Below are 111072 nucleotides of genomic sequence, written 5' to 3'. Positions count from 1 at the left end.
ACTGACCACCACATCGTTCGTGGGTTCGAGCTGTTCGACACCATTCGCCTGCGTCCAGCGAAAGACCCGTATCTGCACATTGATCGGACGCTTGGCTTCGTTTGTCAGCGTGAGGACCCCGGCACTGCCGGGTGCGATCAGCTCAAGATTGGTGGGAGACACACGTAGAGAGGCAGCCTGGGCAATGCCTGAAAATAGCATGAGAAGGCCCATCGCCCCAATGCCATAAAGCATGGTTCGCATTTCATTCTCCGTTTGAATCGTCCTTGGAGGCCGGTTGAGATTCAGACTGACAAGGCAGGTGGTGCGGGTTTCGAGAACCGGAGCACGGCGGACGTTGGGTCCGTCAGCACCGGCAGCACAGAAACTGTGTCAGATGCCTGTCAGGGTGGCATTATCAAAAGCTCTCTCAGTATGTGACAGTCACCGCTACAGTATCGCTATAAGCGCCGGTGGCTGGCGTCGTCTGTGGCGCAACGCGCCCATAAACCGTGATAGGCTGTGTGGCACCATTTCCAGTTGCCGACACGGTATCCGTACCAATCGTCTCACCCCAGACATTCGTGTGTGTGGACTCGCGGAAAAGATTGTAGTCGATCGTGGCACTGGCCGGACCCGTCATTCTACGGGCGGCAAGTGTTGCACCTGCCCCCGTACCAAGCCCGATACCCACATTGTACGGCGTTCCGGTCGTGCACTGCACGGTAATGGTACTCGTTGAATCGACATTGGCGTCTATGACGCCATGCGATCCAAAGTCGAGATCTGATGCAGAAACCAGTTTGCACTCTGGGGTAATGGTGATCCTGACCGCAAAACTTCCAGTGGCTGTGGCCGATAAAGCCGGGCTGGAAAAGCCCAAAACACTAGCAAAGCTCGCCGCGACGACACGGTTTAGTAAAATGCTGGAACTCATTTATCCTCCTCAAGAAGTTGGTGCGAAAGCAACAATCTTTGGACCGTCACAAATGATTCAGTATTTCCTTCCGGTTTTGATTCTATAATAACATACCTTTAAAATTACTTGCCGGATAGCGTCAACTCGGAAAACCAAAATTATTGAGTTTTTTCAATAATATACATATATATATGAGTATTTCACACAAAAATTAATTCAGCTTGAATTATAAAATGTATTGCAGCTTATATATTATTATTCCTGAAATTGCGTCAGAGTTATTGACACAACCCAAAATGGCGAGAAACAACCTTTTGAATTTACTTGGAGACGAATGTTCACATCGCCCATGCCAGCATTCGGTGGATTTACGGCAAAGCCTGAGACCCACTGGCAAGCCACACTCAAAGGTCGGTAAGGACGGCGTCGCCTCAACTCATCTGCCAAACAACACAATTTTAGAGTTTGCCATAACGTCATCTTCATTGCCGCGTGAGACACAAGGGCAAACAGGAGCGTTGTTGGATGATCAAGCAAATCAAGGTCGCGGTAATCAGTGTCTTGTCGATCGGCATGGCACTACCCGCCTTTTCCCAAAACTTTCGCAACGGTCAGGTCCCGGAAGGTTATGTCTCCGTACAATCCAGCTTTTCGATTGTCGTCCCTCTCGATGATCCCGCCAATTACGAAAAGCAACAGGCAATGGCTGTCAAATCCTTCTATCAGCTTGTTGCCAGTAACTGTCCGATGCTTCTCGAAACCATCGCCGATGCCTGCCAGATCACAGGGATGAACAGCAATAGCAATATGAACACCCGGGACCAGCGCGGCACGCAACTGATGGTGCAGGGTCAGGTAACAATGGCAGTGAAACTCAAATCATCGATCGGCAGTCCAAAATCGCCGCAATAGCGATTCGATCAAGATGGCCAACAACATTCACCGGTTTCGCCGAATCAAAGGGGCGATCCCAACCGAAGTTGAAGGTCCTTGTTGAGGACTTGCAGCGGCTTTTGTGGCTCGACCGGCTTTCCTGCCGGGCTTTCGCCGTTTCGGCCGCTGCCAGCTTTCTCGCGTTCTACGGTGCCATCCTTATCGCCAACTTCTAGGCCGTGGACTCATAAACGCGAAGCCAAATTCGGATTGATGCCAGCATCTGCCGTAGGGCGACTCATTCGGGTGCGGCAACGCGAATGGGACGGGTTCCGACTGGAGCGCCCGTCTCGCGGTCGATGGTGACGGGATCGATCTCCGTTCCGGTCTCGGCGTCGAAGAACCGGGTCACCTTGCCCCCGCCGCGATGCTTGCGTCCCCACGCGCCGATCGCAAACAGCACCGGCAGAAAGTCGCGGCCGGCTTCCGTCAGCACATATTCGTCCCGTGGCGGACGTTCCGAATAACGGCGTTTCTCCAGCAGCCCATCGTCGGTCAGGGCTGAAAGTCGCGCCGTCAGCATCGTCGGCGCGATACCAAGACTCTTGCGGAATTCATCGAAGCGGGTGAGGCCCGCATGGGCATCCCGCATGATCAGCATACTCCATGCATCCCCCACAAGGGCAAGGCTCCGGGCGATCAGGCATGGCTGGTTCGAAAGATTCTTCATGTTGATATCTTTTTGATAGTGACTTACTACTAAATTCATAGTAACTGATTGTTCATCGATGTTCCACGACAAAATGAAGGCGTACGAGATGAGCGAGACAGAACGCGGCGTAGCCCTGGTCACGGGGGCTTCCTCCGGCATCGGGCTGGTAACGGCACAAGCGCTGCGGCGCGATGGCTACCGTGTCTTCGGCACCAGCAGAAAGCCGATGCCCGACACCGCGGATGGGATCACCATGCTGATCTGCGACGTGATCGATGACGCATCCGTGCAGAGCGTCGTCGAGGAGGTTCTAAGCCGCGCGGGGCGGATCGATCTTCTGGTCAACAATGCCGGTCTCGGGCTCATAGGGGGCGCTGAAGAATCCTCTGTCGCACAGGTGCAAGCCCTGTTCGACGTCAATCTGTTCGGCGTCATCCGTATGACCAATGCGGTGTTGCCGTCGATGCGGCGGCGCGGCAAAGGGCGCATCATCAACATCGGCTCGGTTTTGGGCTTCATACCTGCGCCCTATGCAGCTTATTATTCAGCGGCCAAGCACGCAATCGAGGGCTATTCGGAATCGCTGGATCACGAGGTGCGTGCTTTCAATATTCGCGTCTCAGTTATCGAGCCGGCGTTTGTCCGTACTGTCTTCGACCAGAATGGGATCAAGCCGGATTCCATGTTGAATGAATATGACCGCGCTCGAGCTGACGTCGACGCGCTCTTTCGCGATGTGATGCCCAAAGCCGATCTGCCGGCTGTTGTAGCTGATGTGGTCGTAAAGGCGGCAACCGATGCCCGTCCGCGACGGCGCTACACCGCTGGCAAGGCAGCCAAGCAAATCAGCCTACTGCGCCGGTTTGCCCCTGCAGATATATTCGACAAGAGCTTGCGCAAGCAGTTCCGCTTGCCGGTCTGACGGCACTGCTGGCGCCGACTCACCACGAAAACGAAAGTTAGTCAAATGAGATCATTCCTGATCGATCGCTATAAGAAAGGCGGCACTCTCCGCCTCGGCGAGAGCCCCGAGCCTGAGCTGCGGGAGAATGACGTGATGGTCGAGATTCATGCCGCCAGCGTGAACCTCCTCGACAGCAAGATCCGGGATGGAGAGTTCAAGCTGTTTCTCCCCTATCGTCCGCCCTTCGTTCTCGGGCACGACGTCGCCGGAACGGTTGTCAGGACTGGCCCCAAGGTCAGGCGGTTCAAGGTGGGCAACGAGGTCTATTCGCGGCCGCGCGATCATCGGGCCGGTACATTCGCCGAATTCATTGCCATCAATGAAGCCGACGTGGCGCTGAAGCCCGAAAACCTCACCATGCCGGAAGCGGCGTCCATCCCGCTGGTGGGGCTGACCGCGTGGCAGGCGCTGGTCGAGGTGGGCAAGGTGAAGCCCGGCCAGAAGGTCTTCATTCAGGCCGGCTCCGGCGGTGTCGGGACTTTTGCCATCCAGCTCGCCAAGCATCTCGGCGCGATAGTGGCGACGACGACGAGCACGAAGAATGTTGATCTGGTCAAGAGTCTCGGGGCGGACGTGGTCATTGACTACAAGACGCAGGATTTCGAGAAGGTCCTGTCCGGCTACGATCTTGTGCTGAACAGCCAGGATGCAAAGACGCTCGAGAAATCTCTGGGTGTGCTCAAGCCGGGCGGCCACCTCATTTCTATTTCCGGTCCGCCCGATCCTGCCTTCGCCAAGGAACTCGGTCTGAACCTGTTCCTGAAACTGATAATGCGCCTGCTGAGTCGTGGAGTGCGGAAGAAAGCCAAAAAACTTGGCATCCGTTACTCGTTCCTGTTCATGCGTGCCGAGGGCCAGCAATTGGGTCAAATCACCTCGCTGATCGAAGCCGGCGTGATCCGGCCGGTCGTTGACAAGGTTTTCCCGTTTGAGGGGATTGGCGATGCGCTGGCCTATGTCGAGACCGGGCGCGCGAAGGGCAAGGTTGTGATCACGGTCGCAGACTAGAACCCGCAGCGACCGCACCGGCCAATAGAGGTCAGCGGCATTTGCCACTTGCGGCCATATCGAGTGATTTAAGCAATTGCGGTGCAGGGAAGCACTGCGATGAAGTGATGTATTGTTGTTGTCCCAAGCGCAAATGCGCCGAATAAAGCCGTATTTTCCATTGTTCCGCATGGTACTCCGCGAGTCGCGGCAGAGCAAAGGTGGTTTGAATTCGAAACTGCGTGCGGTTTGCCGTGGTCAAGGCCGGCCATTGATCATGTTGCTGAGTGCATAGCGGCAGCCATCACCTTCTGGCTCTGATTAGTGAGTCCTGAGCCCCGCCTGCGGTGTCCGTTCTCCGTTTTGGTTGGATGCAATCCGGACGCGCGCCATGTACATATTTACACAACAGAAAATTCCGTGTGGGATGTCTTGTTTGTCGCACACGCGTCATGATTGAATACATCTTGAACATTTGTCTTTTGGCGGCAAATATTAAGCCGGCAGATTGAAAGATCGAGCAGATGACGGACAAGACAAAGACCACTACTTCCGAAACGCCGGTGCAGCTCAAATGGCTGACGCCAGAAAATGTTGGTACGGTATTGAAGGGTCTTCCGCTCAAGGCCCAGGCAGCCTTGCGCGCCGCAGTCCATCTTCCGCGCGGGACGCTGACGGTCACCACGCCCGACCAGCAGGTTTTCAAGGTGGGCGGCGGACAGACAGGGCCGGACGCCTCAATTATCCTGTACAACTGGAATCTGCCCCGCCGTGCCTTTGCTGGCGGGACGATCGGTGTTGCTGAATCCTATATGGATGGCGATTGGGACAGCCCCGATGTGGCAACCTTTCTCGAACTTTTCGTGGTCAACGAACAGGTCGGCGAGGATCTTGCCGGCGGTTCCAACTGGTTCATCACGACAGTGCAGCGGCTGCGCCACTGGCTTAACGAGAACACCCGGACCCGTTCCCGCAAGAACATCTCCGCGCATTACGATCTCGGCAACGCCTTCTACCGCGAATGGCTCGACCCGACGATGACCTACTCCTCGGCGCTGTTTGACGACGGCGCCAACGACCTTGAAAGCGCCCAGACGGCCAAATACCGGGCCCTGGCCCGCAATATCGGCATAACCGCCGGCAGCAAGGTTCTGGAGATCGGTTGCGGCTGGGGCGGCTTTGCCGAATATGCGGCGCGTGAAGTTGGCGCATTCGTCACCGGATTGACCATCAGCCGCGAACAGTTCGACTACGCAACGCAGCGGATGCGTAAGGCAGGACTTTCCGATAAGGTCGAGATCAAGTTCCAGGATTATCGCGACGAGAAGGGCAAATATGATCACATCGCTTCGATCGAAATGTTCGAGGCGGTTGGCGAAAAATACTGGCCTGTCTTCTTCGGCAAGGTCAAGGAATGCCTCAATCCCGGCGGCAGTGCCGGTATGCAGATCATTACCATCAATGACAAATCCTTTGATCGCTACCGCAAGCGGCCGGATTTCATCCAGCGCTATGTCTTCCCGGGAGGTATGCTGCCGACGCCGGAGAAACTGAAAAGTCTCGGCAAGGACGTCGGCCTCGACATCTACCGGGAAAACGTCTTTCCGCAGGACTATGCCCGGACACTCGCCGAGTGGCGTGAGCGTTTCTGGGGCTCGTGGGACCGCTTGCGGAATCTCGGTTTTGACGGCCGCTTCAAGAAGCTCTGGGAGTTCTATCTCTTCTATTGCGAAGCGGGTTTCCGCTCCGAATATATCGATGTGCGCCAGGTATTCTACAAATCATGACGGCCGATGCACTCGACGACTCTTTTGAGCGTGTCTGGGCTGTTGCGAATATGCTGCACCTCCCCGAACTGGTGCGCAGTACCACTCACGGCACGCCCTCGTTGAAAGTGAAGACTGCCTTTATCGGCCGTTTGAAGGATAAGGATACTTTTGCCATCCACTGTCCGCTCGAGGAAAAACCACTCCTCATGGAGAGCGTTCCGAACATCTACTTCGAGACCGACCACTACAAGGGCTGGCCTTACATCCTGATGCACCTCGATGCTGTCTCGGACGCCGAACTGGCCCATCGGATCAAACTTGCCTGGCACGCCAAGGCGCCAGCCAAGGTCAAGAAAGCGCTGGCGGCCGGTTGACGCTCGATTTCGACGGCATGTCCGGGATTCCGAACGTGTTTAAACCGAAATGGTCGAAAATCAACGAAAGCCAGCGATTCTCATACACGAAATGGCGAATCTCGCACGAGATTCTCAACTCAGGCGCGAGAAATTGGTGTAGCCACGCGAAATGATGCTAGCTCGCGATTTCGATGAGGGCTGTTTCGACACCGAGACCGGTTCGGTCGGCGACCTCACGCAAGGCAAATGACGAGTTGATTTTCGTTACGTGCGGCATCGCGGACAGCCAGAATTTGTGGATCCGCTCATAATCCTCCAGATCCTTCGCCGCGATGCGAAGCAGGTAGTCATACTCCCCCGACATCAGATAGCAGACCAGCACATTGGGACAGCGCTTGACTGCGGTTTCGAATTCACGAAGCTGCTTATCTGCTTGACCTGAAAGGGAAATATTGACGATCACGATAACCGGGTGGCCCAGCATCTTGTTGGAGAGCCGGGCATGATAGCCACGGATGACCCCGGACTTTTCCAGGATATCAAGCCGGCGCGAACAGGCCGATTGCGACAGCCCAACCTTCTCGGCAAGGGTCGCATTTGACATGCGGCCATCCTTCTGCAAGCAATCGAGAATAGCGATATCGATCCTGTCCAACGACATTGTTCGTAGTTTCCTCGGAAAATACCCATTCTCACGCAAGAATATTCGAAAAATTGCACTCCGTCGAGGCTTCTTGGCAAGGACATGCGACTGGATTCGTGATGTCATATTGGCCTCAAACGGGAACACTTAAAAACACTATCAGGAGGCGTTATGCGCGTTGGCTGCCCGAAGGAAATCAAAAACCATGAATATCGCGTCGGTCTCACTCCGGGGGCCGTACGCGAATACATCGCCCATGGCCATACGGTCATCGTCCAGTCCGGAGCTGGCATTGGAATAGGCGCCGACGACGGAGCCTATCAGGCAGCAGGCGCAAAGGTGGTCAAGACTGCCGAAGAAGTCTTTCAGCAATCAGACATGATCGTAAAAGTAAAGGAGCCGCAGCCTTCAGAATGGGCGCAGCTACGCGAAGGTCAGCTTCTATACACTTACCTTCATCTTGCTCCTGATCCGGAGCAGACCAAAGGTCTCTTGGCATCTGGTGTTACCGCCATCGCCTATGAGACAGTAACGGATGACCGGGGCGGCTTGCCATTGCTTGCGCCGATGTCGGAAGTTGCTGGCCGCCTCGCTATCCAGGCTGGCGCGACCGCCCTGCAGAAAGCCAATGGCGGCCGCGGTGTGCTCCTCGGCGGCGTGCCCGGCGTGTTACCCGGCAAGGTCACGATCATTGGTGGCGGCGTTGTCGGCATCAACGCGGCGATGATGGCCACGGGTCTTGGCGCCGACGTCACCATTCTCGACCGCTCAATTCCGCGCCTGCGCCAGTTGGACGACCTGTTCCGCGGCCGCATCCATACCCGCTACTCCACCATCGAAGCCCTTGATGAAGAAGTGTTTTCTGCCGATATCGTCGTCGGCGCCGTCCTCATTCCAGGCGCGGCGGCACCCAAGCTCGTGACCCGCGAAATGCTGTCGGGCATGAAGAAGGGTGCCGTCATCGTCGATGTCGCGATCGATCAGGGCGGATGCTTCGAAACATCCCACGCGACGACTCATTCCGACCCGACCTATGAAGTCGATGGCATCATTCACTATTGCGTTGCCAATATGCCGGGTGCTGTTCCGGTTACCTCGGCGCATGCTCTCAACAATGCCACCCTGCAATATGGCCTGCAGTTGGCCGACCGGGGCGTCAAGGCGCTTGTCGACAATCCGCACCTGCGCAATGGTCTCAACGTCCACAAGGGCCGCATCACCAATCAGGCCGTCGCCGAGGCACTCGGGCTCGAAATGGTCGAGGCCAAATCGGCTCTAGCGGCCTGATATCATTATATAAAATGAGATAGGCCCGGACGTTCGTCCGGGCTTTTTTCATGGCAGTTCGATCCGGCACTGGAAGCAATTGTTCCTTGCCGAGCGCATGTGAACGTAGGCAACGTCATCGCGCTTTAGCAGCTCTTCTGCCCGATCCAATATGTCATCGGTCTTGATCACCCCGCCCGTTCCATAGACGATCCTGTCCTGGCACGAATAGCCGCGCAGAATGTAGTCGCGACTTTCACGAAACATCTCCGGCATTTCCGCCGTCTCTCCATAGCGCTCGCATTCATCCGCATGCAGGAAAATCGGTCCAGTTTCCGCGTAGGGCTGCGGCGCAGGAAACGGCCGGTGCGACAGGATGAGATATTTGTCACCCGCCTTCACATTCTGCAGACAGTGCCTGCAGGGCACGCCGTCTCCATCGGAGATCTGGCTCTCCGGTGTTTGGCCATTGGCGTCGGGACCGCCCGCTTGGTAGTGGCGGGCGAGTGTGGTGGGCATTGCGATAAATCGGATCGTGCTCATGGGTGCCTCCTTCGTTGCAACAAGGAAGCACCCTAATTTTGCATCAAACCACCCGATTCTTGCACAAAATCGCCGCTGGAGGGCGCGTTCTATTTCGTAACGGTAATATGGACGGTGACGTAACTGTAAAAGTCACTACCAGGTGCCTTATTCGAAACAACCACTTTATCTGTACCAACAAAACCTGTTCTTGATGTGTAGAAAGCACCAACCGCCGCTATTTTGCGCGCGTTACACTTTTGCAGGGTATGACCTTGTGCAAATGAAGGAGAAACGGACCCTCGCCAAAGATCAACTGTTCCATTTGCAGGGCCTGCCGCAACTTTGAAATCCGGGACTTTGCCGCTGGAGCAATCGGGATTGACCATATAGTTGCTTAAAAGTCCAGTTTTGTGGCCTGATTTTGCCGAAATCGTAAAGATTGACGACCCTGTACGGGTGGTTGTGAGGTCCGATGTTTGACAACCGGCAATCGATAATCCTGACGAAACTACTGCCACGGTCAACAATACTTGCTTCAAATTCATTTCAATCCCCTGAGACCCTTCGATGAGGGGCTCATAGAGAGATTCTTAGCGCTCGGCTATACAACTAAAGGTGGAAAAAAGACTATAACGAAATTAGTTCCAGGCTTCGATTTCCGCTTCTGCAAAACTGACGGGCTTGAACCCCATCCTCTGATACATCTGCAGCGCACGGGGGCTATCGAGCGTATTTGTCTCGATGATTACTTTTTGAGGGCTGCTCATCCATGCGGTCGAAATCGCCTCGTTGAGAAAGAACTTGGCAAGGCCCCTTCCCTGAAACTCAGGCACCAGGCCGAAGTACAGAATTTCCGCGACGCCTTGCTCCTCGTCGATCACGAGTTCGAAAAAGCCCGCTGGCGATCCATCTGCATAGAGAACGTGAATGTCGACATTGGCGCGATGGATGATCGCGGCCAAAGCCTCATCGTTGAGGTGGCGATGCACCGACCAATGATGCGGTTTACCGACTTGCTCGTAGAGAAAACGGTAGAATGGCAGGGAAATCTTCGTTGCCCGCATCAGGGCAAGCTTGAAACTCACAGGCGTGGGCACGGATTGCGTCGGACGCTCCGTCATTTCCAGATGCGTGACACGTGTTTTCAGAATTCGTGACTTCGTTATGTCGGTCATGACTTACGCTTCACCGGTGACAACCGGCGTATCCTTGCTCCCGCCCCATTCGCTCCAGGAACCATCATAAAGCATATTGTCCTTGTGACCGAGAGATTCGAGCGCGAGCGTGATCACTGCAGCGGTGATACCAGACCCGCAGCTTGTCACGATCGGCCGCGACAGATCGACACCGGCCTTATCAAGGACCTGTCGCAAACCATTGATATCTTTCAGGTATCCTTTCTCGGCAAGGCTTGATGACGGAACATTCCGTGCGCCCGGCATATGCCCGGAACGCAGTCCCTCCCGTGGCTCCGGATCAACGCCTATGAATCGGCCCGCAGCGCGCGCATCGGCAATCTGCCGCGAACCGCTGGCAACGATCTCACGCATGTCCGCAAAGCTTGCCACCTTGCCAGCATCGAATTTCGGAACAAAGGCAGATGGGGCGATTCTTGTCACTGCGTCGGTGACCGGCCTGCCGGCACTTTTCCAGTTTTCGAACCCACCGTCGAGCACGGAGACGTTCTTCGCACCCATCGTTCGGAACATCCACCAGACGCGCGGCGATGTATGCATCCCGGGACCATCGTAAACGACGATCGTGTCGTCATTGGTGATCCCCATGCTGCTCACGGCGGCAGCAAAGGCTTCCGGCCTTAGCAATGTGTGCGGCAGCGGCGAGTCTGGGTCGGACAGCTTTTCATGGTCAAAGAAGACGGCACCCGGAATATGCGCCGCATCGTATTCCGCCTTGGCATCACGGTTCTGAGATGGGAAATACCAGGACGCATCAAGAATACTGAGGCCGGGCTGTCCGAGCCGTTCCTGCAACCAATCGGGTGAAACCACAAAAGCACTCTTGTCCGGCACGTCTATTCTCCTTCCGGCAAGGCGCCAAAGCGGATGCGGAACCGCCGGTTTTCCTTGCCCTTCTTTTCAATTTTTCCGATGTGAATCGCCCCGATCTCGCCGGTTGTTGCCACATGCGTTCCGCCACAGGGCTGGGAGTCCACTGAAGCATTCTCGCCGATGCATACCAGCCTGATGCGTCCTGTGCCCATCGGTGGACGGACATTCTTGGATTTTATCAGGCCGGGATTGGCCGCCAGTTCTTCGTCCGTAATCCAACGCGTGAATATCGGATGATTGGCGCTGACCAGTTCCATCAACTTCGCCGTCACGCCTTCTTTGGTCACCCCAGCATCCGGCAAGTCAAAATCCACGCGGCTGTCTTCCTCGCCGACCGCCGCACCCGTTATTAGGAATGGGCAAACGACGCTCAAAAGGTGGCATGCCGCGTGCATACGCATCAGCTTGTAGCGCCGGCCCCAATCGAGACGCAGGCGCAATTTTTCACCAATTGCAGGAATAGGCTGATCGGGTGCCGGCACATGGATGATCTCATCCTTGGTTTCGCCCGTCACGGTTGCCGCTATTGCGATGGTCGAGCCATCGGAGCGAATAAACATGCCGGTATCGCCAGGCTGACCACCGGACGTCGCATAAAACACCGTCTGGTCGGTGAGGATCCCGCCGCGTTCATTGAGCGCGAGCACCGTCGCGTCGATTTCCTTCAGATAGGAATCATCGCGGAAAAGCATCATCGTGTCGTATGCCATCAGGATTTATTCTCGAACGGAACCGGTATGTTGGTCTTCGCCTCCATCCATGCCGGCACAGGCAAGTCCTTGGACCGCAGGAATTCGGGATTGAACATTTTTGATTGATAGCGGTTGCCGTAATCGCAGAGGACCGTGACAATGATGTGATCTGGCCCCATATCCCGCGCCATGCGGATTGCGCCGGCAACATTGATGCCGGACGAGCCGCCGAGGCAAAGCCCCTCTTCCGTCACAAGATCAAACACCACTTCCAATGCTTCCGCATCCGGGATCTGGTAGGAGAAATCTGGCGTAAAGCCTTCGAGATTGGCAGTAACGCGCCCCTGCCCGATGCCTTCGGTTATTGAGCCTCCTTCGGCCTTGAACTCACCGGTCGTGTAGTAGGAAAAGAGCGCCGCACCGAGCGGATCAGCAAGTCCGATCTTGATTGACGGGTCCCTGGCCTTCAGTCCCTGAGAAACACCGGCCAGCGTGCCGCCTGACCCAACCGCGCAAATAAAACCGTCAACCTTGCCATTCGTATCACGCCAGATTTCCTGCGCCGTGGTTTCCACGTGCGCCTGACGATTGACGACATTGTCGAACTGATTGGCCCAGATCGCACCATTCGGCTCGGTGTTCGCCATCTGCTCCGCAAGACGACCGGAAACTTTCACATAATTGTCGGGATTCCTGTAAGGAACGGCAGGCACCTCAACGAGTTCCGCCCCGAGCAAACGCAAGGCATCCTTCTTTTCCTGGCTTTGGGTTTCGGGGATCACGATAACCGTGCGGTAGCCCAATGCCTTGGCGACCATGGTGAGGCCAATGCCGGTATTACCGGCCGTGCCCTCGACAATCACACCGCCGGGCCTGAGCAGTCCGCGCTTTTCCGCATCGCGGATAATATAGAGCGCCGCGCGGTCCTTGACCGACTGGCCGGGATTCAGGAATTCGGCCTTGCCGTAAATTTCGGAACCGGTGAGGTCGGACGCTTTCTTCATGCGAATAAGCGGCGTGTTTCCGATGGTGTCGATCACTGAATCAAACATGGGCCAAGTCCTTCATTCTGCTGGAACTGAACTTATTTGCCCCGAGCAAGCCGTTCAAGCGCAGAATTTCTCAAACCCGACGATATGCGGTTATTTGTTATCATGGAACAAATTGATCGACAGGATAGAGCAAATAAAAAGGCCGCCGGCACGATGTGCCAGCGGCCCGATAAGGATGTCAGAACGGCGATCAGGCCGCTTTTGCACCAAAGCTCTTGCGCTTGTTGCGGCGGAACGGACGCTTTTGCGCCGGGGCGCCGCCATCATTGCTCCAGATCTTTTCACCGCGCGCTTCGCGCGGCTTACCGGCACCGGCAGACTGACCGCGATGCGGCTTCTTGCCGGGTGCACCACTACCACCTTCGCGGCGTGGTGGACGCTGATCGGTATTGGCGGCACGAGCCGGCAAGCTCGACAGATCGATTGGCGAATCGTGCATCGGAAGACGCATGCGCGTAACGCGTTCAACCGCCTTCAGTTTTGAACTTTCTTCTGCCGGATCGTACAAAGTGATTGCCGAGCCCGATGCGCCGTTACGACCGGTCCGGCCGATGCGGTGAACATAGCTCTCCGGTTCGTCCGGCAGGTCGAAATTGATCACGTGGCTGATACCAACGACATCGATACCACGTGCTGCAATATCGGTGGCGACGAGAACACGAACGGAACCATCCTTGAAGCCATTCAGCGCGCGCTGACGTGCATTCTGCGACTTGTTGCCGTGAATGGCCGCAACATCGTAGCCGTCCTTCTCAAGAACACGTGTAACCGCATCGGCACCATGCTTGGTACGGGTGAAGACGATGACCGAAGCCAAGGTTTCATCCTTGAGCATGGCAGAAAGAACCTGCTTCTTCTGCTTGGTTGGGATCATATGCACGACCTGCTTGATCTCGGCAGCCGTCGTGCCCTGTGGCGCAACTTCAACACGAACCGGATTACGCAACAGGGTGGCGGCCAGCGTGGCCACTTCCTGGGGCATCGTCGCGGAGAACAGTGCGGTCTGACGATCGCGATGCGTGCCCTTGGCAATACGCTTCACGTCGTTGATGAAGCCCATATCGAGCATGCGGTCGGCCTCGTCGAGCACAAGCCAGCGCGTCTCGGAGAGATCGATGCGGTTGTCACGAACAAGGTCAGTCAAGCGACCGGGGGTGGCGATCAGGACATCGACGCCGGCCTGCATTTTATTGATCTGCGCAATACGCGAGACGCCGCCAAGGACGAGAGCGGTCGAGATATGCGCGCCTTTCGCCAAGGTACGGAACGTCTCTTCGATCTGCACGGCAAGTTCGCGGGTTGGAGCAAGGACCAGCGCGCGAGCAGTCTTGCCTTTGCGCTTGTCACCGATGGTGATGATTTTCTGCAGGATGGGCAGAGCAAAAGCTGCTGTCTTGCCAGAGCCCGTCTGGGCGATGCCGAGAATGTCCTGGCCTGAGAGCTGGGCCGGGATCGCCTGTGCCTGGATCGGCTTGGGAGTAGCCATTCCAGCTGCCTCGACTGCTTTCAGCAGGATGGCATTCAGACCCATGGCGGCAAAGCCGTTTGTTTCAATAGTTTCCAATTCAATCTTCTTTCACTGGCCAGCGCGGATAATCGCGGGCCACACAACGCACTGCAGGGCGCAACCTGCGTGCAACAATTTCTGGATGAACGACGAGACGCGGAGAACCATCTGCCAAAGGCCTGTGGTTCAATGCGACTTGCGCAGCCGTGCCCACCGCATCATGCGGATGGGTCTCAGACGCCACAAGTCCTGGTTCGGAAGTCCGGATTGACCGGTCCAAGCGCCTGAACGGCATATGGGCTTTCTCGTGCCAAAAAGCAAACGATTTTATTGTGCGACGCAAAACGAAGGAATTATTTGGCGAAGCGCTTGGCACCCGCGACGCACAGAATGACCGCCATGGTCACAATAATCATTGGCCAGCCCACCGGCTCATGCAGCAGCGTTGCGGCAAGAACGAGGCCGAAGAAAGGCTGCAGCAATTGCAGCTGACCAACGGCGGCGATTCCGCCCTGGGCCAGACCGCGATACCAGAAGATGAAGCCAATCAGCATCGAGAACAGCGAGACGTAGAAAAGGCCGATCCATGCTGGCTCACCAATACCGCTCCAGTTCCCTGGCAGAAGATAAATCGTAAGTGGCAGCATGACCGGCAGCGACAGAACAAGCGCCCAGCAAATGACCTGCCAGCCCCCAAGCTTGCGTGAGAGTTGCGCTCCTTCGGCATAACCAAGGCCGCAAACGACAATCGCCGCGAACATCAGCAGATCCCCGGTCAACGACGCGGAGAGATTCTGCGTCAGCGCAAAACCGGCAACGAGCAGGCTGCCGAGACAGGAAAACAACCAGAACAGCGGGCGCATGCGTTCACCAGCACGCAAGACGCCAAATATAGCGGTTGCAAGCGGCAGGAGGCCAACGAACACAATGGAATGCGCCGAAGTGATGTGACGGAGTGCTAGAGCGGTCAGCAGCGGAAACCCTACGACCACACCCATCGCGGTGATAAACAGCGGGCCAACATCGGCCCTTGTCGGGCGCTTTTCACGAAAGGCAAGAAGCAGTGCCAGTGCCAGGGCTGCCGCGATGCTGGCACGAGCGCCCGTCAAAAATATGGGGTCGAAATCTGCAACGGCGGCGCGTGTAGCCGGCAGCGATCCGCTGAAGATCAGCACGCCCACAAAGCCATTGATCCAGCCACTCGTTATCTTGTCCATATTTTTCATCCAGCCATCATATTTTATCGTCGTATCGGCCTTTGAAGATGGATTTTCCAGATACGGCGCAGTACAATCCTTAAGAACTGTAATGGAAAGGTCAGCAGTACAGATGGATAAGAAGTTTGCTGTCGATCGTGCAAGCGGTACTCTGGTTGAACGTGTGATGCACGAGATCCGCCAGCGCATCGCCGGACGAACCCTTGCACCAGGCGCCAAGCTGCCCTCAATCCGCAGTTTTGCCGCAACCATTGCGGTATCGAAGTCGACGATCGTGGAAGCTTATGACCGATTGGCCGCGGAAGGTGTGATCCAGTCGAGACGTGGATCCGGTTTTTACGTAGCCGGACATCTGCCACCACTGTCGTTGGCGGAAATTGGCCCGGCGTTGGACCGTGCTATCGATCCACTTTGGGTGTCGCGAATGTCGCTTGACGCCAGCGAAGACATGGCGAAGCCCGGTTGCGGCTGGCTACCTCCCTCATGGATGCCGGAACAAGGTATTCGCCGTGCCCTCCGGGCTTTGTCACGAGGCGATGATGCCTCCCTGACTGATTATGCATCCCCGCTTGGGCTGAAACCGCTACGCCAACTCCTGTCGCGGCGCATGGCCGAACACGGCATTGAAGCAGCGCCCGACCAGATCATGCTGACCGAATCGGGAACGCAGGCGATCGACCTTCTCTGCCGGTTCCTGATTGAACCCGGCGATGCAGTGATCGTCGACGATCCCTGCTATTTCAATTTTCACGCTTTGCTCAAGGCTCACCGCGCCAGGGTAATCGGAATACCATACACGCCTGCCGGCCCCGATCTTGAGCGCTTTGCCGAAGCGCTGGATGAACATCACCCGCGCCTCTACATTACCAATTCAGCTCTGCATAACCCGACAGGTGCCGTGCTTTCGCCTGTCATTGCACATCGGCTGCTCAAGCTCGCCGAACAACATGATCTCACAATCATCGAAGACGACATCTTTGCCGATTTCGAACATGAGCCTGCTCCTCGCCTTGCGGCTTTCGATGGGCTTGACCAGGTCGTGCATATTGGCAGCTTTTCCAAATCGCTGTCGGCATCCATCCGCTGCGGCTTCGTGGCTGCCCAGCGCGACTGGATCGAAGGGCTGGTCGATTTGCGCATTGCTACGTCCTTCGGCGGCGGACGACTATCAGCCGAACTCGTGCTCTTCATGCTAAAAGATGGCACTTATCGCAAACACATGGATGCTCTGCGAACCCGGCTGGCACGCAGCATGAGCGAAACCAGCGCAAAGCTGAGATCACTCGGTCTCATCCCATGGATCGAACCGCATGGCGGCATGTTTCTGTGGTGCAAATTACCGGATGGGGTCGACGCCGCAAAAATTGCTCAACACGGACTTGGAGAGGGGATCATTTTTGCGCCCGGCAATGTCTTCAGCCAATCGCAATCGGCAAATTCCTATATGCGCTTCAATGTAGCCCAATGCGCCGATCCTCGCATTTTCCGTGCACTGGAAACCGCACTCGCAGCGAACTAGATTTCGGCCGCCATTTTCTGAAGTGTCAGGACAGTGCGCCAGTTTCGCGCGGTCAGCGGAACTTTCAGTACCCTGTCGAGTGCCAAGGCAAGCTTCGAAGTGCCAAAGCCATCGGGCGTATACAGATAGAGCACGCGGTTTCTGAGAGTGAAACTCTCGGACTCACCGGCTTTGATTTCAAACTCCGCCAAAGCAGCATCGGTCGGATCATTGTCAAGAATGACAGCATGAAGAGATTTTGGGTTTTGCTCGGCCTGCGGATATGGATTCTTGGCAATCATGCAGTTCCATTCGTCGATATTACGAACAGAAACGCGCGATTCAAAACCAAAGGTCTTGGGAAACAAATCTGAAATAGTGTCGTCAATTCGGCGTGCCGTTTGTTTCGACGTCAAAACCAGGTTGCCACTCTGGATGTAGGTTTTTACATCGGCAAATCCTGCCTTCGTCAGCACCGTCCGGAGCGTTTCCATTTTTATGATCTTGTTGCCACCAACATTGATGCCGCGAAAAAGCACAATATAGATCGTCATGGCATCTCCTTTTCCAGCCGGTCCACCAATTGCTCAAGTTTGAGGACGGTATTCCAGTTGCGCGCGGTGGCGGTCACTTTCAGTGTGGTTTCAATCTTGCCGTGTAATTTGGACTGGGAGGCTCCTTGCGGGGGATAGTAGTACAGGACCTTGCCGACGATCCTGAATTGCTCGGGCAAACCAACGGCCTTGTGTTCCAAGGACTTTACGGCTTCATCGTCCGGCTCTTGCTCCATGATGTAAGCGTGCAGCTTATTGCCCTCCACGGCCCGCTCCGGGAATGGATTCTGGGCGATGAGCTTTTTCCATTGAGCTCTGCTGACGATCATGATTGCCTTGGAAAAGGCAAACTTTTCCAAGGCAATAGCAGCAACTCTTTGCAGGATTTGCCCAGGCGCTGCATCGGAGATCAGAACCACATTGCCGGTATTGATGTAGGTAGCAACCCGTTCAAACCCGTCCGCGATCAAGGCCGCCTTCAGTGGCTGGACTGGCAGTGAAGTGGCGCCACCAACCCCGCGAAACAGAATAATGTAGGTCGTGCTACGCCCCATACCGCCTCAGGATCTGACACCGAGGAGGCGCTTCCACAGCGTTCCACCAAGCCGCTTGCCAATGACAAAATAGACAACGATCAGCAGGACGGCGACGAGTGCTGGCCATCCATCGAGCGAAAAACCATTTTCCGTCAGACCACCAAGAAGCGTTGCGACAAGAAATCCGAAAACAAAGAAGGCAGTGATGAGATCAAGAATGAAAGCCAGGATGATGCGCCAATGTGCCGTTGGCTGCTGTGAACCGGTCATCAGAACTCACCCCTTCAATTGTTGGCCCTCAAACTGATCCTACATGCGATACGAAAGTAACTGCAACCCGCAGTTGTGCTCAAATAATCAATCCGGCGATGGTTTCATTCTCGGTAATGTCCTGGTAAGCCCACCCTGCCTCGTCAAACCGTTTGAACAGGGTGTCAAAATTGACCTTGTTCTTCGTTTCAATTCCTATCAGCACGGAGCCAAAATTGCGCGCCGATTTTTTGAGGTATTCGAAGCGTGCAACGTCATCCTCCGGTCCAAGCAGATCCAGAAAGGATCGCAAAGCGCCGGGACGCTGCGGAAAGCGGAAGATGAAATATTTCTTCAGCCCCTCATAGCGCAGCGACCGCTCCTTCAATTCGGGCAGCCGCTCGAAATCGAAATTGCTCCCGGAAATGACGAGGACGATCCGCTTGCCCTTGATATCGCTCTTCTTGAAATCCTTAAGTGCATCGATTGCAAGAGCGCCCGCCGGCTCCACGACGATGCCTTCGACATTAAGCATTTCCAGAATGGTGGAGCTCAGTCGATTTTCCGGAATCAAAGTGACAGAATCTGCTGTGAAGCCTTTGAGAAGTTTGAAGTTTTCCCGGCCAATCTCGGCCACCGCAGCACCATCGACAAAATTATCAACAGTATCAAGCTTGATGCGCTTGCCTGCCTCGAGACTGCGCTTCAGGCTTGGCGCGCCTGCAGGTTCAACAAAGCGAAAGCGTGTTTCCCAGCCCAAATCGGCCAGATAGCGCGTAACACCGCCGGAAAGCCCGCCGCCGCCGACCGGCAGGATCATCAGATCCGGCTTGCGCTTGTCCGGCAGTTGTGCGGCGATCTCGTGCGCCACAGTGGCCTGCCCGGTGATGATATCCATGTGATCGAAGGGCGGCACCATGACTGCGCCCGTTTCGGCGGCATAATCCTGCGCAGCGGAATAGCATTGGTCGAAAATATCGCCGACAAGCCGAATTTCGATGAATTCGCCGCCAAAACTGCGCGTCTTGTCGATCTTTTGCTGTGGCGTCGTCACCGGCATGAAGACGACACCCTTCTTGCCAAAATGCCGGCAAATGAAAGCAAAGCCTTGCGCATGATTACCGGCGGACGCGCAAACGAAACTTGAATCCTCGGATTTATGCTCATTCAGATAGTGCGAGATGAAGTTGAATGCACCCCTGATCTTGTAGGACCGTACCGGCGACAGATCTTCACGCTTGAGCCAGATTTGCGCGCCGTACTTGTGCGAAAGATAGTGGTTGAGTTGCAGCGGGGTTTCTGGGAACAGCACGCGCATCTTTTCCGTCGCGCGGTCCACAGCCTTGATGAAAGCAGTCATAGAAACAGGTCAACCTTCTCGAATGTTCTGACATCGATAATCCCGACATCGGAAATGCGCAATTCCGGAATGACCACAAGCGCCAACAGCGAATGCTGCATATAGGCATTGTTGAGACTACATCCCATCGCACGCATGGCATTGACCAGTTTGTCGGCCTTTGCCGCAACGACTTCCGCACGTTGATCGGACATGAGACCGGCTATCGGCATTTCGACCACGGCAAGTTCGCGACCCTTGGAAAACAGCACCACGCCACCGCCGACTTCACCAAGACGGTTGGCGGCTTTGGCCATGTCTTCCTTGTTGGTGCCGACAACGATCATATGATGGCTGTCGTGAGCAACCGTCGAAGCCATGGCGCAATCGAGGGTATAACCGAAACCTGAAACGAAACCATTGACCACCGCCCCGGTTCCGCGGTGGCGTTCAACAAGGGCGATCTGGCAGACATCATTTCGCCGGTCCATCTGGACGATGCCGTCGGATACGGAGAGGTCTGCTTCCAGCGCTTTCGTCGGTGCCTGATTTTCGATGACGCCGATTACCCGCGCAGTGACGTGTTTGGCGGGTGTGGGCGCCTTGATGTCGAAGTCCTTGGCTTTCAACTTCTTGCCGAGTTTGATCGTATTCTTGGCGAATGAGGGATAGTTATATGCCGGTATATCAGTGACAAGTTTACCCTTCTCCGCGACGAGCGTTCCTCTGGCGTAAACGCGGTCGATCGTCAGGTTAGACAGATCCGAGACGATCAGGAAATCAGCAAGACGGCCTGGCGTGATGGAGCCGATTTCGCGCTCCAGCCGGAAATGCTGCGCCGTATTCAGGGTCGCCATCTGGATCGCTGTTACAGGTTTCAAGCCCTGCGCGATCGCGTGGCGAACGACGCGGTCCATGTGGCCTTCATTCACCAGCGTACCGGAATGGCTGTCATCCGTGCACAAAATGAAATTGCGTGGATCAAGCCCCTGCTCCGTCACAGCCTTGATCTGGCTGGCAACATCATACCAGGCCGACCCAAGACGCAGCATTGCCCGCATGCCCTGACGTACCCGCGCGATGGCGTCCTCCATGCGCGTGCCTTCATGGTCGTCCTCCGGACCACCTGCGACATAGCCGTGGAAAGCCCGGCCAAGCTCAGGTGAGGCAAAATGGCCCCCAACCGTTTTGCCAGCTTTCACAGTCGCATCAATCCCGCCGCGCATTGTAGCGTCATTGTTTGCGACGCCCGGAAAGTTCATAACCTCGCCAAGTCCGATGATATTTGGCCACGTCATGGCCTCCGCGACATCGGCGGGAGTGATGGCAGCGCCGGCGTTCTCAAGCCCCGGCGCTGAAGGAACACAGCTCGGCATCTGCACATGCACATTGATCGGCATGGCAAGCGCCTCGTCATGCATCAACCGCACGCCTTCAAGCCCCAATACATTGGCGATCTCATGCGGATCGATAAACATCGAGGTCGTACCGTGCGGAATAACGGCACGGGTGAATTCGGTGACAGTGACCATGCCGCTTTCGACATGCATATGCGCGTCGCAAAGGCCTGGTACGAGATAGCGCCCCCCCGCATCCACAACCTTGGTCTTCGGTCCGATACAGTGTTCCACGCCGTGGCCGACAAAGGCGAAGCGTCCCGCCACGACCGCGATATCCATTCCCGCGATGATTTCCCCGGAATAGACGCTTACAAGGCGGCCATTGCGCACCACAAGGTCTGCATGACTGCGCCCCATGGCAACATCAACTAGCAAGGGTGCTGATTCCGTCCACGTCGCCGGTTTTGTCCCGGCTTTTGTTTGCTTGCTCATCACGTTACCTCTGGGTCATTCAATCCGTACGAATTATGCATATACGAAAAACGGCATTCCGACGCTGTTCAGAATAGAATTATCAAAAAAATCTGGGAAACCCATGAATTACTTGACAGAGCCCTGATCGTTGCGTCCGATAGGACAAATGCTACGCGCCGAACATGGCGCTGCCAATATACGGGATGAGAAAGATGTTGCGGCGGCACCGGTAAAGTTGCGTTGAAGTTGTTTAATTGCGTCATTCTGGGAGGAACATTGATGCACAAACTCTCTATTTCGTTGGCTGCTACGGCGGTTTTTGCTTTGGTTTCCGGTACTGCGAGCGCCCAAGGCTACCCGGAGCGCAGCATCACCATGGTCGTACCTTTCGCTGCGGGCGGCCCAACCGATACCGTGACGCGTCTCGTCGCCGAATCGATGTCGAAGGATCTTGGTCAACAGATCATCGTCGAGAATGTTGGGGGCGCCGGCGGCACCCTCGGAGCCTCGCAGGTAGCGAAGGCAGAGCCGGATGGTTACACGCTGCTGCTCCATCACATCGGGATGGCAACCAGCGCAACCCTTTACCGCAAGCTGCCCTACGACACACTGAACGCGTTTGAATATGTCGGTCTTGTCACCGATGTTCCGATGACCATTGTAGCCAAGAAGGATTTCGAGCCAACAGACCTCAAAGGCCTGATCGAATACGTCAAGGCAAATGCTGACAAGGTCAGTCTCGCGAATGCCGGTATCGGCGCCGCTTCACATCTGTGCGGCATGCTGTTAATGAGCGAGATCAAGACATCACTGGTAACGGTTCCTTACAAGGGCACGGGTCCTGCAATGACCGACCTGCTTGGTGGTCAGGTTGACTTGATGTGCGATCAGACCACCAACACGACAAAACAAATCAAAGGCGGCACGATCAAGGCCTATGCTGTAACCTCGGCCAAACGGCTCGACGCTCTTCCTGATCTGCCAACTGTCGCGGAGGCCGGCCTGCCAGGGCTGCAGGTCGGTATCTGGCACGGCATCTATGCGCCGAAGGGTACACCGGCTGAAATCACGGAAAAACTGTCGGCGTCCCTGCAGAAGGCATTGAAAGATCCCAACATTATCTCGCGTTTTGGAGAACTGGGAACCGTGCCTGTGACCGATGCAGAGGCGACACCCGCAGGACTTAAAACAAAGCTTGAAAGCGAAGTGACCCGCTGGAAGCCTATCATCGAGGCAGCCGGTCAATACGCCGATTGACCGGTCCCGGATCAGGAGCGGATAGGCCGCCCCTGATCCATTTTATGAAAAACGAAAATCGGTGGGGGGACGTATGAAATCCTTGAGCTTCAGTTCGCGCGATCTCATTTGTGGTGTGCTGTTCATAGTCGTTGGCTTGTTCTTCGCCATACAGGCCTATGGTCTTGATCTTGGGACAGCTTTCCGCATGGGACCCGGTTACTTCCCGCTGGTTCTGGCGGGAATGCTTGTGCTGCTTGGCATTATTGTCATCATTCAGGCTACACAGGTCGAGCACGAACCAATGGGCCCGATCGCATGGCGCGGCATGTTGTTTATCTTGCCGGCACCGATTTTTTTCGGTTTGACGGTTCGCGGACTCGGCTTTATTCCGTCACTATTTCTCACCGGTCTCCTTGCGGCTTTCGCCAGCACGAAAATGCGCCCGGGAACGGCCCTTCTTCTGGTCGGCGGACTGACTCTCTTTTCCGTCATCGTCTTCAGCTATGCCCTCGGCCTGCCATTTCGGCGCTTTGGCCCCTGGCTCGGACAGTGAGGACGCATCATGGATCTTGTTAACAATCTCGTTCTCGGCTTTACCACTGCCGGTGCCCCCTGGAACCTTTTCTTCTGCTTCGTCGGCGTCATTCTCGGCACACTGATTGGTGTGCTGCCCGGCATTGGTGCAACGGCAACCATTGCCATGCTTTTGCCGCTGACTTTCCAGCTTGAACCGGTTTCATCGCTGATAATGCTCGCCGGCATTTATTATGGCGCGCAATATGGTGGCTCGACGACTGCCATTTTGATCAATATGCCTGGCGAATCGTCCTCGGCGGTTACGGCCATCGACGGGTATCAGATGGCGCGCAAGGGGCGTGCTGGAGCAGCACTCGCCATCGCGGCTATAGGATCGTTCTTTGCCGGAACGGTTTCCACCATTCTGGTGGCAGTATTTGCACCACCCTTGACAGCCATCGCTTTGAAATTTGGTTCGGCGGAATATTTCTCGCTGATGATCGTCGGTCTCGTGTCCTCCATCGCGCTCGCGCACGGATCAGTGGTCAAGGCACTCGGCATGGTCGTGCTGGGCCTTCTTCTCGGCGTCGTCGGTACCGACATCTACACTGGAACGCCGCGATTCAACCTCGGAATCCTTGAACTCTCCGATGGCCTGAATTTTGTCGCGCTTGCTGTCGGCGTATTCGGTATTGCGGAAATACTGCGCAATCTCGAAAACGAACATGATCGCGATGTGATGATCAAGAAAGTCACCAATCTCTTGCCAACCCGGGAGGACTGGAAGGAGATGGCGGCGCCGATTCTCCGCGGAACCGCGATTGGGTCTGCTCTCGGCATCCTCCCCGGTGGTGGGGCAATCCTTGCGTCATTCGCATCTTACACGGTCGAAAAGCGCATCTCGAAGACGCCCGGGGAGTTCGGTAAAGGTGCAATCGCCGGCGTCGCGGGCCCTGAATCAGCCAACAATGCCGGTGCGCAAACATCGTTTATTCCGATGCTCACTCTCGGCATCCCGGCCAATCCGGTAATGGCGCTGATGATCGGCGCCATGATTATTCAGGGTATTGTCCCTGGCCCTAACGTCGCGACCGAACAGCCCGCCCTTTTCTGGGGCATCATCGCTTCCATGTGGATCGGCAATCTGATGCTGATCCTGCTCAATCTGCCTTTGATTGGACTGTGGGTGAAACTGCTGACGATCCCCTATTACATGCTGTTTCCGGCTATCATCGCGTTCTGTTCGATTGGTGTTTACAGCGTCAACTCCAACGTATTCGATCTCTACGCCGTCGCCTTTTTTGGCCTGATAGGCTACGGACTGGCGAAACTGCGCTGCGAACCGGCGCCTCTACTCCTCGGATTTGTCCTGGGCCCATTGCTGGAAGAACATCTTCGCCGCGCCATGATTATGTCGCGGGGCGACCCCACGACTTTCTTGACCCGGCCGATCAGCCTCACGCTCCTGCTGCTGGCAGTTGCAGTCCTTGTTGTTGTGCTTCTGCCGAGCATCCGCAAGAAACGCGATGAGGTGTTCGTCGAGGATTGACGTAATGTGACATTCCCGGGCGTTGTGAGCCTCAGCGAGCCGGGATGATGAAGTAGCTCACCTGTTCCGATTGATCCGGATAATATTTGTACGTGAGGTCTATGTGTTTGATATCCGTTGGTGGCGCGGCAATGCCAGCTTCATTCATCAGGTTCAATACTGTCGGGTTCATCCCCTTGCCAAACCAGACAAATAGAGCAGGAAAATGTATGCGCGCGGCGGCGTTCGGCATTTCCATATGGATGGGATTGATGGAATTATCAAACAGACGCAGGTTTCCTGGCAATTGCGGCGCATCGGACACGACAGTCCCATAGCTTCCCTCGGCACGCGTCACAGCAAACAGTTTGGCGTAGTCAAGCTGGCCAATCGACGGCACCTTTCCATCGCGGGCGTACAAAATATTGATTGCCAATCCCGGTATCACGATCAGGCCGCAGATTGCCCCAACCACAACAAACCGCTTGAGCGGCAAATCACTTTTAATGGTGCGTCCCAGTACAACCGATAGAAATAGCGGCGCCAGAAAGAGTATCGGCTGCAGCCATCGATCCTTGACCTCGGCTGCACCGCTGATGAGTACGCCAATGAATACGCCTCCGAGCGCAAATATCAGAATTCTGGCAATGAGCTTCTCGCCGTCCATCCAGTCTTGCGAAATCTGTTCTGCGCGACTTCTCCACCATGCGATCGCAAAAAATACCAGCGCCACGCCTGCAAAGAGCACACCGTTGAGAAAGAGCTTCCATTCACCGTGAAGTCGGCTGATGAGGAACTGCCCCCCCGCATTCATTTCAAATTTGTGAGTCCGGGCCAGCAGGTTTTCTGTGTGCGTGAGCGCCCAAAGCCCTGTCGGCGCCACCGCAACAACGAATACAAGCAGTGCCAGAATGCTCTTGCGCGACAACAAGACCGAACGAAAGGCCGGTAGCGAAAGCCCAGCTAAAATCAGTGCGATAAGGAAAAAACTTGCGTTGAACTTACCGAGCAGGCCGCAAGCAAATGCAAGTCCCAAAGCCGCCGCGGAGTACCAGGAACGCGATTTCATGTGCCAGGCAAAGGCCAGGAATGCCCACGCACAGCCGGTTGTCGCACCGACGGAATGCGTCAGTGTGCGCTGGGACTCCCAGGCGATTTGCGGCAGCATGAAAATGCCCACCATGCCAGCAGCCGCGACAGCACGGGGCAGACCGAGCAAACGCGCTCCGAAATAAACGCTGGCAAACAGGCTGGCTAGCATCCCGAATTTTACGAGATAGATTGTGAAGAGACTTATCCCGAGAAGATTGCCAGCTATGCTGTTTATCCAGGTATAAAGTGGCGGTTGCGACCCGCCGTATCCCCACTGCAAAGCACCAACATATGCAAGCTGCTCGGCGTCATCGACACCTGCGCCGTTCGAGATCGTGGACAGGAAGAAAATCTGAAATGCGAAATACAGCAACACAAACAAAAGCGCCGGATTTTCCGAGGCAAATTGTCTGATCCTGCTCACAGGAGATTGAACTGAAATCGCGGGCATTGCTTTCTCACACCGTTAAGTGTGCCGCTTCTATTCGAAGTTGAATTCCAAATCCACCCGTACGAAGCCCGGACGCTTTCAATCGCGATCACGTTATTAGGATTGCCTGTTCGTGGTGCGGACGGCGGGGGTCGAACCCGCATGACCTATGGCCGAGGGATTTTAAGTCCCTTGCGTCTACCAATTTCGCCACGTCCGCACTGTAGAATTTCAATTACTTAGGAGGATCGTGGAAAGCAAGGTTGCACAACGAAATTTATGTTGGGCAATTCCGTGTTCTTCTGCTGTTCCTTCTCACACGTGCGTTATGCCATCTGTACTGTTGCTCGACAGGATCAAAGCAATTTCATGTGAGCCGCATTTGGAGCATTTCAGCTTTAACCGAGCTCCTTGTGCGTGCAACTGTGGTACCGGCCGAGCTTCGCTGCCCAACGCTTCCAGATCAAGCTTTACGTAATGGTAATACTCCCGGTCGCTGCAATGAGCCCGGAGATTGTGCTCGTTGTCGATCAGGCCCCAGATGGTGCCGAGACATGGCGTTACATCTGCACTGGTCGCCATTCGCTTCTTGTTGACGCGGTCACGGTCATCTTCGAAGGGAATTGCCTCGCAGTGGACGACATCGCAATCCCTGCAGCGGAACTTCAGGCTTTCGAATGGTCGGCCATGGCCATTTACATTGGCCAGATCGCTGGCAACGAAGAAACCAACCTTCTCGCATTGGCGTAGTGTCCCGATTGTCGTTGCAAAAGTTGCAAATGATACAAAGCGGCTTGTGCCGTTCATGCCACAAGAAAGGCGGAAAACAAGTGCCGGCGAGATATGGCAGGAGAATGTTCATGGTTCGTCCAAGGTACCGACGGTTTAGAGATGTTCTTGTCGTGCCCCCTCTAAGCATCTTTCGGCAGCACCGAGCGAACCCTTGCGATGAAAACATGGAAGTTCTGCATGAAAGTGCGAAGGAAATCGGCGGTGGTGTCGTTCGTGACTTCGCCGTCATCGGTGATCAGCCCCGGTGTGAACTGGATGTAGGCTTCCGGGGCATTCATCTGAGGAGAGTTGCAGAAACTAAGCACGCTGCGCAAATTCTGCTGGGCGACTGCTGTGCCTATCGCGCCCGGCGACGTGCCGATCACCGCTGACGGCTTGCGTGTGAACGAGTTAGTGCCGTAGGGGCGGCTCGCCCAATCGATTGCGTTTTTCAGCCCGCCGGGGATGGATCGATTGTATTCGGGCGTGACGAACAGCACGGCGTCGACGGCCGCGATTGCCGCCTTGAATGCCTTGCCAGCCGGAGGGTAATCGGCGTCATAGTCGTAGCTGTAGAGCGGCAGGTCCTTGAAGGATATCTCCGACATCTCAAGCTCCGGCGGGGCGAAACGCATCAATGCCTTGGCGAGCTTGCGGTTGATCGAATCCTTGGCGAGGCTGCCGATGAAATAGCCTACTTTATGCGTGGTCATGCCGTTCTCCTTATGGAAGGGGTTTCTTGTCCTTTGAGTGCAGGTAACTAATCGCCGACGAAAGTGACCGTCTCGGCGAGCGGGGCGCGGCCCGTACGGGGGAAACTTGCCGCGGGGTCCTCGTATCCGATCGACATGCCGCAGAAGAGGATGAGTCCGTCCGGGGGTGATAGGACCTCAGCGACCGTCTCGCGAACTTGCGACCACGCCATCTGCGTGCAACTGTGCAGCCCTTCGGCGCGGAGCAGCAGCATGATGGTCTGCAGATACATGCCCACATCGGCCCATTGGGGCCGGCCCAGGTCGCGGTCGATGTAGCAGAACAGGGCGGCGGGCGCGCCGAAACAGTTCCAGTTGGCGATGGCTGCCCGTTGGCGCGCCTCCCAGTCCTCGCGCGCTATGCCGAGCGCGCTGTAGCGCTCCTTGCCGAAGGCGGATCGGCGCTCCGCGTACGGGGACTTCAGCTCGGACGGGTACATCTTGTACTGCCGCTTGTCCCAAGGGTCGCCGTGGGCCACGCGCTCGACGGCGTTCGTCTTGAGCTCGGCCAGCGGCGCGCCAGTCAGCACGTAGATGTTCCACGGCTGGATGTTCGATCCGGACGGCGACCAAGCTGCGGCGGACAACACGCGCTCAAGCACCGCCCTCGACACAGGCTGGTCTTTGAATCCGCGCACCGCCCGTCGGCTTGTGACTGCCTCATATACGTCCATGGTCGCCTCCATACCGCCGGCCATTCGTTTCGGTCTACCGGGGTGTGAGGTGTTGTCCATACTCATGGTCGTCTCCCCCTGACTGTTCCTTTTCTGATGTGGTTCATTATCTCCATTCGCAATGGAGACGTAATCACACCGTGGCCTAGGAGGCATACATCAAACGTATATCAGGGATCGATGCATCCGAGGGGCATGTGGGCGAAGCATCGCGGGACTCCCGCGCCATTGCACCCCGGCCTTGGAATTACGCCCCTGAACGACCTCAGATTGCCGCTTAGGCATTTCCGGCACATCACTCGTACCAACATGCCCTGGCGCGCTGCCTGCAAGCCTTGGCTCGACGAAAAGTCGCTACAGGGCGCCGTCAATGCATATCTTTCTGTATTAAAGACGGAAGGGTTGAACCGGAAGGGATGCACACTGCACGGCTTACGCCTGACCTACGCGGCCGATCAGGCGCCGTGGGCATGACAAGGGAATGGTTGCGGATGCACTTGGAGATAAGTCCGAACGTGGAAAAAGAGGCCAGTCTCATCCGGATTTTTGAGCAGAAAAATGTTGTGCAAAAGTCGTAGTTTTTGCATCGATTTTTGTCGTTTTTGCCCGTTGTGATGGCCGAAATAACTCAATAAAATCAAATAAGAGAACGGATTTTAAGTCCCTTGCGTCTACCAATTTCGCCACGTCCGCGCGCTTTGCCTTTCAACGGTTAGAGCGATTCAGCCAATCGTTGTTTTGCTCTGTGCCGGCGCATAGATGGAATACAGCAAATGGCTTGCGACGATCCAATTCGACAATTACGGTCGCGTTTCCGATAGGAGAATCTGATGACGAATGAAGTCGTGATCGCCGCCATGCTCGCTATTGGCGACGAATTGCTATCCGGCCGAACCAAAGACAAGAATATTGGCCACCTCGCCGATATTCTAACGGCGGTAGGCATTGACCTCAAAGAAGTACGTATCGTTCCGGATGAAGAAGACAGAATTGTCGAAGCGCTCAATTCACTGCGTGAACGCTATGATTATATCTTCACCTCGGGTGGTATCGGCCCAACTCATGACGACATAACCGCCGACGCGATTGCAAAGGCTTTTGGCGTACCATGCGAGCACGATGCAAAAGCGATGAAACTTATGGGCGACAATTATGCGGCGCGCGGGATTGAATTTACCGAGAGCCGCCAGCGCATGGCGCGTATGCCGCGCGGCGCCGTCCACATTGACAATCCCGTTTCAACTGCGCCCGGCTTCCATATCGGCAATGTATATGTGATGGCGGGTGTGCCATCCGTTTTTCAAGCCATGCTCGACAATGTCATTCCAACGTTGAGTGTTGGAAAACAGCTGCTGTCCCGCTCGGTGAATTGCCCCTTTGGCGAAGGTGCGATTGCCGTGCCACTGCGTGATATCCAGGCCGCCCATCCCGATACGATCATCGGCTCCTATCCGAAATATGAAAACGGCAAGTTCTCGACAGAGCTGGTCATCCGCGCACGTGACGCTGAAAAACTCATCGCGGCAGAGACTGCAGTCAAGAATATGGTGGAGCAAATTGCCTCGGCAATACCTGCACGCTGACATGCGTTGAATTTACACAAGCTGCCGAAAACACAAAGCAATTGTTGCATTCGAAGCGTATAATGGTGCCAGATGCATGTGACGATGCAACAACCGATGGAGGCCAGTATGGCATTTCGCACGATCATCGCATTTATTCGCAGCGAGCGTGAAGCAAGAAGGGTAATTGGCGCCGCAAGATTGATCGCGTCCTCCAGCGAGCGGACTCATATCATCGGTCTCTATACGATCCCTTCACCCATCGTTTACGCTGATCCAACAGGTTTCGCCGACACGACCCTGTTTGAGGCGCACGAACAACGCCATAAGGAGAACTCGCAAGCGATCGCCGCTCTTTTCAAGGCAAAAATGGCCAAAGGTACCATTTCCCATGAGTTTCGCATCGTCCGCTCCGAGAGCAGCAGCCCATCTGCCGGCGTCACGCAGAGTGCCTTGCGTGCCGACATCATCATAGCAGGACAGCCGGACCCCGATGATCCCGATAGCGTCAATGACGTTACGGATCCATTGGTTATGGAAAGTGGTCGGCCCGTGCTGTTCGTTCCTTACAAGACAGCGCTACCAGAGAAGATCGACCGTGTCGTTGTTGCTTTCAACGGCAAGCGCGAAGCGTCTCGCGCAGCGTTCGACTCTCTCCCGCTCCTCCTCAAAGCAGAGGGCGTCGATATTGTGTGGGTTGATCCGAAGAAATCCATCGATCCCAATGTCGACATTCCCGGCACGCCGCTTTCTGATGCACTTCGCCGCCATGGCGTTAACGTAAACCCGCACATAATCGAGTCACACGGCGAATCCACGGACAAAATATTGCGGCGGCGGATTGCTGAAAACAACGCATCGCTGTTTGTTATGGGTGCCTATAGCCAGTCGCGCTTGAAGGAATGGGTTTTTGGTGGGGTTACCAGTTCAATCATGGCGGACATGCCTTGTTTGACTTTGATGTCGCGTTAACGGACAAAATCACACCTTTTCTCACCATGAGAGCCCGCAGGCTGCGCAAGCGCTTGCCATGGGCTGGCTTTTACCGCTATTGCGAAATGCATTCCTCGCGGATTTTCCGCTATTTTGTATTTTGCTGATGGAGTGCGCGCCATGTCCCTTCCCGACAAAGCTTTTCCGGTTTCATGGGATCAATTTCATCGAGATGCCCGCGCCCTCGCCTGGCGCGTTGCCGGTATGCAGCGCGAGTGGCGTGCCATGGTGGCAATTACCCGTGGTGGGCTCGTTCCCGCGGCAATCATATGCCGTGAACTAGGTATCCGCATGATCGAGACGGTCTGCATTGCCTCCTATCATGAGTATGACGAACAGGGAGAGCTCAAGGTCCTCAAGGACGTCGATTCCCGGCTTCTGGAGAATGAAGGCGATGGAATTCTGGTGGTGGATGACCTGACCGATACGGGCAAGACGGCCGCAATCGTGCGCGCGATGATGCCGAAGGCGCATTTCGCCACGGTCTACGCCAAGCCAAAAGGCCGCCCGCTCATCGATACATTCGTAACGGAAGTGTCGCAGGATACCTGGATCTATTTTCCCTGGGACATGGGTCTGACCTACCAGGAGCCGATCACCAAGGGTCATCGCGGATAGAAATTTAGCTAGAGCCAACCGCTCTTGCGAAACCGCCAGAAGAGAGTAAGGCACACAAGAACGATCACGCCCATGACCCAGTAGTATCCATTGGGAGAATCCAATTCTGGCATGTGTTTGAAGTTCATGCCGTAAATGCCCGCAATCGCTGTCGGCACAGCCAATATCGCCGCCCAGGAGGCCAACCGCTTGGAAATAGCCGTTTCCTGGCTCTGGCCGACGAGCAAACTCGCTTCAAAAGCAAAAGCGAGAACTTCCCGCAAGCCGTCGATTTTCTCTTGAACCGTACGGACATGATCCGTGACATCCCTGAACAGGGGCTGCATCGCCGTTTGAATCTGAGGCAAATCCGTATTGCTGAGACGTCCGCAAACATCGACGAGCGGGCCAATTGCGTTGCGCAGGCGCAGGAGATCGCGCCGCAGCATGTAGAGCCGTTCTATGTCGCCGCTGGTCATCGGCTTTGTCAGAACGCGATCCTCGATCGATTCGACCTCGTCGTGAATAGCCTCGAGGACGGGCATATAATTATCAACGATAAAGTCGAGGATTGCGTAGAGGATGAAATCCTCTCCTTTCGCAAGTGCATAGGGTGATGTCTCCCAATGCTGGCGAACGGCCGTGTATGACGTGGAAGCACCATGGCGAACGCTTACAATATAGCCTTTCCCGACAAAGACGTGGGTTTCGCCGAAGGCCACCCGGCCGTCGATAAGCTGAGCCGTTCGTGCCACGACAAAGATTGCGTCGCCATACTGTTCGAGCTTGGGGCGCTGATGGGCATGCTCTGCGTCTTCGATAGCCAGACTGTGCAGACCAAATTGCCTCTGAACGCGGTGCAAAAGCTCCCCATCGGGCTCCAACAAGCCAATCCAGACAACATGTCCTTCCTTTTTAGCCCACTTCCCCGCATCATCGATTGAGATATCCGCGACACGCTGCCCATTGGCGTAAGCACATGAGGCAATGATACTGGTGCCCTCATCTTTTAGGGGCGCAGCAGCGTCGGCAGACAGTCGAACATCGTCGAATGAGGATCGGGCAGATGTCATTGAACCTCCCAATGGCACGGTGATTAAGACTATCCGTTGTGACTAAGCCTTTCCAGTCATCCTTTGAAGGAAACTTATCCCCAAGAGATCGCTCTTTGCTTTCAATGGGTTGTCCAATAATGTGATTATTTTGCACTGCTGTTCAAAAAATCGTCACAAGTCGCGTTTAAGCATAAAACTGTAGCTGATGAATGATTGTGGTTTCGACGAATCGGTTCACAATTGCAGTAAAAGAACATCAAAGAACGAGTGGAGCCTTGAACGTAACCTATCAGGATGAGATCGTGACCGAAAAGCGGATTGAAATGCCAGATGGCAGAATTCGCCAGGTTGCAGCGCTCGTCTATCGCGTCAAGAAGGAACGGCCTGAAATTCTCCTGATTACCAGCCGTGGTACAGGCCGGTGGGTCTTGCCCAAGGGCTGGCCGCAGATCGGCAAGACCTTTGCCCAATCTGCCCGAACAGAGGCTTTCGAGGAGGCCGGCGTGCGTGGCGACATAGCCCCATTGTCTATCGGCACATATACCTACGAAAAGCATGATATGTACGACGGCGAAGTTGGCGATTTCATTGTCGACGTCTTTCCAATGCTTTTCTCGCGCCAGCAGAAGAATTGGCCCGAGCGCGGTGAGCGCCGGCTGGAATGGGTCAGTGTCGAGGAATCTGTGCAACGCGTCGAGGAGCCAGGTTTGAAGGCTCTTCTTGCAACCTTCGATCCGAAACTGCTGGGCCCCGCCAAGCACTGATCTGCCCCTCCGTGACCGGGTTGGCCATTTTTCCCAGAACCTTATGGGTTGTGTGGGCAGTTTCCACTACTGCTTGCAATTGCAAATATCCCATCAGGTTCTCCCCGTTATCCACATATGTGACACACAAGATATTGCGGTCACAAATATGTAAAAAACTATTTCTTGACGCTTCGGTGCGAGTCACTTTTTATGGTGAACGGCGTTGCGTTAGTAGCGTGACCGGAGCGTCTGTAACCGGTTCTTTTCCAGTTTATGTTGTGTTTTCCGCAGCTTGCGCCGTATCGGCGCATGGTTTGGATGGACTGTGTCTGGAGAGAGGAAACCGGGGTATGCACAGGCAAATATTTGTTGGGTAAATAGCGTTTAACACAATATTTAGTGTTTACACGTATATTGTGTACCAGATAGTGTGACACTCTCATCAGCGATGAATCACACGACAGGCGTCAGAAAAAGGGCCGCCAGGCCCGGAAATGAGGCGGGAAACCGCAGCGATGACGGGCCAAGGTGAAGCGGCCGGTTTCAGCCATGAAACCGGATAGGGCGGATTTGTGTTCACATGGCGCGCAACACTTCACACGGCGCCCAAGGGACACTATATATAGAGACAAGGACGAGACAGATGCGGATCGAACGGCGTTTTACCAAAGAGAACCAGTCAGCCTATGCGGAGATTGAATTTCGCGTAGCGACGAGTGAGATCAAGAACCCGGACGGATCTGTTGTGTTCCGCCTGGAGAATATCGATGTTCCGGCCCAGTTCAGTCAGGTAGCCGCCGATATTCTGGCCCAGAAGTATTTCCGCAAGGCAGGTGTGCCAGCCAAACTCAAGAAGGTAGAGGAAAACTCCATCCCTTCCTGGCTCTGGCGTTCGGTCGCAGATGAAGAGGCTTTGGCTGCCCTTCCCGCTGAAGAGCGTTATGGCTCGGAAATGGACGCGCGTCAGGTATTCGACCGTCTTGCCGGCACCTGGACCTACTGGGGTTGGAAAGGCAAATATTTCGATAGTGAAGCCGACGCCCTCGCCTTCCGCGATGAGCTCGCCTACATGCTCGCCACCCAGCGCGTCGCACCCAATTCGCCGCAATGGTTCAACACCGGCTTGCACTGGGCTTATGGTATCGATGGTCCCGGCCAGGGCCATTATTATGTCGATCCGGATACCGGCAAGCTGACCAAATCCAAATCCTCCTACGAACATCCGCAGCCGCATGCCTGCTTCATTCAGTCCGTCGCCGACGATCTGGTCAATGAAGGCGGCATCATGGATCTGTGGGTGCGTGAAGCGCGCCTGTTCAAATACGGCTCTGGCACGGGTTCGAATTTTTCCTTCCTTCGCGGCGAAGGCGAAAAACTCTCCGGTGGTGGCCGCTCGTCCGGCCTGATGTCCTTCCTGAAGATCGGCGATCGCGCTGCGGGCGCTATCAAGTCAGGCGGCACGACCCGCCGCGCCGCTAAAATGGTGGTTGTCGATGTCGATCACCCGGATATCGAGGAATATATCGATTGGAAGGTGAAGGAAGAGCAGAAGGTTGCTGCTCTTGTCACTGGCTCCAAAATCGTCAAGCAGCATCTGGCTGCTATCATGAAGGCTTGCGTCAACTGCGAAGCCGACAATGGCGATTGCTACGAGCCTACCAGGAATCCCGCGCTGAAGCGTGAGATCAAGGCTGCCAAAAAGAACCAGGTCCCGGAAAACTACATCCAGCGCGTCATCCAGTTTGCTAAGCAAGGCTACACGGATATCGACTTCAAGACCTATGACACGGACTGGGATTCGGAAGCTTATCTGACCGTTGCCGGTCAGAACTCCAACAATTCCGTTTCGCTCAAGGACGAATTCCTGCGCGCTGTGGAAAGCGATGGCAACTGGAACCTGACCGCCCGCAAGGATGGGAAGGTGATGAAGACGCTGAAAGCCCGCGATCTTTGGGAAAAGATCGGTTATGCCGCCTGGGCATCGGCTGATCCGGGTCTGCATTTCAACACGACGATGAATGATTGGCACACTTGCCCGGCCGCCGGTCCGATCCGTGCATCGAACCCGTGCTCGGAATACATGTTCCTTGACGACACGGCTTGCAATCTCGCCTCGATCAACCTCCTTACATATCGCGGCAAGGACGGCAAATTCGACGTCACCGGCTACGAGCATACGGCCCGGTTGTGGACGATCGTTCTCGAAATCTCTGTGATGATGGCGCAGTTCCCCTCCAAGGAAATTGCCAAGCTCTCCTATGAGTACCGCACGCTCGGTCTTGGCTATGCCAATATCGGCGGCCTGCTGATGACCTCCGGCATTCCCTATGACAGCGATGAAGGCCGTGCCATCGGCGGCGCCCTCACCGCCATCATGACCGGTATTTCCTATGCTACGTCCGCTGAAATGGCCAAGGAACTCGGCACGTTTGCAGGCTATGCACCCAATGCCGCCAACATGCTGCGCGTCATTCGCAACCATCGCCGCGCCGCCCATGGTGAAAACCAGGGCTATGAAGGCCTTGCCGTAAACCCCGTTGCCTTGATTGCTGCAGATTGCCCGGATCAGGATCTGATCACCCATGCGAAGTCCGCCTGGGACAAGGCATTGGAGCTGGGCGAAAAGCACGGCTACCGCAATGCGCAGGCTACCGTGATAGCGCCGACCGGCACGATCGGCCTGGTCATGGATTGCGATACGACTGGCATCGAGCCGGACTTTGCGCTGGTCAAGTTCAAGAAGCTCGCCGGTGGCGGCTACTTCAAGATCATCAACCGCGCTGTGCCGGAAGCTCTGCGCACGCTTGGTTACTCCGAAAGCCAGATCGCCGAGATCGAAGCCTATGCTGTCGGCCACGGCAATCTCAATCAGGCGCCCGGCATCAATCCCGGCTCGCTAAAGGCCAAGGGCTTCACCGACGAAATCATTGCGACGCTCAATACGGCGCTGAAATCAGCCTTCGACATCAAGTTCGCAGTCAACAAGTGGACGATTGGCGAAGACTTCGCCAAGAATGTTCTCGGCTTCACCGATGAACAGCTCAATGATATCTCCTTCGAGATCTTGCCGGCGCTCGGCTTCTCCAAGAAGGAAATCGAAGCTGCCAACATCCACATTTGCGGTGCGATGACGCTTGAAGGCGCGCCCTTCCTCAAGGAAGAGCATTATCCCGTCTTCGATTGCGCCAATCCCTGCGGCAAGATCGGCAAGCGTTATCTTTCGGTCGACAGCCACATCCGCATGATGGCCGCCGCTCAGCCTTTCATTTCCGGCGCGATCTCCAAGACGATCAACATGGCGAATGAAGCGACCGTTGAGGATTGCAAGTCCGCTTACATGCTGTCCTGGAAGCTGGCGCTGAAAGCCAATGCGCTTTACCGTGATGGCTCGAAACTGTCGCAGCCACTAAATTCCTCACTTCTCGCCGATGAAGACGAGGATGAAGACGATGCAATCGAGGCCTATATCGAAGCCCCAGCTGCAGCACGCGCGGTGCAGGTTACCGAGAAGATCGTCGAGCGTATCGTGGAAAAATACATCCACGATCGCGAGAAATTACCGAACCGCCGCAAGGGCTACACCCAGAAAGCCACGGTTGGCGGGCACAAGATCTATCTGCGCACCGGCGAATTCGACGATGGCCGCCTCGGTGAAATCTTCATCGACATGCACAAGGAAGGCGCTGCCTTCCGCGCCATGATGAACAACTTCGCCATCGCGATTTCGCTCGGTCTGCAATATGGGGTGCCGCTGGAAGAATATGTGGAGGCCTTCACCTTCACCAAGTTCGAACCGGCTGGCATGGTCCAGGGCAATGATGCGATCAAGAACGCGACATCGATCCTTGACTATCTGTTCCGTGAACTCGCTGTCTCCTATCTGGATCGTCACGATCTCGCTCATGTGGATCAGTCGGATTTCTCCAACACCTCGCTTGGTCGCGGCATTTCCGAAGGTAAAGCCGAGCCAGTCTCGAAGGGCCTGACACGCGGTACTTCGTTGAAGGTCGTCTCGCCGAACAAGGCTGATCCCAAGGGTTTTAGCAGCGCAGGGGGAACAGGCGTCGTCAGCGCGCCGAAGGCAACTGCGTCATCAAATGTCACGACCCTCGCCAGCCGCTCGGCAGCGGCACTCGCTGCAAAACCCGCTATTGCTGCGGTTAGCCAGGAATCCACGGCCTTCAAGCGCGATTATGAGGAGCGGGCCAAGGATCAGACGGAAGCCGAATCCAGTGCCGCTTCAGTCCTGTTCGACAACGCTGATGCTGAAGCCGCGGCTGAGGAAGCCAAGGCCGAAGCGAAGAAACTGATGTCCGACCGTCGCATCAAGTCGATGATGCAGGGTTATACCGGTGACAGCTGTTCGGAGTGCTCGAACTTCACGATGGTGCGGAACGGCACCTGCCTGAAGTGCGACACCTGCGGCGCAACAAGCGGTTGCAGCTGATCGGACCGATTGTTGTCGGCAAACACATAGGTTGACCTGATTTAGCCAAAGCTTGCCTCAAAAAAAGCGGGCCGCCCTTTCGCCGGGCGGCACGCTATTTTTCATTCCCCTGCTTTGGCGACGGAGCAGGCACGTTGCCGCGAATGAGGCGAGAAAAGTCTGGCGACAAGCCGGCTGCCTGCTGCGGCGACTGGGCAAACTTGCTGTGATGCAGGCGGTCACCGGCTTTGACTTTGGTCAGGTCGACCACCGAGATCTTGTTTGCCCGCAAGTTCTTGCCTGTAGGGCTGCTGCTCGGGGTCGATAGCGCGGACCAATTTCGGTTGGTTTTTTTGTTTCAGAGAAACCCGATCCAACGACCAGCGACAACTGCGCCAATCCAGAGCATTATGGAAAGAAATGCCGATATCTGCACGGACTTGCGCATCTCGCCACCAGACACGACCAGCTGCCATTGCCGACTGAGCTGGAGGATCATGGCATTGAGAATAGCCAATCCAATGAGAGCAATCTTGGCGAGGAATGCGGTGTTCTGGACATACGCCAGGGGCCGCACCGTGAAGAGCATGAACCCGGTCAGGATCGCACAGGCAACACCAACGGCAGCAACACGCGATAATGGCGGCCCAAGCGCGCCAATCGGATATCGTCTCAACAGCCCGAGAATCCTGAGATCCAGTGTAACGATCGCCCCGACGATAAGACCGATCGATAGGATATGTGCGGCGTTGATAAGCAGGTATGCAATCTCGAACCGCCGGAGCACAACCGCACCCGGCCATTCGGAAAGCGCCTGCAAAAGCTCCACCAAGGTGCTGATCAATTCGTCTTTATGCGATCGGGGTAGATGTCATAGGTCTTTCCGCTCACAGTGATCCGCACCGCCTTCATGCGCTTTTCAGTTGGATCGGTGGAACGGTTTCCAAGAGCGACAATCTCATCGCCTTTCTTTGCCGAACCCTCGACGAAGCCAGAGCGCTTGGTTTGGCTCGGATTTGCAAGTTCTATACGCCATATGCCATCATTCGCCGTCTCTACATCCAGAGTCGGATGCGGCGGACCAATATAGATATCGCGGATCACGCCTTTAAGTTCTATCTGATCGGCATCGGCCCAGGACCAGCCGTGATGCGCCGCTGCACCTGAGACAATCAGCATCATGACAAGGGCGCAGCCCAAGAATCGATTGAATAAACTCATCGTCATGCTCGCCTCCCTGTGGCTACATATGCCAAACAGAGTAAAAACGTCATGGTGCCCCGTCAATTGCCAGCCCTTCAAACAATCTTGATAGGCAGCCGGTTTCGCGATTTGCTTTCCAATTTGATTTATTGGATTTGTCTAATTTCTATTAAATAGTTCAATCTATAAAAGGCCAGAAAGCGAGGCTCATGCAATGGCTGATACCAGACCGTCCTTTACATCTCGAAAGTTCCTGTTCAGGACGGTGATGCCTATTCTGGGAACGGTCGTCGCAATTTGCATCGCTGTTTCGATGCTGGTTGTGTGGTCAAGTCGCGAAACAGACAAGATCGCTGTTGAACGGCAGGAAAACCTACTCGCGCTGGTTGTGTCCCAGGCACAGTTCACGATCGCCCATGATCAGGAAAGCTCGACCGTCTGGGATGATGCGGTTCGAAACGTCAAGATTCCGGACAATGCCGATTGGCTGAACAACAATCTCGGCAGCTGGATGATTACATACTTTGGCCATGATGGTGCTTATGTCCTCAATCCGCAGAACGATGCGATCTTTGCCTTTGCCGACGGCAAGGTGGCCGATCACTCCACCTACGATGCGATAAGGCCGGTGGTCGCCCCCCTCGCCGCAAAGCTCCGGGAGATGCTGCTCAACCCCGACCCGAGCGGATATGGCGAGCGGGTGTTGAGCCCCGGAGCGTCGGAGGTTTTGACGCTCGGCGGTCGCCCAGCGATAGTCAGTGTCAAGCCAATTGTTTCCGACTCGGGCAATCTCGAACAAACGGCCGACGAAACTTATCTGCACGTCGCAATTCGCTATCTGGACAAAAGTTTCATAACAGAACTCGTACGAGACTATTTGTTCACGGGCTTGCGATATTCCCCAGAAAACAAATTGAGTTTGAACGAACACAGTTACCCGCTGCAATCCTCGGTCGGGAAGACAATCGGATACTTCATCTGGCAACCCTATCTCCCCGGATCGACAGTGATGTCGCAGATTGCTCCGGCCTTTGTTGGCATAGTCTTGCTGATGCTCGGCATCATGGCGGCCCTTCTTGCGGTCCTGCGCTTCAGGTCGCAAAAGTTGCTCGCCAGCGAAAAGCGCATGAAGTTTCTTGCCTTGCACGATTCACTGACAGGTCTACCCAATCGCGCCGATTTCAATGACCGCCTGGATAAGGCGCTATCCAACGTCAAGGTTGCATCCCTGGCTGTACTTTATCTGGATCTCGATCGGTTCAAGCAGGTGAACGATACTCTGGGTCATCCGGTCGGGGATGAACTCATTCGACAGTTCACCGGACGCCTTAAGGCGGTCGTTGAGGACAAGGCTGTCATCGCACGGATAGGCGGGGACGAATTCACGGTTATCGTCCAGAATTTCACCCGCATTTCGGCGATCGAGACGCTTTGTGAGAATATCATAACTATCGTTCGCCATCCCTTCGATATCGATGGAAATCACATCTTCATCGGAGTGAGCATTGGCGTTGCGGTAGCACCCGAACACGGCACCGAGCGCACCGAACTGGTGAGAAAAGCCGACATTGCGCTTTACCATGCAAAAACCGCTGGACGGGGCCGATTTGCAATCTTTGGCAAAGAGATGGACACCATGCTTCAGCAGCGCCGCACGCTCGAGCGTGAGCTGCGTGAGGCATTGGCGTCGGAGACGCAGATTCAGGTTCACTATCAACCCCTCTATTCCGCGCACGAACAGAAAATCAACGGCGTTGAAGCCTTGCTGCGCTGGAAGCATCCGGAACAGGGATGGATTGCGCCGGATATTTTCATCCCGATCGCGGAAGATGCAGGCATGATCGAAGCACTGGGGGAACGAGTCTTGCGGCAGGCATGCACAGATTCGATGTCATGGCCTATCGAGACCGTGGCTGTGAACGTATCCGTCGTAGAATTGAGAAATCCCGCTTATGCGATGAAAGTCGCGAAAATTCTGCTATCCATCGGTATGGATCCCACCCGGCTTGAGCTGGAAGTCACGGAAAGTGCCTTGACCGATACAGCTGGCCATTGCGAGCACAATATCAAAGCACTTCGCGCCCTTGGTATAACCATTGCCCTCGACGATTTCGGAACGGGGTTCTCATCACTGGGCCGGCTCCAGCAGCTGGCCGTCGACCGTATTAAGATCGACCGCAGCTTTGTTCACGGTTTTGGCAACTCCACCAATGACGAAGCGATCGTCAGGGCAATCATTGAGCTGGCGCACGCAAAGGGTCTGCGCACGACCGCAGAGGGCGTCGAGACAACGGCGCAAAGCGACTATTTGCGCCATCTCGGATGCGACGATCTCCAGGGCTTTCTTCTGTCCCGTCCAATGCCCGTCAAGGAAGTCGAGCGGCTGCTTCGAACTTCTGCTTCGCTCGGTGCAATTTCAACGACTGGTTGATTCCCCATCCCCTGCTGACAGAACGCGATCCCGCATGGCCGTCTGAAACCAGTTACGGCGATGCATTTTTCAAGTCCCTCAACCAAGCCAGCGCGGCGCCCATTCACATTCTTCGCGCCATCCCAGCCACGGCGATCTGATCGATTTGACGCATTCTTCGGCAACCAGGTCGGGAACGCGGCTACCGCCTCAATTCAAAAAAGATAGTGTTTTGTGTAATGTTGCATTCATTCGATATTCTCGGCTTGGGCACCCCTATGGATCACCGCACCATTATCGCGTCATTGACATCGGAGGAACGGGATCGCCTGACCGCCAAGTCGGATACCGCAGGTCTTGTTCAGCTGGCCGGACACTGGGGCGCCATCATTTTCCTTGGCTGGCTGATTGTCATGCGGGCGCCTTTATGGCCCTTGCTCATGCTGCCGCAAGGCATTTTGATCGTGTTTTTGTTTACCCTACTGCATGAATCGGTGCACCGCACCCCTTTCAAGACGCAGTGGCTGAATGACATAGTCGCGCGGGTGTGCAGCTTCATGATTGTGTTGCCGTCGGACTGGTTCCGTTATTTTCATTTTGCTCATCACCGCTTTACACAAGATCCCGACAATGACCCTGAGCTGGCGTCTCCAAAGCCGGAAACCCTGCGTGAATATCTCGTCCACCTGTCGGGGATTCCGGTGTGGTATGGCCATATAAAAATGCTTGCAATAAATGCTTCGGGGTATGGAAGCGATCCATTCGTGCCGCCAAAGGGCCGCAGCAAAGTCCGCACTGAGGCGCAGATGATGATCCTTGGCTACGCGGTCATGATTGGCCTTTCCATCTATCTCCAGACGGCGGCCCTCGTGTATGTCTGGATCCTACCCGCAATATTGGGGCAACCTTTCCTGCGCCTATATTTGCTCGCCGAGCATGGCCGTTGTCCCTATGTCGCCAACATGCTGGAGAACAGCAGGACCACCACCACGACCTGGCTGGTTCGAAAGCTCGCATGGAACATGCCATACCATGCCGAGCATCACGCATATCCGGGCGTACCGTTCTATCGGCTGCCGGAATTCCATACACTCATTGAAACCCACCTCAAGCAAACCGAGGCGGGGTATGTACGGTTCCACGCCAAATATATCGAGAAATTACGTTAGGCAGATTACTGTTGCCTTGGTCGAAAACGGGCCTCTGTGTACATCCGCACTTGCCTTGCTATAGATAATTGCGACATTCCAACTGTGCGGTAACAACTATGCGTTCCCCCTCGAAAAGCGATCTGAAAACGGTTCTGCGCATCGATTTTCCCAACAGGGAAAGGATCGGTCGAGGAAAAATGCAGTTGCTGGAGCATATCCGTGCCACGGGCTCCATTTCCGCCGCTGGCCGCGCCATGGACATGTCCTATCGCAGAGCCTGGTTGCTTGTCAGCGCAATGAACAGCATGTTCACGCATTCCGTCGTCGACTCGCAGCGCGGCGGCAAGCAAGGCGGCGGGGCAATCGTGACCGAATTCGGCGAGGAATTGCTCAGCCGCTTCCGCGCCATGGAACAAAAGGTTGAAGCAGCGCTCGCATCGGATATTGATTGGCTTGATGCCAATCGCAGCGAAACGACGGCGCCTGACACTGACAGTCAGTGAGGTTCCAGTGCCACGGTCTTGATGATAGCAAAAACCCTCAATCCCTGCAGGAGACCAAGCCGCTCGAAGGACAATTCGGTAATTCGCGCCAAAACCGGCGTTCCCCCGCAATCGATCTGAACGTCGACCGTGCCTGTCTTGTCGACGTTGATCGCGCTGATTGTCCCTTCAAGGATATTGAGCGCGCTCAATTGTTCGGGCCGAACAGTTGAAAGCATCACGTCCTTGGCGAGAATATGGACACGAACAGCCTTCCCCTCGCCGATTTCCGTACCCGATACGTAGATTTTCGATGACTTGAAGCCGATGGTCGCGAGCCGATGCCTCGAATCGTAGTGTTCAACCCTGCCCTCCACCAGCGAGCCCGCCTCCCGTCGATCCGACACGATTGAAATGGAGGGCTGGCTCAGGACGTCCGCTGCAGCGCCTGCCATCGCCACCTTGCCATCGCTCATGACAATGACGCGGTCGGCAATCCGCGCCACTTCCGCCACCGAATGGCTGACATAGACGATCGGTATGTCCAATTCGTCACGCAAGGCTTCGAGATAGGGAAGGATTTCCATTTTCCGCGCATCATCAAGCGCGGCGAGCGGTTCGTCCATCAACAGCAAGCGCGGTGACGACAGCAAGGCGCGGCCAATAGCAATGCGCTGTTTTTCTCCCCCTGACAATTTCCCCGGACGCCGGTCCAGCAGCGCGCCGATACCGAGCAGCTCGACGATCGTCGATAGATTGTCAGCACGCTCGAGCTTTGGCACAAACCACCGGCCATAATTCAGATTTTGCCGGACTGTCAGATGGGGAAAGAGCCGTCCCTCCTGAAACACAGTGGCGAAACGGCGTTTGTGCTTGGGCACAAATATGCGTTTCTGCGTATCAACGAGCACGTCGCCATCGAAAACGACCTTTCCCTGATCAGGGCGTGTAAGGCCGGCGATAATGCGGATGACCGATGTCTTTCCAGAACCGGAACGTCCGAACAGCGCCGTAACACCGCGATTGGATGTAAATGCCGCATCGAGGACAAACTTGCCGAGAGTGTCTGTCGCTTGAAAAACCAGACTCATTCGATATCCACCCTGCGTCCGACAAGATAAGCCATGAATTCCGATGCCATCAACGCCGCCATGGAAATGACGACAGAGATGATCGTCAGTCGAAACGCACCGGCGTCACCACCCGGCACCTGCGTGAAGGTGTAAATGGCGGCAGATAATGTTTGCGTTTCTCCCGGAATATTGGAGACGAATGTGATCGTTGCGCCAAACTCACCCATGGCTTTGGCAAAGGAAAGGATCATACCCGCGATGATGCCCGGCAGTATCAATGGCAGGGTCACGGTCGCGAACACCCACAAGGGGCTGGCCCCCAGGGTTCCCGCCGCGTCTTCAAGCCTGCGATCTACTGCCTCGATGGAAAGCCGGATGCTGCGCACCATCAACGGAAAACCCATCACACCGCAGGCGAGCGCTGCGCCCGTCCAGCGGAATGACAGGACGATATCGAAATGTTCGGCCAGAAATGCACCAACCGGCCCGCGCCGCCCAAACAGGATCAGCAGGATAAACCCGGTTACGACCGGCGGCAGGATCAGGGGCAGATGGATAAGGCCGTTGAGGATGGACTTGCCCCAGAATTTCCCCCGCGCCAGCAACCAGCCGGTGAGAATGCCAAACGGCAAGCTGACAAGCATCGCGACAGACGCAATGCGCAAAGTGAGGTGAACGGCAGTCCATTCTTCCTTGCTCAGTGAGAACCAGTCCAAAAACGTCAGCCCCCTCTGATCGATGCAGCTCCCGAGGCAGCGCCAAGGGATCCGGCAAGACTACTTGAGTACGGTAAATCCCTGCTTTTCGAAGAATGGCACAGCCTTTTCCGATTTGATGTAGTCAAACAGCGACACAGCAGCGGCATTCTTGCTCTCGGCTAGGATTGCGATTGGATAGATGATGGGCTTGTGGCTGTCTTCCGGGAAAGTGCCGACGATCTTGACCTCTTTGTCGGCGGCAGCATCAGTCTGGTAGACGATCCCGTAAGGCGCCTCGCCGCGCGATACCAGCAACAGCGCAGCGCGCACACTCTCGGCTCCGGCCACCTTGTTCTCCACTGAGGACCACACGCCAAGAGATTCAAGGGCAGACTTTCCGTATTTACCCGCGGGAACGGAATCAACCGCACCCATGGCAAGGCGCCCGTCGCCCAGTAGCTTTGCAAGGTCGAAGCCTTTTTTGATCTCAACCGGTTCGGCCTCGTCTTTCGATGCAACCAGAACGATACGATTGCCAAGGAGATTCGTGGCGGATCCCTCCTTGATCAGCTTTTTCTTCGCCACATAATCCATCCAGTCAAGGTCTGCCGAGATGAAGATGTCAGCAGGCGCTCCGGACTCGATCTGCTTGGCCAAGGCCGAGCTCGCAGCATAGGAGATTGTCGCTTCGTTGCCGGTGCCCTTCTGCCAGGCAGCAGTGATATCATCGAGCGCGTTCTTGAGGCTGGCGGCCGCGAACACGGTCACCTTTTCAGCAGCCATTGCCGGCGCTGCCAATAGTGCCGTACCAAGCCAGGCCGCCGCAAAAGCGGCAACAGTCTTTTTAATCCATTGACGACGATGAACGCCCATATTCAATCTCCGGTTCAGATGCTCGAGATATTTTTCTGAATATATCGACCTGCACCGGATAGCCAGTGTTATATTTCCAAGAATATAAAGCCGAACAAAAGCGGCGGAGCACTATGCAAAGTTCATCCTGTAAAAGCTGATCGTGAGGGAGCGCATCTGGCGAAAGTCGGCTTGTTCGTTGGGAAGTCAGGCGAAGGCCAATGGCCTCAAAATGGGTGGCTCGCGAGCCACCCATTGACATTCGCGACCGCCAGATCGGAAACGAAGCTGCCTAAACCAACAACGTCCGTTACTTTAGCGAAGAATTGTCAACAAAAACGCCTGCACGTTGCGCTGCCTTGACGAAGGCCTGCCTCGCTTTTGCAGCTGACATCCACCCCTCAAGCGCATCTCGACAGATACGCACGGCGCGTTTGTATTCAACCCCCTCCTGTTGAGGCCATTGGTTCCTCAAACACTCCAGTGCTTCCCATGCGGAAGCGACAAATCGAAGCCCCATGGCGCCAAGGCTGACCATCACCGGCGTTGAAAAAGTTTTGTCTTCCATCACATCCACCCCCAGCCACTTTGTCCCAGGTCCTGAATGCAACATTTGGAGGTTTGCCAAAAACGTGCCGACGCGAACGGCGGTCTGTTGTTCAGACGCAAGAATACAATCCTGCCAAGGGCAGGATTTTGTTTTGGAGCCTTATACGAAGGAATGATATTGGCACTGCTCGAATTTGAAATCATAGTTGAACTCCACTTAAGAGAATTTCGAACTATGTTTCCTCCTTACACCCCTTTCGTTTTTTATTTGCTTTTCAGGGCTATTCAACGATCTCAGATTTGCGTTGCAATCGCAATACCCAATTCGGCGGATACATCCAGCATCTTTGTGTTCATACGGGTCGGGCGGCCTAGGCTGTGCCTGGCAAAAGCTAGATCAAGGGGTGCTGGCGACCGATCGCAGCCAGCACCTTTCGCCATTACAGGACGACGACAGTTGCCCCGACACCAACGCGCTCATAAAGCTCAATGACATGATTGTTGGTCATGCGGATGCATCCATTGGAGACGGCTGTTCCAATGGTCCATGGTTGGATGGTGCCATGGATCCGATAGTAGGTATCGCGTCCATTCCGGTAGAGATATAGGGCGCGAGCACCCAGCGGATTGGTGGGTCCGCCATCGACTCCTACCGCATATTTCTCATACTTGGCAGGCTCGCGCTTTATCATGTCCTTGGTCGGGATCCATCGCGGCCAAGTCGCTTTCCGGCCTACGATGGCTTCGCCCGACCATTCGAGACCAGCGCGACCAACGCCGATGCCATAGCGGCGAGCGGTGGAACTGCTCTCGATCAGGTAAAGGAACTTATTCTTCGGATCTACCACGACCGATCCTGCGGTAAGATCCGTTTTGTAGGGAACACTTTGCGGCTGGAACTTTGGATCCAGCTGGAACGACTTTTTCTTCGTCTGTGCCAGGGCAGTGCCGGGCGCAAATACGGCCGCCGCCAATCCTGCGGTAAACCAACGTCTGGTAATCATATCATCCTCGTTTTTGTGTTTGAACTGTGTTGCCAATGCACAGTCAGACGCGAGGTGGCTCCTGCAGGACACCCGGAAGCCAGGAATTGATTTGGGGAACCGATTTTACAAGTGCCGGCAAGTCTGTGTGAAAGCTGCGGGCTGGATTGATCTCCGATGGCCCCAGCCACTCGCCATGGCAAACTTGCTTGCGCGAAGAGCAGTCTAAGCCAATGCCGGCGGTTAGGTTTGGACCCGTGTCATCGGAAGGTGCATCGAGTCGATCTTGCCACGTGGCGGCCGTCGTCATACGGACCAGCACGGCTGACGACGCGACATTGACGATGCCGTGCAGAACAAAGCAGAGCGCGATGACTGTGCTGAGGAAAAAGCGTGACAACCCTTCGAACATGCCCATGTCATAGCGTCACTCAGCTCTCAGTGTGTAAACAAAGTTTTCAAAATTTCGTTATCGATCAGTCATTTGCTGCGGGCGTTATGAAGTGGGGGATATGGTGGAACGAAAGGCCGACTGCCCCTCGCCTGTTTTGCAGTTGGAAGCGATATATCATTCATAGGATCGACGAATGAAAACCCTTGCGCTTGGCATCATCACCATTCTCGTTCTTGCACTTTTGGTCGTCGGCGGCGTTCGCTTCTATTCGCGAGAATCCGCGACCGTCCCTATCGAAGAGGGGTACGGACCCAACCCCACCCTTCCCCCGCCCAACCCGAAACCGATACCTACAGTCAACGTCGCCCCAGTGGATCCATGGCCCGAAGGCGCAACACCAAAGGCGGCACCAGGACTGAAAGTAAACGCTTTTGCCAAGGATTTGGATCATCCGCGCTGGCTGCATGTTCTACCCAATGGCGATGTGCTTGTAGCCGAAACCAACAATCCAGTCATGGACAATCCGGGCTTCAGCTTCCGTGGATGGATCACAAGCCTTGTAATGAAGCAGGCAGGAGCAAAAACAACGAGCGCAAATCGCATTACCCTCTTGCGTGATGCTGACCATGACGGCGCCGCCGAAATCCGCGAGGCCTTTCTCGAGGGATTGAATTCCCCCTTCGGCATGACCTTGTCAAACGGCACGCTTTATGTGGCCAACACAGACGCAATCGTCGCTTTTCCTTATGCGGATGGCGATACAAAGATCACGGCACCTCCCGAAAAGATCGTTGACTTGCCATGTTGGCCGATCAACCATCACTGGACGAAGGATGTTATTGCCAGCCCTGACGGACAGAAACTTTATGCAACAGTCGGGTCAAACAGCAATGTGGGCGAAAATGGCGTTGATGCGGAAAAGAACCGGGCAGGAATTCTTGAAATTGATCTCGCGACGCGAAATATGCGCGTCTTCGCCTCAGGTTTGCGCAATCCAAATGGCCTATCATGGAATCCCGCCAGTGGTGAGCTATGGGTGGCGGTGAATGAACGCGATGAAATTGGCAGCGATCTGGTGCCTGACTATATGACTTCCGTGAAGGATGGCGGATTTTATGGCTGGCCCTACAGCTATTTCGGCCAAAATGTCGATGTTCGCGCCAAGCCCCCGAGACCCGATCTAGTCGAAAAAGCGATCAAACCCGACTATGCGCTCGGGCCCCATACGGCCTCACTTGGCCTGACGTTCAATACCGGTTCGCTGTTCGGCACGGAATATCAGAACGGCGCTTTTATCGGCCAGCATGGTTCATGGAACAGAAAGCCGCGCAGCGGATACAAGGTGATCTTCGTGCCGTTCGAAAAGGGTAAGCCGAACGGCGCTCCAAAGGATATTCTCACCGGATTTATCAGCGACACGGACAAGGCCCTCGGCCGTCCAGTCGGCGTGGCAATCGACAAATCCGGAGCCCTGTTGGTCGCGGATGATGTCGGCAATATTGTCTGGCGCGTGGTTCCTGAGTCGAAACAGTAACAACTCAGCCGCAATTATCACTGCGTATTGACCATCGGCTGGGAAGCCTGATCTTTCGGCGCTGTGAATGGCATCGTGAAGACCTGGCCAGCTATACCCTCAGCCAGCCCAGACGAGAATGTCAGCGGCATACAGTTGCTGAGTGCGTCGATCGCAGAAGCAATGAACTGCTTGCGTGCCTGATCGTCTCCGTCAACGGCAATGGCGGTTGGCCGTGGCTTGCCGAGCAAACTTCCGTCCCGTTTGAAACTGAAGCTCAGTGTAACGGTGCCCTTGGTGTCGGATGGTGCGTTCCAGCAAGACTCGATTGCACTCCCGACATCGTCCATCGTTTTTAGTTCTTCAGCCTTGGAAGGTGTCGCAGCACACATCAGAGCGATGCCTGCGATAGCAAAAGGTTTGAAATTGCCCATCTCAATACTCCTACCCTACTCTTGGATGCACAATTTAGTTAAAAGTCTAAGCATCTCCGGAGTTACAAGCATTGTTTTCACCAGGACACCGGCGAGCTGACTTGATTCAGTACCTCCGCAGCCAAGAATACAATAGAATATCACCAATCGAATGCCAGATCGATATTTAGCGCATGGGACGGTAAATACGACGCAGTTCAGGCTTTCGGTCGCCCGACTCTCGATAGCAGTATGACCGGGAAAATTCCGATGACGACAATCGCGAGAGCTGCGATCGCGGCTTCTTCATATGTACCCCGGGCAGCTTCCCCATAAAGGTGAGTTGCAAACGTCTCGAAATTGAGCGGACGCAGAAGCAGTGTCGCGGGCAATTCCTTGACACAATCGACAAATACGAGCAGCCCCGCCGCTGTCAGAGCTGCTTTTGAAAGCGGCAAATGAACATACCTGAAAGTGCCTTCGGTTGTTTGGCCAAGCGTGCGCGCGGCATGGTCGAAGGATTGCGGAATGCGTGCCAGTCCTGCTTCAGTCCCGCCCGCAGAAATCGCTAGAAACCGTGCGACATAAGCATAAATGAGCGCAGCGCCGGACCCCATGAATAAAAGTCCGGTGGATATGTCGAGCCAGGCGGTGCTGATTTTGTCGATGAAACGATCAAGGCTGCCAAGAACGACCAGAACACCGATGGCGATCACGGTTCCCGGAGCCGCATAGCCCATCGTCGAAAGCCTGTAGAACCAGGTTGAGAACCTTCCTGGCCGCAGTCGCATGGCGTAGGCGACTATAAGACCGAATGCGACTGTAATGACTGTCGCAGCACCTGCGAAAGCAACTGTGTTTACCGCTTCGTCCAGGAATCGAGACGACAGGCCTGCAAACCGGAATCGTGCCCAAGCATGCGTAACTAGATAGCTGGCGGGGGCAACAAATCCGATAAGAACCGGAAGAAGACCAAGGGCAAGCAGGAGCCAGCCCTTTATCGCCGTCACTTTGCGCGGTTCGAAATAGCGGCTCCGTTGTGCACTGATCGAATAGCGCTGTTCCCGACGGGCCCAGCGCTCAAGCGCGATCAGCGCCACCACGACGCACAGCAACGAAAGTGCAATCTGCGCCGCGCCGGGCAGGTCCGACCGCGTAACCCATGTCGTATAAATTGAAACCGTCAGGGTGCGGACGCCAAGAAACTCGGAAGCCCCAATATCATTCAGGGCTTCCATCAGAGCGAGACTTATGCCTACGGCAATCGCCGGGCGTGCAAGCGGCAGAGCCACATGCCAGAAGACACTGCGCCTTGACACACCGAGGGTCCGTGATGCTTCGATCAGATTGGCTGTTTGCGTCAGGAACATCGCGCGCGTCGGAATATAAACGTAAGGATACAGCACAAACCCAAGAAGAATGATGCAGCCAGTTATGGAACGGATATCTGGAAGCCGGAACTCGCGAGGACTTGAATAGCCAAGAAGCCAGCGAACCGTACCTTGCACAGAGCCTATGGGGTGCAGAATATCAAGGTAGGCATAGGCGATGATGTATGTTGGCACAGCCAGTGGAAGCAGCAGTGCCCATTCCAGAATACCGCGCCCGGGAAAGTCATAGGCCGTAACCAGCCAAGCGGTGGTCGTGCCTAGAATGGCGGTCAACAAACCAACCCCGCAAAGAAGTATGACTGTGTCGGTCATCGCAACTGGAAGGATTGTGGTGATCAGATGCGACCATAATCCGGCAGAGCCCTGTATGGCCTGGTACACAAGCGCCAGCACGGGCAGCATGACCAACATGGCCACCATCCCCGCTGACAAAAGCCAAGCCGTTCCGGCGCGACGGTACGGCCAGGTTCTGGTTGGGATAGGAGTCACGTTGCACCCATTGCGGAAGTATGAAAAGGCGCCCGCGGTCGAGCGCCCTCCAGTCATCAATTGTCGAAGCCGACCTTGTCTACCAGCTCGCTCGCCTGCTTGCGATGGCTTACCACCTCAGTCAGTGGCGTCGGGTCAATCTCGAGTTTGCCAAGAGAGGCAATGATCGGATCTGCCGCTGCGCCAGCCTTTACCGGATATTCGTAGTTTGCCTCGGCATAGATCTTCTGGGCGTCATCGGAGACGAGGTATTCCAGAAGCTTGATGGCTTCTTCTTTGTTCGGTGCATGCTTTGCAACTGCGGCGCCACTGATATTGACCTGTGTGCCTCCATCCTTGAACGTCGGCAGGATAACCTTGATGGCATTGCCCCAGGCAACCTGTTCCTCACCGCCCTTGCCCGACCGCATCAAGCCGACATAGTAGGAATTAGCAACAGCGATATCGCAAATGCCTCCAAGAATGTCCTTGGCGCCGTCACGGTCGCCGCCGGTGGCCTTGCGTGCGAGATTTGCCTTTACACCCGCCAGCCACTTTTCCGTTTCCTCGGCACCGTGGTGAGCGATGTAGTCGGCAAAAAGCGCTGTATTATAAGGATGTTGGCCCGAACGGATGCAAATTTTGCCCTTCCACTTCGGATCGGCGAGATCTTCGTAGTTAAAGGACGCGAGGTCGAGATCCTTCGCTGCGTAGAGCACGCGTGCGCGCATCGACAGGGCAAACCAGTTACCCTTGGGATCGCGCAACTGTGCAGGAATGGTCTCGGTCAAGACTGAGGACGTGACCGGCTGGGTGACGCCTTTCTCAACAAGGTCAACGAGATTTCCGGCGTCCACTGCCATGAGGATATCGGCCGGTGAGCTCTCGCCCTCTGATACGACACGCTCCGCAAGGCCGTCTTTCAGGAAAACTGTATTGACGGTGATGCCTGTGGAATTCTTGAAGGAATCGAGAAGCGGCTGGATCAGCCCAGGCTCACGTGTCGTATAGATGTTGAGTTCAGCTGCTGATGCAACCCCACCCATCAGAACAACCGACCCTGCAAGCAATATAGACTTTGCGATGGAAAATTTGTTCATTTCTATCCCCCTTGCTTTAAAACAAACATGGCAGTGCTGGAACATAATAGAGTAAAGTAGTCAAGTTTTAAAAACACGCTCTTCTGCCGATTGTCAAACATTCAACATAGCCAAATCTGGCGATCACTGAGTTCAATGAGCGCTGAATGCAAGAACGCTTTCAAGCCCTATGGTTAGCCGGATAGTATTCGTTGGAGCGGGAAGCCGCACCATCGTACGCACCAATAGAGGCTCTGACAGACCTTCGACCTGAACAGTCAATTGTTCGACTTCCCCGAGGAAAAGGCGGCCGGTAACACGTCCCGGGATATCGCCATTTTCTTGGGACACTGAAATGGCTTGTGGGCGTATATAGGCGATCGCTGCGCTCCCGTCAGCCAGCGTAGCTTCGCATCCAAAATTTCCTATTGCCGTTTCTATTTTCCCATCCCGGTAAGTGCCGGGAACCTTGTTGAAGGCGCAAAAGAAATCGGCTGCATAGCGACAATTCGGCCGGTCGTGAAGGTCATAGCCGGTTCCTGTTTGCACAATCTCGCCTTTTCTCATCAAAACGATTCTGTCGCCTGCTGAAAGGGCCTCTTCAGGGTCGTGAGTAACCATGATGACCGTCGTGCCGAGTGCTCGCAGCAGCGCAAGGGTCTCGTCACGCACCTTTTCCCTGAGGCCCCGGTCCAGGCTCGAAAACGGCTCGTCCATCAGCAGAATGCTGGGACTGGGTGCCAATGCACGCGCCAGCGCAACGCGCTGCTGTTCGCCACCGGAAAGCATATGCGGATAGCGTTTCATAAGCGGGTACAGACCGACGCGGTCAATCATTTCCGCAGCCCGTGCACGAGCTACCTTTTTTGGTAGCCCCTTGAGCCCAAACAGCACATTCTGTTCAGCAGTCAGATGCGGAAACAGCGCGTAATCCTGAAACACGAAACCAATGTTGCGGGCTTCGGGCTCGACAAATCGCTTGGGTCCGGCGATTTCCTCATCCTTTAACAGAAGTACACCACTGTCGGGCGTATCGACACCCGCGATGATCCTTAACAGGGAAGATTTGCCACATCCCGACTGACCCACGAGACAGATGATTTCACCCGGAACGATCGCAAGCGACACATCGCGCAACGCCTCGGTGATGCCAAAGCGCCTGCTGACGTTGTTAAGCTTCAGCACTGCATTTGCTGGTTTTGATGCAACCGTTCCGTCCATTTCAATCGATACCAGATTCGGAATTTTCAGTTTTCTTTTTCTTGATCGCGCAAATCAGGTTTGATGTCAAAAAACTTCATTGCATCGACCTGTCTTCGGAAAGACGGGCACGGGCCACTTAGTCTGCCAGACAGCTATTTATGATGAGAACTGTCAACTTACGCAAGGATCGAGACGGTGACATTTACGTGAGAGAAGCACTCATGTTTCACTCACTGGTACTGAACCGTTCATATCGCTGACAAATGCATGAGGCACTTTGCATCTGCCCTGCGATTCGCATCGGTCTCATTTTTCCTGTTTCAACGCTTTGAACCCGCGCTTTATGCTATGGAGTTTGCATGCCCACCTCGATCAAGCCGTCTCTCGCCCCATATACCGCCAGCAACAATTCCGGCGCACCCCGTCACCTGGGAACACGCTATGATACGAATGGCAATTTCCTGCAGGAACCCGGCAACACTGTCGTCTGCCACCTGGTGAGCGGGTCAGCATCCGAACGCGCTGTTCTTGAGGTTCGGGATCGCATGATGTTGATGCCCGACGCCGACAAGCTGATCTTTACGCCCGTTTCCAGCCTGCACATGACGCTTTTTCAGGGCATAATCGAATATCGGCGTGCATTGCCGTACTGGCCTGAGGATGTAGCACTCGACACCAGCATCGATGAGATGACCCGCCTTTACCTGAAGCGCCTTGAGGGTTTCGAAGGTCGCGGACCCTTCAAGATAAAGGTGATAGCTGTCACACCTGTCGGATTGACTGTCACGGGGGCAACCGACGAAGACGAGGCCATCATCAAGGCATGGCGCGACGCCTTGTCCGTACCATTTGGCTACCGTCATCCCGATCACGACACATATGTCTTCCACATCACCTTCGCCTACCTCATTGATTGGTTGGCAGAGGATCGTCGGCCTGCGTGGGAAGGTCTGTTCGATGATTGCCTGAGGTTTCTCGAATGGGAGGCACCCGTCATCGAAATCCATCCGCCAGCGTTCTGCCGCTTCAATGATATGAACCGCTTTGAAGAACTCCTTGTCTTGGGGAGCGCAGTTCGCGAAGCAGCGGCATGATAAGGAGGTCGGTCCAGAGGTTTGGGAATTCCAAACGCTGGATAGGATCGTATTGGATATCGTGTTAGACGGTCGTCCGGCGAATATCATTGCAGCTGGAAAGATTGATGTCCCGTTTTCTGCCCGATAATTTCACGATAATGCTGGTCGTGGCCGTCATACTCGCGTCGCTTTTCCCGGTCAGCGGCGTAGCGGCAGACTATTTCGGTTTGGCGACAAAAGTCGCGATTGGCCTGCTGTTTTTCCTGCACGGTGCGCGATTGTCGCGTGACGTCGTCATTGCGGGTTTCCTGCATTGGAAACTCCATCTGACCATCCTCGCGGCCACCTTCGTGCTGTTTCCGTTGATTGGCCTTTGCGCTGGGGTTCTGGTGCCAAACATCCTGCCACCAGCCCTTTATGCGGGCATTCTGTTTCTCTGCGTGCTGCCTTCAACCGTGCAGTCATCGATCGCCTTCACCTCGATCGCTGGTGGCAATGTGCCGGCTGCCATCTGCTCCGCGTCGGCTTCCAATATATTCGGTATGTTTTTGACACCGCTGCTTGCCGGGGCGCTGCTCTCTGCGAGCGGCCACGTTGGATTTTCGTTCGACGCCCTGCAGGCAATCCTGCTTCAGCTGCTTGCGCCGTTCATTCTGGGGCAGATTTTGCAACCATGGATCGGCAATTTCATTCGAGCCAAGAGAACGCTGCTCATGCCTGTGGACCGTGGATCGATCCTGATGGTGGTCTACCTTGCTTTCAGTGAGTCTGTAACCGAAGGATTGTGGCATACGATCTCGATCCGCGATCTCGGTGTGGTGGTCATCGTGGACATGCTGATCCTTGCCATCGTTCTCGCTATCACGATGTTCGGCAGCCGGTGGGCGGGTTTCTCCAAGCAGGACGAAATTGCCATCACCTTCTGTGGCTCCAAGAAGAGCCTCGCGAGCGGCATACCGATTGCGACCGTGATCTTTGCTGGACAGAGCATAGGCAGTATCGTGCTTCCGCTCATGCTGTTTCACCAGATTCAGCTCATCGTCTGTGCTGTCATCGCCCAGAAATACGCCGATGCCGCAAAGAAGGCGCGAAAGGAGGAAGCACGGCCCGCCACGCAAACCTAGAGCAAATTTGGCTCGTTACTTTGGCTGCCGCGCGGCAATCGCCTCCATCAGCTTGGCAGCCAGCATGTCATACTTCTCGTCATAATGGTGATCGCCCTGCAGTTCGATCTTCTGAACCGCCGCAAGCGAAGGGTTGGTGCAGGCCGTATCGTCCTCTTCCGAACCATAGACGCACAGGACCTTGTTCAGCGGCAGTTTTGCCACCGCCGGCGCGACTTCGTTGTCGCCGCCCATGCCGAGCCATGCGCCAACGGAAACCTGGAATGGTGTGGTTTCTTCTGTGCCGATCAAGCCAACAAGGCTAACGCGATCCTGCAATGACTGGGAAAGGTAGGGCCAGGAAAACGGTATGGTGTTGGCTCCGAAGGAATAACCAAGCAAGACAACCGGTAACTTGCCTGTCGGATCAGCCTTCACCACTATCCTCTGGATATCATTGGCAATATCCTCCGGCTTGCGCAAGGCCCAGAAATAGCGCAGCGAGTCCACGCCAACAACGTGCACACCCTCTTTTGCAATGATGTCGCCAACAGACTTGTCGATATCACGCCAACCGCCATCGCCGGAAAAGAACACGGCCAGATATTTTGCCTGGCCATTGCTGGCTGGAACGTCGACGATCGGCAAGGATTCTGCCGAGGCATCTTCCTTGGCGATATCAACGGCAGCATCTGCGGCGATTGCGAAACGTTCGGCCTTGGTGGCTGCAATCTTTTCCTGCGCCAGAAAGAATCCAGCGCTTGGCGGGCCCTTCGGATCTGGATCAGGTTTTTCCCGGACAATCGTCGCGGGATTGGGCAGATCAGCATCGTAGGAATAGCTGAACCCCTCGCCTGCAACAGTTTCGTAATCAGCTCCTTCGCAGGACGGCAGCTTGGTCTTCAGGGCAACCGACGGATCGACCACCACCGCACCCGCCAGCGTCGCCGCCGGGGCATCGGCAACCGATGCATAGGACATGACGCCGCCCTCGCCGATGCCGATAACCACCGGATGCATGTAGGTATCGACTGAAATCATGCGCTGGGCTTCCTTGGCCACACCTTCAAGATCCGAAACGAAATAGGTGCATTCTCCGGTGTCCTGATCGAGTTCCTTGCGCCATTTCTCTAAATCGACCGTCAGCACCAGAAAATCGCGGTCGAGCAGCAGCTTTGTCATGGCTTCGTCGTCGGCACCAAGACCGCCCTTCTGTGACACAAGGATCGCGATGCCCGTCGGCTTGCCGTTTGGCTGCAGGAGGGGCACGTCACTCAGTCGTTCCGCCGAAACAAGTATCCGCTTGGCCGATGATCCGAAACCAAATCGCGGCAGGTAATGCAGTGCGGCGGAGAGAACGATGCTGACAATCAGAAGTGCAAGAATGACAAGCGGATAGGGCCTGCGAAGGAATTTCATCGTTTAAAGACCTCGAAGGGGCTACCGCTTACCAGATTCGTCGCGTCAATAAGCGAACGAGGCGTCGCGAGGCCCGGGGGGCAAATCAGATAATAAGGTGTCCATTTCGGGCCGAACTTATCCTTGAAAGCACGCAGCCCGTCAAATCGATAAAATTCGGCGCCACGGCGATAGATGAAAGAGCCGATCCGGTTCCATCGCGATGCCAGGTGGCTGTCGGAAAGACCCGACAGTGGCGCCGCGCCAAGATTGAACCAGCGATACCCTTCCGTCTTTGCAGCCATCAAAAGATTGGCGAAAAGTCCATCCATGATGACGCTCGACGCATCCGGCAAATACCGCATCAGATCGACGGCAATTTCCTGGCTGTCTGCACCGCGCCAAACATTGGCGAATGCAACGATGGCGCCGTCCTTTCGCAGCACGGCAACATCGAAATTCGAGAGGTAGGCATTTTCAAATGAACCGAGCGAGAAACGCTTCTCTGAGCCCGATTTCATTTCGAGCCAGGCATCGGATACCTGGCGAAGCTCATCCATGATGTCTTGGGTCTGGTCCTTGGAAATGATCCCGAAGGCAATCCCTTCTTTTTCCAGCCGCCGGGCGGCGTAGCGAAGCGGTTGGCGTTTGGAGCCCTCCAGCGAAAAGTCGCTGAGATCGACCCGGGCGACCTCGCCGAGCTTCAATGCCGTCAATCCCATATCGAGGAACAGCGGGAGTTTTTCCGGCCCCACCCCGTAAAATACCGTTCTGGTTCCAGTGCGATCAGCCAGGCCGCGGAACGCCCATGCAAGATCGGTGACCGCGTCATCACTGCCGACCGGCTCCCCCAACGAAACCAGGCTGCCGCCTGAACGGGCATACATCACAAAGCCTCGTCCCTTCGGGTCCATCAGAAAACGTTTGTCGCCCAGCAACGCAAGGGCGTCGGAAGCTCTTGGGGAAGCGGCAACAATGTCAGGCACGTTTTCAGGAATAGGTTGTGCCCGCAACTTGCTGCGGCCAACCCCGTTGATTACCGTGTTGATCGTCAAAGCCGCCAGCAGCGTCAAGACAAGAACGGAAGCGCGGAGGAATCGCGATGCCTGGGCATCCCAGGCAAACTCCCACCAGAGCTCGTTCGCATACTCAACGTGTCGGTAGGCAAAGAAACCGAGCCAAAGGATTGCAAAAGCCGTTGTACCGATACTTGCGAGCCACCCCCAGGTCAGTGTGAAACGCTCATCCAGCGGTTTGCGGTAGAATGAATCGCGGAACAGAAGCAGTGTGCCGGCCATCAGGGTCAGCATCAACGCTTCCTCCCAGGCCAAGCCCTTTGCCAGGGCAAAGATTGCGCCGAGACTGAAGAGCACGATCGCAACGAACCATGCACGCCAGAGACGCCGGGCAAGCCCTCTTGCCACGATCAGCAATGCTATGCCCACGAAACTTGCGCCAAGATGCGACATTTCAAGAAACGGCATCGGCAGCATGTCGGCAAGCATCTCCAGACGATGATGCAGATCGGGGATGACTGCTGAAATCAGGAGAACGATGCCGCCGAGGAACGCAATGCCAGCCGATAGCGGCGGGATCAACGGCTCGAACATTCGCACGGCCAATATTGTCGGACCGGCAAGGATATGGCGCTTGCGGAGAATTTCGGAAATGACGAACCCGGCAATCGCGACAAGGAACGGAATAAGCGTATAGATGGCGCGATAGGCAACCAGCGCCGCGATCGCATCCGGATTTTGTCCAAGGCCAAGCCCCGCAATGATCGTCGCTTCGAACGCACCGATACCACCCGGCGCATGGCTGATAATGCCAAGAGCCACCGCGACCACATAGACGAGCGCAAATGCTGGAATGCTGCTGACAGAACCCTCGGGAAGCAGAACATAGAGCGTTGCTGCCGCCGCAGCCACATCAACGAGCCCAGCCAATATTTGCATCAAGGCGCCCTGCGACGAGGGCAGCCGGACGGAAATACGACCAATCTGGAGGGTGCGCTCGCGGCGGGAAAGCCAGTACAGGAGCACTGCAACCGCTACCAGAATCGAAGTGCCGATCACCTGATCCACCACCGGCCCGAACGAGAAAACCCACGGAATCCGGGTTGGATCGATAACAAGGGCAACCGCAATCAGAATCGTGAAGGCAAACCAGATCGCCAGCCAGGAGGTGCCGATGATGCGGCCGATATCGGCGATATCGATACCTTCGGCGGCGTAAACCCTGTATCGAAGCGCTCCGCCTGTCAGAAGTGAAAAACCGAGAGCATTGGAGATTGCATATCCGGCACCGCCTGCCATGGCGGATATGTGGTAGGGCACCCGCCCCGGGGCGATCGTTTCAACGGCGACAACATCGTAGAGTGCAACGGCAGCGAAACTGACAATCGTGAAGAAAAGCGCAGTCAGCAGCGTACCGCTCGGTATGGCATGCAGGGAGCGCTTGACGTCATGCAGCGAAATCTCGCTCGACAGATGGCTCAGGACGAGCAAGCTGACGACCGCCACGGCAATCCCGAAAAACGCGAACAAGGCCGATTTGGTTTTCTTGCCCCACCACGGCAGTCTCGACTGCGCGCTCGCTTCAATCCTCCGAATTTGCTTTTCGTGATCGGGAATAGACGTCATAGGGTGTTCCGAAGTCAGAAACGGATTTGAACGGATGCCAATTTCACCATGAATTTGGGAAGGCGTCATTAGCCCTGTAATAATGGCGGGATTGAGCCCAGAATAAACGCAAAGCCAAACTTCTACTGATGCAAGCCGGGCAATATATCCGACCTCTCATTACAATCTTATGATAAGAGAAATTCCGATTTAAGCCGGATCCAACACCAGATGGCGATGGCTTCCAGGCGCCTTGACACGTCCGATAGCAGCGGAAGGCGGTGTGAGCCCCATTCCCTCTGCAATGGCAGTGGCAACTGAATTGCTGTTCTGGATGAGGAACGAATAACGCAGACTCGACAGGCGAATACGCTCGGCGACGTCAACAGCTGCACGCCAGCGTGCCGCGATGGACGCATAGCCGCTTTCTAGCAACACCGTCGTGCGCGATGTAGGGCGCACGTAGAATTCCGGGTAATAGACGAGGTCTCGTTTGGCGTAGTCGGTGACGACAGCGGTCAACGGGCCCCGGATCGCACAATAGTTAAAGCTGCCATCCGCATTCGCCGCTCCACCATTGATCTCGTAAAGCGGCCTGCCCTTCTCATCGGTCCAGACAACAAAATTATGGCTGGCGATCCCGGCAAAACGCGGAATCGGATAGGAGCCAAATAAGATACGATGGTTCATGAAGCGGCACTTCTAAAACACAGAATAATGGATCAACGATTCTCAATAGACTATTTATTTTCAAAGACAACACCGCGGTTCTTCACAGAATTGCGACCATAATTTACTTAGCCAGCACACCGCCTTGCAATCACACTGCGTGACCGGGAATTCCGGCCAAATGCGCCGTTTTGCTGCTCAAATTCTTGTAATTCAGGGAAGCAATCGAACTGCTTCTCCAAACAGTCCACCAAAATTTATTTTGCCCGTTTTCACAATTTCAAAGATGCAACCTTTTCGTTCGTTGGCAAAATGTATTCCCTCGCATCAATGTCAGACAACACGCGCCCGGATCTCACCAATTCCATCCACGCCGCCGAACATTTCGTCACCGCGCAGAACCGCGCCGACGCCCGCTGGAGTCCCAGTAAAAATCAGATCGCCAGGTTGCAGCGTGAATAGTGTCGAGAGATAGGAAATCGTCTCCGGCACCTTCCAAATGAGCTGATCGAGGTCGCCGCGCTGACGCTCGGTTCCATTGACCGTTAACCAGACGGCACCCTTGGCCGGATGACCGATACTGGATGCTGGCAGGATGGCCGAGCACGGCGCCGAGGCTTCGAATGCCTTGGCCACTTCCCACGGACGACCGAGCTTCTTCGCTTCCCCCTGCAGATCACGGCGGGTCATATCGAGACCGACCGCATATCCGAACACGTGCTCAAGCGCACGGTCTACATTGATGTCAGCTCCGCCTTTTCCAAGCGCGACAACCATCTCCATCTCGAAATGCACATCATTGGTCGCCGATGGATACGGAAAATCCTGTCCCTCGGTTACAAGACAATCCGGATTCTTCTGGAAGAAGAACGGCGGTTCACGGTTCGGATCATGTCCCATCTCGATGGCGTGATCGGCATAATTCCGCCCGACGCAGTAAATCCGGTGAACCGGAAACAGCTTTTCGGAGCCAACCACCTGCAATACCGGTTGCGGAAGCGGGTCAAAAACGAACTGATCTTTCTGCATCTCCACACCCTCGCCTCAGATTGATTGTTCAATTTCCCGAATGCGCCTTCTCAGACAACACGTCGCGTACTACACCCTATAGAGATCAGACATTCGCCCGATGCAACCCGGCAAATACAGCGGCATAATGCCCTGCGCAAGGAATCCCGCTCTCCATGTATCTCAGACTTGATCCGCAAAACGCGCCGGTCGCAGAAGACGACGATGGCGCCATCCTGGACCAGGTACAGCGCGCCAGCTTTCGTTATTTCTGGGACGGCGCGCATCCTGAAAGCGGACTTGCGCGTGACAGATCAGGCAGGACAGCCGACCCGCGCAATGATCTCGTTGCCACGGGCGGGTCTGGCTTCGGTTTCATGGCCCTCCTCGTCGCCATCGAACGCGGCTGGATCACGCGTGATGAAGCGATAGCGCGCATTGAAAGAATGCTGTCGGCGCTTGAAACGACCAGGCGCTACAACGGTATTTTTCCGCACTTTTTCAATGGCACCGACGGCTCGACGGTCCCGTTCACAAAGCTGGATGATGGAGGTGACCTGGTTGAAACGTCCTTGTTGCTTCAAGGCTTGATCTGCGTTCGGCAATATTTTGCTGCTGCAGATGACCCCCGGGAAGGCGCCATTCGTGATCGCATCAACAGGCTTTGGCTCGCGGTGCAATGGAACTCTCACATCAAGAATAGCGAAAAGGTGCTCTATTGGCACCACAGCCCCAAATTTGGCTGGGCCCGCAATGTGCCGATACGCGGCTGGAATGAAGCGCTTGTCAGCTATGTCCTGGCCGCTGCTTCACCTGACTATGGCATCGACGCCGAAATCTATCATGACGGGTTTGCAGCAAACGGTGCCTTTCTCAATGGCCGCGATTATTATGGTGTGACGCTGCCACTGGGTCCGGATTATGGCGGCCCTCTGTTTTTTGCGCATTATTCGTTCTGCGGTCTCGACCCGCGCGGGCTCGTGGATCGCTATGCGGATTATTGGCAGCAGAATTGCAATCACGCACGGATCAACTATCTGCACAGCGTGCACAATCCGCATGGCTATACGGCGTACGGGCCCGATTGCTGGGGGCTGACATCAAGTCACGGTCCAAAAGGCTATGCCGTCAGCTCGCCCGGATTGGATTTCGGTTTGATTGCACCCACCGCAGCCCTGAGCAGCCTGCCCTATCTGCCGGAAGAATCGATGCGGGCCTTGCGCTATTTCATGGCGCTGCCACAAGCAAAGATCACAGGACGTTTTGGCTTTGTTGACGCATTCTCGTTGACCAGCAACTGGTTTGCCAGGACGTATCTCGCAATCGACCAGGGACCCGTCGTCGCCATGATCGAGAACCACAGAAGCGGCCTTTTGTGGAGATTGTTCATGAGTGCGCCCGAAATAAAGACTTCGCTACGGAAACTTGGCTTTACGACCCCTCATCTGACAAGAGACACGGAACCTAACGGTCATTGAGGCATTGCTTCCCTTGGAGCAATTGATCATCTTTCGATCACATCCTGCGCCCGTTCCCGCAAATCAAGGACCAGACATGAAAGTCCATGCCGTTTTCAACCGCGATGGTGGCACATTTCGCACCATGGACATGAAGGTCTTTGCCGAAACAGCCAAGCAGATCTTCGAACAGCATGGGCATACGTTTGAGAGCGAGATCGTCGCCGGCAAGGATATCGTAAAAGCACTGAAGAAGGTGGCTGCTGAAGCCGGCGAGCATGTGTTGATGGCCGGCGGAGGCGACGGTACAATCTCAGCCGCTGCCGATGTTGCCTGGAAGACCAAGGTACCGCTTGCGGTTCTTCCCGCGGGAACAATGAACCTTTTTGCGCGAGCGTTGAAAATCCCGCTGGAGCTTAACGCGGCATTGGAGAGTCTCGCGGGCGGCACAGTACAGGCCGTTGATATTTCGACAGCCGACGAAGAGAGTTTCGTTCACCAGTTCTCCATTGGATTTCAGCCGCAGATGATCAAGTTCCGCAATACGCTGGAATACCGATCTCGTTGGGGCAAGCGGCTGGCAAGCCTGCGGGCCTTTGCCAAGGCTGTGGGCAATCCGCCGCAGTTCGCTGTGCGCATGGTCATCGATGGCAAAACGATAGAGCGAACCGTGTCCGCTATCTCGATAGCGAACAACGCCTACGGGCAAGGCATGCTGCCGGTGCCGGACGTTGTCGATCGCGGAGAGCTTGGTATCTATATTGCCGGGCGACTAACCCCTGCGGCGCTGATGAAACTTGCATTCACGGTTCTGACAGGGTCGTGGCGTAACAACCCCGACGTCGATGAAATTACGGCGAAAGTCGTGGAGCTGCATTTCCCGCATCTGCGCCGCGGTGCCAAGGCAACCATCGACGGCGAGTTGATCCCTTTGCCAAAAGACGTAAAGATCGTCATTCACGCGGGGGAGCTTCAGGTTCTTGTGCCGTCAGATGTGCAGACCAAATGAAAACGGCGCGGTTTTGACCGCGCCGCTTAATCCAACCAACTGGGCGTTGTGAATTAGCTCTTCTTTTTGCTCTTTTTGACCGGCGCAGGCGCGGCGGCAGGATTTGCGGCCTTCTGAGCCGCGGCTTCTTCAGCGGCCGCCTGGTCGGCGCTCTTCGGCATTGTGTCGACGACGGAACGAACTTTGCCCTTGTCGGTAACGGTGCACATGGCATCGCGAAGATCAGCCTTCAACCGCACCTGGTTCACGCCGCCACCAACGGCTTCAACATCAACCGCCTTGATGTTACTTTCGGACAGGAAATATTTGGAAGCCGCGGCAGAGATACATGGTTCTGCGAGCGTGGAGTTTACCGGCGGCCGAATGGGCGCAAAAGTCGGAAGCGTCGGGACCATGCTGGGTTCGCCTGTCGTGGAACATGCAGCCAAAGGAATAAGAACTGCCAAAGCGGCAATTCGGCTCAAAATATTGGTAGGCAGGCGCATGGCTCTCTCCGCAAAGTCTTATCGAAGGATTGGATATGGCCGGAAACTATTCGCTTTTTGCCGTTTGTCTAGTGGCACAACTGCCACAATGGGACTTTATTGCAACAACGTGCGAGAGCGCTTCAGGGAGCAACGGACAGCATCCAGTTCAGCACGCCGCGCCAATCGGTCATGCGGATTGGAGTACCGTGATTGCCGCTCTCAAATCGATGAAACCGCACTGGATAGCCCTTCGCCGAGGTGCGGATTTGCTGATAAAACGCTTCCTGTTTGTCGATAGCAAAGACCGGATCGCGACTGCCGTGGCCAAAGAAGACCGGTATGCGCCGCTTGAACGACGGCGATCCGATGAAATGATCATCCCATAGCGATCCCAGGATGATCAGACCGGAAATGTTCTTGGCCGACTGAGCATCTTGCGCAAGCCGCCAGCACAGGGATCCGCCCATGGACCCACAGGCGACGAAAAGCTTGGCTCGTGGCGATTGCGATTTGAAATAGTTTATCAGGCCAGTAACCTCAGCTTCACCCTTGTCTCCGAAGTCGCTGAAATCTGGGGTGAGATAGAGCCCGCCATTGCGATCCATCAGGTTTTTGACCCGATTGAAATTACCGCCGAAGGTGAAGTCGTTCATGCCTTGCTGGCGATTGCCGCCTTGCCCGTGCAGATAGATGGTAATTACCGCGGCCCCAGGGTCGAGCTTTCCGACCGCTATGACCTTCACCGGACCTTTGTCCGTGGTAACGACAAGATCCTTTTGCGAGCGTTTCGGCTGGAGTGAAACGTAATTCTGTTTGACCCGGCGTTCCGGCACCTCGTCACGGCCATTGATGTCACGCATCTCATTGTAATCGATGACGACATAATCGCCGCTGTCGCCGGTTTTCAGAATGCCGGGATAGGCAAAGAGATCATCCTTGTAAGGTTCAAGCTGCAATGCCGAAGCGGTGCTCGCAAGGCAGACAAAGGCCAGCGCGCCAAGAAACAAGGACCTGATCAAATGAATTTCCCTATCGGATTGTCCCAGTGATGGTGCCGCCGGCACGATTCAACATGTCCGGCGTATCGACATCAATAACCGCCGCTTCGCCAAGTTCAACATCGATGACCGGAATATCGCCACGTTCAATCAAGTGCCGCGCTCCAACATCGCCGGCGAGCGTGAATACCTCGTCGAACAAAAGCCGCGGCAGGATAACGGGGTTGCCACGCTTTCCCTGAAAAGTTGCCCTGACCACCGACTGTCCGCCGGTATTCTGAAAACGGTTGATCATGGATTTGAGGTCCGAGGGGGAAAGCGCGGGCATGTCGGCCAGCAGCATCATCATCCCATCGGCCGATGATGGCACATGCCTGATGGCGGTTTGCAATGACGAGGCCAGGCCGCTGGCGTAATCCTTGTTGAGAGCGATAACGACGTTGAGACCGTCTAGTGCGGCGCTGCATTGTTCCGCCATATGGCCAAGCACAGCGATAACCGGATCGCCACCTGCCTCGATTGCCGTCAGGGCCGAGCGCCGCACCAACGGTACGTCGTCGAAAGTAGCGAGCAACTTGTTCGGCCCATTCATGCGTGTCGACTGGCCGGCAGCAAGGACAGCAATTGCCACGTTCGGCCTGGTGACTGGCGGCCGCGGGTCACGTGGTTGCGGGCGCGTCGGGATTTCCATCAGGAGTCCGCCGACGCCCATGCCGACAATATCCGCCTTGGTAACCGGTATTTTCGCCATCAGCCGCTCAAGCACCCAGTCGAAGCCGTTTTCCTTGGGGCTGCGCGCGCAGCCTGGCGCCCCGATGACCGGTTTTCCATCAAGTTCACCGAGAACCAGCAGATTTCCCGGATCGACCGGCATACCGACGTGATGAACATTTCCCCCCGCTTCTCGCATCGCTTCCGGCACGATATCGCCCTGATCGACCACCGCGGACGCGCCAAAGACAATGACGATGTCATTGGTGTTTTGCAGTTTCCTTATCGCGGCCGAAAGCGGCTTGCTCGCGTGTACCGGGCGCAGTTCGGTGGTCAAAAATCCATGGTTTGCTGCGATCCGGGCCTCGATCACGCGACGGGTCTTGTCCAGCACAGTTGCCTTGACGGAGGGTAGCGTCGTCTGGATCAGCCCGATACGCGAGCCGGCAAAGCCGTGGACTCCGAACGCGATGCGGTCTCGCGACAGGTCGAGGATCCTTTCCATCACGGAAACTGCAACCGCAAACGGAATGATCTTGATGGTCGCAACCATCTGCCCCTGCTCGACCCGCTCGAACGGCTTCAAAGTTGCTATCGTCACCGATGGGTCGATCGCATTGATGGCATTAATCAGATCCGCATCGACAGCGAAAAGGCCAGCTGTCTGCGCATAGCAATTGACCCGGCCGGTCGCAGCGGGCCCTGCCTGCACGCCGAACCATTGCAACGCTTCGGTCAATTTCAAGGCCGCGGCGTTTTCGTCCAGGTCGGCTTCCTGCAAGCGAGCGGCGATAACATTGGTCACCCCAGCTTCCTGCAATTGCGCGACATCGCTTTCCGTAAGCACATGGCCCTTTTTCAGCTTCAGAGCGCCCGCATGCGTCGAATGCGCGAGAATTGCGCCAAGCGCGTTCTCGATAGAGATTTCGCCAAAAATCATGCTGTTTTTTCCAACTGCCGAATGGCTTGCAGACCTCGTGCACGGAACGCCTTGATAACTTCGCCTAAAACCGCAACGGCAATCTCGGCAGGGCTCGCCGCACCGATATCAAGGCCAATGGGCGAATGGATCAAACCGACCTGGTCATCGCTCAGCCCAAGCGCTTTTAACCGTTCAACGCGTTTTGCATGCGTCTTGCGGCTGCCAAGCGCCCCGACATAGAAACAGCCGGCCTTAAGCGCCCTTACCAGCGCCTGATCGTCAATTTTGGGGTCATGCGTAACGACGGCTACAGCCGTGTAGGGATCGAGAGGATGCGCGTCGAGGACATCCTGCGGCCATTCAGCATAGAGCTTGACGTCAGGGAAGCGCTCGGGCGTCGCGAATGCCGTGCGCGGATCGATGATTTCCATATCGTAGCCGGCGATCCTGGCAATGGGCGCCAAAGCCTGGCTGATATGCACGGCACCAATCACCACAAGGCGTGGCGGCGGCACATGAACGTTGAGGAAGAAAGAATGCCCCTCGACCTCTGCGACTGCGGATTTTCCAGACAGAAAGGCTTGCCTGATCGCATCCCCGAGCAAACCGGCAACTGGATCGCCCTCCTTGATCACCCGGTCACGCCCGTCGCCAAGATCAGTCAGCAGCACGGCAGCGCGTCGGGCACGGCGTTCTTCATTGAGTTTCTTGAGGCAATAGGGATCCACGATCAACCCAGCCGTTCGACGTAGACTTTGATACGCCCGCCGCAGGACAAACCAACCTGCCAGGCGGTTTCATCGGCGACGCCGAATTCCAGCATGCGCGGTTGGCCCTGCCTGATGACATCCATAGCTTCAGCAATCACTGACCCCTCGACGCATCCACCGGAGACAGAACCTTCGAAATTTCCCGCTTCGTCGATCACAAGATGACTGCCGACCGGGCGCGGTGCCGAGCCCCATGTTTCAACGACGGTGGCGATTGCCACGTCGCGGCCCTCGGCCATCCAGCTCTCGGCGATCAGCAGCGGATCTCGTATTTGTTCAGAAGGATTCTGCATTGTATGACAGTACCACAAACTTCAATATTGGTGCAACCAGCGCTTCGGGTCGTCATTCTTTTCGTGTGGACGGCCGAGCGCCCTGCATAGGTCGTCCAAAGCATCCATATTGTGTACAGCACGGAAATCGTCAACGTAGGGTAGCATAGCTTTTACTCCACGTGCACGCGGCTCGAAGCCTTCAAAGCGTAACAGGGGGTTGAGCCAGATCAGCCGGCGGCAAGACTTGGACAGCCGCTCCATCTCCGCCTCTAGGCCACTGGTTTCCTCCCGCTCCAGACCGTCGGTGATCAACAGCACCACCGCGCCTTGACTGAGCACCCGCCGCGACCAATGACGGTTGAACTCGCGCAGCGTCTCACCGATACGGGTGCCGCCCGACCAGTCCTGCACGACACCGGTGCAATGGGCAATGGCATCATCGGGATCACGATAGCGCAAGGGCCGCGTGATATTGCTGAGCCGCGTGCCAAAGACGAAACAATGAACGCGCCGGCGCTTTGCCATCATGGCATGCATGAAATGCAGAAAAATGCGGGTGTACTGACTCATTGAACCGGAAATATCGGCAAGCACGACCAGCGGCGGGTGTACTTGGCGACGCGAGCGGAATTTCGGCAGCATGAGATCGCCGCCAGTTCGCAGGCTGGCACGCATCATCGCCCTTGGGTCAATACGCGCACCCTTGGGGTCGCTGCGGAAACGCCGCGTCTCGACTTTGTCAACTGGGAGTGTCAACTGATCCATCGCCCGGCGCGTCTGGCTGAGTTCATCAGCCGACATCTGGGCGAAGTCCTTGCTGCGCAGGACCTCCTTGCCGGAAAAGGTAAAGCGCGCATCGACATCGATCTCCGGCGGCCGTTCACCCGGATCGTTGCTTGAGGTGCCCTTGAACAGAGCCTCGGCAACACGCGCTTCGGCGGCCTTCGGCTTCGGCCGCTCGCGCGCCATAGCAACGGGCGAGAACATGGCGAGCATTTTTTCGATCAGTTCGCGGGAGCGCCAATAAAGGCGGAATGCTTCGTCGAAGGTTGCGTGATCCTCTCGCCTGGTGACGAGAACACTGTGCAGCGTCCAGTAGAAGTCGTCACGGGAGCCAATACCACCCGCCAGAACCGCTTCAATCGCATCCCGGATCGAGGCGGGGCCGACCCGCAAACCGGCCTTGCGCAGGGTCCGGGCAAAATAGACGATATTATCGGCGAGCCGGCTGTCTGAACGCGCTATCTCCGGTGATGAGGTGAACGTTTCCATGTCACGCCGCGTTCAGTTCAGCTTTCACTTCGTCCAGGATGCGCCGCCCCTCGCCACCAGCAATCCTGGCGATGTCATCCTGATATTTGAGAAGAACGCCGATCGTATCGGAAACTGTTTCCGGATCGAGCGCCAGCTTGTCCATCTCGGTCAGGGCACCCGCCCAATCTATGGTTTCGGCGACGCCCGGCAGTTTGAAGAGATCCATATCACGCAATTTCTGCACGTAACGGACGATTTCGTCCGACAGCCGTTCATTGGCGGCCGGCACCTTGCGGCGCACTATCTCAAGCTCCCGCTCCGCAGTGGGATAATCCACCCAGTGATAGAGGCACCGCCGCTTCAGCGCATCGTGAATTTCGCGTGTCCGGTTGGTGGTGATAATGACGATTGGCGGCTCGGCTGCCCGGATGGTGCCAAGCTCGGGGATTGTCACCTGGTAGTCGGACAGAACCTCAAGGAGAAAGGCTTCGAACGCTTCATCCGTGCGGTCAAGCTCATCGATAAGGAAGATGGGTGCTTTGCCCGGCTCGCCCGACAACGCCTGTAGGACAGGCCTGCGGATCAGGAACTTTTCGGAGAAGACATTGCGTTCAATGGCCGATTTATCGACTTTGCCGCTCGCTTCATCCAGACGGATCTCGATCATCTGCGCCGCATAATTCCACTCATAGACGGCGGAAGAAATATCGAGACCCTCGTAGCATTGCAGGCGGATCAGCGGCCGGTCGAGTGTCGCGGCAAGCACCTTGGCAATCTCGGTCTTGCCGACCCCTGCCTCGCCTTCGAGGAACAGCGGCCGTTTCATGCGCAGGCTGAGAAAGAGAACCGTCGCCAGCGCGCGATCCGCAACATAGCCACCGGCTTCAAGCAAGGACAGCGTATCCTCGATCGATTGCGGCAATGACGAAACGGACTTTGCGGCCATATTGCCTCCGGCTTCCTAATGAGTTTACGACCTAGTCCCCTGAGCTGTGATAGGAGCGGTTGAGATAAATCAGCGACGGACCGGGTTCACCGATGTTGATGGCCGTCACCTTCCCGTAGATCACATAATGCGTTGCCACCTCATGCGTCGCAATGATACGGCAATCGAAGCTCGCCAAAGCATTCATAAGCACAGGCGCGCCGGTTTGCAGCGTCTGCCAATGCCCGAGCGCAAATCTATCCTGCTGCGAAAGGTCGCCTTTGCCGGAAAAGGCTTCGGAAAGCGCCTGCTGCCCGATCGACAGGGTGTTCAGCGCGAAAACCTGATTCTCTATGAAAAGATGATTGAATTCGTGGCTGCGGTTAAGGCACACGAGCATGGTGGCCGGGTCGTCGGAAACCGAGCAGACTGCCGAAATTGTCACGCCGCGGCGTCCCGCAGGACCGTCGGTCGTAATAATATGCACCGCTTCCGCAAAATGGCTCATGGCATTGCGAAATGCGAGCGGTTCTATCTTCTGATCGTTGGCAATAAGCACAGTTCTATTTCCATTCCACAAAACATCACTATCGCAACATCCGTCTCAACCATAGGGGCAGATTATTTTTTCCGATAACTTCCTTTTATATAGAGCTGGATTGCACAGAGTGAAGGAAACGGTTACCGAAAACATACAAGTGGTTATCGTCCAGGAGGAAACGGCATTTTCGCAATGAATCCCATGATACGCACCGCAACGCTTGGCCTGTGCCTGTTGTCCTGCAGTGTCGCATATGCGGAAGACAAGATTGGCGTTATTGCGCCGCTTTCCGGTTCCTTTGCGCGCCTTGGCACACAGTTGCTCGATGGCGCGACAATTGCTGTTACAGCAAACAAGAATGGCCAGACCGTCTCGACTCTGGCGGCCGATGACAAATGCGATGCGGCAGGCGGCGCGGCAGCAGCAAAGCAGATGGTTCAGGCCAATGTGATGATCGTCGTCGGCTTTCTCTGCGCTGAATCGCTTGAGGCGGCCCTGCCCATCCTCAATCAGAAGGGAATCCCCGTCATTACCCCGGCAATCCGGTCGCGAACCTTGACGGAACTACGCGCCGAGCAGCCCTACCCTGTCTTCAGGATTGCGCCGTCAGACCGCAATGAAGCGACGGAAAGCGGCGATATTCTTGCCGGCCTCTGGCATACCGCACCCTTTGCCATCATCGATGACGGCACGATATTTGGCCGCGAACTTGCATCCGGCGTTCGTGCCCGTCTTGAGGAGAAAGGCTTGAAACCAGTCTTTGCCGACACCTATCGTCCAGGTCTCGACAATCAGAATGCGCTTGTGAGCCGCTTGAAACGCGCCGGCGCTAGCCAGGTTTTCGTCGGCGGCGAACGCGATGATGTGGCTGCCATTGGCCGAAGCGCCGTAGCGCTCAACTATCCGCTGGTTATCGCCAGCGGCGAAGCATTGAACGCTAAAGGCAATGGCAGCGATCTTGCGGCCGGGACACTGATGGTTGCGCCGCGCGAGCCGCAAACGCTGGAAAGCGCGCGCAACGCCAAAAACACCGTCGAGCTCGCTGGGAAAGTCCCGGAAGGCTATACTATCCCGGCCTATGCGGCTGCCGAAGTGGCGATGCAGGTTCTTACAACAGCGCAGTCACAGCCCGGATCGCTGACGGAACTTCTCCGCAAGAATGTTTTCGATACGGCCCTTGGCTCGATGCAGTTTGACACGACCGGCGAGCGGATTGCCGACACCTATCGCCTGCAGAAATATGATGGAACCCAGTTCGTGCTGGAGACCAACTGATGACAATGAAGGCTGGGCCGCGCAATCTCATCACCGACGTCGAGGGGCTGAGTGTCGGCAACGCTTCGGATGACAAGATCAAATCCGGCAGCACGGTCATCCTCTGCGATGTGCCCGCGACAGCGGCAGTTCAGATCCTTGGCGGCGCGCCGGGCACGCGGGAAACCGACCTTCTCGAGCCGCACAATACGGTTGAGGCGATCAATGCACTGGTTTTATCGGGCGGATCGGCATTCGGGCTCGATGCGGCGTCTGGCGTCCAGGCCGCCTTGCGTGAAAAAGGCATCGGCTTTGAAGTGGGCACGCAGCGTATTCCCATCGTTCCCGCGGCAATCCTCTTCGATATGTTGAATGGCGGCGACAAGGATTGGGGCCGTTTTCCGCCCTATCGTGAACTGGGCTACGCGGCAGTGCAATCCGCTTCGCGTGATTTCGGTCTTGGAACGATCGGCGCTGGCACTGGGGCAACGGTCACCGGGTTGAAGGGCGGCCTCGGCTCGGCTTCGTCACTGCTGGAAAGCGGCACGACGATAGGTGCACTCGTTGCCGTCAATGCATTGGGCTCCGTAACTGTTGGAAAAAGCAGGCATTTCTGGGCCGCCCCGTTCGAGATCAGTGATGAGTTCGGCGGGCTTGGCTTGCCGCATCCGCTCCCCGCCGACGCAGCCGAAGTGAGGACCAAGTTCAGCGATGCGGCGATCGGAGCGAACACCACGATTGGCGTCATCGCCACCGACCTGATATTGACCACGGCGCAGGCCAAGCGCCTGGCCATAGCCGCCCATGACGGCTTTGCCCGGGCCATCTGGCCTGCCCACACGCCTTTCGACGGCGATCTGGTATTTGCGCTCGCCACAGGAACCAGTGGCAGAACACCAGAAATAGCTGAATTCATTGATCTTTGTGCCGCTGCAGCCTCGACCATGGCGCGTGCAATCGCGCGCGGCGTCTATGCGGCAACGCCTGCGGACAAAGACCCTTTCCCCATCTGGAAATCGCGTCTCTGACGGTTTCGATTGTGCCATGGTGCCACCCGTGGTAACCGGCGCCCACAACATTTCTACCGGAGACATATTATGAGCCGTCCGCTCGTCATCGCCCCGTCTATTCTCGCTTCGGATTTCTCGAAGCTTGGCTCGGAAGTTACCACCGTTTTGCAGGCGGGTGCCGACTGGATCCACATCGATGTCATGGACGGCCACTTCGTCCCCAACATCACCTTCGGTCCTGAAGTGGTGAAATCCATTCGCCCGCTGACCGACGCGATATTCGACACGCACCTGATGATTTCGCCTTGCGATCCCTATCTCGAAGCTTTCGCCAAGGCCGGCTCCGACATCATCACCATCCATGCGGAAGCGGGCCCGCACCTGCATCGCTCGCTGCAGGCAATCCGCACGCTCGGCAAGAAGGCCGGCGTCGCGCTCAATCCTGCGACGCCTGAATCGGCGATCGAATATGTGCTGAACGACGTGGACCTGATCCTCGTCATGACGGTCAACCCCGGTTTCGGTGGCCAGAAGTTCATCGCGGAAACGCAGGAAAAGATACGCAAAATCAAAGCGATGATCGGTAGCCGGCCAATCGATCTTGAAGTCGATGGCGGCATCACCGCAGAAACGGCGGCACTGGTCACCGCGGCTGGCGCCAATGCGCTGGTCGCCGGTTCCGCCGTCTACAAGGGCGGATCGGAAGCAGCCTACCGGGCCAATATCGACCTCATCCGCAGTTCATGCGTGAAAGGATCGTGATCATGCTCCGCCGCGCTCTCTTCGCTTTGCTCCTGGCTGCGTGGCCGCTAGCGGCACAAGCCGGAGACGTGGCAAAGCTTGATATTCTTGGCTTTTCCAAGGATGGCGGGGTCTTTGCTTTTGAGGAATTCGGCGTACAGGACGGCTCGGGCTTTCCCTACGCCAACCGGTTCTATATCGACACCGCAACCGACAAGTTTGTCGCCAAGACACCGGTGCGCGTCAGGCTCGACGATGAAAATTCGTCTCTGGAGAACGCCCGCAACAAGGCAAGCATGGATGCGCAGGGCGTGACGTCGCTGACCGATGAGGAACTGCGGGCGAATGCCGGCCATACGGTCGCTGCCAACCCCGTAACAGAGCTCTCTGCTGATCCATTCAAAGTCAAGGTCAATCCACGCCCGGTCTTCCCCGCCGTCGATCAGGCATTGACAGTGCAGCTTGAAGAGATCGAAGTTCCTGCCAGCGACACATGCCAAAATATTGGTAAAATCAAAGGCTTCCGTCTGACACTTGTCGAAGACAAGGCGGACGCCAAGGCCGAATTGCTGCACGAAGACACGTCGGTTCCAACGAGCCGCGGCTGCCCGCAGGGCTACAGCATCGGCGCCGTCCAGACATACTATCCAGAGAATGGAAAACCAGTGATCGCGGTGATGATCGCGGTCCGTGGAATGGGTTTCGAAGGGCCGGATTATCGCTGGCTGGCGGTTACCAAGCGGAGATAGCGAAAAGTCGCCCAAAAAGCAGCGTTGAGTGATCGGCTCCGGTCTGCTAGACCGCCCTCAAGCCCACAATATACCGCCGACAGGAAAACATATGATCCCGCGCTATTCGCGGCCTGAAATGGTCGCCATCTGGTCCCCGGAAACGAAATTCCGCATCTGGTTCGAAATTGAAGCCCACGCCTGCGACGCCCTCGCGGAGCTCGGCGTCATCCCGAAGGAAGCGGCGAAAACGATCTGGGAAAAGGGCGGCGCGGCCACTTTCGACATCGATCGCATCGACGAGATCGAGCGCGAAACCAAGCACGATGTCATTGCTTTCCTTACACATTTGGCGGAAATCGTTGGACCTGATGCGCGTTTCGTCCATCAGGGTATGACCTCGTCCGACGTGCTCGACACCTGCTTCAATGTCCAGCTGATGCGCGCCAGCGACATCCTGCTTGACGATCTGGACAAGCTTCTGGCCGCCCTGAAGAAGCGGGCTTTCGAGCACAAGGACACGGTCACCATTGGCCGCAGCCATGGCATTCACGCCGAGCCGACCACCTTCGGCGTCAAGCTGGCGCAGGCCTACGCCGAGTTCGAGCGCTGCCGTACCCGCCTCGTGGCGGCACGCGCGGAGATTGCAACCTGCGCCATCTCCGGCGCGGTTGGTACCTTTGCCAATATCGACCCGCGCGTGGAAGAACATGTAGCCAAAGCATTGGGAATGCAGGCGGAACCGGTTTCGACGCAGGTGATTCCGCGCGACCGCCACGCCATGTATTTCGCAACCCTGGGTGTTATTGCCTCATCGATCGAACGGCTGTCCGTGGAGATCCGCCACCTGCAGCGTACCGAGGTTCTGGAGGCCGAAGAGTACTTTTCACCCGGGCAAAAAGGCTCCTCCGCCATGCCCCACAAGCGCAATCCGGTGCTGACCGAGAACATGACCGGCCTCGCCCGCATGGTCCGCGCCTTCGCCCTGCCGGCGATGGAAAACGTCGCGCTCTGGCATGAGCGCGATATTTCGCACTCCTCGGTCGAACGCATGATCGGCCCCGATGCAACGATTACCCTCGATTTTGCTCTGGCGCGCATGGTCAGCGTCATCGAAAAGCTTCTGGTCTATCCGGACAACATGTTGAAAAACATGAACAAGTTCCGTGGCCTGATCCATTCGCAGCGCGTGCTTCTGGCGCTAACGCAGGCTGGCGTTTCGCGCGAGGATTCCTATCGCCTGGTCCAGCGCAACGCCATGAAGGTCTGGGAACACGGCAAGGATTTCCTCGAGGAACTGCTCGCCGACGCCGATGTCCGGGCGGCACTGCCGGAGGCGACGATCCGCGAGAAGTTCGACCTCGGCTATCACACCAAACATGTCGATACGATCTTCAGGCGCGTGTTTGGCGCAACTGGCAACACCTAATTCGCATCTCGCGGTTGAGAAAACCGTGCCATTTTGGCGGATTCTTGCACAGGAATCGCCTATCCTTGTGCGAGAGTGGCACGGATTCGATCAAAACTTGCGTCGGAATAGCGGTTTTGTTCGTGGGAATGGCCAGAAACCGCCAGTAAAAACGGTGCGATCCGGAAAATTAATCGAACGAGCGTTCAATTAATTTTCCGGCGATTTTGCCTGCTGGGGTTGTAGTGGGTTGAAGCGTCGTACCGGCGAGTATCGCAATGATAGAATGCGTTGTGCGTGGTTCGACAAGCTCACCATGAGGGACGGAATGGGCTTTATAAGAGCCTCGTTCTGCGAGGCAGTTAAGCCCGCAGCTTCAGGTCCCTGCAATCCCGACATCCCTCATGGTGAGCTTGTCGAACCACGCACAATAATGGTGCCACTCCAGAAAGCGTAAGCGCTCACTAACCCTTTGCGGGCACGATGCGGATGACATTGCCCCAGGGATCGACGATCTCGCGCTCGTTCTTTGCATCGGCAGAGCTGAACTCGGCCCAGGCGAGACCCGAACGGTCATTGTCGCGGCGGCCGGCGCCGCGGCTCTGCCAGGAGTTGGCGGCCACATGGTGATGGTAGCCGCCAGTCGACATGAATACAGCGCTGCCGCCGAACCCTGCAACCGTCTGCAACCCGAGCTCGTTCTGCCACCAGCTCTCCGCTTCCTTGGCGTTGCCAACGCGCAGGTGGAGATGGCCGACCATCGTGCCATCGGGTGCAGCGGTCCACGGCACATCATTGCCGGGTTCGCCCAGCAGATTGCCGACATCCAGCGCCTCGGTACCCATCTGCACGGATGAGCCGTTCCATTTCCAGTTTTCATGCGGGCGGTCGGCATAGATCTCGACGCCGTTGCCCTCCGGGTCGGTCAGATAGATCGCCTCGCTGACCAGATGGTCGGAAGCGCCGACAATCGGCGTGCGCTGGTCAATGGCCCGCCTCGCCCAGCGGGCAAGGTCGGCACGCGCCGGCAGGAGAAAGGCGGTATGGTAGAGACCGGCACTATGCGGATCGTCGGCGCGAACAGCCGAAGCCTGCTCGATCTCGAGCAGCGGCGTTTCACCTGCGCCAAGAATGACCGACTGGCCCTTGCGTGATATCTCGCGCAAGCCAACCACATCCTGGTAATATTTCGACAGCGCATCGGCATCCTTGGCCTTGATGCCAACTTTCGACACATGGGTCGGTGCCGTCGCTGCAAAGGAAATCTTGTCCATCTTTGTCTCCGCGCGGGCATTTCCCGCCATCGCTACGAGGGCCACGGTACCACCAACCACATCCCGGCGTGTGAGCTTCATGCGTATCCCCTTCGCGACATTTCTGTTTCGTTGTGCATAAGGTCGGATTTATCCACGCCGGAAACAAGCCATGTGCCAGCGAACAGCTTGTTCACAAATAGTGAACCGAAGGGTGAGGATTGTTTACCAACTCAATCGACCGGATAAGGTCCCTCCATAAAGCTTTCAGCATGATAGCCCTTTGAGCCGATCTGCTGGGCCAGCGGACTGCGCATGTCCTTGCCCTCAGCCAGACGCTCGATGAGAAAGCGGAAATCATATTTCGGCTGCCAGCCAAGCTCGTTCCGCGCCCGTTCGTTGACATAGACGCGGTCGATACTCGGCAGCATCTTCCAGCCGCGCCGCGCAAATTCCGCCTCATATTCGGGAATGTGACGTTGGACGGCGCGCGGGGCGTCAGCGCGCAGATCCGGCAAATCGTCCGGTGTGAAGGGCGTGGTCGCACTGATGATATAGCAGCGGAACCCAAGTACCGGCGCCTTTTCGGCGGCGAGCAGATGCGCACTGACAATGTCCTCGATATCCACCCGGCGGTAGAGGAATTCATTCAGCTTGATGTTGTCGTCGGCGAAACCATTGCGAACATGCCTGTCGTCGTCCTCTTCCGGGAAGAAGCGCGACGTCCGCAAAACCATCGTCGCCAGCCCCTGATTTCTTTGGAACAGCTGGCAGAGATTTTCGGCGGCCGCTTTGGTGACACCATAGATGTTCTTCGGGATCGGCCGGACGTCCTCGGTGATCCACGCCGCCGGAGCGCCGGCCGGCGGGACCAGCGCATCGCCAAAGACACTCGTCGTGCTGGTATAGATGAACGAGCAGACACCTGCCGCCACGGCCTCTTCCAGCAGGTTGAGCGTGCCGGTGATATTGGTATCGACGAAATCCTGCCGCGCATGGGTGGCGACATGCGGCTTGTGCAGCGTCGCTGCATGAAGGACCGTTTTCACGCCCGCCATGCAATGCTTGACAAAGGTGCGGTCGGCAACGGAACCGACATGCGTGGTGAACGGACCTTCTATTATATCGAGCCCGGCGACCTCCTGCCCCCTGGCACGCAGGGTGCGGACCAGCGCCTCGCCCAGATGGCCGGAACTGCCTGTGACCAATATCGTCATGCCTGCCTCCGCAACTGGAATCGTCGCGATGCTAGCACTGGCGATGGCAAGGGGTGAAGGTGGTGGGCATCTCCATTGACTGGGGCGGGGGTTCTTATCCGATGTTTGGCCGAGTGCCGCTGCGCGCGCTTCTGGCGACCATTGCGACGATTGTTTCAAAGAGTTCGTCCTGCGCCTGCGCCGCCGTGATATCGCCGGTCGCTGCGGCATAGGACAGAGCCTCGGCTGCTCCAAGCATCGCCCAAAGCGCAGCTGAAGCGATACCACCCGCAGCTCCGGCGAATGGGGTGAGGACAATGCGGCACTTCTCGATGAATGCCATCTCGTATGCACGCTTGATCTTTTCGAGTTCCGGTGAACCGGCGAGTGCCGCGCTCACGCCGGGTATCTCGCGGCCCTGGCTAATCACGCAATCCACGTAAGAAGACGCAATGACCGCAGCCCTCTCCGCCAGGATCGGTTCGCTCGCCTGTATCGCTGAATCCATCAGCGCTGTCTGACGCGCATCGTACTCCTGGTAGAGCGCCGCGAGCAGCCCCGGCCGCGTACCGAAATGGTCGTAGACGACGGGTTTTGCAACGCCTGCTTGCTCGGCGACCCGGCCGAGTGTCAAGGCTTCCGTTCCTTCTTCACGGACCAGCCGCCATGCGACATCGAGAAGCTGGCGATGCCGATCCTCCCTCGACAAGCGGCGGCGCCGCAGTGAACCGGAAGCCATTTCTCTCGTTTCAACGCTTGACATGCTTATATACCAAAAGTAACTTACTAAACGTAGCCTACTAAAAGTATACAGACTACGCCTTTCGTCCGCAATCGGTCAGCAGGAGTTTTCAACATGCACGCGCTTATTGTCATCGCACATCCCGATCCCAAGTCGCTCAGCCATACCGTCGCTGCGCATGTTGCCGAGGGGGTATCGCTGTCCGCCCCAGGCAATACCTTCGAAATCGCAGACCTCATGGCGGAAGCATTCGATCCAAGGTTCACCGCGGCTGACCTCGCCGTTCATCGCCGGTTGGCGCCACCGCCCGCCGATGTTGCCGCTGAGCAGGCGAGGATCGATCGCGCCGATGCCCTTGTGCTGGTCTTTCCCGTCTACTGGTGGTCCATGCCGGGGCTCCTTAAGGGATGGATTGATCGCGTCTTCGCCAATGGCTGGGCTTTCGACTTCAGCCCGGACGCCAAGCTGGTAAAGAAACTTCGTCACTTGCGGGTTCATCTCGTCGGCATCGGAGGCAGCGACGCGCGAACCTATGCGCGGCATGGCTATGCCGGCGCCATGAAGACGCAGATCGACCATGGGATCTTCGAGTATTGTGGTGCATGCGTGACGTCCGAGCTCCTGCTCGAATCGGAAACGCTGGATCCGGCTTTTCATTTGGACGCTGCGCGCGCCATTGGCCGCAATCTCTTTAACGCACCCCAACGATGCGAGGCTGCCGACGCAGCATGAACTCTGACTGGCATTCGCTCCCGTATTGCGAACCTTCGCCATTTTTCCTAAATACGGCGCATGAAAGTCAAAGACGCCGATATTCTCATTGTTCCCGGTTATACCAATTCCGGCCCCGATCACTGGCAGACGCGCTGGGAGTCAAAACTCTCGACGGCGCGCCGGGTCGAGCAGGCGGAGTGGACGAAACCCGTGCGCGAGGACTGGGTGGCCGAAGTGGTCAAATCCATCAACGCAGCAACGCGCCCGGTCGTCGTCGTCGCGCATTCGCTTGGCGTGCCGACCTTCATCCATGCCATCCCGGAAATCGGCGACAAGGTCAAAGGCGCGTTCCTGGTGACGCCGCCGGACGTTTCAAACCCGAAAATCCGGCCAAAGCATCTGATGACGTTCGGCCCCTACCCGCGCGATCCCTTTACCTTTCCCTCGATCGTCGTCGCCAGCCGCAACGATCACTATTGCAGCTATGAGGTGGCAGACGATCTCGCCGCTTCCTGGGGCTCAATGATCATCGATGCCGGTGACAGCGGCCATCTCAATTCTGAAAGCGGACACGGCCCCTGGCCGGAAGGCTCGATGGTGTTTGCTCAGTTTCTGTCGCGGTTGTGACGCCATCGTTGCCGAGTTTCCTCACCAGATCGGACTATTGGCGTGGAACAGCGCGAACTGATCCCGCGCGAATTGCGGAAGCAGCTTCCGCCGCGATCTGAGACATAAATTTTCGCGTAAAAATGCCAAGGGGTTTGGAATCCTGCAGCGCATACGACGTCGTCAGATCGTCCGTGTTGAATTCATCGACGATGACCCACGCAGGCGTGTAGAGCTTGGCGCGGCGAGCTTCAGTTTCAGGAATTTCTACCGCACGCGTATCCGGCCGAGGCGGTTGGCTCGTGATAGGAAAGAGCAGCGGCGTTGGTTTGCCATCCTTGCCCGCCATAATCAACATGATGCAAGTTGGCCGCGTTTTGCGCCCCCGCTTTCCTCACCCTGATCGTACTGCCGCGACCAGAGATACGAATAGAGGACGACCTGACCGTGAACCGCCTCAGTCATCCGAAGGATCGCCCTCGTGGGCAATGGCATCAAGACCTTGCAGGAAGAACGCACGTTCCTCGACCGTTAATTCGTCCGGCCGGAATGCACGTTGAGCCTGAATGCCGTTCAGACGGTCAAACTGATCGGCGGTTAGCAACACGAATTTGCGTTTGCCATGCTTGGTAATATCGACAGGTCCATTGAACGCTGCCTCGATCACTTCTCCCGATTTGTTACTCAGATCAGTAAGCGTAAAGCTTGCCATGACGACATTTCCTTGAATTGAGTGTTTTGGGGAAAATAGCTACTTTAGCTAAAATGGTCAATAAGAAGCTACGCCTTCACTGCGTCCAGCAATGACTGCACGCCAAGCGTCACATAAGCGGTGTCGACGCTGAGCGGAATATAGGTATAGCCGAGACCAACGAAGCGTTTTGCCAGAGAAGGCGTCGCAGCGTAGATGCCGCAAAGCTTGCCTGCGGCCTTGGCCTTGGCTGCAATCTGCGTCAGCGGCTCAATGATGGCTTCGGAACCGGCATCCACCTCCGCCCCGTTGCTCCACGCTATGGAGAAATCCGACGGGCCGACAAAGACGCCGTCAATGCCATCGACCGCCAATATATCGTCGAGCGCCGTATAGGCAGCCCGGGTCTCTATCATGGCGAAGGAAAGCGTCGCTTCGTTGACCTCGCGCAAATAACTGCCGGAGCCGCCCGCGCCATAGCTGCCGGGACGGCCGCGCAGCTGGCCCCAGGAGCGCTCGCCCAGCGGCGGGTATTTCATCGCCGCCGCAAAACGGCGTGCATCCTCGACGCTGTTGATCATCGGCGCGATAACCGCTTCGGCACCCATATCGAGCGCACGGCTCGCCATGTCGAAACGTCCGACGGGAACGCGCACCAGCGTATGTTTTTGGGCAGCCCGGATGATACCGGTCAATGCCACAATGCTCGCTGTATCATGCGCGCCATGCTGCATGTCGAGCAGCATCGCATCGAGCGGCGTCCGGCACAGCGCTTCCATGACAAGCGGGTCGGTCAGGTTCGACCAGGCCGAATAGATGGTTTCCCCAGCCCTGAGGCGCGATGCAAGCGACATGATTGGTTTCCTGTGTGGTGTTTCGGGCAGTATGGGAACGGGAATGAGGGCCGGTCAAGGGTGCCATTGAAAACAAAAAGCCCGGCGCGATGGCCGGGCTCCCGATAGAAACTCACAGGCGTTTCAGGAACCTTCGATCTGGCGAATAGCCTCGATCATCAGTTCTTCCATGGTACGGCGGATGCGATGGTCGGACTTGTCGACGCCAGCCGCATCGAAATCGGCGCGGATCTTGCGGAAGACATCATCGTCACCGGCTTCCTGGAAATCCGCCTTGATGACTTCCTTCGCATAGGCCTCGGCCTCTTCGCCGGTCTTGCCGAGCCGTTCCGCCGCCCAAAGGCCGAGAAGCTTGTTCCGCCGTGCTTCCGCCCTGAAACGCACTTCTGCGTCGTGCGCATACTTGTTTTCAAAGGCGTTCTTGCGATCTTCCATTGTCATCCTCTCTTGCTCCCGCAAATGATCGGTTACTTCCACGCTAGTCTACATTGGGACGTTGGGCATTTTTCAGGCAAATCCCCAATGTTTATAGTTCTTCAGTTTCATATAATCGTTCTCCAGAAAATCGAAAGTCTCAAATTATACACCCTGGAACACATTGTCGTAGAACCACCACATACCCCGTATACCCCATAAAACGGGGGACCTCCATAAAGGATCATTGTAGAATGCTTGCAATTAAGATAGTTAGCGCGCCAACATGATGGCACGCGTAAGAACCGGGGCCGACCGATAACTCCAATACCAGAGAATCCGCAATGAACCGTCGCCGCCGTGTCTACGAAGGCAAAGCAAAGATCCTTTACGAAGGACCAGAACCAGGCACACTCGTCCAGCACTTCAAAGACGATACGACCGTGCTACACCCGAAGAAGACTGAAGTCATCGACGGCAAGGGCGTTCTGAACAACCGCATTTCCGAATATATCTTCAGCCAGCTCAACCGCATGGGGATTCCGACGCACTTTATCCGCCGCCTAAATATGCGCGAGCAGCTGATCAAGGAAGTCGAGATTATTCCGCTCCAGGTCGTCGTGCGCAATATCGCCGCCGGCTCGCTGGCAAAGCGCCTCGGCATCGAGGAAGGCACTGTGCTGCCCCGCTCGATCATCGAGTTCTATTACAAGAATGACGAGCTTGACGACCCGATGGTGTCGGAAGAGCACATCACCGCCTTTGGCTGGGCCGCCCCGCAGGAAATCGACGACATCATGGCGCTGGCCATCCGCGTCAATGATTTCCTGAGCGGCCTGTTTCTTGGCGTCGGCATCCAGCTCGTCGACTTCAAGATCGAATGCGGCCGTCTCTACGAGGGCGACCTGATGCGTATCGTCCTTGCCGACGAGTTCTCGCCGGATTCCGCGCGCCTCTGGGACAGCCAGACCGCCGAGAAGATGGACAAGGACCGGTTCCGCCGCGATATGGGCGGGCTGATCGAGGCCTATCAGGAAGTTGCACGCCGTCTCGGCATCATGAATGAAAACGAACCGACGCGCCCGGCCGGGCCCGTCCTGGTCAAATAGCACTGGAGAAAACAAGTCGATGAAGGCACGTGTCACTGTAACCTTGAAGAATGGCGTTCTTGACCCGCAGGGCAAGGCAATTGTCGGCGCGCTGGGCAGTCTTGGTTTCGATGGCGTCGGCTCCGTGCGCCAGGGCAAGGTTTTCGACGTCGAACTCGACACGACAGACCGCTCCAAGGCCGAGGCGAACCTCAAGGCGATGTGCGAAAAGCTCCTCGCAAATACGGTGATTGAAGATTACAGTGTGGCGATTGATTGATGACTTTTTAGGGATTCGCCATGGGCACCATCACCAACGAAATGATCTACGAAGAGATCCTTGAACTTGATAAGCGCCTGCAAGAAACCCTGGAAGACCTGCAGGAACTCGTGTCCTTCATGCGGGAGACCAATAAAGAACTTGCAGCAGGGCAAGCCAAAAACGATGCTTTGAAGAAGAGACTGTTCGGAGATCGCTTCGAAAGCATTGAGGCTAACCATGTCTGAGGCGACACAGGAATTTATTCAAGAACTTCTGCGCCGCTTTCATCATCGCGTCGACAAAGCTGATTCAGGGATTAGGGATTTACGAAATGAAACCGGTGCCCTGCGTCTGTTGATTCAAGCTTGCCAGAGCGACATCAATAACATCTACACAATGATGCATCAGCACGACGATCGCCTCGACCGTATCGAAAACCGTCTCGAACTTCGGGAACTCGCAGAAGCACAAGCAAGGTTTGAACCACACCCATGAAATCAGCAGTTGTCCTCCTTCCCGGCCTCAACCGCGACCGCGACATGATTGCGGCGCTGACGAAGATCTCCGGCGTCGAGCCGCACACGGTGTGGCAGACAGACACGGAAATCCCCGATGTCGATCTGATCGTCATTCCCGGCGGCTTCTCCTATGGCGACTATCTGCGCTGCGGCGCGATTGCCGCGCGCATGCCGGTCATGCAGGCGATCCGCGAGAAAGCCGACAAGGGCGTCATGGTGATGGGGGTGTGCAACGGCTTCCAGATCCTGGTGGAAGCGGGCCTCCTCCCCGGCGCATTGATGCGCAATGCCTCGCTGAAATTCGTCTGCCGCGAGGTGAAGCTCGAAGTGACGAACGCCAATACCGCCTTCACCCGCGGTTATTCGCATGGCCAGATCATCCGCAGCCCCGTCGCTCATCATGACGGCAATTACTTTGCCGATGAAGCGACGCTGGCGCGTATCGAGGGCAATGGCCAGGTGGTATTCCGTTATGCGGAAGGCACCAACCCGAATGGCTCGATCAATGACATTGCCGGTGTCATCAACGAAAACGGCAATGTTCTCGGCCTGATGCCGCATCCGGAGAACCTGATCGAAGCGGCTCACGGTGGAACCGACGGCCGTGCACTGTTTGCCGGCATTCTCGGGGTTGCCGCCTGAGCAGAATCCTATACGTTTGAGAAATGCCGTTTCAATGGGGAGTGCGTTGAAACGGCGCTCAAACGGAGGAACGCTCAATGAAACTTTATTCGCGGCCGCTATCCCCTTATTCCTCCATCGTCCGCTGCATCGCCTACTACAAGCAAGCGCCAATCAAGATCGTCGCGCCGCCGCAGGGCTTTCCGATCCCGGAAGAGTTCCGCGCGATCTCCCCGTTCAATCGTATACCCGTGCTGATCACCGGTTCCGGCCTTACCATCGTCGAGGCATCGGTGATTGCCGAGTATCTGGAAGAACATTTTCCCGAACCATCCCTGCTGCCGGCCGATTCCCGTGATCGCGCCATCGTGCGCATGACAGCGCGCGCTGCCGAGCTCGAGGTCCTGACCCCGGTGATGGAACTGTTCGAAGTCATCTATCGCAAGTCGAAGGACGAGGCGCGGATTTCCAAGCTGTTCAAGCAGATGGAAATTGGCTTGACGGAAACCGAAAAACGTCTCGGTCACGGCCCTTACGCACTGGGCGACCAGATGACATTGGCCGACGCGTGGCTGACGCCGACCCGCTTCGTCTTTAACAATTTCCGCAAGATGTCAGGCCGCGAAGACCTGCTCGACCCCTATCCGAAATTTGATGCCTATCAGCAACTTATTGTTCAGGATCCGGTGCTATCGCTGGTCTGGTACGAGATGACGGACGGCCTCAAAGTGTTCGAGGGTGAACTCGAGTCCGCCTGATCGCCCCCAGCCCAACGCACAACCCCCAAAATCGGAACCGGTTTTGGCAGGCATCATGTGCACATTTTAAAAATGCTGCTGCGTCCTTTGTGCGCCAAAGGGCGCACGGCGCAGCAGTGGAGATAATGCATGAAGACGCCGACAATCGGTATAGCCGTAATGATCGCGCTCGCGGCGCTTGCCGGGTGCCAGACGAAGAGCAAGCCCGGGCCCGGTGGCCTGGCTTTCAATTCGGAAAAAGCCGCGCTGCCGACCATGGAGCGCGTGGCGATCGCCGCGAATAATTGCTGGTTCAAATCGGGCGATTCAAGCTTCAAGCCCTATCGTCTGGCGCCGGAACTGAATTCCTTTTCGGGACGGCCACGCATTCTTGTCGTACCGGCGAGCAACCCCGGCGGCCGCCCGCTTCTCGTCGTTCACGCCGAAGGCAACCCGGCCAAGGTCGAGGCGTTCGGTCCGCTCATGAGCCATTCCGCCGGCAATCGCATCGCGGCCGACGTTCGCCGCTGGGCCGGCGGACAATCGTCCTGCTCGGCCAGCGGCTAAAGGTACTCAGGAAAAATAATTGCCCAGATCGGCTTCGACGTGGTCGCGCGTCAAGCCGAGGTCTTTCAGACCGTCTTCTCCGAGCGAACCAAGTTCAAGCCTGGTGCGGCGCTTCATCGCCGCATTTTCCAGCCAGCCGGCAACGCGGCAGACCGTTGCGTTGTGAACAAAATGTGTCAGGCCTGGATGAGCGGCCTTGTGGGGATCAACATACATCGGGCCCATACTCGCCTCCATGTGACTATCTGTTGAATTTCATATTGGTATCAGAGCAAGCCTTCGCAAGATGGTGCCACAGCACCGTTTCGCCGGGCTCGCCCTTCAGGATTCAGTCCCAGAAGAAACGCTTGATCTCGCGCCGGGCCTCTGCGGGCTCAATGCCGACATCGTCAAGCAGGTCATTGCTAAGCTCGCTGAGATGCAGACGCGTCCGGCGCTTGAGCATTGCATTGCCAAACCAGCCGAACATTGCAGAGATTGTGTGGAACAATCCGCCCGTTTCGCTCGATGCCTTGTGACTCTCCGAGCCATCGCATCTTCTGATTGTATCGATTGTACTCATTGTCTTTGTCCTTGGGAGGTCAATTGACTCTTATTTCATGCGATTGTTTTATGAATTGACTCAATTGGAATCGCAATATTATAATTGTCACCATGACAAATTGGCTTCCTGATCTTGAACACGGCAAAGGCCCGCTTTACCTGCGGCTGGCGGAACGAATTGAATCCGACATCTCCGAGGGTATTCTGGCTCCTGGCACGAAACTGCCGCCGCAGCGCAATCTCGCCTTCGACATTGGCGTAACCATCGGCACGGTGGGCCGTGCCTATAATCTCATCCGCGAACGTGGCCTCGTCAGCGGCGAGGTGGGGCGAGGAACCTATGTGACCGATCACAAGGAGACGTCGCTGGTGCCCCCACCGCAGACGGAACCGTTTGGCGGCACACGCGGCCCGGTCGCCACGCCCGGCAAGATTCGCATGGACAGCACGGCAGCAATCGAGGTCGGACAATCCGGCACGATGGAACGGTTGCTGGCGCAGATCAGCAAGCAGTACCCAACCGAGATTGCCAGCTATTCACGCACCCTGCCCGCATCTTGGCAGCAGGCTGGCAGCAAATGGCTGTCCGCCGCGGGCTGGACGCCGGACCCGTCCTGCATCGTGCCGACGCTCGGCGCGCATTCGGCAATACTGGCAGTGATTGCCGCAATTACCGTTCCCGGAGACAGGATTGCCTTCGAGGACCTGACCTATTGTTCGGCGGCGCGCAGCGTCAATCTCATGGGTCGCCGCAGCGTCATCATGCAGACGCAGAATGGCAGCCTGACGCCCGATGATTTCGAGCGGCACTGCGCGCAGCAGCACCCGAAGCTGGTCTTCCTGATGCCATCGCTGCACAATCCGACTGCCACCACCATGCCGGAAGAACATCGCCGCGCCATCGTCGAGATTGCCCGGCGCTACAATGTCTGGATCATAGAGGACGAAATCTACGGATCGCTCACGCGGCACGATCACGTCAAGATCGCCAACCTGGCGCCGGAACGCACGTTCCACATTGGCGGCCTGTCGAAATCCGTCGCCGCAGGCGTTCGCGGCGGCTGGGTCGCCTGCCCTCCCCACCTTGCAGCGCGTGTTCTCACCGCCCACAAGATGGTCAGCGGCGGGATGCCCTTCATCATGGCAGAGCTTGGCGCGCAGATCGTCAATTGCGGCGAAGCCGACACGATCCGCGCCAAGGTCCAGACGGAAGTCAGGGCGCGCGAGGCCATCGCCCGGTCAGCCTTTGCCGGCATGGATTTCATCTCGCAACCCCTGTCGCCGTTCCTGTGGATGAAACTGCCGGACCCCTGGCTCTCCGGCACCTTCAAGAACGCCGCGCTCAATGAGGGCGTGCTGATCGACGACGAGGACGAATTCAAACCGGGCCGTACCGAGAAGGTATTCCATGGCGTGCGCCTTGGCCTCACTGTGCCGAGAACGAGGGAAGAACTGCAACAAGGCTTCACCATCCTGCGCCGGCTCATGGAAACAGACAATGCGAGCTATGACAGTTATTCTTGAGGGATGAACGACCGAAATCCGAACGCGCATTTGAGATCAATGCCATGTGCGTGGTTCGACAAGCTCACCATGAGGGAAGTTGGTGGCTGTAAGGATAATCGCCAACGTTGCAGAACTTGACTCCCTGCAATTACCAACGTCCCTCATGGTGAGCTTGTCGAACCACGCACATGAACGGGAACTTATCCGGAGCGTTTTGAGCGATTCTTGGACAGTTCAGGCAATCCTTCATAATTCATCGCGATAAGTGCCTGTTTCTTCACACGCGACCACCCTTTGATCTGCCGTTCACGTACTATCGCATCGAGAATGCGATCGTAAGTCTCAGTGAAAACAAGCTCCACGGGCAGACGATGTCTTGTATAGCCATCGTAAATTGCAGCGTTATGTTCCCAAACGCGTGCCTCGATATCCTGCTTGGTGAGACCGGTGTAATAGGATCCGTCTGCACAACGGAGAATATAGACTGTGACCTCCATTTCGACCTCGTATTGAAATCACGAGATCATAAGAAAGTTCGAACAATCGGACAATTCCACGAAAGTCGGAAGCACTCTATTGATAGGATTCCATGTGCGTGGTATTGATTGCGGTTATCCCACTGCCTTAACGCAGCGTTTGACAACTCATCTCAGTCAGCAGCCTGATAGCATCCTCACCCCTTGCCAAGATACGGTATCGTTCCGGCTATATCGGTATCGTCGATCAGCTGGAAACGGCTATCGCTGCCATCCTGCCGAGCCTTGGCATATGGGGCGTATTCCGGGTCGTTGGCGAAGGCTTCGGCTGCTTCCGCGTTCGGAAACTGCAGAATGGCGATGAGGGTCGTATCTAGCGGCTTGCCTTCCAGCACCTTGATATCGCCGCTGCGTGACAGATACTTGCCGCCATGTTTGTGCACGATATCGTGCACCGCGGCTGCGTATTCCGGTACCCACTTGTCATCAGTCACCTTGACGTCTGCGATGATAAAAGCCGTCATGTCTACTCCAGATGTTCATGTGCAGTGCCCACAACAGTCTCACATGAGAAAGCTGAAAGTTCCAGTTCAAGAACTGAACTGGGCTAGATCGCCGTAAACCCATTATCGACGAAGAGATGCGTGCCGGTAATGAAACTCGCCTCGTCGCTGGCAAGGAATAGGGCGGCACGGGCCACCTCCTCCGGCTCGCCGATGCGCCCCTGCGCCGCGGTCATAGCCGCCTCCGAGACATCAACGCCCATCTTTTCCAATTCATCCACCTCGCGCAGGCCGTGCGGCGTCCGGATGAAGCCCGGGCAGACGGCATTGCAGCGGATGTTGCGGTCGCGGAATTCCACGGCAATGGCCCGCGCGAACATGTGGCAGGCGCCCTTGGTCGTATCGTAAAGAACTTCCATCGGCGTCCCCGCGACAGCCGAAATGGACGAAGTGCAAACGATGGAGCCGCCACCGGCCTCGAGCATGTGAGGAATGACGGCGCGCGTCATCAAATACATCGAGCGCACATTGACGGCGTGCAGCCAATCCCATTCTTCGAGCGTCGTTTCCAGGAACGGCTTGATGACGATGGTGCCAGCGTGATTGAAAAGCACGGTGATGCTGCCGAATTTCTGCGCCACGCCTGCGACGGCCTTTTGCACCTGCCCCTCATCCGAAACATCGGCAACGAAATACGCGGCCTGCCCGCCGGCAGCAACGATCTCCGACACTGTCGCTGCGGCCGCCTGTTCGTTGCGGTCGACGATTGCCACCTTCGCGCCCTCGGCGGCGAAGAGCTTCGATGCCGCACCGCCCATCCCGGTCGCGCCCCCGGAAATGATAGCCACCTTGCCCGCCAGTCTGCCCGTCATTTCGATTTCCTCCGCATCAAAAGCTGCATGAAAGCAAACCTTATGCCCGGCATATGCACCGGACAAGGGCGGCATTCCGCATCCGCAAGCCTCTCTGTTGATTCCGCCCATTTTCCTGTCGCGCCGCAGCACTACATGCGTTAAAGAGGGGCAAAAGCCGCCCCTCATGGTGAGCTAGTCGAACCGCGCACGGATATTCCAGGACCCATGACCATTTCCAATACTGTCAAGATCACACCGGAACTCGTTGCTTCACACGGGCTGAAGCCGGACGAATATCAACGCATCCTCGACCTGATCGGGCGCGAGCCGAGCTTCACCGAGCTTGGTATCTTCTCAGCCATGTGGAACGAGCACTGTTCGTACAAATCCTCGAAGAAGTGGCTGCGCACGCTGCCGACCACCGGACCGCAGGTCATCCAGGGTCCGGGTGAGAACGCCGGCGTCGTTGATATCGGCGACGGCGATTGCGTCGTCTTCAAGATGGAGAGCCACAACCATCCGTCCTATATCGAGCCCTATCAGGGCGCGGCGACCGGCGTTGGCGGTATCCTGCGCGATGTCTTCACCATGGGCGCACGACCGATCGCAGCGATGAACGCACTGCGCTTCGGCGAGCCGGCCCACCCGAAGACACGCCACCTGGTTTCCGGCGTGGTCGAGGGCGTTGGCGGTTATGGCAATTCGTTCGGCGTGCCAACGGTTGGCGGCGAGGTCAATTTCGACGCGCGCTACAATGGCAATATTCTCGTCAATGCCTTTGCTGCCGGTCTTGCCAAGACCGATGCGATATTCCTTTCGGAAGCCAAGGGCATCGGCCTTCCTGTCGTTTATCTCGGTGCCAAGACCGGCCGCGATGGCGTCGGCGGCGCGACCATGGCATCGGCAGAATTCGACGAATCGATTGACGAAAAACGCCCGACTGTTCAGGTTGGCGATCCTTTTACCGAAAAATGCCTGCTCGAAGCCTCACTCGAACTGATGGCTTCCGGGGCTGTCATCGCCATCCAGGACATGGGGGCGGCCGGCCTCACCTGCTCGGCCGTGGAAATGGGCGCCAAGGGCAATCTCGGCATCGAGCTCAATCTCAATTCCGTACCAGTGCGCGAAGAGCGCATGACCGCCTATGAGATGATGCTGTCCGAAAGCCAGGAGCGCATGCTCATGGTGCTGCGCCCTGAAAAGGAAGAAGAGGCTGAAGGCATCTTCAGGAAATGGGGCCTGGATTTCGCCATTGTCGGTTATACGACCGACGATCTGCGCTTCCGTGTGCTGCATGACGGCGAGGAAGTCGCCAATCTTCCGATCAAGGATCTCGGCGACCAGGCACCGGAATATGACAGGCCCTGGATGGAGCCGGGCAAGCATGCGCCGCTCCCCGCCACCAATGTGCCGGAAGTCGCGGACTACGGCGCAGCGCTGCTGCAGATGATCGGCTCACCCGACTTGTCCTCGCGCCGCTGGGTCTATGAGCAATATGACACGCTGATCCAGGGCAATTCGCTGCAGCTTCCCGGCGGCGACGCCGGAGTCGTGCGTGTCGAGGGCCACCGGAGCAAGGCGCTGGCCTTTTCCTCCGACGTCACGCCGCGCTATTGCGAGGCCGACCCTTACGAGGGCGGCAAGCAGGCTGTCGCCGAATGCTGGCGCAACCTGACCGCCGTTGGCGCAGAACCGCTGGCTGCGACCGACAATCTCAATTTCGGCAATCCGGAACGGCCGGAAATCATGGGGCAGCTGGTCAAGGCTGTTGGCGGCATCGGCGATGCCTGCCGTGCGCTCGCCTTCCCGATCGTTTCGGGCAATGTCTCGCTCTACAACGAGACCAATGGCCAGGCGATCCTGCCGACACCGACCATTGCCGGCGTGGGGCTGATCCCCGACTGGACAAAGACTGCCAGGATCGGCGGCATGCGCGACGGCGACGTGCTGATCCTGCTCGGCGGCGATGGTACGCATCTCGGCCAGTCGATCTATTTGCGCGACCTGCATGGCCGTGCCGATGGTCCTGCTCCGGCGGTTGATCTTGCAGCGGAAAAGCGCAACGGCAATTTCGTGCGCTCCGCCATCCGCAACGAACAGGTAACAGCCTGCCACGATCTGTCCGATGGCGGCCTTGCGATTGCGCTGGCGGAGATGTGCATGGCGTCAGCCAAGGGGGCGGCCGTCGAAATCGGCGGGACCACACCCCATGCCCTGCTCTTCGGTGAGGACCAGGCGCGCTATCTCGTTGCTGCTTCGCCGGAGATGGCCAATATCATCACGCTGAATGCAGAAGGCTGCGGTATTCCCTTCCGCAAGCTCGGGACAGTTGGCGGCAGTGCATTGACGATCGGGCGTCTACTCTCCATATCTGTAGCAGACCTGACAAAAGCACACGAATCGTGGTTCCCTGACTATATGAGTGGTCGGGCGGACGATAAAATACAGGCCGCCTGAGGAGAGAACGAGATGGCAATGGACGCGCGCGACATCGAAAAAATGATTCGAGACGCCATTCCGGATGCAAAGGTAACAATCCGCGATCTCGCGGGTGATGGTGACCACTATGCCGCCGAAGTTGTCGCGGAAAGCTTTCGCGGCAAGTCGCGCGTGCAGCAGCACCAGATGGTTTATGACGCGCTGAAGGGCAATATGGGCGGCGTGCTGCATGCCCTCGCCTTGCAGACCAGCGCGCCGGAGTAACGCTCCGAGTCGGTGCTGCACGACAGATTGTCTTGCGTTCGCGCGCCCATCGTGCTTTTTCTGGGCAAAGAGATGAGGTAAAATGGCCTCGCAAGCATTTTTTTAGCCGCGATTCCTCCCCTCGCGGCTGCGAAAGGACCCGAAATGAGCGGTATCAACGAATTCATCGCCAATGAAGTCAAGAGCAACGACGTCGTACTCTTCATGAAGGGCACTCCCGGTTTTCCGCAATGCGGCTTTTCCGGCCAGGTCGTGCAGATCCTCGATTACATCGGCGTCGACTACAAGGGTGTGAACGTTCTCTCCTCCAATGACCTGCGCCAGGGCATCAAGGATTACTCCAACTGGCCGACCATCCCGCAGCTTTACGTGAAGGGTGAATTTGTCGGCGGTTGCGACATTATCCGCGAAATGTTCCAGGCAGGCGAATTGCAGACCCTCCTGAGCGAAAAGGGCGTTGCCACCAAGGCAGCCTGATTACGCAATAAGTTCAAATGGTTCCGGGGAAATCCGGAATCTCTTTCTAAAGGCGTCGGCCGTTCCGACGCCTTTGTCTTTGTTTGATTTTTTGCAGGTCTGATCATGGATGCCGCTACAAATACGTCCGCTCCTCGTCTGAGGGGGATGGGCAAGGTTGAATTCATCGCCATGATGGCGATGCTGATGGCAATCAATGCCCTGGCCATCGACATCATGCTTCCGGGCCTGCAGCAGATCGGCGCCAGCCTCGGCGTGACCAGCGAAAACCACCGGCAATATGTGATCTCGGCCTATCTGATGGGCTTTGCGTTTTCGCAACTGTTCTATGGCCCGCTTTCCGATCGCTTCGGCAGGCGGGTGCCGATGTTTACCGGGCTGGTGGTCTACATCATCTCGGCAATCGCCTGCGTTTTCGTTCCGAGTTTCACGTCATTGCTGTTCTTCAGGCTGCTGCAGGGCATCGGCTCGGCTGCGACGCGCGTCATTACCATTTCCATCGTCCGCGACGTCTATGGCGGGCGGATGATGGCCGAAGTCATGTCGCTGATCATGATGGTGTTCATGATCGTCCCGGTCATTGCGCCGGGTACCGGCCAGGCAGTGATGCTGTTCGGCAACTGGCACCTGATCTTCATCTTCATGGCTGCCATCGCCAGCGCCGTGCTTGTCTGGGTCTATATCCGCCTGCCTGAAACGCTGGACCCGGCCGACGTGCGTCCGTTCACGCTGAAATCAGTGGCGCAGGGCTTCAGGATCGTTCTCACCAATCGCGTGGCGCTTTGCTATACCCTGGCAAATTCATTCATCTTCGGCGCGCTGTTCGGCTTCATCAATTCGGCGCAGCAGATCTATGTCGGCATCTACGATATGGGTATCTGGTTCCCCGTCGCATTTTCCGCTGTCGCGATCACGATGGCATTTTCGTCCTTCGTGAATTCGCGGTTCGTCGGGCGTTTCGGCATGCGGCGCCTGTCGCACGGCGCGCTTCTTGCTTTCTTGGGCATCAACGGACTCTGGTTGCTGCTGACCTTGTTCGGGCCGCAGCCCACACCCTTCGCCCTTTATATGATCTTGTTCTCCCTGGCGATGTTCCAGTTCGGCTGGATCGGCTCCAACTTCAACTCGCTGGCGATGGAACCACTTGGTCACGTGGCAGGTACGGCATCTTCCGTCCTCGGTTTCACAAGCACGGCAGGCGGCGGCGCCATCGGCGCGCTGATCGGTCAGGCCTATGACGGCACGACACTTCCGCTGGTCGCAGGCTTTTTCTTCCTGTCGCTGATTGGCCTGATCTTCGTGCTGATCGCAGAACGAGGGAAATTGTTCCAGCCGCATAACAGGCCGGTGTGAGCACGGAGCCGGCAGCGACGACGCCGCATCGTTTGGAGCTCCGCTATTGCCGCTACTGCCAACTTTGGTTGAATTGCTGGCTGCAAATCTATGGCCTAACATCCGGTATTCTGAAGGGCTGACTATGACAATCTCATTTGATACATTGGGTTATGCGCTGCGTTTGGAACAGGGCGGGTTCAGCCCCGCTCACGCCAAGGTGCAGGCAGAAGCCGCAAGGGATTTCATCATGCCCGAACTGGTAACGAAATCTGATCTCAACACCGCGCTGGAGCTGCTAACGCTTCGTCTTACAGTGCGCATGGGCGCGTTTTTCTTCGGGACGTCCGTAGCAACAATCGCAGCCATCGCGGCCATCGTAAAACTATTCCCCTGATCTCGATAGTATTTTCGCGCGCACCTTTGCCGAGTTCGTCACACGTGGTGACTAAACCCGCAATCACTCAACGAAATAAAGCGCTTATTACTGACCCGCCACAAGCCCGGCAAAATCGAATATCTTGCGGTCGAGCAGATGGCTCGGGCGCGTATTGGCCAGCGCGCGGATCATGATCTCCTTGCGGCCCGGCATGCGTTTTTCGATATCGGAAAGCATGGCCTTCATCATGTTGCGCTGCAGCCCATCCTGGCTGCCGCAAAGGTCGCAGGGGATGATCGGGAACTGCATGGCCGCTGCAAACTTCTCCAGATCGTCCTCGGCGCAATAGCTCAAGGGCCGCAGCAGCATCAGATCGCCCTCGTCATTGAGCAGCTTCGGCGGCATGGCGGCGAGCCGTCCGCCATGGAAGAGGTTCATCAGGAAGGTTTCGAGAATGTCCTCGCGATGATGGCCGAGCACCAGCGCCGAACAGCCCTCCTCGCGCGCCACGCGATACAGATGGCCGCGCCGCAGCCGTGAGCAAAGCGAGCAATAGGTCTGGTTTTCCGCAATCTTGTCAGTGACGATCGAATAGGTGTCCTTGTATTCGATGCGGTGCTCGATCCCGTTTGCCTTGAGGTAATCCGGCAGGATGTGTTTTGGGAAATTCGGCTGGCCCTGGTCGAGATTGCAAGCGAGCAATTCCACCGGCAGGAGCCCGCGCCATTTGAGATCAAGCAGCAGCGCGAGAAGCCCGTAGGAATCCTTGCCGCCGGAAAGGCCGATCAGCCAGCGCTCGCCAGGCTTGACCATGGCGAAATCCTCGAGCGCCTGCCGCGTGTTGCGCAGCAGCCGCTTGCGCAGCTTGTTGAACTCGACATTGGACGGCACGCCGAGGAACATCGGGTGGCAACCGCCTGCGTCGCTTAGATCTGGCTCATGAATGGTCATATGAACACCTCATGATGTTTCATTGACTCGGGGCCGACCAGAACGCAAGAGCTTCTAAGCTTTTCGCAATTCCGGACGGAAAACCGGTTCCCACTTTTCCTGGAATTGCTACTGCCCAAACACCGACCAGCCGGTGCGCTGTGCCAGCAGTTCCAGCGCCGCTGAGCCCAGCAGCGAATTGCCGTTCTCATTCAGCCCCGGCGACCACACAGCGATCGAAGCCTTGCCCGGAGCAATGGCGAGAATGCCACCACCAACACCGCTCTTCCCCGGCAAGCCGACGCGGTAGGCAAAGTCGCCGGAGCCGTCATAATGCCCGCACATCAGCATCAGCGCATTGATACGGCGAGCGCGACTGGACGATACGACGCTGCCGCCACTGAGAGGATTGCGGCCGGCGGAAGCGAGATAGAGCCCGGCATGGGCAAGCTGACGGCACGACATGGCAATGGCGCAATGGTGGAAATAGACGCCGAGCACATGCTCGACGGGATGATTGAGGTTGCCGAAAGCCCGCATGAAATTGGCCAGCGCCACGTTGCGATAGCCGGTCTGCGTCTCGGAGCGGGCGACATTGTGATCGATGGCGATGCTCTCATCATCGGCAAGATGGCGAATGAATTGCACGATCTCGCCGATGGCCTCCTTGGGAAGGTGGCCGGCCAGAACCACATCCGCAACGGCGATTGCGCCGGCATTGATGAAGGGATTGCGTGGCTTGCCCTTTTCCTGTTCGAGCTGGACGATGGAATTGAAGGCATTGCCCGATGGTTCGCGCCCGACGCGCTTCCACAGCCCATCGCCGATCTTGCCGAGCGCCAGAGTCAGCGTGAAGACCTTTGAGATACTCTGGATCGAAAAACTGGTTTCAGCGTCACCAGCCGCGTGGACCGTGCCGTCGGTCGTTACCAGCGCGATGCCGAACTGCTTAGGATCGATCGTCGCGAGCTCCGGAATATAATCCGCCAGCTTGCCCTCGCCGATCCTGTCGGCAAGATCATGATAAACACTGTCAACGACATCCTGAAGATCAGTCATGCCCGGGCTCCGGTTAGGCCAAAAAAAAGCCGCCCAAGATTTCTCCGGGCGGCCTTTCTTAAACTCAGAACTGATTAACGCGAATAGAATTCGACAACCAGGTTCGGTTCCATCTGTACAGCGTATGGCACATCGGAGAAGGCCGGAACGCGGGTGTACTTGGCAACCATCTTGTTATGATCGACTTCGAGATATTCAGGAACATCGCGCTCAGCCAGCTGAACAGATTCCAGAACGATCACGAGCTGCTTCGACTTCTCGCGCACTTCGATCACATCGCCAGCCTTGCAGATGTAGGACTGGATGTTGGTGCGGCGGCCGTTGACGTTGACGTGGCCGTGGTTGACGAACTGACGCGCTGCGAAGATCGTCGGAACGAACTTGGCGCGGTACACGATCGCATCCAGACGCGACTCGAGCAGACCGATCAGCTGTTCGCCGGTATCGCCCTTGCGGCGCGAAGCCTCTTCATAGGTCTTGCGGAACTGCTTTTCCGAAATGTCGCCGTAGAAGCCCTTGAGCTTCTGCTTGGCGCGCAGCTGTACACCGAAATCGGACAGCTTGCTCTTGCGGCGCTGACCGTGCTGGCCTGGGCCATATTCACGACGGTTTACAGGGGACTTCGGACGGCCCCAGATGTTTTCGCCAAGACGGCGGTCAATTTTATACTTGGACGATTCGCGCTTGCTCATCGCATTTCCTTTCAAACAAATACGAATCGAAGTTCACACTTCGATTCAAGGAAACGCGCCCTCCTCTGCCTCCTGTTTGTGAAGACTGACAGAATGATTCACGCACGCTTTGCGAAATCACTCACGGGACACGTCAAATGAAACGCAGAGCCGTAGGGCCCTGCGCTGGGGTGGCTTCTAGTGTGAAGGTTCTGTGATGTCAAGCGGCGCCCGCATGTTTCAGCGGATCACATAAATTGAAACCGATGCCGCAATTCAAACGTTAGGGTAGACGCTCAACAGGAGTAGAGCCGGTAATGACCCTATTCTCGCGGCAATCATATTGCTCGACGATCGTTCTTCTATCCCTCACAGCCTGTATTGCAAGCACGATCCTTATCAGTTCTGCTGATGACGCGGATGCACGGCACAGGCGTGGACATCGCACGAATGTCGTGCGCGCGCCGCGCCCGCCAGCCGTTGCTTTGCCAGCCGTCCCGCCGATACCGGAGGCCAACCCCCGCGCCGCCGCTTCACCGGAGGCGCCCAAACCCGAGGAAAAGCCCGCCGAAGAAATACAGAAGGCGGATCCGCAGACGACGCCCTTGCCCGAACAAAAACCTGCACCGGAAGCGAAGCCGACGGAGAAGCCCACCGAGCCGCCAAAACCCGCCGAGCAATTGGGGCCAAACCCACTGCCAAAATCCGATGCAGCCGGGAAGGACGCGCCGAAGCCTGAGCATGAGGAGAGCATCGAGAAGGCCGATCCCTCGACTTCGCCCGACCGCGTCTACCAGAATGCCTGTCCCGCTATTATGAACGGCGACGTTCAGGGTGAGATCGTTCCGCCACTGTCAGAAGGCGTCTGCGGCGAGCGCTCGCCCTTGAAGATCACCGCCATTGGCAAGGACAGTCCCGTGAAGTTTGCTGCGCCCGTCACCACCAATTGTGCCATGGCCGGTTCACTGGCGAGCTGGGTGGTCGAGGCGCAAAAGGAGGCGCAGAAGGATTTCGGTGCCGAGATCGAAAGCATCACCACCGGCTCGGATTACCAGTGCCGCAAGGTCAATAATGGTCACAAGGGCCGCGTCTCGGAACATGCTTTCGCCAATGCGGTCGATATTGTCGCGTTCAAGTTCAAGAACGGCAAAACGACGGAACTCGGCTCAGGATGGAAGGGTAAACCGGAGGAGCAGGCATTTTGGCAGTCGCTGCATAAGGCGAGCTGCGAGCGCTTCATGACGGTGATCGGTCCGGACGGCGATGCCGCGCACCAGAGCAATCTGCATCTCGATCTCGGCTGCCATGGGAGAAAATGCGAGGCGCGCATCTGCCAATAGCTTAGCCCGCCTCAATCCCCTGAAACCCGATTAGTGCTTGGTCTTCTTCTTGGGCAGGTTCTTGCGATCGGTCTCGGCAAACTCTTCCAGCTGCTTTTCGCTCATGGAGTCATACATGCTCTTCGACGCACCTTTGAGTTCGCTCGTCTTCGTCTGACCGCGCTTGGCGGAAAGCGCCGCACCGGCAGCCTTCTGCTGAGCCTGGGATTTTGCGGGCATTGTCATTCTCCCTGTGAAATGTTGCACAGGTTGGGTAACGCGAAGGATGGTTGGGTGGTTCCCTAATCCACCCTTGCCTCATCAAATGCCTTGCGCGCCTCACGCAGATGATCGCGGTTGTTGACCGCCCACTCACCCAGCGCGCCAATCGGCACTGCAATCGAATGCCCGATTTCCGTCAGTGCATAGGTGACTTCCGGCGGCGAGGTCGGCTTGACAGTACGAGTGATCAGACCATCGCGCTCAAGCGAACGCAGCGTCACGGTTAGCATGCGCTGCGATATCCCTTCGATCATCCGCCGCAGGACATTGAATCTGCGCGGGCCGGATTGGAGGTTGATGATTGTCAAAAGGCTCCATGAATCACCCACGAGATCGAGCACCTCGCGCATCGGGCAGGACCCGGAGCCATCGACTTGCATGGCTGGCATCGATTCGAGCAGCGGTGCCTTGCTTTCAGCTTTTGTATGAATGCTCATCTCAGTCCTTCCTGAACGCGAGGGCGGTTACTTCCATGTGCCCTGAAACGGAAAAAGTGCGTTCTTCTCAAGCTTCGCCTTCTAGCATAGACAGTTATTATTAGTAACCAGAAAACGATGTGTACCTGCATCAAAAAGGAGCATAGGATGAAAATCGCACTGATTGGTGCCACCGGTTTTGTCGGCAAGGAGTTATTGAAGGAAGCCATATCGCGCAGCCACAGCGTGACTGCGCTGGTACGCAGCCCGGACAAGGTCGAAAAGCTGGATGATGTTACGGCAGTCGAGGCCGATGCCCTCAACACGACCGACCTCGCCGCCAAGCTCAAGGGCCACGACATCGTCATCTCCGCCTACAATCCTGGCTGGGGCAATCCGGACATCAAGGCGATCCACATCGCGGCCAGCAAGTCGATCACCGAGGCGGCAAAGGAGGCGGGCGTCAGCCGCCTCATCGTCATTGGCGGTGCCGGCAGCCTGTACAATGAGGCAGGCGGGCAGTTTGTCGATGGCGAGGGTTTCCCGGCCGAATACAAGGAAGGTGCATTGGGCGCCCGCCAGGCGCTGAATGATCTGCGCGGCGAGACCGGACTCGACTGGAGCTTCGTATCGCCGCCCTTCGCCCTTGCTCCGGGTGAGCGTACCGGCAACTACCGCGTCGGCAAGGACCATCCGGTCTTCGATGCAGAGGGCAAGAGCGCAATCAGCGTCGGCGATCTGGCTGTGGCAATCGTTGATGAGGCTGAAAAGCCGAAGCACAGCAGAGAGCGTTTCACTGTAGCTTATTGATCTGGAGCGACAGCCAATGCCGATTATCTCTCCCCTTGTGGGAGAGAAAGGATTTTCCTGGATTTAGCCTTTTTGCTAAATCCTTGCAAAATCCAAGAGGGGGGTAGTTCGGTGAAGCAAATCCCCTCTCTTGCGATTTCTAGCACTTGAGCTTCGCTGCCGCTCGCTAAGATGCTGAAATCGCTTTCTCCCCCACATGGGGGGAGATAGACCACCCAGTATCCTTTTGGTGCCTCGGCAACCGCGATGTGCGTTCTTCACATCGCCTGAAACTGTGCTTACCTGTGCAGCGACAGTGAACAAAGGGTACACCGATGGAACTCGGCATCTATACATTTGCAGGCATGAGCCCCGATCCTGCGACTGGCGTGGCCATCAGCGCGCACCAGCGCATGCAAAACCTGCTCGAAGAGATGGAACTGGCCGATCAGGTCGGGCTCGACGTCTTCGGCATCGGCGAACATCACCGCCCGGATTTCGTCATCTCTACACCGGCGGTTGTGCTGGCGGCGGGCGCGGCACGCACGAAGAATATTCGCCTGACCAGTGCCGTGACCGTCTTGAGTTCCGACGATCCGGTGCGTGTGTTCCAGGAATATGCGACGCTCGACCTGATTTCCTCGGGCCGCGCCGAGATCATGGCTGGACGCGGCTCCTTCATCGAGTCGTTCCCGCTGTTCGGCTACGACCTCAACGATTATGACGAGCTCTTTGCTGAAAAGCTCGATTTGCTGCTGAAGCTGCGGGCCAGCGAACACGTGACGTGGAGCGGCAACTTGCGCGCGCCGCTCAGTAATCTCGGCGTCTATCCTCGTCCGGTCCAAAATCCCCTGCCCGTCTGGATCGCCGTTGGCGGCACACCGGCATCGGTGATCCGCGCCGGCACGCTTGGCCTGCCGCTGGCGGTGGCGATCATCGGCGGCGAGCCGCACCGCTTCGCGCCGCTGGTCGAGCTCTATCGCGAGGCGGGCGCCAAGGCAGGCCACGCGCCGGAAAAGCTGAAGGTCAGCATCAATTCGCATGGCTACGTCGCCGAGGACTCGCAGTCTGCATCGGACGAATACTGGCCGAGCTATGAGGTCGTCATGAACAAGATCGGCCGCGAGCGCGGCTGGCCGCCGAGCAACCGCGGCCAGTACGAGGCCGGACGGACGATGCGCGGCGCGCTGCTGGTGGGTTCGCCCCAGGAGGTGATCGACAAGATCATGCTGCAGCACACCTACTTCAAGCACGACCGTTTCATGCTGCAGATCGATCTCGGCAGCCTGCCGCATGCGAACACACTGAAGGCGATCGAGCTTTATGGCACGAAGGTGGCGCCGGTGATCAGGCAGGAATTGGGTGGCGTTGCTACGGCTGAGGCGGCAGCAACGGCCTGAGGGCCTACTGGAAGATGATGATGGCGTTATGCTCGCCGTCCTCGTCCTCATCAAGCTCTGTCGATAGTAATGTATCGATCGCCCACATTGCTTCGAAGTAATACTCTGAAAAAAGATGGACAGATAAACCCAGCTTTGCTCACCGAGCACGTACCCCTCCAGCCAGTGGCGCGGGTGTCCACCCCGACTTTAGCAAGGGTATCCCGGCAACCGGAGGCGCGCTGCAGCCTCAGAATGTTCCAATTTTTCAGGCAATCACACTCGTATCCAGCCCGAAACCCTGCATCAGTCGCCGTGTGGAGAAATCTGGATTGCCCGAGGTGAAGATGGCGATGTCGTCGCCATGTTCAGGCTCGGCGCCGCTGCCGTTCGGTTTGATCAGGGATAGCGCCCGGCGGGCGATAGCCTCAGCCGGATCGAGCCAGTCCACCGGCCAGGGCGCAAGGCGGCGGAAGACATTGGCGAGGAAGGGATAATGCGTACAGGCCAGTACGACGATGTCGGTGCGCTGGCCATCCTTTTCATAGAAGCACGGCGCGATTTCAGCGCGGATGGCATCGTCATTAATGGGATCGCCGCGAATATGCGCCTCAGCGAGGCGCGCGAGATTCTGGCTGCCGACAAGGCGCACATGGCATTTGGTGGCAAAGGACTGGATGAGATCGCGCGTATAGGCGCGCTTCACCGTGCCGGGGGTGGCGAGGACTGTGACGAGACCAGACGATGTGCGCTCCGCCGCCGGCTTGATCGCCGGAACTGTGCCGACGAAAGGCACGGCAGGATAGGCCTTGCGCAGGTCTTCGAGCACCAGAGTAGAGGCTGTATTGCAAGCGATGATCGCGATTGCCGGATCGTGCTCGGCGATGAAGCCGCCGAAGAGGTCGACGATGCGCGCTCGCAAGGCGCTCTCCTCCCAATCGCCATAGGGAAACCCCGCATCGTCAGCGATATAAACAAAACGCCGCTCCGGCATCAGCACGCGCGCCTCGCGCAGCACCGTCAGGCCGCCAATCCCGCTGTCGAAGGCAATGATTGGCCGGTCCGTTGTCACATCATTCATCGCTTGATGGATCCCCGCTTTCAGGTTGCTTGGCTTTTTTCTTTGCAGGAACTTTTTCGCGCTTGCGCCCTTCCGGCGCTCCTGAGCCTCGCGGTGTCTTCGGGCTGAAATAATCCAGCGACACGAGCACGCCGCGCAGAAGCTTCAATTCGGAGTCCGAAAAGCCTGCTCTTGTGAGGACGCCGCGCAGATTGTTGACCATGATTTCCTTGCGCGCCATCGGCCGGAAATAGCCGCGCGCCTGCAATGCATTTTCGAGATGGTTGAAGAAGCCCTGCAACTGCTCCTTCGGCGCCGGCTCGAGCTCCGGGCCGCGAAAGGCAGTGTCGGTGTGTTTCTCCAGACCTGATTTCATCCACTCATAGGACATGAGCAAGACCGCCTGTGCAATGTTCAGCGACGAGAATGCCGGATTGACCGGAAATGTCACCAGCTCATCGGCGAGGCTGACTTCGTCATTATTGAGGCCGATGCGCTCCCGCCCGAAAAGAATTCCGGTCTTCTCGCCGCTGTTGAAGCGCTGGCGCAGGGTTTGTCCCGCTTCTACCGGGCCACGTACCTGCTTGAACGCGTCGCGCTCGCGCGCCGTGGTTGCATAGACGAAATGAAGATCCTTGATGGCCGATGGCAGATCGTCGAAAACCTGCGCCGCATCGATGATGTGATCGGCGCGGCTGGCGGCGGAGCGTGCCTTGTCATTGGGAAATTCCTCGCGCGGTTTCACCAGGCGCAGTTCCGCCAGGCCGAAATTCGCCATGGCGCGGGCCACCATGCCGATATTCTCCGGCAATTGCGGTTCCACCAGAATGATCGCTGGGCCTTCAGCAATAAGAGTGCGCTGTCTGTCTGTGCCGGCCATTTTTAATCCTTGCATTGAATGGCGCCGTCATAGCTCGCGTTTTTTTGATGAGCAATGCTGCGTATCGATAGTGCCGTTCCACAGAGTTGCGCAATTACCGTGCAAAGGGATGCGCGAAGGTCGATGCCAATTATCTCCCCCCTTGTGGGAGAGAAAGCGATTTCAGCATCTTAGCCCTCGCTAAGTGCTAGAAATCGCAAGTGAGGGGGCTATTTGGGGTATGAGATAGATACCCCCTCTCTTGGATTTTCTAAGGATTTAGCAAGGACTAAACCCAAGAAAATCCTTTCTCTCCCGCCAAGGGGGAGATAATCGGCATCGACGTCGACGATAACCTCCCCTCTTCTTGAGCAACTGTCTTTGCGTTCTGCAATCACGGTGCTATAGGGGCGCGAACCCTCATTGAAAACCGATGCTGACATTCCCACACCCAGCAAATTAGAGGCTGAACATCCATGGCAAAGATCAAGGTTGCAAATCCGGTCGTCGAGCTCGATGGCGACGAGATGACTCGCATCATCTGGCAGTATATCAAGGAAAAGCTGATCCATCCTTACCTCGACATCGACCTGAAATATTACGATCTTGGCATCGAACATCGCGACGCCACCAATGACCAGGTGACGATCGATGCGGCCAATGCGATCAAGCAGTACGGCGTCGGCGTCAAATGCGCCACGATCACCCCGGACGAACAGCGCGTTGAGGAATTCGGCCTGAAGAAGATGTGGAAGTCGCCCAACGGCACCATCCGCAACATTCTCGGCGGCGTTATTTTCCGCGAACCGATCATCGCCAAGAACGTTCCCCGTCTGGTTCCGGGCTGGACCCAGCCGATCATCGTCGGCCGTCACGCTTTCGGCGACCAGTACCGCGCCACCGATTTCAAGTTCCCCGGCAAGGGCAAGCTATCGATCAAGTTCGTCGGCGAGGACGGCGCCACTATCGAACACGAAGTCTACGACGCACCGGGCGCCGGCGTTGCCATGGCCATGTACAATCTGGATGAATCCATCCGCGATTTTGCCCATGCTTCGTTCAACTACGCTTACAATCGCGGCGTTCCCTGCTACCTCTCGACCAAGAACACCATCCTCAAGGCCTATGACGGCCGCTTCAAGGATATCTTCCAGGAAGTGTTCGATGCGGAATTCAAGGACAAGTTCGCGGCAAAGAAGATCACCTATGAGCATCGCCTGATCGACGACATGGTTGCTTCGGCGCTGAAGTGGTCGGGTGGCTATGTCTGGGCCTGCAAGAACTATGACGGCGACGTGCAGTCCGACATCGTGGCGCAGGGCTTTGGTTCGCTCGGCCTGATGACCTCGGTTCTGATGACGCCGGACGGCCAGACGGTGGAAGCCGAAGCGGCACACGGCACAGTGACCCGTCACTACCGCCAGCACCAGAAGGGCGAGGAGACCTCGACCAACTCCATCGCCTCGATCTTCGCCTGGACACGGGGCCTTGCCCACCGCGCCAAGCTCGACGGCAATGCGGAACTCGAGCGCTTCAGCCACACGCTTGAGAAGGTCTGTGTCGATACTGTCGAAGCCGGCTACATGACCAAGGATCTGGCGCTGCTCATCGGCCCCGACCAGCCCTGGCTGTCGACCACGGGTTTCCTCGACAAGATCAACGAAAACCTGTCGAAGGCCATGGCCGCCTGAGCCAGGCTCCATCACGATTTGCAAAAGCCCCGGTTTGCCGGGGCTTTTTTATGAAAGCTTCAACAAAATACGACAGTATTATTGACATATTATGTTATTTGCAGTCGAGTGAACGCCGGAATTCGTGGAGGATGCAATGAACAACTGGGATGCCCGATATGCCACGCGCGCCAACAAGATGCGCGCTTCGGAGGTTCGTGAACTGCTCAAGCTGCTTGACCAGCCGGACATCCTTTCCTTTGCGGGCGGCATCCCCGATCCGGCGCTGTTTCCCAAGGATGCGATCCGCAGCGCCTATGATGACCATTTGGGCGAGGGTGCGGACACCGCCCTGCAGTATTCGGTCAGCGAGGGCTACAAGCCCCTGCGCGAGTGGCTGGTGCGGCATATGGCGTCCCTGGGCGTCGCCTGCACGATCGACAATATCATCATCACCACCGGGTCGCAGCAGGCGCTCGACTATCTCGGCAAGCTGTTCGTTTCGCCCGGCGACACGATCCTCACCACTTGGCCAACCTATCTCGGTGCGCTGCAGGCTTTCAATGCCTATGAACCGCGCTATGACCGCCTGATCCCGGAAGGCGGCAACATGACCCCGGCTGCTTACCGAAACAACGCGCAGGCGGCAGGTGGCGAGGTCAAGCTGGCCTACCTGACCGCGGATTTTTCCAACCCGACCGGCGAAACCATCAGCCGCAACGATCGCGTCAAACTGGTTGACCTCGCCCACGAACTGGACATTCCGCTCATCGAGGATGCCGCCTATCAGGCCCTGCGCTTCGGGGGCGAGAATGTCCCCTCGCTGCTGGCACTGGATATCGAGCGCGAAGGCCATATCGACCGCACGCGTGTCATCTATTCCGGCAGTTTCTCGAAAACGCTTACGCCCGGCCTGCGTGTCGGCTGGGTTTGCGCCGCGCAGCCGGTTATCACCAAACTTGTCCTGATCAAGCAGGCGGCGGACCTGCACAGCCCGACCATCAACCAGATGGTGATTCACCACGTTGCGGAACGCCATTTTGACAATCAGGTGGCAAAGGCCCGTGCCCATTATCGGGAGCGCCGCGACCACATGCTGGAAGCCCTGACGCGCCATATGCCGGCGGGAGTGACGTGGACAAAGCCGGAAGGCGGAATGTTTGTCTGGCTGACCCTGCCGACCGATATGGATGGCGCGGCACTGCTGGCACGATCGATCGAACAAATTCGCGTGGCATTTGTGCCGGGTAGCGCCTTCCACGCCGACGGAAGCGGCAGGAACACCATACGTTTGAATTTTTCCCTGCCGGGTGCCGATACTATCGAAACCGGTATGTCCCGGCTGGGTGCCCTGATCGCAAGCGAGATGAAGGCCGACAAGAAACTGGCAAGCTAGAGCAGCGTCGTTGCGCAATTTTAGCTGTAGGGGGCCACAAATCGCATCGCGGAGCGGTCTTTTGCGAAAAACCGTGCCGTAAAGCGCCATTTATGAAGTATGATCCATCGTCACCGTGCCATGAACAAGGAACGAGACGATGACCAAGCAGCAGTTCTTTTTCCGGCTGATCCCGCCGCGCCCGACCTTTGCCGAAGATATGGACGATGACGAACAGGAGTTGATGCGGCAGCACATAACTTATATGGGCGAGTACTTCGAGGCTGGAACCGTGTTGGCCTACGGGCCGGTTCAGGATCCTGATGGCTGGTTTGGGATTGCCTTGCTGGAGGTGCTGCACCACGACGAGGCGGTTCAATTTGCGGAGAATGATCCGACTGTGCTGGCAGGCTTGAACAGCTACAGCATCGCTCCAATGCATATTGCCGCAGCGCGCGGCTTTCGCGCGGAGCCATCTGCTTAACCCGGCTCGGCTTCATCGGGCGTTACTATTTCGAGGGTTTGATTTGCTGGGGCATCCCCACCTGCGCTGCTGCTGGTCGCGTTGAGTTTGCCTTGAAGACCTAATACTTCGCTGAACGCCTGCGGCGGAATTTGACCAGTAACGTCTCCAGCCTTTCCACTCAACTCAAATTCAAAGCCATTGACGGCCGCGGAATGAAATTCGGATTCGCTCAGGATTACGGCACCGACTTCCTTCGCCAGGCAACCGCGACATCCCTTTTGATACTTCCACCTTTGATGTAGCGAAACTTCTTGCCGAAGCTCCAGGCTTCGTTAATGCCTATCTTGTCATCGCTGCCGTATACCGTGGAGAATCCGTAATCGGAATTAGACGAGATAAATGCCCGGATGACCAGCACACCGGTGCTTGCCCTGATATTGTGGTACGAGCCATAGGCCATGTTGGTACCAGTGTGAACGTCGCTTACTATGTGCGGCGGGCGGCTGGCAACACAAGACGTCAGGCCGACGACAATCAATGCCAGGCTTAGTACGCGCTTCACGATTTCTCCCGTGGTCAACCGAAAAACAGGGTTTCAAGTGCATTTCTGTCAGGCGAAGGCTTGCGATGATGCTGCTCAACGACGCCCTAAAACAGGCGTTTTGTTCGAGAGCGCATTGAAAGTGGACAGGTTAGACGGCGAAAATGGATCAAGTAATTTCTCAGCAGTATTCTGGCACAGTAAAAAGCAAATACGCAAGTATTGAGACCTCAACAATAAGCCTCAATACCAATAAATATCCAATAACAACTTGGGATAGTTTCCAGCCGCGCAATACACGCGGCTGGTGAGCAGAAAGATTATCCGGCCAAAGCTTCGCGCACGGCCGAGACCGCTGCTTCAGCCTTCGATCCATCCGGACCACCGGCCTGCGCCATGTCTGGACGGCCGCCGCCGCCTGCCCCGCCAAGCGCTGCAGAGGCGACGCGGACGAGATCGACAGCGCTGAACTTGCCGACGAGATCGTCGGTGACACCGACAACCGCGCTGGCCTTGCCGTCTTCCGACACGCCGATGAAGGTCACGACACCCGAACCCACGGTCTTCTTCGCATCGTCGGCCAGCGGCTTCAGATCGCGCGGATTGACGCCGCTGACCACCTTGCCAATGAAGCCGACACCGTTGACGGTCTCGGACTGCGCACCGCCAGAGGCGGAGCCGCCTCCAAGCGCCAACTGCTTGCGCGCCTCCGTCAGCTCGCGCTCGAGCTTGCGGCGTTCATCCATCAGCGCCGTGACACGCGACAGCGCATCGGCTGGCGACGACTTCAGCACACCGGCAATCGCCTTGACGCGTTCGTCCTGTTCTTCGAGGTAACGGCGGGCAGCCTCGCCCGTCAGCGCTTCGAGACGGCGCACGCCGGCAGCAACTGCACCTTCAGAGACGACGCGGATCAGGCCGATATCGCCCGTGGCGCGCACATGGGTGCCGCCGCACAGCTCGGTCGAATAGCTCTTGCCGGCCTTGTCGCCATGCAGCGCCGTGCCCACGGAAACCACGCGCACCTCATCACCATATTTTTCGCCGAACAGCGCCATGGCGCCTTCGGCAATCGCGTCGTCCACAGCCATCAGGCGCGTCGTTACCGGCGCGTTCTGCAGCACGATCTCGTTGGCGAGATCCTCGATGACGGCGAGCTCCTTATCCGAAATCGGCTTGGGATGCGAGAAGTCGAACCGCAGGCGGTCAGGGGCGACCAGCGAACCCTTCTGCGCCACATGGGTACCGAGCGTCTCGCGCAGGGCTTCATGCAGCAAGTGGGTTGCCGAATGGTTGGAGCGGATGCGGGTGCGGCGCACGCTATCGACGACGAGTTCGACCGCCGCATCGATCTTGACCGTGCCTTTGCTCACCTTGCCGATGTGCACGAAAACACCGTCATTCTTCTTCTGTGTGTCGGTTACGGTTACGGTGAAGCCATCGCCTGAGATCGTTCCCGTGTCGCCCTGCTGGCCGCCGGACTCGGCATAGAACGGCGTCTGGTTGACGACGATGGATACGGCCTCGCCCTCGCCGGCACTTTGAACAAGCGCACCATTCTGCACGATAGCAGTGATGACGCCTTCCGCCTTCTCGGTCTCGTAGCCGAGGAATTCCGTGGCGCCGACCTTGTCACGCACGGAGAACCAGATGGTTTCCGTAGCGGCATCGCCGGATCCGGACCAATGGGCGCGAGCTTCCGCCTTCTGCCGCTCCATGGCGGCAGCGAAACCTTCCGTATCGACGCTGATGTTGCGCTGGCGCAGCGCATCCTGCGTCAGGTCGAGCGGGAAGCCGAATGTATCGTAGAGTTTGAACGCGGTTTCGCCGTCGAGGCTGTCACCATCGCCCATCTTTTCCGTTGCCTCGCCGAGCAGGCCAAGGCCGCGCTCCAGCGTCTTGCGGAAGCGGGTCTCTTCCAGCTTCAGCGTTTCCGAGATCAGCGATTCCGCGCGGATCAATTCCGGATAGGCCTGACCCATTTCGCGCACCAGTGCCGGCAGCAGACGCCACATCAGCGGATCCCTGGCACCAAGCAGCTGCGCATGGCGCATGGCGCGGCGCATGATACGGCGCAGCACATAGCCGCGGCCTTCATTCGACGGCAAGACACCATCGGCGATGAGGAAGCTGGACGAGCGCAGGTGGTCCGCAATGACCCGGTGGCTGGCGCGGAACTTGCCCTCGGCCTTGACGCCGGTCGCCTCTTCCGAAGCGTGGATCAGCGTCTGGAACAGGTCTATATCGTAATTGTCATGCTTGCCCTGCAGAACCGCGGCAAGGCGCTCCAGTCCCATGCCGGTATCGATGGATGGACGCGGCAGATCGATGCGCTCCTCCTTCGTCACCTGCTCGAACTGCATGAAGACGAGATTCCAGATCTCGATGAAGCGGTCGCCGTCTTCATCGGGGCTGCCGGGAGGGCCGCCCCAGATGCTTTCGCCATGATCGTAGAAGATCTCCGAGCACGGACCGCACGGGCCGGTATCGCCCATCGCCCAGAAATTGTCGCTGGTCGCGATGCGGATGATGCGATCCTCCGGCAGGCCGGCGATCTTCTTCCAGAACCCCGCAGCCGCATCGTCCGTGTGATAGACGGTGACCGTCAGCTTGTCCTTGGGGAGACCGAACTCCTTGGTGATCAGGTTCCAGGCGAGCGCGATCGCCTCTTCCTTGAAGTAGTCGCCGAAGGAGAAATTTCCCAGCATCTCGAAAAAGGTGTGGTGGCGCGCGGTATAGCCGACATTGTCGAGGTCATTGTGCTTGCCGCCGGCGCGCACGCATTTCTGCGAGGTGGTGGCGCGGTTATAGGGGCGCTGCTCGATGCCGGTAAAAACATTCTTGAACTGGACCATGCCCGCATTGGTGAACATCAGCGTCGGGTCATTGCGCGGAACAAGCGGGCTCGACGCCACGATCTCATGGCCGTTCTTCTTGAAATAGTTCAGAAATGTCGACCGGATCTCGTTGACGCCACTCATGTTTCTTAGCCTCTGACTTCTTTTTATCCAAAGCGGAATTGGCCCCTTCTCACATCGAAGGGGCGGAACGCAACGCTTGTAGCGATGCAGCCGCGCGCTGTCCAGAAAATCCCTAATGCTGTGGTTCGACA

At 56.6% G+C, this 111072-nt stretch carries 116 protein-coding genes, 1 tRNA gene and 1 pseudogene (1 of these 118 only partly in view); 51 read left to right on the top strand and 67 right to left on the bottom strand.

Translation table 11 applies throughout. The annotated features are described in order from the left end of the window. On the bottom strand, positions 1-243 hold the start of the coding sequence (locus BLM14_RS07085; protein WP_099998731.1) for a fimbrial biogenesis chaperone. It extends 477 nt beyond the left edge of the window; 243 of the gene's 720 nt are visible here — the first part of the coding sequence; its start codon is at positions 241-243; its stop codon lies off the left edge, out of view. A 166-nt stretch (positions 244-409) separates the two neighbouring features. Then, positions 410-916 carry a Csu type fimbrial protein gene (locus BLM14_RS07080; RefSeq protein WP_099998730.1) on the bottom strand — a complete coding sequence of 169 codons (507 nt, stop codon included), beginning with the start codon at positions 914-916 and terminating at the stop codon, positions 410-412. Between the two features lie 507 nt (positions 917-1423). Here BLM14_RS07080 and BLM14_RS07075 point away from each other — a divergent pair. Both BLM14_RS07075 and BLM14_RS32425 read left to right on the top strand, forming a co-directional pair. After that, positions 1424-1810: a hypothetical protein gene (locus BLM14_RS07075; protein ID WP_099998729.1), complete on the top strand. Its 387-nt coding sequence runs from the start codon at positions 1424-1426 to the stop codon at positions 1808-1810. Positions 1811-1878: 68 nt separating this feature from the next. Continuing rightward, on the top strand, positions 1879-2007 hold the full coding sequence (locus tag BLM14_RS32425) for a hypothetical protein (RefSeq protein WP_257791435.1): 129 nt from the start codon (positions 1879-1881) through the stop codon (positions 2005-2007). 62 nt (positions 2008-2069) lie between these two features. Here BLM14_RS32425 and BLM14_RS07070 read toward each other — a convergent pair whose 3' ends face one another. Continuing rightward, the gene (locus tag BLM14_RS07070) at positions 2070-2501 is read right to left on the bottom strand and encodes a winged helix-turn-helix transcriptional regulator (RefSeq protein WP_099998728.1); all 432 of its coding nucleotides are present in this window, start codon (positions 2499-2501) and stop codon (positions 2070-2072) included. 88 nt (positions 2502-2589) lie between these two features. Here BLM14_RS07070 and BLM14_RS07065 point away from each other — a divergent pair, with 88 nt between their 5' ends. The 4 genes from BLM14_RS07065 to BLM14_RS07050 all read left to right on the top strand — a co-directional run bounded on the left by BLM14_RS07065 (position 2590) and on the right by BLM14_RS07050 (position 6577). Then, the gene (locus BLM14_RS07065; RefSeq protein ID WP_099998727.1) at positions 2590-3405 is read left to right on the top strand and encodes an oxidoreductase; all 816 of its coding nucleotides are present in this window, start codon (positions 2590-2592) and stop codon (positions 3403-3405) included. A 45-nt stretch (positions 3406-3450) separates the two neighbouring features. Next, positions 3451-4455 (top strand): NADP-dependent oxidoreductase, encoded by a 1005-nt coding sequence (locus tag BLM14_RS07060; RefSeq protein WP_099998726.1) that lies wholly within the window; start codon positions 3451-3453, stop codon positions 4453-4455. A gap of 503 nt (positions 4456-4958) precedes the next feature. Then, positions 4959-6221, top strand: a complete 1263-nt coding sequence (locus tag BLM14_RS07055; protein WP_099998725.1) for an SAM-dependent methyltransferase — start codon at positions 4959-4961, stop codon at positions 6219-6221. Further along, complete coding sequence (locus BLM14_RS07050) at positions 6218-6577, top strand: hypothetical protein (RefSeq protein WP_237143482.1); 360 nt, start codon at positions 6218-6220, stop codon at positions 6575-6577. The genes BLM14_RS07055 and BLM14_RS07050 overlap by 4 nt, the downstream gene beginning before the upstream one ends. A gap of 157 nt (positions 6578-6734) precedes the next feature. On the opposite strand, the gene BLM14_RS07045 is transcribed toward BLM14_RS07050, so the two are convergent. Then, on the bottom strand, positions 6735-7220 hold the full coding sequence (locus BLM14_RS07045) for an Lrp/AsnC family transcriptional regulator (RefSeq protein WP_099998724.1): 486 nt from the start codon (positions 7218-7220) through the stop codon (positions 6735-6737). A gap of 153 nt (positions 7221-7373) precedes the next feature. Here BLM14_RS07045 and ald point away from each other — a divergent pair, with 153 nt between their 5' ends. After that, complete coding sequence (gene ald / locus BLM14_RS07040) at positions 7374-8489, top strand: alanine dehydrogenase (RefSeq protein WP_099998723.1); 1116 nt, start codon at positions 7374-7376, stop codon at positions 8487-8489. A gap of 48 nt (positions 8490-8537) precedes the next feature. On the opposite strand, the gene BLM14_RS07035 is transcribed toward ald, so the two are convergent. The 8 genes from BLM14_RS07035 to BLM14_RS07005 all read right to left on the bottom strand — a co-directional run bounded on the left by BLM14_RS07035 (position 8538) and on the right by BLM14_RS07005 (position 15530). Continuing rightward, positions 8538-9011 (bottom strand): DUF1203 domain-containing protein, encoded by a 474-nt coding sequence (locus tag BLM14_RS07035; RefSeq protein ID WP_099998722.1) that lies wholly within the window; start codon positions 9009-9011, stop codon positions 8538-8540. Positions 9012-9100: 89 nt separating this feature from the next. Continuing rightward, positions 9101-9538: a hypothetical protein gene (locus BLM14_RS30915; protein ID WP_133123920.1), complete on the bottom strand. Its 438-nt coding sequence runs from the start codon at positions 9536-9538 to the stop codon at positions 9101-9103. 93 nt (positions 9539-9631) lie between these two features. Continuing rightward, positions 9632-10168, bottom strand: a complete 537-nt coding sequence (locus tag BLM14_RS07030) for a GNAT family N-acetyltransferase (protein WP_099998721.1) — start codon at positions 10166-10168, stop codon at positions 9632-9634. A gap of 3 nt (positions 10169-10171) precedes the next feature. Beyond that, complete coding sequence (gene sseA / locus BLM14_RS07025; RefSeq protein WP_099998720.1) at positions 10172-11023, bottom strand: 3-mercaptopyruvate sulfurtransferase; 852 nt, start codon at positions 11021-11023, stop codon at positions 10172-10174. 2 nt (positions 11024-11025) lie between these two features. Beyond that, positions 11026-11772 (bottom strand): alanyl-tRNA editing protein, encoded by a 747-nt coding sequence (locus tag BLM14_RS07020; RefSeq protein ID WP_099998719.1) that lies wholly within the window; start codon positions 11770-11772, stop codon positions 11026-11028. Next, a complete protein-coding gene (locus BLM14_RS07015; protein ID WP_099998718.1) occupies positions 11772-12806 on the bottom strand; it encodes a cysteine synthase A in 1035 nt (344 codons plus the stop codon). Before BLM14_RS07015 ends, BLM14_RS07020 begins: the two co-directional genes overlap by 1 nt. A 190-nt stretch (positions 12807-12996) precedes the next feature. Further along, the gene (locus BLM14_RS07010) at positions 12997-14337 is read right to left on the bottom strand and encodes a DEAD/DEAH box helicase (protein WP_100001080.1); all 1341 of its coding nucleotides are present in this window, start codon (positions 14335-14337) and stop codon (positions 12997-12999) included. A gap of 329 nt (positions 14338-14666) precedes the next feature. Then, positions 14667-15530: a DMT family transporter gene (locus BLM14_RS07005; protein ID WP_099998717.1), complete on the bottom strand. Its 864-nt coding sequence runs from the start codon at positions 15528-15530 to the stop codon at positions 14667-14669. 91 nt (positions 15531-15621) lie between these two features. Between BLM14_RS07005 and BLM14_RS07000 the strand changes: the two genes are divergently transcribed. Beyond that, positions 15622-17049, top strand: coding sequence for an aminotransferase-like domain-containing protein (locus tag BLM14_RS07000; protein WP_099998716.1), 1428 nt, complete (start codon positions 15622-15624; stop codon positions 17047-17049). Here BLM14_RS07000 and BLM14_RS06995 read toward each other — a convergent pair. From BLM14_RS06995 to ade, 5 genes are all read right to left on the bottom strand, one after another. After that, entirely contained in the window at positions 17046-17567 is a 522-nt protein-coding gene (locus BLM14_RS06995; RefSeq protein ID WP_157929487.1) for a DUF1697 domain-containing protein, read from the bottom strand. The genes BLM14_RS07000 and BLM14_RS06995 overlap by 4 nt on opposite strands. Positions 17568-17578: 11 nt before the next feature. After that, on the bottom strand, positions 17579-18136 hold the full coding sequence (locus BLM14_RS06990; protein WP_099998714.1) for a DUF1697 domain-containing protein: 558 nt from the start codon (positions 18134-18136) through the stop codon (positions 17579-17581). Between the two features lie 6 nt (positions 18137-18142). After that, positions 18143-18388 (bottom strand): hypothetical protein, encoded by a 246-nt coding sequence (locus BLM14_RS06985; RefSeq protein WP_099998713.1) that lies wholly within the window; start codon positions 18386-18388, stop codon positions 18143-18145. Between the two features lie 79 nt (positions 18389-18467). Beyond that, a complete protein-coding gene (gene ilvA / locus BLM14_RS06980) occupies positions 18468-19727 on the bottom strand; it encodes a threonine ammonia-lyase IlvA (RefSeq protein ID WP_099998712.1) in 1260 nt (419 codons plus the stop codon). Continuing rightward, entirely contained in the window at positions 19724-21538 is a 1815-nt protein-coding gene (gene ade / locus BLM14_RS06975) for an adenine deaminase (protein WP_099998711.1), read from the bottom strand. The genes ilvA and ade overlap by 4 nt, the downstream gene beginning before the upstream one ends. 261 nt (positions 21539-21799) lie before the next feature. On the opposite strand from ade, the gene BLM14_RS06970 reads away from it, so the two are divergent. The 3 genes from BLM14_RS06970 (at position 21800) to BLM14_RS06960 (ending at position 24824) form a co-directional block, all read left to right on the top strand. Further along, positions 21800-22777 (top strand): tripartite tricarboxylate transporter substrate binding protein BugD, encoded by a 978-nt coding sequence (locus BLM14_RS06970; RefSeq protein WP_099998710.1) that lies wholly within the window; start codon positions 21800-21802, stop codon positions 22775-22777. A gap of 73 nt (positions 22778-22850) precedes the next feature. Further along, positions 22851-23312: a tripartite tricarboxylate transporter TctB family protein gene (locus tag BLM14_RS06965; RefSeq protein WP_099998709.1), complete on the top strand. Its 462-nt coding sequence runs from the start codon at positions 22851-22853 to the stop codon at positions 23310-23312. A 9-nt stretch (positions 23313-23321) separates the two neighbouring features. Continuing rightward, positions 23322-24824, top strand: a complete 1503-nt coding sequence (locus BLM14_RS06960; protein ID WP_099998708.1) for a tripartite tricarboxylate transporter permease — start codon at positions 23322-23324, stop codon at positions 24822-24824. A 31-nt stretch (positions 24825-24855) separates the two neighbouring features. Here the strand turns inward: BLM14_RS06960 and BLM14_RS06955 are convergent, their stop codons facing one another. Both BLM14_RS06955 and BLM14_RS06950 read right to left on the bottom strand, forming a co-directional pair. Further along, positions 24856-26346: an ArnT family glycosyltransferase gene (locus BLM14_RS06955; RefSeq protein ID WP_099998707.1), complete on the bottom strand. Its 1491-nt coding sequence runs from the start codon at positions 26344-26346 to the stop codon at positions 24856-24858. 113 nt (positions 26347-26459) lie between these two features. Then, a tRNA-Leu gene (locus tag BLM14_RS06950) sits at positions 26460-26545 on the bottom strand. Positions 26546-26826: 281 nt separating this feature from the next. Here BLM14_RS06950 and BLM14_RS06945 point away from each other — a divergent pair. Continuing rightward, positions 26827-27075: a hypothetical protein gene (locus BLM14_RS06945; protein ID WP_133123919.1), complete on the top strand. Its 249-nt coding sequence runs from the start codon at positions 26827-26829 to the stop codon at positions 27073-27075. A gap of 161 nt (positions 27076-27236) precedes the next feature. Here BLM14_RS06945 and BLM14_RS06940 read toward each other — a convergent pair whose 3' ends face one another. Both BLM14_RS06940 and BLM14_RS06935 read right to left on the bottom strand, forming a co-directional pair. Then, the gene (locus BLM14_RS06940; protein ID WP_099998705.1) at positions 27237-27809 is read right to left on the bottom strand and encodes an NADPH-dependent FMN reductase; all 573 of its coding nucleotides are present in this window, start codon (positions 27807-27809) and stop codon (positions 27237-27239) included. Between the two features lie 47 nt (positions 27810-27856). Beyond that, positions 27857-28522, bottom strand: a complete 666-nt coding sequence (locus BLM14_RS06935) for a nitroreductase (protein WP_100001079.1) — start codon at positions 28520-28522, stop codon at positions 27857-27859. An 830-nt stretch (positions 28523-29352) separates the two neighbouring features. Here BLM14_RS06935 and BLM14_RS06930 point away from each other — a divergent pair. The 3 genes from BLM14_RS06930 to gpt all read left to right on the top strand — a co-directional run bounded on the left by BLM14_RS06930 (position 29353) and on the right by gpt (position 31695). After that, positions 29353-30105, top strand: a complete 753-nt coding sequence (locus BLM14_RS06930) for a competence/damage-inducible protein A (protein WP_099998704.1) — start codon at positions 29353-29355, stop codon at positions 30103-30105. 108 nt (positions 30106-30213) lie between these two features. Next, complete coding sequence (locus BLM14_RS06925; protein ID WP_099998703.1) at positions 30214-31056, top strand: universal stress protein; 843 nt, start codon at positions 30214-30216, stop codon at positions 31054-31056. A 141-nt stretch (positions 31057-31197) separates the two neighbouring features. After that, complete coding sequence (gpt, locus tag BLM14_RS06920) at positions 31198-31695, top strand: xanthine phosphoribosyltransferase (protein WP_099998702.1); 498 nt, start codon at positions 31198-31200, stop codon at positions 31693-31695. An 8-nt stretch (positions 31696-31703) separates the two neighbouring features. On the opposite strand, the gene BLM14_RS06915 is transcribed toward gpt, so the two are convergent. After that, positions 31704-32747: a magnesium and cobalt transport protein CorA gene (locus BLM14_RS06915; RefSeq protein ID WP_099998701.1), complete on the bottom strand. Its 1044-nt coding sequence runs from the start codon at positions 32745-32747 to the stop codon at positions 31704-31706. Between the two features lie 305 nt (positions 32748-33052). Here BLM14_RS06915 and BLM14_RS06910 point away from each other — a divergent pair, with 305 nt between their 5' ends. Further along, positions 33053-33493: an NUDIX hydrolase gene (locus tag BLM14_RS06910; protein ID WP_335672077.1), complete on the top strand. Its 441-nt coding sequence runs from the start codon at positions 33053-33055 to the stop codon at positions 33491-33493. A 625-nt stretch (positions 33494-34118) separates the two neighbouring features. Next, positions 34119-37922, top strand: coding sequence for a vitamin B12-dependent ribonucleotide reductase (locus BLM14_RS06905; RefSeq protein WP_099998699.1), 3804 nt, complete (start codon positions 34119-34121; stop codon positions 37920-37922). A gap of 181 nt (positions 37923-38103) precedes the next feature. Here BLM14_RS06905 and BLM14_RS31710 read toward each other — a convergent pair. The 3 genes and pseudogenes from BLM14_RS31710 to BLM14_RS06890 all read right to left on the bottom strand — a co-directional run. Then, positions 38104-38230 (bottom strand): annotated as a pseudogene (locus BLM14_RS31710) (alpha/beta hydrolase); the annotation flags it as partial. Between the two features lie 29 nt (positions 38231-38259). Further along, positions 38260-38733 (bottom strand): DUF2214 domain-containing protein, encoded by a 474-nt coding sequence (locus BLM14_RS06895; protein WP_162293190.1) that lies wholly within the window; start codon positions 38731-38733, stop codon positions 38260-38262. Between the two features lie 8 nt (positions 38734-38741). Then, positions 38742-39128, bottom strand: coding sequence for a DUF6152 family protein (locus BLM14_RS06890; protein ID WP_099998698.1), 387 nt, complete (start codon positions 39126-39128; stop codon positions 38742-38744). A gap of 190 nt (positions 39129-39318) precedes the next feature. Here BLM14_RS06890 and BLM14_RS06885 point away from each other — a divergent pair, with 190 nt between their 5' ends. The 3 genes from BLM14_RS06885 to BLM14_RS06875 all read left to right on the top strand — a co-directional run bounded on the left by BLM14_RS06885 (position 39319) and on the right by BLM14_RS06875 (position 43168). Further along, complete coding sequence (locus BLM14_RS06885; protein WP_099998697.1) at positions 39319-41535, top strand: bifunctional diguanylate cyclase/phosphodiesterase; 2217 nt, start codon at positions 39319-39321, stop codon at positions 41533-41535. Between the two features lie 257 nt (positions 41536-41792). Then, on the top strand, positions 41793-42683 hold the full coding sequence (locus BLM14_RS06880) for a fatty acid desaturase family protein (RefSeq protein ID WP_100001077.1): 891 nt from the start codon (positions 41793-41795) through the stop codon (positions 42681-42683). A gap of 98 nt (positions 42684-42781) precedes the next feature. Beyond that, positions 42782-43168: a winged helix-turn-helix domain-containing protein gene (locus BLM14_RS06875; RefSeq protein ID WP_099998696.1), complete on the top strand. Its 387-nt coding sequence runs from the start codon at positions 42782-42784 to the stop codon at positions 43166-43168. On the opposite strand, the gene modC is transcribed toward BLM14_RS06875, so the two are convergent. From modC to BLM14_RS06850, 5 genes are all read right to left on the bottom strand, one after another. Then, positions 43162-44238: a molybdenum ABC transporter ATP-binding protein gene (gene modC / locus BLM14_RS06870; RefSeq protein ID WP_099998695.1), complete on the bottom strand. Its 1077-nt coding sequence runs from the start codon at positions 44236-44238 to the stop codon at positions 43162-43164. The two genes, BLM14_RS06875 and modC, sit on opposite strands and share 7 nt — an antisense overlap. Then, positions 44235-44936: a molybdate ABC transporter permease subunit gene (gene modB / locus BLM14_RS06865; RefSeq protein WP_099998694.1), complete on the bottom strand. Its 702-nt coding sequence runs from the start codon at positions 44934-44936 to the stop codon at positions 44235-44237. The genes modC and modB overlap by 4 nt, the downstream gene beginning before the upstream one ends. Before the next feature lie 60 nt (positions 44937-44996). After that, positions 44997-45791 (bottom strand): molybdate ABC transporter substrate-binding protein, encoded by a 795-nt coding sequence (gene modA, locus BLM14_RS06860; RefSeq protein ID WP_099998693.1) that lies wholly within the window; start codon positions 45789-45791, stop codon positions 44997-44999. 289 nt (positions 45792-46080) lie between these two features. Beyond that, positions 46081-46338: a DUF982 domain-containing protein gene (locus tag BLM14_RS06855; protein WP_100001076.1), complete on the bottom strand. Its 258-nt coding sequence runs from the start codon at positions 46336-46338 to the stop codon at positions 46081-46083. 421 nt (positions 46339-46759) lie between these two features. Further along, entirely contained in the window at positions 46760-47323 is a 564-nt protein-coding gene (locus BLM14_RS06850) for a L,D-transpeptidase (RefSeq protein ID WP_100001075.1), read from the bottom strand. 566 nt (positions 47324-47889) lie between these two features. Here BLM14_RS06850 and BLM14_RS06840 point away from each other — a divergent pair. Then, entirely contained in the window at positions 47890-49230 is a 1341-nt protein-coding gene (locus BLM14_RS06840; protein WP_099998691.1) for a PQQ-dependent sugar dehydrogenase, read from the top strand. Positions 49231-49247: 17 nt separating this feature from the next. Here BLM14_RS06840 and BLM14_RS06835 read toward each other — a convergent pair whose 3' ends face one another. From BLM14_RS06835 to BLM14_RS06820, 4 genes are all read right to left on the bottom strand, one after another. Then, complete coding sequence (locus BLM14_RS06835; RefSeq protein WP_237143479.1) at positions 49248-49643, bottom strand: hypothetical protein; 396 nt, start codon at positions 49641-49643, stop codon at positions 49248-49250. Between the two features lie 197 nt (positions 49644-49840). Next, positions 49841-51415 carry an ABC transporter permease gene (locus tag BLM14_RS06830; RefSeq protein WP_100001073.1) on the bottom strand — a complete coding sequence of 525 codons (1575 nt, stop codon included), beginning with the start codon at positions 51413-51415 and terminating at the stop codon, positions 49841-49843. Between the two features lie 143 nt (positions 51416-51558). After that, the gene (locus tag BLM14_RS06825) at positions 51559-52581 is read right to left on the bottom strand and encodes a Fe(3+) ABC transporter substrate-binding protein (protein WP_099998690.1); all 1023 of its coding nucleotides are present in this window, start codon (positions 52579-52581) and stop codon (positions 51559-51561) included. Between the two features lie 132 nt (positions 52582-52713). Further along, positions 52714-53781 (bottom strand): ABC transporter ATP-binding protein, encoded by a 1068-nt coding sequence (locus BLM14_RS06820; protein WP_099998689.1) that lies wholly within the window; start codon positions 53779-53781, stop codon positions 52714-52716. A 341-nt stretch (positions 53782-54122) separates the two neighbouring features. Between BLM14_RS06820 and BLM14_RS06815 the strand changes: the two genes are divergently transcribed. Beyond that, positions 54123-54857 carry a DUF1868 domain-containing protein gene (locus tag BLM14_RS06815; protein ID WP_099998688.1) on the top strand — a complete coding sequence of 245 codons (735 nt, stop codon included), beginning with the start codon at positions 54123-54125 and terminating at the stop codon, positions 54855-54857. 107 nt (positions 54858-54964) lie between these two features. Further along, positions 54965-55963 (top strand): bile acid:sodium symporter family protein, encoded by a 999-nt coding sequence (locus BLM14_RS06810; RefSeq protein ID WP_099998687.1) that lies wholly within the window; start codon positions 54965-54967, stop codon positions 55961-55963. Positions 55964-55978: 15 nt separating this feature from the next. On the opposite strand, the gene BLM14_RS06805 is transcribed toward BLM14_RS06810, so the two are convergent. The 4 genes from BLM14_RS06805 to BLM14_RS06790 form a co-directional block, all read right to left on the bottom strand. Continuing rightward, a complete protein-coding gene (locus BLM14_RS06805) occupies positions 55979-57361 on the bottom strand; it encodes a virulence factor family protein (protein ID WP_099998686.1) in 1383 nt (460 codons plus the stop codon). Next, positions 57358-59982, bottom strand: coding sequence for a bifunctional lysylphosphatidylglycerol flippase/synthetase MprF (gene mprF, locus BLM14_RS06800; protein WP_099998685.1), 2625 nt, complete (start codon positions 59980-59982; stop codon positions 57358-57360). Before mprF ends, BLM14_RS06805 begins: the two co-directional genes overlap by 4 nt. A 189-nt stretch (positions 59983-60171) precedes the next feature. Beyond that, positions 60172-60651, bottom strand: a complete 480-nt coding sequence (locus BLM14_RS06795) for a hypothetical protein (protein ID WP_099998684.1) — start codon at positions 60649-60651, stop codon at positions 60172-60174. A 312-nt stretch (positions 60652-60963) separates the two neighbouring features. Beyond that, positions 60964-61659 (bottom strand): fumarylacetoacetate hydrolase family protein, encoded by a 696-nt coding sequence (locus BLM14_RS06790; RefSeq protein ID WP_099998683.1) that lies wholly within the window; start codon positions 61657-61659, stop codon positions 60964-60966. A 155-nt stretch (positions 61660-61814) separates the two neighbouring features. On the opposite strand from BLM14_RS06790, the gene BLM14_RS06785 reads away from it, so the two are divergent. After that, the gene (locus BLM14_RS06785; protein WP_099998682.1) at positions 61815-63116 is read left to right on the top strand and encodes a glucoamylase family protein; all 1302 of its coding nucleotides are present in this window, start codon (positions 61815-61817) and stop codon (positions 63114-63116) included. Between the two features lie 76 nt (positions 63117-63192). Next, positions 63193-64104, top strand: a complete 912-nt coding sequence (locus BLM14_RS06780; protein WP_099998681.1) for a diacylglycerol/lipid kinase family protein — start codon at positions 63193-63195, stop codon at positions 64102-64104. A 53-nt stretch (positions 64105-64157) separates the two neighbouring features. On the opposite strand, the gene BLM14_RS06775 is transcribed toward BLM14_RS06780, so the two are convergent. The 8 genes from BLM14_RS06775 to BLM14_RS06740 all read right to left on the bottom strand — a co-directional run bounded on the left by BLM14_RS06775 (position 64158) and on the right by BLM14_RS06740 (position 70934). Further along, positions 64158-64589: a hypothetical protein gene (locus BLM14_RS06775; protein ID WP_099998680.1), complete on the bottom strand. Its 432-nt coding sequence runs from the start codon at positions 64587-64589 to the stop codon at positions 64158-64160. A gap of 122 nt (positions 64590-64711) precedes the next feature. Continuing rightward, positions 64712-65590, bottom strand: a complete 879-nt coding sequence (locus BLM14_RS06770; protein ID WP_418314205.1) for an alpha/beta hydrolase — start codon at positions 65588-65590, stop codon at positions 64712-64714. Positions 65591-65600: 10 nt separating this feature from the next. Further along, complete coding sequence (locus BLM14_RS06765; RefSeq protein ID WP_099998679.1) at positions 65601-67220, bottom strand: NTP transferase domain-containing protein; 1620 nt, start codon at positions 67218-67220, stop codon at positions 65601-65603. Further along, positions 67217-67930, bottom strand: a complete 714-nt coding sequence (locus tag BLM14_RS06760; RefSeq protein WP_100001071.1) for an XdhC family protein — start codon at positions 67928-67930, stop codon at positions 67217-67219. The genes BLM14_RS06765 and BLM14_RS06760 overlap by 4 nt, the downstream gene beginning before the upstream one ends. A 2-nt stretch (positions 67931-67932) precedes the next feature. Continuing rightward, positions 67933-68265 carry an XdhC family protein gene (locus BLM14_RS06755; RefSeq protein ID WP_099998678.1) on the bottom strand — a complete coding sequence of 111 codons (333 nt, stop codon included), beginning with the start codon at positions 68263-68265 and terminating at the stop codon, positions 67933-67935. Between the two features lie 21 nt (positions 68266-68286). After that, positions 68287-69519 carry a vWA domain-containing protein gene (locus BLM14_RS06750; protein ID WP_099998677.1) on the bottom strand — a complete coding sequence of 411 codons (1233 nt, stop codon included), beginning with the start codon at positions 69517-69519 and terminating at the stop codon, positions 68287-68289. Position 69520: 1 nt separating this feature from the next. After that, positions 69521-70447, bottom strand: coding sequence for an AAA family ATPase (locus BLM14_RS06745; RefSeq protein ID WP_099998676.1), 927 nt, complete (start codon positions 70445-70447; stop codon positions 69521-69523). Positions 70448-70478: 31 nt separating this feature from the next. Further along, on the bottom strand, positions 70479-70934 hold the full coding sequence (locus tag BLM14_RS06740) for a flavin reductase (RefSeq protein ID WP_100001070.1): 456 nt from the start codon (positions 70932-70934) through the stop codon (positions 70479-70481). A 234-nt stretch (positions 70935-71168) separates the two neighbouring features. Here BLM14_RS06740 and BLM14_RS06735 point away from each other — a divergent pair, with 234 nt between their 5' ends. The 5 genes from BLM14_RS06735 to purB all read left to right on the top strand — a co-directional run bounded on the left by BLM14_RS06735 (position 71169) and on the right by purB (position 76129). Then, on the top strand, positions 71169-72242 hold the full coding sequence (locus BLM14_RS06735; protein WP_100001069.1) for a branched-chain amino acid ABC transporter substrate-binding protein: 1074 nt from the start codon (positions 71169-71171) through the stop codon (positions 72240-72242). Further along, positions 72242-73249, top strand: a complete 1008-nt coding sequence (locus tag BLM14_RS06730) for a P1 family peptidase (RefSeq protein ID WP_099998675.1) — start codon at positions 72242-72244, stop codon at positions 73247-73249. The genes BLM14_RS06735 and BLM14_RS06730 overlap by 1 nt, the downstream gene beginning before the upstream one ends. A 69-nt stretch (positions 73250-73318) precedes the next feature. Continuing rightward, positions 73319-73993: a ribulose-phosphate 3-epimerase gene (rpe, locus tag BLM14_RS06725; protein ID WP_099998674.1), complete on the top strand. Its 675-nt coding sequence runs from the start codon at positions 73319-73321 to the stop codon at positions 73991-73993. A 2-nt stretch (positions 73994-73995) separates the two neighbouring features. Beyond that, positions 73996-74721, top strand: coding sequence for a DUF2259 domain-containing protein (locus BLM14_RS06720; RefSeq protein WP_237143477.1), 726 nt, complete (start codon positions 73996-73998; stop codon positions 74719-74721). A gap of 91 nt (positions 74722-74812) precedes the next feature. Beyond that, positions 74813-76129, top strand: a complete 1317-nt coding sequence (gene purB, locus BLM14_RS06715) for an adenylosuccinate lyase (RefSeq protein ID WP_099998672.1) — start codon at positions 74813-74815, stop codon at positions 76127-76129. Between the two features lie 443 nt (positions 76130-76572). Here purB and BLM14_RS06710 read toward each other — a convergent pair whose 3' ends face one another. From BLM14_RS06710 to BLM14_RS06700, 3 genes are all read right to left on the bottom strand, one after another. Then, a complete protein-coding gene (locus BLM14_RS06710) occupies positions 76573-77412 on the bottom strand; it encodes a VOC family protein (protein WP_165788413.1) in 840 nt (279 codons plus the stop codon). Positions 77413-77594: 182 nt separating this feature from the next. Beyond that, positions 77595-78578: an NAD-dependent epimerase/dehydratase family protein gene (locus tag BLM14_RS06705; RefSeq protein WP_099998670.1), complete on the bottom strand. Its 984-nt coding sequence runs from the start codon at positions 78576-78578 to the stop codon at positions 77595-77597. A gap of 94 nt (positions 78579-78672) precedes the next feature. Then, complete coding sequence (locus BLM14_RS06700; protein WP_099998669.1) at positions 78673-79320, bottom strand: TetR/AcrR family transcriptional regulator; 648 nt, start codon at positions 79318-79320, stop codon at positions 78673-78675. 93 nt (positions 79321-79413) lie between these two features. Between BLM14_RS06700 and BLM14_RS06695 the strand changes: the two genes are divergently transcribed. Together BLM14_RS06695 and BLM14_RS06690 are read left to right on the top strand one after the other, a co-directional pair. Continuing rightward, positions 79414-80031: an NAD(P)H-dependent oxidoreductase gene (locus tag BLM14_RS06695; protein WP_099998668.1), complete on the top strand. Its 618-nt coding sequence runs from the start codon at positions 79414-79416 to the stop codon at positions 80029-80031. A gap of 60 nt (positions 80032-80091) precedes the next feature. After that, a complete protein-coding gene (locus BLM14_RS06690; RefSeq protein WP_099998667.1) occupies positions 80092-80640 on the top strand; it encodes an RBBP9/YdeN family alpha/beta hydrolase in 549 nt (182 codons plus the stop codon). Positions 80641-80674: 34 nt separating this feature from the next. Here BLM14_RS06690 and BLM14_RS06685 read toward each other — a convergent pair whose 3' ends face one another. The 4 genes from BLM14_RS06685 to BLM14_RS06670 form a co-directional block, all read right to left on the bottom strand. After that, positions 80675-80977 carry a hypothetical protein gene (locus BLM14_RS06685; protein ID WP_237143475.1) on the bottom strand — a complete coding sequence of 101 codons (303 nt, stop codon included), beginning with the start codon at positions 80975-80977 and terminating at the stop codon, positions 80675-80677. A gap of 99 nt (positions 80978-81076) precedes the next feature. Next, on the bottom strand, positions 81077-81331 hold the full coding sequence (locus BLM14_RS06680) for a type II toxin-antitoxin system Phd/YefM family antitoxin (protein WP_099998666.1): 255 nt from the start codon (positions 81329-81331) through the stop codon (positions 81077-81079). 68 nt (positions 81332-81399) lie between these two features. Continuing rightward, entirely contained in the window at positions 81400-82164 is a 765-nt protein-coding gene (locus tag BLM14_RS06675; RefSeq protein ID WP_099998665.1) for an HpcH/HpaI aldolase family protein, read from the bottom strand. Positions 82165-82287: 123 nt separating this feature from the next. Continuing rightward, a complete protein-coding gene (locus BLM14_RS06670; protein ID WP_099998664.1) occupies positions 82288-82605 on the bottom strand; it encodes a DUF1476 domain-containing protein in 318 nt (105 codons plus the stop codon). Between the two features lie 317 nt (positions 82606-82922). Between BLM14_RS06670 and purC the strand changes: the two genes are divergently transcribed. The 7 genes from purC (at position 82923) to BLM14_RS06635 (ending at position 86371) form a co-directional block, all read left to right on the top strand. Next, positions 82923-83687 (top strand): phosphoribosylaminoimidazolesuccinocarboxamide synthase, encoded by a 765-nt coding sequence (gene purC / locus BLM14_RS06665; protein ID WP_099998663.1) that lies wholly within the window; start codon positions 82923-82925, stop codon positions 83685-83687. A gap of 19 nt (positions 83688-83706) precedes the next feature. After that, entirely contained in the window at positions 83707-83946 is a 240-nt protein-coding gene (gene purS, locus BLM14_RS06660) for a phosphoribosylformylglycinamidine synthase subunit PurS (protein WP_099998662.1), read from the top strand. 20 nt (positions 83947-83966) lie between these two features. Continuing rightward, a complete protein-coding gene (locus BLM14_RS06655) occupies positions 83967-84173 on the top strand; it encodes a hypothetical protein (RefSeq protein WP_099998661.1) in 207 nt (68 codons plus the stop codon). Continuing rightward, a complete protein-coding gene (locus BLM14_RS06650; protein WP_099998660.1) occupies positions 84166-84423 on the top strand; it encodes a hypothetical protein in 258 nt (85 codons plus the stop codon). Before BLM14_RS06655 ends, BLM14_RS06650 begins: the two co-directional genes overlap by 8 nt. Continuing rightward, entirely contained in the window at positions 84420-85088 is a 669-nt protein-coding gene (gene purQ, locus BLM14_RS06645; protein ID WP_099998659.1) for a phosphoribosylformylglycinamidine synthase subunit PurQ, read from the top strand. Before BLM14_RS06650 ends, purQ begins: the two co-directional genes overlap by 4 nt. Before the next feature lie 77 nt (positions 85089-85165). After that, positions 85166-85825 (top strand): glutathione S-transferase family protein, encoded by a 660-nt coding sequence (locus BLM14_RS06640; protein WP_099998658.1) that lies wholly within the window; start codon positions 85166-85168, stop codon positions 85823-85825. Positions 85826-85954: 129 nt separating this feature from the next. After that, complete coding sequence (locus BLM14_RS06635) at positions 85955-86371, top strand: hypothetical protein (protein WP_099998657.1); 417 nt, start codon at positions 85955-85957, stop codon at positions 86369-86371. A gap of 6 nt (positions 86372-86377) precedes the next feature. On the opposite strand, the gene BLM14_RS06630 is transcribed toward BLM14_RS06635, so the two are convergent. Beyond that, entirely contained in the window at positions 86378-86596 is a 219-nt protein-coding gene (locus BLM14_RS06630; RefSeq protein ID WP_157929486.1) for a DUF1127 domain-containing protein, read from the bottom strand. Between the two features lie 103 nt (positions 86597-86699). Next, positions 86700-86933, bottom strand: coding sequence for a DUF1127 domain-containing protein (locus tag BLM14_RS31705; protein ID WP_237143474.1), 234 nt, complete (start codon positions 86931-86933; stop codon positions 86700-86702). Positions 86934-87025: 92 nt separating this feature from the next. On the opposite strand from BLM14_RS31705, the gene BLM14_RS06620 reads away from it, so the two are divergent. Further along, complete coding sequence (locus BLM14_RS06620) at positions 87026-88438, top strand: aminotransferase-like domain-containing protein (RefSeq protein WP_099998655.1); 1413 nt, start codon at positions 87026-87028, stop codon at positions 88436-88438. Between the two features lie 182 nt (positions 88439-88620). Here the strand turns inward: BLM14_RS06620 and BLM14_RS06615 are convergent, their stop codons facing one another. From BLM14_RS06615 to BLM14_RS06605, 3 genes are all read right to left on the bottom strand, one after another. Next, positions 88621-88917, bottom strand: coding sequence for a GIY-YIG nuclease family protein (locus tag BLM14_RS06615; RefSeq protein ID WP_099998654.1), 297 nt, complete (start codon positions 88915-88917; stop codon positions 88621-88623). A gap of 176 nt (positions 88918-89093) precedes the next feature. Continuing rightward, a complete protein-coding gene (locus BLM14_RS06610) occupies positions 89094-89420 on the bottom strand; it encodes a DUF1330 domain-containing protein (RefSeq protein ID WP_099998653.1) in 327 nt (108 codons plus the stop codon). An 83-nt stretch (positions 89421-89503) separates the two neighbouring features. Next, positions 89504-90271, bottom strand: coding sequence for an SDR family NAD(P)-dependent oxidoreductase (locus BLM14_RS06605; RefSeq protein WP_100001067.1), 768 nt, complete (start codon positions 90269-90271; stop codon positions 89504-89506). Between the two features lie 207 nt (positions 90272-90478). Between BLM14_RS06605 and purL the strand changes: the two genes are divergently transcribed. The 5 genes from purL (at position 90479) to BLM14_RS06580 (ending at position 95162) form a co-directional block, all read left to right on the top strand. Further along, complete coding sequence (gene purL, locus BLM14_RS06600; RefSeq protein ID WP_099998652.1) at positions 90479-92710, top strand: phosphoribosylformylglycinamidine synthase subunit PurL; 2232 nt, start codon at positions 90479-90481, stop codon at positions 92708-92710. A 12-nt stretch (positions 92711-92722) separates the two neighbouring features. Continuing rightward, on the top strand, positions 92723-92956 hold the full coding sequence (locus BLM14_RS06595) for a BolA/IbaG family iron-sulfur metabolism protein (protein WP_099998651.1): 234 nt from the start codon (positions 92723-92725) through the stop codon (positions 92954-92956). Positions 92957-93100: 144 nt separating this feature from the next. Beyond that, positions 93101-93433, top strand: coding sequence for a Grx4 family monothiol glutaredoxin (grxD, locus tag BLM14_RS06590; protein WP_099998650.1), 333 nt, complete (start codon positions 93101-93103; stop codon positions 93431-93433). Between the two features lie 147 nt (positions 93434-93580). Then, positions 93581-94786, top strand: a complete 1206-nt coding sequence (locus BLM14_RS06585) for a multidrug effflux MFS transporter (RefSeq protein WP_099998649.1) — start codon at positions 93581-93583, stop codon at positions 94784-94786. Between the two features lie 124 nt (positions 94787-94910). Then, positions 94911-95162 (top strand): hypothetical protein, encoded by a 252-nt coding sequence (locus BLM14_RS06580; RefSeq protein WP_099998648.1) that lies wholly within the window; start codon positions 94911-94913, stop codon positions 95160-95162. A gap of 87 nt (positions 95163-95249) precedes the next feature. Here BLM14_RS06580 and ttcA read toward each other — a convergent pair whose 3' ends face one another. The 3 genes from ttcA to rpsD all read right to left on the bottom strand — a co-directional run bounded on the left by ttcA (position 95250) and on the right by rpsD (position 97825). Beyond that, positions 95250-96095: a tRNA 2-thiocytidine(32) synthetase TtcA gene (gene ttcA / locus BLM14_RS06575; protein ID WP_099998647.1), complete on the bottom strand. Its 846-nt coding sequence runs from the start codon at positions 96093-96095 to the stop codon at positions 95250-95252. Between the two features lie 108 nt (positions 96096-96203). Then, positions 96204-97133: a glutaminase gene (locus tag BLM14_RS06570; protein WP_099998646.1), complete on the bottom strand. Its 930-nt coding sequence runs from the start codon at positions 97131-97133 to the stop codon at positions 96204-96206. Positions 97134-97207: 74 nt separating this feature from the next. After that, a complete protein-coding gene (rpsD, locus tag BLM14_RS06565) occupies positions 97208-97825 on the bottom strand; it encodes a 30S ribosomal protein S4 (RefSeq protein WP_099998645.1) in 618 nt (205 codons plus the stop codon). 296 nt (positions 97826-98121) lie between these two features. Here rpsD and BLM14_RS06560 point away from each other — a divergent pair, with 296 nt between their 5' ends. Further along, positions 98122-99144 carry an extensin family protein gene (locus BLM14_RS06560; RefSeq protein WP_099998644.1) on the top strand — a complete coding sequence of 341 codons (1023 nt, stop codon included), beginning with the start codon at positions 98122-98124 and terminating at the stop codon, positions 99142-99144. A gap of 30 nt (positions 99145-99174) precedes the next feature. Here the strand turns inward: BLM14_RS06560 and BLM14_RS06555 are convergent, their stop codons facing one another. After that, entirely contained in the window at positions 99175-99363 is a 189-nt protein-coding gene (locus BLM14_RS06555; RefSeq protein ID WP_099998643.1) for a DUF3008 family protein, read from the bottom strand. A 62-nt stretch (positions 99364-99425) separates the two neighbouring features. Then, a complete protein-coding gene (locus BLM14_RS06550) occupies positions 99426-99842 on the bottom strand; it encodes a winged helix-turn-helix transcriptional regulator (RefSeq protein ID WP_099998642.1) in 417 nt (138 codons plus the stop codon). Between the two features lie 147 nt (positions 99843-99989). On the opposite strand from BLM14_RS06550, the gene BLM14_RS06545 reads away from it, so the two are divergent. After that, entirely contained in the window at positions 99990-100631 is a 642-nt protein-coding gene (locus tag BLM14_RS06545) for an NAD(P)-dependent oxidoreductase (protein WP_099998641.1), read from the top strand. 314 nt (positions 100632-100945) lie between these two features. Beyond that, positions 100946-102010, top strand: coding sequence for an LLM class flavin-dependent oxidoreductase (locus BLM14_RS06540; RefSeq protein ID WP_099998640.1), 1065 nt, complete (start codon positions 100946-100948; stop codon positions 102008-102010). 247 nt (positions 102011-102257) lie between these two features. On the opposite strand, the gene murI is transcribed toward BLM14_RS06540, so the two are convergent. Then, positions 102258-103070 (bottom strand): glutamate racemase, encoded by an 813-nt coding sequence (murI, locus tag BLM14_RS06535; RefSeq protein WP_099998639.1) that lies wholly within the window; start codon positions 103068-103070, stop codon positions 102258-102260. Beyond that, entirely contained in the window at positions 103063-103929 is an 867-nt protein-coding gene (locus BLM14_RS06530) for an RNA methyltransferase (protein WP_099998638.1), read from the bottom strand. Before BLM14_RS06530 ends, murI begins: the two co-directional genes overlap by 8 nt. A gap of 455 nt (positions 103930-104384) precedes the next feature. Between BLM14_RS06530 and BLM14_RS06525 the strand changes: the two genes are divergently transcribed. From BLM14_RS06525 to BLM14_RS06515, 3 genes are all read left to right on the top strand, one after another. Continuing rightward, positions 104385-105599, top strand: a complete 1215-nt coding sequence (locus BLM14_RS06525; RefSeq protein WP_099998637.1) for an NADP-dependent isocitrate dehydrogenase — start codon at positions 104385-104387, stop codon at positions 105597-105599. A 136-nt stretch (positions 105600-105735) separates the two neighbouring features. Beyond that, on the top strand, positions 105736-106974 hold the full coding sequence (locus BLM14_RS06520; RefSeq protein WP_099998636.1) for an aminotransferase-like domain-containing protein: 1239 nt from the start codon (positions 105736-105738) through the stop codon (positions 106972-106974). 139 nt (positions 106975-107113) lie between these two features. Beyond that, the gene (locus tag BLM14_RS06515) at positions 107114-107437 is read left to right on the top strand and encodes a YciI family protein (protein WP_099998635.1); all 324 of its coding nucleotides are present in this window, start codon (positions 107114-107116) and stop codon (positions 107435-107437) included. A 217-nt stretch (positions 107438-107654) separates the two neighbouring features. Here BLM14_RS06515 and BLM14_RS06510 read toward each other — a convergent pair whose 3' ends face one another. Continuing rightward, positions 107655-107981 carry a hypothetical protein gene (locus BLM14_RS06510; RefSeq protein WP_099998634.1) on the bottom strand — a complete coding sequence of 109 codons (327 nt, stop codon included), beginning with the start codon at positions 107979-107981 and terminating at the stop codon, positions 107655-107657. A gap of 299 nt (positions 107982-108280) precedes the next feature. Beyond that, positions 108281-110941: an alanine--tRNA ligase gene (gene alaS, locus BLM14_RS06505; RefSeq protein WP_099998633.1), complete on the bottom strand. Its 2661-nt coding sequence runs from the start codon at positions 110939-110941 to the stop codon at positions 108281-108283. Positions 110942-111072: the final 131 nt, after the last annotated feature.

It is taken from the genome of Phyllobacterium zundukense (assembly GCF_002764115.1).
GTDB classification, from domain to species: Bacteria; Pseudomonadota; Alphaproteobacteria; order Rhizobiales; family Rhizobiaceae; genus Phyllobacterium; species Phyllobacterium zundukense.
The sequence above is the reverse complement of the archived record's forward strand: the minus strand, read 5'-3'. Positions and strand labels throughout refer to the sequence as shown.

What these genes read in the sequence shown, in the direction of transcription:
- BLM14_RS07080 (WP_099998730.1), bottom strand. Translation starts at nt 916, where the DNA reads ATGAGTTCCAGCATTTTACTAAACCGTGTCGTCGCGGCGAGCTTTGCT.
- BLM14_RS07075 (WP_099998729.1), top strand. Translation starts at nt 1,424, where the DNA reads ATGATCAAGCAAATCAAGGTCGCGGTAATCAGTGTCTTGTCGATCGGC.
- BLM14_RS07070 (WP_099998728.1), bottom strand. Translation starts at nt 2,501, where the DNA reads ATGAAGAATCTTTCGAACCAGCCATGCCTGATCGCCCGGAGCCTTGCC.
- BLM14_RS07065 (WP_099998727.1), top strand. Translation starts at nt 2,590, where the DNA reads ATGAGCGAGACAGAACGCGGCGTAGCCCTGGTCACGGGGGCTTCCTCC.
- BLM14_RS07060 (WP_099998726.1), top strand. Translation starts at nt 3,451, where the DNA reads ATGAGATCATTCCTGATCGATCGCTATAAGAAAGGCGGCACTCTCCGC.
- BLM14_RS07055 (WP_099998725.1), top strand. Translation starts at nt 4,959, where the DNA reads ATGACGGACAAGACAAAGACCACTACTTCCGAAACGCCGGTGCAGCTC.
- BLM14_RS07050 (WP_237143482.1), top strand. Translation starts at nt 6,218, where the DNA reads ATGACGGCCGATGCACTCGACGACTCTTTTGAGCGTGTCTGGGCTGTT.
- BLM14_RS07045 (WP_099998724.1), bottom strand. Translation starts at nt 7,220, where the DNA reads ATGTCGTTGGACAGGATCGATATCGCTATTCTCGATTGCTTGCAGAAG.
- ald (WP_099998723.1), top strand. Translation starts at nt 7,374, where the DNA reads ATGCGCGTTGGCTGCCCGAAGGAAATCAAAAACCATGAATATCGCGTC.
- BLM14_RS07035 (WP_099998722.1), bottom strand. Translation starts at nt 9,011, where the DNA reads ATGAGCACGATCCGATTTATCGCAATGCCCACCACACTCGCCCGCCAC.
- BLM14_RS30915 (WP_133123920.1), bottom strand. Translation starts at nt 9,538, where the DNA reads ATGAATTTGAAGCAAGTATTGTTGACCGTGGCAGTAGTTTCGTCAGGA.
- BLM14_RS07030 (WP_099998721.1), bottom strand. Translation starts at nt 10,168, where the DNA reads ATGACCGACATAACGAAGTCACGAATTCTGAAAACACGTGTCACGCAT.
- BLM14_RS07020 (WP_099998719.1), bottom strand. Translation starts at nt 11,772, where the DNA reads ATGGCATACGACACGATGATGCTTTTCCGCGATGATTCCTATCTGAAG.
- BLM14_RS07015 (WP_099998718.1), bottom strand. Translation starts at nt 12,806, where the DNA reads ATGTTTGATTCAGTGATCGACACCATCGGAAACACGCCGCTTATTCGC.
- BLM14_RS07010 (WP_100001080.1), bottom strand. Translation starts at nt 14,337, where the DNA reads ATGGGTCTGAATGCCATCCTGCTGAAAGCAGTCGAGGCAGCTGGAATG.
- BLM14_RS07005 (WP_099998717.1), bottom strand. Translation starts at nt 15,530, where the DNA reads ATGGACAAGATAACGAGTGGCTGGATCAATGGCTTTGTGGGCGTGCTG.
- BLM14_RS07000 (WP_099998716.1), top strand. Translation starts at nt 15,622, where the DNA reads ATGGAAAGGTCAGCAGTACAGATGGATAAGAAGTTTGCTGTCGATCGT.
- BLM14_RS06990 (WP_099998714.1), bottom strand. Translation starts at nt 18,136, where the DNA reads ATGGGGCGTAGCACGACCTACATTATTCTGTTTCGCGGGGTTGGTGGC.
- BLM14_RS06985 (WP_099998713.1), bottom strand. Translation starts at nt 18,388, where the DNA reads ATGACCGGTTCACAGCAGCCAACGGCACATTGGCGCATCATCCTGGCT.
- ilvA (WP_099998712.1), bottom strand. Translation starts at nt 19,727, where the DNA reads ATGACTGCTTTCATCAAGGCTGTGGACCGCGCGACGGAAAAGATGCGC.
- ade (WP_099998711.1), bottom strand. Translation starts at nt 21,538, where the DNA reads ATGAGCAAGCAAACAAAAGCCGGGACAAAACCGGCGACGTGGACGGAA.
- BLM14_RS06970 (WP_099998710.1), top strand. Translation starts at nt 21,800, where the DNA reads ATGCACAAACTCTCTATTTCGTTGGCTGCTACGGCGGTTTTTGCTTTG.
- BLM14_RS06965 (WP_099998709.1), top strand. Translation starts at nt 22,851, where the DNA reads ATGAAATCCTTGAGCTTCAGTTCGCGCGATCTCATTTGTGGTGTGCTG.
- BLM14_RS06960 (WP_099998708.1), top strand. Translation starts at nt 23,322, where the DNA reads ATGGATCTTGTTAACAATCTCGTTCTCGGCTTTACCACTGCCGGTGCC.
- BLM14_RS06955 (WP_099998707.1), bottom strand. Translation starts at nt 26,346, where the DNA reads ATGCCCGCGATTTCAGTTCAATCTCCTGTGAGCAGGATCAGACAATTT.
- BLM14_RS06945 (WP_133123919.1), top strand. Translation starts at nt 26,827, where the DNA reads ATGAGCCCGGAGATTGTGCTCGTTGTCGATCAGGCCCCAGATGGTGCC.
- BLM14_RS06940 (WP_099998705.1), bottom strand. Translation starts at nt 27,809, where the DNA reads ATGACCACGCATAAAGTAGGCTATTTCATCGGCAGCCTCGCCAAGGAT.
- BLM14_RS06935 (WP_100001079.1), bottom strand. Translation starts at nt 28,522, where the DNA reads ATGGACGTATATGAGGCAGTCACAAGCCGACGGGCGGTGCGCGGATTC.
- BLM14_RS06930 (WP_099998704.1), top strand. Translation starts at nt 29,353, where the DNA reads ATGACGAATGAAGTCGTGATCGCCGCCATGCTCGCTATTGGCGACGAA.
- BLM14_RS06925 (WP_099998703.1), top strand. Translation starts at nt 30,214, where the DNA reads ATGGCATTTCGCACGATCATCGCATTTATTCGCAGCGAGCGTGAAGCA.
- gpt (WP_099998702.1), top strand. Translation starts at nt 31,198, where the DNA reads ATGTCCCTTCCCGACAAAGCTTTTCCGGTTTCATGGGATCAATTTCAT.
- BLM14_RS06915 (WP_099998701.1), bottom strand. Translation starts at nt 32,747, where the DNA reads ATGACATCTGCCCGATCCTCATTCGACGATGTTCGACTGTCTGCCGAC.
- BLM14_RS06910 (WP_335672077.1), top strand. Translation starts at nt 33,053, where the DNA reads ATGCCAGATGGCAGAATTCGCCAGGTTGCAGCGCTCGTCTATCGCGTC.
- BLM14_RS06905 (WP_099998699.1), top strand. Translation starts at nt 34,119, where the DNA reads ATGCGGATCGAACGGCGTTTTACCAAAGAGAACCAGTCAGCCTATGCG.
- BLM14_RS06890 (WP_099998698.1), bottom strand. Translation starts at nt 39,128, where the DNA reads ATGACGATGAGTTTATTCAATCGATTCTTGGGCTGCGCCCTTGTCATG.
- BLM14_RS06885 (WP_099998697.1), top strand. Translation starts at nt 39,319, where the DNA reads ATGGCTGATACCAGACCGTCCTTTACATCTCGAAAGTTCCTGTTCAGG.
- BLM14_RS06880 (WP_100001077.1), top strand. Translation starts at nt 41,793, where the DNA reads ATGGATCACCGCACCATTATCGCGTCATTGACATCGGAGGAACGGGAT.
- BLM14_RS06875 (WP_099998696.1), top strand. Translation starts at nt 42,782, where the DNA reads ATGCGTTCCCCCTCGAAAAGCGATCTGAAAACGGTTCTGCGCATCGAT.
- modC (WP_099998695.1), bottom strand. Translation starts at nt 44,238, where the DNA reads ATGAGTCTGGTTTTTCAAGCGACAGACACTCTCGGCAAGTTTGTCCTC.
- modA (WP_099998693.1), bottom strand. Translation starts at nt 45,791, where the DNA reads ATGGGCGTTCATCGTCGTCAATGGATTAAAAAGACTGTTGCCGCTTTT.
- BLM14_RS06855 (WP_100001076.1), bottom strand. Translation starts at nt 46,338, where the DNA reads ATGGAAGACAAAACTTTTTCAACGCCGGTGATGGTCAGCCTTGGCGCC.
- BLM14_RS06850 (WP_100001075.1), bottom strand. Translation starts at nt 47,323, where the DNA reads ATGATTACCAGACGTTGGTTTACCGCAGGATTGGCGGCGGCCGTATTT.
- BLM14_RS06840 (WP_099998691.1), top strand. Translation starts at nt 47,890, where the DNA reads ATGAAAACCCTTGCGCTTGGCATCATCACCATTCTCGTTCTTGCACTT.
- BLM14_RS06835 (WP_237143479.1), bottom strand. Translation starts at nt 49,643, where the DNA reads ATGGGCAATTTCAAACCTTTTGCTATCGCAGGCATCGCTCTGATGTGT.
- BLM14_RS06830 (WP_100001073.1), bottom strand. Translation starts at nt 51,415, where the DNA reads ATGCTGCCCGTGCTGGCGCTTGTGTACCAGGCCATACAGGGCTCTGCC.
- BLM14_RS06825 (WP_099998690.1), bottom strand. Translation starts at nt 52,581, where the DNA reads ATGAACAAATTTTCCATCGCAAAGTCTATATTGCTTGCAGGGTCGGTT.
- BLM14_RS06820 (WP_099998689.1), bottom strand. Translation starts at nt 53,781, where the DNA reads ATGGACGGAACGGTTGCATCAAAACCAGCAAATGCAGTGCTGAAGCTT.
- BLM14_RS06815 (WP_099998688.1), top strand. Translation starts at nt 54,123, where the DNA reads ATGCCCACCTCGATCAAGCCGTCTCTCGCCCCATATACCGCCAGCAAC.
- BLM14_RS06810 (WP_099998687.1), top strand. Translation starts at nt 54,965, where the DNA reads ATGTCCCGTTTTCTGCCCGATAATTTCACGATAATGCTGGTCGTGGCC.
- BLM14_RS06805 (WP_099998686.1), bottom strand. Translation starts at nt 57,361, where the DNA reads ATGAAATTCCTTCGCAGGCCCTATCCGCTTGTCATTCTTGCACTTCTG.
- mprF (WP_099998685.1), bottom strand. Translation starts at nt 59,982, where the DNA reads ATGACGTCTATTCCCGATCACGAAAAGCAAATTCGGAGGATTGAAGCG.
- BLM14_RS06795 (WP_099998684.1), bottom strand. Translation starts at nt 60,651, where the DNA reads ATGAACCATCGTATCTTATTTGGCTCCTATCCGATTCCGCGTTTTGCC.
- BLM14_RS06790 (WP_099998683.1), bottom strand. Translation starts at nt 61,659, where the DNA reads ATGCAGAAAGATCAGTTCGTTTTTGACCCGCTTCCGCAACCGGTATTG.
- BLM14_RS06785 (WP_099998682.1), top strand. Translation starts at nt 61,815, where the DNA reads ATGTATCTCAGACTTGATCCGCAAAACGCGCCGGTCGCAGAAGACGAC.
- BLM14_RS06780 (WP_099998681.1), top strand. Translation starts at nt 63,193, where the DNA reads ATGAAAGTCCATGCCGTTTTCAACCGCGATGGTGGCACATTTCGCACC.
- BLM14_RS06775 (WP_099998680.1), bottom strand. Translation starts at nt 64,589, where the DNA reads ATGCGCCTGCCTACCAATATTTTGAGCCGAATTGCCGCTTTGGCAGTT.
- BLM14_RS06765 (WP_099998679.1), bottom strand. Translation starts at nt 67,220, where the DNA reads ATGATTTTTGGCGAAATCTCTATCGAGAACGCGCTTGGCGCAATTCTC.
- BLM14_RS06755 (WP_099998678.1), bottom strand. Translation starts at nt 68,265, where the DNA reads ATGCAGAATCCTTCTGAACAAATACGAGATCCGCTGCTGATCGCCGAG.
- BLM14_RS06750 (WP_099998677.1), bottom strand. Translation starts at nt 69,519, where the DNA reads ATGGAAACGTTCACCTCATCACCGGAGATAGCGCGTTCAGACAGCCGG.
- BLM14_RS06745 (WP_099998676.1), bottom strand. Translation starts at nt 70,447, where the DNA reads ATGGCCGCAAAGTCCGTTTCGTCATTGCCGCAATCGATCGAGGATACG.
- BLM14_RS06740 (WP_100001070.1), bottom strand. Translation starts at nt 70,934, where the DNA reads ATGAGCCATTTTGCGGAAGCGGTGCATATTATTACGACCGACGGTCCT.
- BLM14_RS06735 (WP_100001069.1), top strand. Translation starts at nt 71,169, where the DNA reads ATGATACGCACCGCAACGCTTGGCCTGTGCCTGTTGTCCTGCAGTGTC.
- BLM14_RS06730 (WP_099998675.1), top strand. Translation starts at nt 72,242, where the DNA reads ATGACAATGAAGGCTGGGCCGCGCAATCTCATCACCGACGTCGAGGGG.
- rpe (WP_099998674.1), top strand. Translation starts at nt 73,319, where the DNA reads ATGAGCCGTCCGCTCGTCATCGCCCCGTCTATTCTCGCTTCGGATTTC.
- BLM14_RS06720 (WP_237143477.1), top strand. Translation starts at nt 73,996, where the DNA reads ATGCTCCGCCGCGCTCTCTTCGCTTTGCTCCTGGCTGCGTGGCCGCTA.
- purB (WP_099998672.1), top strand. Translation starts at nt 74,813, where the DNA reads ATGATCCCGCGCTATTCGCGGCCTGAAATGGTCGCCATCTGGTCCCCG.
- BLM14_RS06710 (WP_165788413.1), bottom strand. Translation starts at nt 77,412, where the DNA reads ATGGCGGGAAATGCCCGCGCGGAGACAAAGATGGACAAGATTTCCTTT.
- BLM14_RS06705 (WP_099998670.1), bottom strand. Translation starts at nt 78,578, where the DNA reads ATGACGATATTGGTCACAGGCAGTTCCGGCCATCTGGGCGAGGCGCTG.
- BLM14_RS06700 (WP_099998669.1), bottom strand. Translation starts at nt 79,320, where the DNA reads ATGTCAAGCGTTGAAACGAGAGAAATGGCTTCCGGTTCACTGCGGCGC.
- BLM14_RS06695 (WP_099998668.1), top strand. Translation starts at nt 79,414, where the DNA reads ATGCACGCGCTTATTGTCATCGCACATCCCGATCCCAAGTCGCTCAGC.
- BLM14_RS06690 (WP_099998667.1), top strand. Translation starts at nt 80,092, where the DNA reads ATGAAAGTCAAAGACGCCGATATTCTCATTGTTCCCGGTTATACCAAT.
- BLM14_RS06685 (WP_237143475.1), bottom strand. Translation starts at nt 80,977, where the DNA reads ATGTTGATTATGGCGGGCAAGGATGGCAAACCAACGCCGCTGCTCTTT.
- BLM14_RS06680 (WP_099998666.1), bottom strand. Translation starts at nt 81,331, where the DNA reads ATGGCAAGCTTTACGCTTACTGATCTGAGTAACAAATCGGGAGAAGTG.
- BLM14_RS06675 (WP_099998665.1), bottom strand. Translation starts at nt 82,164, where the DNA reads ATGTCGCTTGCATCGCGCCTCAGGGCTGGGGAAACCATCTATTCGGCC.
- BLM14_RS06670 (WP_099998664.1), bottom strand. Translation starts at nt 82,605, where the DNA reads ATGACAATGGAAGATCGCAAGAACGCCTTTGAAAACAAGTATGCGCAC.
- purC (WP_099998663.1), top strand. Translation starts at nt 82,923, where the DNA reads ATGAACCGTCGCCGCCGTGTCTACGAAGGCAAAGCAAAGATCCTTTAC.
- purS (WP_099998662.1), top strand. Translation starts at nt 83,707, where the DNA reads ATGAAGGCACGTGTCACTGTAACCTTGAAGAATGGCGTTCTTGACCCG.
- BLM14_RS06655 (WP_099998661.1), top strand. Translation starts at nt 83,967, where the DNA reads ATGGGCACCATCACCAACGAAATGATCTACGAAGAGATCCTTGAACTT.
- BLM14_RS06650 (WP_099998660.1), top strand. Translation starts at nt 84,166, where the DNA reads ATGTCTGAGGCGACACAGGAATTTATTCAAGAACTTCTGCGCCGCTTT.
- purQ (WP_099998659.1), top strand. Translation starts at nt 84,420, where the DNA reads ATGAAATCAGCAGTTGTCCTCCTTCCCGGCCTCAACCGCGACCGCGAC.
- BLM14_RS06640 (WP_099998658.1), top strand. Translation starts at nt 85,166, where the DNA reads ATGAAACTTTATTCGCGGCCGCTATCCCCTTATTCCTCCATCGTCCGC.
- BLM14_RS06635 (WP_099998657.1), top strand. Translation starts at nt 85,955, where the DNA reads ATGAAGACGCCGACAATCGGTATAGCCGTAATGATCGCGCTCGCGGCG.
- BLM14_RS06630 (WP_157929486.1), bottom strand. Translation starts at nt 86,596, where the DNA reads ATGGGCCCGATGTATGTTGATCCCCACAAGGCCGCTCATCCAGGCCTG.
- BLM14_RS31705 (WP_237143474.1), bottom strand. Translation starts at nt 86,933, where the DNA reads ATGAGTACAATCGATACAATCAGAAGATGCGATGGCTCGGAGAGTCAC.
- BLM14_RS06620 (WP_099998655.1), top strand. Translation starts at nt 87,026, where the DNA reads ATGACAAATTGGCTTCCTGATCTTGAACACGGCAAAGGCCCGCTTTAC.
- BLM14_RS06615 (WP_099998654.1), bottom strand. Translation starts at nt 88,917, where the DNA reads ATGGAGGTCACAGTCTATATTCTCCGTTGTGCAGACGGATCCTATTAC.
- BLM14_RS06610 (WP_099998653.1), bottom strand. Translation starts at nt 89,420, where the DNA reads ATGACGGCTTTTATCATCGCAGACGTCAAGGTGACTGATGACAAGTGG.
- BLM14_RS06605 (WP_100001067.1), bottom strand. Translation starts at nt 90,271, where the DNA reads ATGACGGGCAGACTGGCGGGCAAGGTGGCTATCATTTCCGGGGGCGCG.
- purL (WP_099998652.1), top strand. Translation starts at nt 90,479, where the DNA reads ATGACCATTTCCAATACTGTCAAGATCACACCGGAACTCGTTGCTTCA.
- BLM14_RS06595 (WP_099998651.1), top strand. Translation starts at nt 92,723, where the DNA reads ATGGCAATGGACGCGCGCGACATCGAAAAAATGATTCGAGACGCCATT.
- grxD (WP_099998650.1), top strand. Translation starts at nt 93,101, where the DNA reads ATGAGCGGTATCAACGAATTCATCGCCAATGAAGTCAAGAGCAACGAC.
- BLM14_RS06585 (WP_099998649.1), top strand. Translation starts at nt 93,581, where the DNA reads ATGGGCAAGGTTGAATTCATCGCCATGATGGCGATGCTGATGGCAATC.
- BLM14_RS06580 (WP_099998648.1), top strand. Translation starts at nt 94,911, where the DNA reads ATGACAATCTCATTTGATACATTGGGTTATGCGCTGCGTTTGGAACAG.
- ttcA (WP_099998647.1), bottom strand. Translation starts at nt 96,095, where the DNA reads ATGACCATTCATGAGCCAGATCTAAGCGACGCAGGCGGTTGCCACCCG.
- BLM14_RS06570 (WP_099998646.1), bottom strand. Translation starts at nt 97,133, where the DNA reads ATGACTGATCTTCAGGATGTCGTTGACAGTGTTTATCATGATCTTGCC.
- rpsD (WP_099998645.1), bottom strand. Translation starts at nt 97,825, where the DNA reads ATGAGCAAGCGCGAATCGTCCAAGTATAAAATTGACCGCCGTCTTGGC.
- BLM14_RS06560 (WP_099998644.1), top strand. Translation starts at nt 98,122, where the DNA reads ATGACCCTATTCTCGCGGCAATCATATTGCTCGACGATCGTTCTTCTA.
- BLM14_RS06555 (WP_099998643.1), bottom strand. Translation starts at nt 99,363, where the DNA reads ATGCCCGCAAAATCCCAGGCTCAGCAGAAGGCTGCCGGTGCGGCGCTT.
- BLM14_RS06550 (WP_099998642.1), bottom strand. Translation starts at nt 99,842, where the DNA reads ATGAGCATTCATACAAAAGCTGAAAGCAAGGCACCGCTGCTCGAATCG.
- BLM14_RS06545 (WP_099998641.1), top strand. Translation starts at nt 99,990, where the DNA reads ATGAAAATCGCACTGATTGGTGCCACCGGTTTTGTCGGCAAGGAGTTA.
- BLM14_RS06540 (WP_099998640.1), top strand. Translation starts at nt 100,946, where the DNA reads ATGGAACTCGGCATCTATACATTTGCAGGCATGAGCCCCGATCCTGCG.
- murI (WP_099998639.1), bottom strand. Translation starts at nt 103,070, where the DNA reads ATGAATGATGTGACAACGGACCGGCCAATCATTGCCTTCGACAGCGGG.
- BLM14_RS06530 (WP_099998638.1), bottom strand. Translation starts at nt 103,929, where the DNA reads ATGGCCGGCACAGACAGACAGCGCACTCTTATTGCTGAAGGCCCAGCG.
- BLM14_RS06525 (WP_099998637.1), top strand. Translation starts at nt 104,385, where the DNA reads ATGGCAAAGATCAAGGTTGCAAATCCGGTCGTCGAGCTCGATGGCGAC.
- BLM14_RS06520 (WP_099998636.1), top strand. Translation starts at nt 105,736, where the DNA reads ATGAACAACTGGGATGCCCGATATGCCACGCGCGCCAACAAGATGCGC.
- BLM14_RS06515 (WP_099998635.1), top strand. Translation starts at nt 107,114, where the DNA reads ATGACCAAGCAGCAGTTCTTTTTCCGGCTGATCCCGCCGCGCCCGACC.
- alaS (WP_099998633.1), bottom strand. Translation starts at nt 110,941, where the DNA reads ATGAGTGGCGTCAACGAGATCCGGTCGACATTTCTGAACTATTTCAAG.